The sequence below is a fragment of the Amycolatopsis sp. cmx-11-12 genome, from assembly GCF_046269425.1.
GTDB lineage: Bacteria > Actinomycetota > Actinomycetes > Mycobacteriales > Pseudonocardiaceae > Amycolatopsis.
In genome coordinates, this window is sequence record NZ_JADNQM010000023.1 from 56,985 (window position 1) to 150,251 (window position 93,267).

At 68.9% G+C, this 93,267-nt stretch carries 76 protein-coding genes (1 of these 76 cut by a window edge); 30 read left to right on the forward strand and 46 right to left on the reverse strand.

What is annotated here, in order from left to right; translation table 11 throughout:
• A protein-coding gene (locus tag ACLARN_RS27845) for a hypothetical protein (RefSeq protein WP_409494419.1) crosses the window boundary here: on the forward strand, positions 1-1,001 show its 3' portion. Its footprint begins 1,000 nt before the window's first position; 1,001 of the gene's 2,001 nt are visible here — the last part of the coding sequence; its start codon lies beyond the left edge, outside the window; the stop codon is at positions 999-1,001.
• Between the two features lie 611 nt (positions 1,002-1,612).
• Here the strand turns inward: ACLARN_RS27845 and ACLARN_RS27850 are convergent.
• Entirely contained in the window at positions 1,613-2,332 is a 720-nt protein-coding gene (locus ACLARN_RS27850; RefSeq protein ID WP_409494420.1) for a S1 family peptidase, read from the reverse strand.
• Between the two features lie 269 nt (positions 2,333-2,601).
• On the opposite strand from ACLARN_RS27850, the gene ACLARN_RS27855 reads away from it, so the two are divergent.
• Both ACLARN_RS27855 and ACLARN_RS27860 read left to right on the forward strand, forming a co-directional pair.
• A complete protein-coding gene (locus ACLARN_RS27855) occupies positions 2,602-3,297 on the forward strand; it encodes a nitroreductase family protein (RefSeq protein WP_409494421.1) in 696 nt (231 codons plus the stop codon).
• Between the two features lie 174 nt (positions 3,298-3,471).
• Positions 3,472-4,866: a Gfo/Idh/MocA family protein gene (locus tag ACLARN_RS27860; RefSeq protein ID WP_409494422.1), complete on the forward strand. Its 1,395-nt coding sequence runs from the start codon at positions 3,472-3,474 to the stop codon at positions 4,864-4,866.
• Here ACLARN_RS27860 and ACLARN_RS27865 read toward each other — a convergent pair.
• Positions 4,859-5,659, reverse strand: coding sequence for an adenylate/guanylate cyclase domain-containing protein (locus ACLARN_RS27865; RefSeq protein ID WP_409494423.1), 801 nt, complete (start codon positions 5,657-5,659; stop codon positions 4,859-4,861). The genes ACLARN_RS27860 and ACLARN_RS27865 overlap by 8 nt on opposite strands.
• A gap of 227 nt (positions 5,660-5,886) precedes the next feature.
• Here ACLARN_RS27865 and ACLARN_RS27870 point away from each other — a divergent pair, with 227 nt between their 5' ends.
• Both ACLARN_RS27870 and ACLARN_RS27875 read left to right on the forward strand, forming a co-directional pair.
• Positions 5,887-6,483 carry a DUF6801 domain-containing protein gene (locus ACLARN_RS27870; protein ID WP_409494424.1) on the forward strand — a complete coding sequence of 199 codons (597 nt, stop codon included), beginning with the start codon at positions 5,887-5,889 and terminating at the stop codon, positions 6,481-6,483.
• Between the two features lie 82 nt (positions 6,484-6,565).
• Entirely contained in the window at positions 6,566-7,381 is an 816-nt protein-coding gene (locus ACLARN_RS27875) for a hydrolase (RefSeq protein WP_409494425.1), read from the forward strand.
• On the opposite strand, the gene ACLARN_RS27880 is transcribed toward ACLARN_RS27875, so the two are convergent.
• The 6 genes from ACLARN_RS27880 to ACLARN_RS27905 are packed head-to-tail and all read right to left on the reverse strand — an operon-like array spanning position 7,374 to position 15,564.
• A complete protein-coding gene (locus ACLARN_RS27880; RefSeq protein ID WP_409494426.1) occupies positions 7,374-8,687 on the reverse strand; it encodes an MFS transporter in 1,314 nt (437 codons plus the stop codon). The genes ACLARN_RS27875 and ACLARN_RS27880 overlap by 8 nt on opposite strands.
• 21 nt (positions 8,688-8,708) lie before the next feature.
• Complete coding sequence (locus ACLARN_RS27885) at positions 8,709-9,569, reverse strand: DUF3592 domain-containing protein (RefSeq protein ID WP_409494427.1); 861 nt, start codon at positions 9,567-9,569, stop codon at positions 8,709-8,711.
• Between the two features lie 9 nt (positions 9,570-9,578).
• A complete protein-coding gene (locus ACLARN_RS27890; protein WP_409494428.1) occupies positions 9,579-10,106 on the reverse strand; it encodes a hypothetical protein in 528 nt (175 codons plus the stop codon).
• A 58-nt stretch (positions 10,107-10,164) separates the two neighbouring features.
• Entirely contained in the window at positions 10,165-13,197 is a 3,033-nt protein-coding gene (locus ACLARN_RS27895; RefSeq protein ID WP_409494429.1) for a hypothetical protein, read from the reverse strand.
• Position 13,198: 1 nt separating this feature from the next.
• On the reverse strand, positions 13,199-14,254 hold the full coding sequence (locus ACLARN_RS27900) for a hypothetical protein (protein WP_409494430.1): 1,056 nt from the start codon (positions 14,252-14,254) through the stop codon (positions 13,199-13,201).
• Positions 14,251-15,564 (reverse strand): hypothetical protein, encoded by a 1,314-nt coding sequence (locus ACLARN_RS27905; RefSeq protein WP_409494431.1) that lies wholly within the window; start codon positions 15,562-15,564, stop codon positions 14,251-14,253. The genes ACLARN_RS27900 and ACLARN_RS27905 overlap by 4 nt, the downstream gene beginning before the upstream one ends.
• 98 nt (positions 15,565-15,662) lie before the next feature.
• On the opposite strand from ACLARN_RS27905, the gene ACLARN_RS27910 reads away from it, so the two are divergent.
• Positions 15,663-16,367, forward strand: a complete 705-nt coding sequence (locus ACLARN_RS27910; RefSeq protein WP_409494432.1) for a class I SAM-dependent methyltransferase — start codon at positions 15,663-15,665, stop codon at positions 16,365-16,367.
• Positions 16,368-16,435: 68 nt separating this feature from the next.
• Here the strand turns inward: ACLARN_RS27910 and ACLARN_RS27915 are convergent, their stop codons facing one another.
• Entirely contained in the window at positions 16,436-18,430 is a 1,995-nt protein-coding gene (locus ACLARN_RS27915; RefSeq protein ID WP_409494433.1) for an ATP-binding protein, read from the reverse strand.
• A 437-nt stretch (positions 18,431-18,867) separates the two neighbouring features.
• Between ACLARN_RS27915 and ACLARN_RS27920 the strand changes: the two genes are divergently transcribed.
• Entirely contained in the window at positions 18,868-21,852 is a 2,985-nt protein-coding gene (locus ACLARN_RS27920) for a family 16 glycoside hydrolase (protein ID WP_409494434.1), read from the forward strand.
• A 64-nt stretch (positions 21,853-21,916) separates the two neighbouring features.
• Here ACLARN_RS27920 and ACLARN_RS27925 read toward each other — a convergent pair whose 3' ends face one another.
• Together ACLARN_RS27925 and ACLARN_RS27930 are read right to left on the reverse strand one after the other, a co-directional pair.
• Positions 21,917-22,681 carry an EI24 domain-containing protein gene (locus ACLARN_RS27925; RefSeq protein ID WP_409494435.1) on the reverse strand — a complete coding sequence of 255 codons (765 nt, stop codon included), beginning with the start codon at positions 22,679-22,681 and terminating at the stop codon, positions 21,917-21,919.
• A 25-nt stretch (positions 22,682-22,706) separates the two neighbouring features.
• Positions 22,707-25,367 (reverse strand): AAA family ATPase, encoded by a 2,661-nt coding sequence (locus ACLARN_RS27930; RefSeq protein WP_409494436.1) that lies wholly within the window; start codon positions 25,365-25,367, stop codon positions 22,707-22,709.
• Positions 25,368-25,429: 62 nt separating this feature from the next.
• Between ACLARN_RS27930 and ACLARN_RS27935 the strand changes: the two genes are divergently transcribed.
• Together ACLARN_RS27935 and ACLARN_RS27940 are read left to right on the forward strand one after the other, a co-directional pair.
• Complete coding sequence (locus ACLARN_RS27935) at positions 25,430-26,611, forward strand: MFS transporter (RefSeq protein WP_409494437.1); 1,182 nt, start codon at positions 25,430-25,432, stop codon at positions 26,609-26,611.
• Complete coding sequence (locus ACLARN_RS27940; protein ID WP_409494438.1) at positions 26,608-27,024, forward strand: Dabb family protein; 417 nt, start codon at positions 26,608-26,610, stop codon at positions 27,022-27,024. Before ACLARN_RS27935 ends, ACLARN_RS27940 begins: the two co-directional genes overlap by 4 nt.
• A gap of 18 nt (positions 27,025-27,042) precedes the next feature.
• On the opposite strand, the gene ACLARN_RS27945 is transcribed toward ACLARN_RS27940, so the two are convergent.
• The 3 genes from ACLARN_RS27945 to ACLARN_RS27955 form a co-directional block, all read right to left on the reverse strand.
• A complete protein-coding gene (locus ACLARN_RS27945) occupies positions 27,043-27,903 on the reverse strand; it encodes an endonuclease/exonuclease/phosphatase family protein (protein ID WP_409494439.1) in 861 nt (286 codons plus the stop codon).
• Between the two features lie 173 nt (positions 27,904-28,076).
• Positions 28,077-29,096: a hypothetical protein gene (locus tag ACLARN_RS27950; RefSeq protein ID WP_409494440.1), complete on the reverse strand. Its 1,020-nt coding sequence runs from the start codon at positions 29,094-29,096 to the stop codon at positions 28,077-28,079.
• An 18-nt stretch (positions 29,097-29,114) separates the two neighbouring features.
• Positions 29,115-29,963: a hypothetical protein gene (locus ACLARN_RS27955; RefSeq protein ID WP_409494441.1), complete on the reverse strand. Its 849-nt coding sequence runs from the start codon at positions 29,961-29,963 to the stop codon at positions 29,115-29,117.
• Positions 29,964-30,082: 119 nt separating this feature from the next.
• Here ACLARN_RS27955 and ACLARN_RS27960 point away from each other — a divergent pair, with 119 nt between their 5' ends.
• The 3 genes from ACLARN_RS27960 (at position 30,083) to ACLARN_RS27970 (ending at position 33,443) form a co-directional block, all read left to right on the forward strand.
• Positions 30,083-30,655 carry a TetR/AcrR family transcriptional regulator gene (locus tag ACLARN_RS27960; RefSeq protein ID WP_409494442.1) on the forward strand — a complete coding sequence of 191 codons (573 nt, stop codon included), beginning with the start codon at positions 30,083-30,085 and terminating at the stop codon, positions 30,653-30,655.
• 8 nt (positions 30,656-30,663) lie between these two features.
• Entirely contained in the window at positions 30,664-31,809 is a 1,146-nt protein-coding gene (locus ACLARN_RS27965; RefSeq protein ID WP_409494443.1) for a GDSL-type esterase/lipase family protein, read from the forward strand.
• A gap of 539 nt (positions 31,810-32,348) precedes the next feature.
• Positions 32,349-33,443, forward strand: a complete 1,095-nt coding sequence (locus ACLARN_RS27970) for a S1 family peptidase (RefSeq protein ID WP_409494444.1) — start codon at positions 32,349-32,351, stop codon at positions 33,441-33,443.
• Here ACLARN_RS27970 and ACLARN_RS27975 read toward each other — a convergent pair.
• The gene (locus ACLARN_RS27975; RefSeq protein WP_409494445.1) at positions 33,433-34,368 is read right to left on the reverse strand and encodes a LysR family transcriptional regulator; all 936 of its coding nucleotides are present in this window, start codon (positions 34,366-34,368) and stop codon (positions 33,433-33,435) included. The genes ACLARN_RS27970 and ACLARN_RS27975 overlap by 11 nt on opposite strands.
• Before the next feature lie 80 nt (positions 34,369-34,448).
• Here ACLARN_RS27975 and ACLARN_RS27980 point away from each other — a divergent pair, with 80 nt between their 5' ends.
• Positions 34,449-34,844 (forward strand): hypothetical protein, encoded by a 396-nt coding sequence (locus tag ACLARN_RS27980; RefSeq protein ID WP_409494446.1) that lies wholly within the window; start codon positions 34,449-34,451, stop codon positions 34,842-34,844.
• Positions 34,841-36,409 carry a multicopper oxidase family protein gene (locus ACLARN_RS27985; protein WP_409494447.1) on the forward strand — a complete coding sequence of 523 codons (1,569 nt, stop codon included), beginning with the start codon at positions 34,841-34,843 and terminating at the stop codon, positions 36,407-36,409. The genes ACLARN_RS27980 and ACLARN_RS27985 overlap by 4 nt, the downstream gene beginning before the upstream one ends.
• A 114-nt stretch (positions 36,410-36,523) precedes the next feature.
• Here ACLARN_RS27985 and ACLARN_RS27990 read toward each other — a convergent pair whose 3' ends face one another.
• Genes ACLARN_RS27990 through ACLARN_RS28000 form a run of 3 tightly spaced genes read right to left on the reverse strand, consistent with a single transcriptional unit; the run spans position 36,524 to position 41,368 of the window.
• Positions 36,524-37,273, reverse strand: coding sequence for a fumarylacetoacetate hydrolase family protein (locus ACLARN_RS27990; RefSeq protein ID WP_409494448.1), 750 nt, complete (start codon positions 37,271-37,273; stop codon positions 36,524-36,526).
• Positions 37,273-40,191 (reverse strand): FAD-binding and (Fe-S)-binding domain-containing protein, encoded by a 2,919-nt coding sequence (locus ACLARN_RS27995; RefSeq protein ID WP_409494449.1) that lies wholly within the window; start codon positions 40,189-40,191, stop codon positions 37,273-37,275. Before ACLARN_RS27995 ends, ACLARN_RS27990 begins: the two co-directional genes overlap by 1 nt.
• Before the next feature lie 10 nt (positions 40,192-40,201).
• Positions 40,202-41,368, reverse strand: a complete 1,167-nt coding sequence (locus tag ACLARN_RS28000) for a pyridoxal-phosphate-dependent aminotransferase family protein (protein ID WP_409494450.1) — start codon at positions 41,366-41,368, stop codon at positions 40,202-40,204.
• Positions 41,369-41,520: 152 nt separating this feature from the next.
• On the opposite strand from ACLARN_RS28000, the gene ACLARN_RS28005 reads away from it, so the two are divergent.
• Positions 41,521-42,888: an SLC13 family permease gene (locus ACLARN_RS28005; RefSeq protein ID WP_409494451.1), complete on the forward strand. Its 1,368-nt coding sequence runs from the start codon at positions 41,521-41,523 to the stop codon at positions 42,886-42,888.
• Between the two features lie 51 nt (positions 42,889-42,939).
• Here the strand turns inward: ACLARN_RS28005 and ACLARN_RS28010 are convergent, their stop codons facing one another.
• A complete protein-coding gene (locus tag ACLARN_RS28010) occupies positions 42,940-43,686 on the reverse strand; it encodes a GntR family transcriptional regulator (RefSeq protein WP_409494452.1) in 747 nt (248 codons plus the stop codon).
• Positions 43,687-43,798: 112 nt separating this feature from the next.
• On the opposite strand from ACLARN_RS28010, the gene ACLARN_RS28015 reads away from it, so the two are divergent.
• The 3 genes from ACLARN_RS28015 to ACLARN_RS28025 are packed head-to-tail and all read left to right on the forward strand — an operon-like array spanning position 43,799 to position 45,748.
• Positions 43,799-44,152 (forward strand): RidA family protein, encoded by a 354-nt coding sequence (locus tag ACLARN_RS28015; RefSeq protein ID WP_409494453.1) that lies wholly within the window; start codon positions 43,799-43,801, stop codon positions 44,150-44,152.
• On the forward strand, positions 44,145-44,792 hold the full coding sequence (locus ACLARN_RS28020; protein WP_409494454.1) for a transcriptional regulator: 648 nt from the start codon (positions 44,145-44,147) through the stop codon (positions 44,790-44,792). The genes ACLARN_RS28015 and ACLARN_RS28020 overlap by 8 nt, the downstream gene beginning before the upstream one ends.
• Complete coding sequence (locus ACLARN_RS28025) at positions 44,789-45,748, forward strand: pyridoxal-phosphate dependent enzyme (RefSeq protein WP_409494455.1); 960 nt, start codon at positions 44,789-44,791, stop codon at positions 45,746-45,748. Before ACLARN_RS28020 ends, ACLARN_RS28025 begins: the two co-directional genes overlap by 4 nt.
• A 103-nt stretch (positions 45,749-45,851) precedes the next feature.
• Here the strand turns inward: ACLARN_RS28025 and ACLARN_RS28030 are convergent, their stop codons facing one another.
• The 7 genes from ACLARN_RS28030 to ACLARN_RS28060 all read right to left on the reverse strand — a co-directional run bounded on the left by ACLARN_RS28030 (position 45,852) and on the right by ACLARN_RS28060 (position 61,743).
• The gene (locus tag ACLARN_RS28030) at positions 45,852-46,829 is read right to left on the reverse strand and encodes an alpha/beta hydrolase (protein WP_409494456.1); all 978 of its coding nucleotides are present in this window, start codon (positions 46,827-46,829) and stop codon (positions 45,852-45,854) included.
• A 13-nt stretch (positions 46,830-46,842) separates the two neighbouring features.
• Complete coding sequence (locus ACLARN_RS28035) at positions 46,843-48,426, reverse strand: acyl-CoA carboxylase subunit beta (RefSeq protein WP_409494457.1); 1,584 nt, start codon at positions 48,424-48,426, stop codon at positions 46,843-46,845.
• Complete coding sequence (locus tag ACLARN_RS28040; RefSeq protein WP_409494458.1) at positions 48,423-54,869, reverse strand: SDR family NAD(P)-dependent oxidoreductase; 6,447 nt, start codon at positions 54,867-54,869, stop codon at positions 48,423-48,425. The genes ACLARN_RS28035 and ACLARN_RS28040 overlap by 4 nt, the downstream gene beginning before the upstream one ends.
• Positions 54,866-56,626, reverse strand: a complete 1,761-nt coding sequence (locus ACLARN_RS28045; RefSeq protein ID WP_409494459.1) for a fatty acyl-AMP ligase — start codon at positions 56,624-56,626, stop codon at positions 54,866-54,868. Before ACLARN_RS28045 ends, ACLARN_RS28040 begins: the two co-directional genes overlap by 4 nt.
• Positions 56,627-56,797: 171 nt before the next feature.
• A complete protein-coding gene (locus ACLARN_RS28050) occupies positions 56,798-58,195 on the reverse strand; it encodes an MFS transporter (RefSeq protein ID WP_409494460.1) in 1,398 nt (465 codons plus the stop codon).
• A 445-nt stretch (positions 58,196-58,640) separates the two neighbouring features.
• Positions 58,641-59,558, reverse strand: a complete 918-nt coding sequence (locus ACLARN_RS28055) for a LuxR family transcriptional regulator (protein WP_409494461.1) — start codon at positions 59,556-59,558, stop codon at positions 58,641-58,643.
• 415 nt (positions 59,559-59,973) lie between these two features.
• The gene (locus ACLARN_RS28060) at positions 59,974-61,743 is read right to left on the reverse strand and encodes an alpha/beta hydrolase (protein ID WP_409494462.1); all 1,770 of its coding nucleotides are present in this window, start codon (positions 61,741-61,743) and stop codon (positions 59,974-59,976) included.
• A 199-nt stretch (positions 61,744-61,942) separates the two neighbouring features.
• Between ACLARN_RS28060 and ACLARN_RS28065 the strand changes: the two genes are divergently transcribed.
• Positions 61,943-62,614: a hypothetical protein gene (locus ACLARN_RS28065; protein WP_409494463.1), complete on the forward strand. Its 672-nt coding sequence runs from the start codon at positions 61,943-61,945 to the stop codon at positions 62,612-62,614.
• Here the strand turns inward: ACLARN_RS28065 and ppk2 are convergent.
• From ppk2 to ACLARN_RS28080, 3 genes are all read right to left on the reverse strand, one after another.
• Positions 62,600-63,613 carry a polyphosphate kinase 2 gene (gene ppk2, locus ACLARN_RS28070; RefSeq protein ID WP_409494464.1) on the reverse strand — a complete coding sequence of 338 codons (1,014 nt, stop codon included), beginning with the start codon at positions 63,611-63,613 and terminating at the stop codon, positions 62,600-62,602. The two genes, ACLARN_RS28065 and ppk2, sit on opposite strands and share 15 nt — an antisense overlap.
• An 89-nt stretch (positions 63,614-63,702) precedes the next feature.
• Positions 63,703-64,605 (reverse strand): serine hydrolase, encoded by a 903-nt coding sequence (locus ACLARN_RS28075; protein WP_409494465.1) that lies wholly within the window; start codon positions 64,603-64,605, stop codon positions 63,703-63,705.
• Positions 64,602-65,483, reverse strand: a complete 882-nt coding sequence (locus tag ACLARN_RS28080) for a LysR family transcriptional regulator (RefSeq protein ID WP_409494466.1) — start codon at positions 65,481-65,483, stop codon at positions 64,602-64,604. Before ACLARN_RS28080 ends, ACLARN_RS28075 begins: the two co-directional genes overlap by 4 nt.
• A gap of 103 nt (positions 65,484-65,586) precedes the next feature.
• Here ACLARN_RS28080 and bla point away from each other — a divergent pair, with 103 nt between their 5' ends.
• Entirely contained in the window at positions 65,587-66,489 is a 903-nt protein-coding gene (gene bla, locus ACLARN_RS28085; RefSeq protein WP_409494467.1) for a class A beta-lactamase, read from the forward strand.
• Between the two features lie 53 nt (positions 66,490-66,542).
• Here bla and ACLARN_RS28090 read toward each other — a convergent pair whose 3' ends face one another.
• The 3 genes from ACLARN_RS28090 to ACLARN_RS28100 all read right to left on the reverse strand — a co-directional run bounded on the left by ACLARN_RS28090 (position 66,543) and on the right by ACLARN_RS28100 (position 69,918).
• Positions 66,543-68,417 carry a Calx-beta domain-containing protein gene (locus tag ACLARN_RS28090; protein WP_409494468.1) on the reverse strand — a complete coding sequence of 625 codons (1,875 nt, stop codon included), beginning with the start codon at positions 68,415-68,417 and terminating at the stop codon, positions 66,543-66,545.
• Between the two features lie 360 nt (positions 68,418-68,777).
• A complete protein-coding gene (locus tag ACLARN_RS28095; RefSeq protein WP_409494469.1) occupies positions 68,778-69,299 on the reverse strand; it encodes a hypothetical protein in 522 nt (173 codons plus the stop codon).
• Between the two features lie 133 nt (positions 69,300-69,432).
• Complete coding sequence (locus tag ACLARN_RS28100; protein WP_409494470.1) at positions 69,433-69,918, reverse strand: MarR family winged helix-turn-helix transcriptional regulator; 486 nt, start codon at positions 69,916-69,918, stop codon at positions 69,433-69,435.
• 93 nt (positions 69,919-70,011) lie between these two features.
• Here ACLARN_RS28100 and ACLARN_RS28105 point away from each other — a divergent pair, with 93 nt between their 5' ends.
• The 4 genes from ACLARN_RS28105 to ACLARN_RS28120 all read left to right on the forward strand — a co-directional run bounded on the left by ACLARN_RS28105 (position 70,012) and on the right by ACLARN_RS28120 (position 71,668).
• Entirely contained in the window at positions 70,012-70,449 is a 438-nt protein-coding gene (locus tag ACLARN_RS28105) for a Rid family hydrolase (protein ID WP_409494471.1), read from the forward strand.
• A gap of 106 nt (positions 70,450-70,555) precedes the next feature.
• Entirely contained in the window at positions 70,556-70,951 is a 396-nt protein-coding gene (locus tag ACLARN_RS28110; RefSeq protein WP_409494472.1) for an ATP-binding protein, read from the forward strand.
• Between the two features lie 10 nt (positions 70,952-70,961).
• A complete protein-coding gene (locus tag ACLARN_RS28115) occupies positions 70,962-71,411 on the forward strand; it encodes an LD-carboxypeptidase (protein ID WP_409494473.1) in 450 nt (149 codons plus the stop codon).
• Positions 71,309-71,668 (forward strand): hypothetical protein, encoded by a 360-nt coding sequence (locus tag ACLARN_RS28120; RefSeq protein ID WP_409494495.1) that lies wholly within the window; start codon positions 71,309-71,311, stop codon positions 71,666-71,668. Before ACLARN_RS28115 ends, ACLARN_RS28120 begins: the two co-directional genes overlap by 103 nt.
• Here ACLARN_RS28120 and ACLARN_RS28125 read toward each other — a convergent pair.
• The 4 genes from ACLARN_RS28125 to ACLARN_RS28140 form a co-directional block, all read right to left on the reverse strand.
• On the reverse strand, positions 71,643-72,431 hold the full coding sequence (locus ACLARN_RS28125; protein WP_409494474.1) for an alpha/beta fold hydrolase: 789 nt from the start codon (positions 72,429-72,431) through the stop codon (positions 71,643-71,645). The genes ACLARN_RS28120 and ACLARN_RS28125 overlap by 26 nt on opposite strands.
• Positions 72,428-72,946 carry a PadR family transcriptional regulator gene (locus ACLARN_RS28130; protein ID WP_409494475.1) on the reverse strand — a complete coding sequence of 173 codons (519 nt, stop codon included), beginning with the start codon at positions 72,944-72,946 and terminating at the stop codon, positions 72,428-72,430. The genes ACLARN_RS28125 and ACLARN_RS28130 overlap by 4 nt, the downstream gene beginning before the upstream one ends.
• A gap of 48 nt (positions 72,947-72,994) precedes the next feature.
• Positions 72,995-73,360 carry a hypothetical protein gene (locus ACLARN_RS28135; RefSeq protein ID WP_409494476.1) on the reverse strand — a complete coding sequence of 122 codons (366 nt, stop codon included), beginning with the start codon at positions 73,358-73,360 and terminating at the stop codon, positions 72,995-72,997.
• Positions 73,361-73,554: 194 nt separating this feature from the next.
• On the reverse strand, positions 73,555-74,466 hold the full coding sequence (locus ACLARN_RS28140) for an NmrA family NAD(P)-binding protein (protein ID WP_409494477.1): 912 nt from the start codon (positions 74,464-74,466) through the stop codon (positions 73,555-73,557).
• 97 nt (positions 74,467-74,563) lie between these two features.
• On the opposite strand from ACLARN_RS28140, the gene ACLARN_RS28145 reads away from it, so the two are divergent.
• Positions 74,564-75,118 (forward strand): TetR/AcrR family transcriptional regulator, encoded by a 555-nt coding sequence (locus tag ACLARN_RS28145; RefSeq protein ID WP_409494478.1) that lies wholly within the window; start codon positions 74,564-74,566, stop codon positions 75,116-75,118.
• Between the two features lie 47 nt (positions 75,119-75,165).
• On the opposite strand, the gene ACLARN_RS28150 is transcribed toward ACLARN_RS28145, so the two are convergent.
• The gene (locus tag ACLARN_RS28150; RefSeq protein WP_409494479.1) at positions 75,166-78,861 is read right to left on the reverse strand and encodes a CARDB domain-containing protein; all 3,696 of its coding nucleotides are present in this window, start codon (positions 78,859-78,861) and stop codon (positions 75,166-75,168) included.
• 314 nt (positions 78,862-79,175) lie between these two features.
• Between ACLARN_RS28150 and ACLARN_RS28155 the strand changes: the two genes are divergently transcribed.
• The 3 genes from ACLARN_RS28155 to ACLARN_RS28165 all read left to right on the forward strand — a co-directional run bounded on the left by ACLARN_RS28155 (position 79,176) and on the right by ACLARN_RS28165 (position 81,134).
• Entirely contained in the window at positions 79,176-79,532 is a 357-nt protein-coding gene (locus ACLARN_RS28155) for a hypothetical protein (protein WP_409494480.1), read from the forward strand.
• Between the two features lie 328 nt (positions 79,533-79,860).
• Positions 79,861-80,835, forward strand: a complete 975-nt coding sequence (locus tag ACLARN_RS28160; protein ID WP_409494481.1) for a helix-turn-helix transcriptional regulator — start codon at positions 79,861-79,863, stop codon at positions 80,833-80,835.
• A 167-nt stretch (positions 80,836-81,002) separates the two neighbouring features.
• Entirely contained in the window at positions 81,003-81,134 is a 132-nt protein-coding gene (locus ACLARN_RS28165; protein ID WP_409494482.1) for a hypothetical protein, read from the forward strand.
• Positions 81,135-81,137: 3 nt separating this feature from the next.
• Here the strand turns inward: ACLARN_RS28165 and ACLARN_RS28170 are convergent, their stop codons facing one another.
• The 3 genes from ACLARN_RS28170 to ACLARN_RS28180 all read right to left on the reverse strand — a co-directional run bounded on the left by ACLARN_RS28170 (position 81,138) and on the right by ACLARN_RS28180 (position 83,228).
• Positions 81,138-81,317, reverse strand: a complete 180-nt coding sequence (locus ACLARN_RS28170) for a hypothetical protein (protein WP_409494483.1) — start codon at positions 81,315-81,317, stop codon at positions 81,138-81,140.
• 108 nt (positions 81,318-81,425) lie between these two features.
• Entirely contained in the window at positions 81,426-82,178 is a 753-nt protein-coding gene (locus ACLARN_RS28175; RefSeq protein ID WP_409494484.1) for a S1 family peptidase, read from the reverse strand.
• A gap of 75 nt (positions 82,179-82,253) precedes the next feature.
• Complete coding sequence (locus tag ACLARN_RS28180; protein ID WP_409494485.1) at positions 82,254-83,228, reverse strand: LysR family transcriptional regulator; 975 nt, start codon at positions 83,226-83,228, stop codon at positions 82,254-82,256.
• 97 nt (positions 83,229-83,325) lie between these two features.
• Here ACLARN_RS28180 and ACLARN_RS28185 point away from each other — a divergent pair, with 97 nt between their 5' ends.
• Positions 83,326-84,294, forward strand: a complete 969-nt coding sequence (locus ACLARN_RS28185) for a M64 family metallopeptidase (RefSeq protein ID WP_409494486.1) — start codon at positions 83,326-83,328, stop codon at positions 84,292-84,294.
• Between the two features lie 6 nt (positions 84,295-84,300).
• Here the strand turns inward: ACLARN_RS28185 and ACLARN_RS28190 are convergent, their stop codons facing one another.
• The 4 genes from ACLARN_RS28190 to ACLARN_RS28205 form a co-directional block, all read right to left on the reverse strand.
• On the reverse strand, positions 84,301-84,750 hold the full coding sequence (locus ACLARN_RS28190; RefSeq protein ID WP_409494496.1) for an SRPBCC family protein: 450 nt from the start codon (positions 84,748-84,750) through the stop codon (positions 84,301-84,303).
• A 74-nt stretch (positions 84,751-84,824) separates the two neighbouring features.
• A complete protein-coding gene (locus ACLARN_RS28195) occupies positions 84,825-85,715 on the reverse strand; it encodes a helix-turn-helix domain-containing protein (RefSeq protein WP_409494487.1) in 891 nt (296 codons plus the stop codon).
• A 10-nt stretch (positions 85,716-85,725) separates the two neighbouring features.
• On the reverse strand, positions 85,726-86,787 hold the full coding sequence (locus tag ACLARN_RS28200; RefSeq protein ID WP_409494488.1) for an LLM class flavin-dependent oxidoreductase: 1,062 nt from the start codon (positions 86,785-86,787) through the stop codon (positions 85,726-85,728).
• Positions 86,788-86,879: 92 nt separating this feature from the next.
• Positions 86,880-87,500 (reverse strand): SecDF P1 head subdomain-containing protein, encoded by a 621-nt coding sequence (locus ACLARN_RS28205; protein WP_409494489.1) that lies wholly within the window; start codon positions 87,498-87,500, stop codon positions 86,880-86,882.
• Between the two features lie 220 nt (positions 87,501-87,720).
• Here ACLARN_RS28205 and ACLARN_RS28210 point away from each other — a divergent pair, with 220 nt between their 5' ends.
• A complete protein-coding gene (locus ACLARN_RS28210) occupies positions 87,721-90,408 on the forward strand; it encodes a beta-N-acetylglucosaminidase domain-containing protein (RefSeq protein ID WP_409494490.1) in 2,688 nt (895 codons plus the stop codon).
• Here ACLARN_RS28210 and ACLARN_RS28215 read toward each other — a convergent pair.
• Positions 90,389-91,267 (reverse strand): hypothetical protein, encoded by an 879-nt coding sequence (locus ACLARN_RS28215; RefSeq protein ID WP_409494491.1) that lies wholly within the window; start codon positions 91,265-91,267, stop codon positions 90,389-90,391. The genes ACLARN_RS28210 and ACLARN_RS28215 overlap by 20 nt on opposite strands.
• A gap of 12 nt (positions 91,268-91,279) precedes the next feature.
• Positions 91,280-92,575: a choice-of-anchor B family protein gene (locus ACLARN_RS28220; RefSeq protein ID WP_409494492.1), complete on the reverse strand. Its 1,296-nt coding sequence runs from the start codon at positions 92,573-92,575 to the stop codon at positions 91,280-91,282.
• Between the last annotated feature and the right edge of the window lie 692 nt (positions 92,576-93,267).

Below are 93,267 nucleotides of genomic sequence, written 5' to 3' on the forward strand. Positions count from 1 at the left end.
TCGTCGATCTGTACCGGGAAAGCCGGATCCCCGCCGGCAAGGTCAAGTGGATCGTCCGCTTCCTCGCGCGGGATGTGCGCGATAAGTGGCATGACGGGAAGCTGTACGAATACCGCGACCGATTTCGGGTTCCCGCGCTCACGAAGGTGGTCTGCATACTGTCCACAATGGCCTTCCTCGGCCTCGCCTCAAACGCCATCGCGACGACACTCGAGAGTGATGTCCTGGCCACTGCAGCCTCGACACTTGTCATGCTCATTGGGGCGTTCCACGCGCTCCGCGGCTGGTCGAACCTCATCCACGAACGTCGCCGTGCCACCGAAGATCAGCTCGACTACGAGCGAGTACAGAAGGCGCGCCAGGACGAGTTCCAGCGCTGGAAAGACAAACTGGACGCGACCAGACCATCGGAAACCGAAATGGAAAATTGGCTGTCCGCCGACAAGACAATCGGCGTGGCACGTGCCCTGAACCACTACCGCCTTGCCTGGCGTGACGTTCTCACCCACGCACTCCTGCAAACGCCGGGCAAGGACAGCAAACACGCACGAGTCCGCGGTGGCCCGCGGCGGTACGCGAAGTACGACATCAGACTTTTTCTGATCACCCTCGACGGGGTGCGCGAGCTAGGAACCACGATCAACTTCGAGCGCATTACTCTTACCGACATCGAACGCAACAACTTCCGCTTCGACGCCGTCTCCTCGGTCTACGTGGCAACACCGACCGACCTCAGCTGCGACCTTGAGCTCACCCTCATGAACGGAGAGCCCCGTAGCATCCATGTCATCGACCCCACCGGCGACCAGTCCGCCCCCGACGAGAACCCCAAAAAAGTGGCACAGATGAACCTCGACGTCACCGGGTTCACCCACACCCTCCACATCCTTGAAGGCATCGCCGCGGAAGGGAAACGGTGGATCGAACGTGACCCATACCTCGCCAAGCCCATCAAGGGCCTCATGGACGAGCTCAACCGCCCGGAACCTGCCGAGCACTGAACGGCACCGAACACATCCCCACCATGGACAACGAAGATCACCTCCCCGACAGCCAGCGCGACAATAGACGCAGGGACCAGACCCGCGTCCTTACCGGACGACTCGGAGACATCCGAGAGCTGCTGGCCACCGCCGACACTGGAGGGGAGGCGGAGGCGCATAGGCAGGTCCGGCCGCACGCTCCCTAGCGCCCGGAAACGACGAGTGCGGATCGAGACCGGTCTCGATCCGCACAGTTGGCTTACGGGGAATTGTTTGAAGCGCGGTGTGAAGCCAGCTGGGCTACTTCGTCACTACCTGCAGCTGAACCGGAGTCACACTACGCACCAAAGCTGACCGCGCAAGATTCGAGGTGTAAGCTGCGTCCTCGCCGCACGGCTCCCGTTGCCGATCTGACCCATCTGGAAGCAATCGGGACCTTGGCGCCGCCAGACAGTGATGAGTACGGGTCGATTTCCTGTGTATCCGTGTCCGAGGGGGACTTGAACCCCGACTCACCAAAGCACGTCAAGTACGGCCACCAAATGGCCTTGGCCATCACACCCTGAGCCAAACGCAACGCGGAGCCCTCCCCAGCAAACGCCGAGAAGGGCTCCGCTGTAACCCAAGCGTCAGACCCCGGCCACCTGCTGAATCCAGGGCCGGTACCGCGTGATGTTCGTGTACGCCGTGGTCGTCTGCCGGTCACTGGTCGACGCGACGCCGACCTGGCGGCCGGAAGCGAACATCGGGCCACCCGAGTCCCCACCGGCGGTGATGCCGTCGCCGCGGCGCGCGCACACCGCGATGCCACCGTTGTAGTCACGGCAGGAGACCGACGTGACCGAGACGTTGGCGACCTTCAGGTAGCGCGACTGGCAGTTGATCTCCGAGCCGCACTGGCTGGTCGCGCCCCAGCCGTAGACCTGCACGGTCTGCCCGACGGAGACGTTGGCGGTGGTGCCCAGCGGCGAGTACGTCGCGGTCACCGGCGCGGTGAGGCGCACGATCGCGAGGTCCGCGCTCGCGTGCCGGGTCACGGTCGAGCCGGTGGCCATGGTGCCGCCGCTCTGCTGGTCGAGGCTGCCGATCCGGAAGGTGAACGTGCCGCTGCTGGCCACGCAGTGTTTCGCGGTCAGGATGTACTGCGGCGCGATGATCGTCGAGGTACAGGTCTGACGGCCATTGGCGAAGAGTCTGGCCGCCCAAGGGCCGCTCGACGCGTTTTGGCCGCCGATGATCATCGGCTGGACATCGGAGGACGGTTCCGCGGCGGACGCCACGGGGGCGGTCACGCCGAGCAACGCCGCAAAGGCGGTGCCGGCGATCAGGGCGAAGGAGCGCAGTCGCATGGTTCCGGCTCATTTCTGCGGCCCGGGGTTCAGCCGCGCGATAGGGACGGGTGTGCTGATTCTGGGACGCGGCAAGAGAAATCGGACACCGACGAAAGTCGTGCAGTAGGTACCTATCTCTTCGCGGCGGCGACCGCTAAGGGGCCCTCTAGGTATCGGAACAGGCCGGCGGTTGGGCTGCCCGGCGTCCGTCCACTGGGGACAGATGGCGGCATAATGCCAGGGGCATAACCTGTCGGCGGGGCCTCCGGTGGGCCACAATCGGGATCATGACCGCAGCACAGTGGACCCCGACCTACGGCGACCCCTTCGAGCCGGTGCCCTACCGCCCCGCTCGCCTGTCCGAGGAAGAATCGCTGGCCACCGCCGCCGATCTGCGCCGCCGCATGGACACCCGCCGCACCGTGCGGATGTTCTCGACCGACCCGGTACCCGAGCAGGTGCTGGTGGACGCCATCGCGGTGGCCGCCACCGCGCCCAGCGGCGCGCATCAGCAGCCTTGGACCTTCGCCCTCATCAAGGACCCCGCGACCAAACAGCGCATCCGCGAGGCCGCCGAAGAGGAGGAACGTGTCTCCTACGAGGGCAGGCTCGGCGAGGAGTGGCTGTCCGCGTTGCGCCCGCTGGGCACCGACGCCGTCAAGACCCACCTCACCGATGCCCCGTACCTCATCGTGGTCTTCCAGCAGCGCTACTTCCTCGACGAAGACGGCACCAAGCACAAGCATTACTACGTCGACGAGTCGGTCGGCATCGCTGTCGGAATGCTGCTCACGGCGTTGCATCTGTCCGGGCTGGCCGCGTTGACGCATACGCCGTCGCCGATGCGGTTCCTCGGCGAACTACTGGAGCGGCCGCAGAACGAGAAGGCGTTCGCCGTCATCCCGGTCGGGTATCCGGCGGACGACTGTGTGGTGCCGAACCTTGTGCGCAAGTCGATCGACCAGGTGCTGATCCGCCGCTGAGCGGACGCGTGACCCGGGTGCGTGCACGCACCCGGGTTGCGCGAAACATCCGATTCCACACAGCCATACTGCGCATTAGTGCAGTTTAATGCTCACTTTGACGCATCTCTTGACATATCTGGTGGCGGTTGGACACAGTCTGGGCACCGAAGGCGACACGAAGGAGTGTTCTTCATGGCCGACCTGCCCTCTGTTTCCCGGCGGACCCTGTTCGGTGGCGCGCTCGCCGCCGGGGCGCTTGCCGCGATCCCGGTGAGCGCCGACGCCGCAGAGACCACCGGAGCGGAAAGTTCACCTCGCCGCCCTGGTCAGCGCAGCATGATCGGGGTGCCGTTCGAGCGGCACCAGACCGTCCGGATCGGGCTCATCGGTCTCGGCAACCGCGGTATGTCCATGATCGGCGGGTGGAGCGCCGTACCGGGCGCCGTGGTCACCGCGGTCTGCGACATCCGTGCCGAGCGCGCGAAGGCCGCCGCGGACAAACTCGCCGCCGACGGACGACCGCGTCCTGCCGAGTACGGCGGATCCGCCGACGCCTACAAGAAGATGCTCTCCCGCACCGACATCGACCTCGTCTACATCGCGACGCCGTGGGAGTTCCACTACCCGCAAGGCAAGGCCGCGCTGCTTTCCGGCAAGCACGTCGGGGTCGAACTGCCCATCGCCACCGAGCTCGACCAGCTGTGGGACCTCGTCAACACCAGCGAGCAGACCCGCAAGCACCTGTTCCTCGCCGAGAACTGCAGCTACGGCCGCAACGAGCTGGCCATCCTCAAGATGGCGCACGAAGGTGTCTTCGGCGAGGTCACCAACGGGCACGGCGGCTACCTGCACGACCTGCGCGAACTGCTGTTCTCCGACACGTATTACACCGACGCGTGGCGCCGCAAGTGGCACACCCGCAGCACCGCGAGTTTCTACCCGATGCACGGTCTCGCCCCGATCGCCGCCTGCATGGACGTCAACCGCGGCGACCGGTTCGCCACACTGCGCGCCACGGCGACCGAGCCGAAGGGGCTCGCCGACTACCGGAAACGGCACATGCCGCCGGGTCACCCGTCGTGGAAAGAGACCTACATCAACGGCGACCTGGTGAGCTGCCTGATCGAGACCGAGCAGGGCCGGATCATCCGCGCCGAGCACGACGTCAGCTCGCCCCGTCCGTACAGCCGCATCAACAGCCTCGCCGGCAGCCGCGGCATCGTGGAGGACTACCCCGCTCGCATCTACGTGGAGCCCGACCACAGCGGTCACGCGTGGAAGGACTTCGGACCGTACCGCGAGCGCCACGACCACTGGCTGTGGAAGAAACTCAAGGACGACCCGAACCTCGGCGGTCACGGCGGCATGGACTACGTGCTGCAGTGGCGGATCGTGCAGCAGATGCGCGCCGGACTGGTGCCGGACATCGACGTCTACGACTCCGCGGTCTGGTGCTCCCCCGTGCCGCTGAGCGTGGTCTCGCTGGCCCGCGGCGGTAAGCCGGTCGAGGTGCCGGACTTCACGCGCGGCGGCTGGTCGAAGCCACGGGCGGGGCTGGACTCTCAGCCTTCGGACATGCCTAAGTAGCCGAGTAGCGAGGGATGACGCGGTAGACCAGGAGATCCTTCGGGGTGCCCTTGGCGCGGAAGTTTCGGCGCGGACGCACGATGACGGCGTCCGCGTCGAGTTCTTCCACGACACTTCCGCTGGCCAGCACCTCGTCGCCGTCCGCGGCCGCCATGATCCGGGCGGCGATGTTCACGTCGACGCCGAGGTAGTCGTTGCCGACCCGCTGCGGGTTCCCGCGATGCAGCCCCGCGCGCAGGTGCGGCAGGTAGCCCTCGGCCTTGATCACGCTCACGGCTGAGCACGTCTCGTAGGCGGCGTTCACCGCCTCACCCGGGTCCGCGAACACGGCCATGACGCCGTCGCCCAGCCCTTTGACGACACTCCCCCGGTGCCCGGTGACGATGGACTCGGTGACGTCGGCGACGGCGCGGAGCAGTTCGAGGACACGGTCGTCACCCGCGTGCAGCGCCCAGGTCGAGAAGCCGACGAGGTCGGTGAACAGCACGGTGATGCCGTTCGCGGCCAACGGCCGGTCACTGGATCGCCGGACGGCCTGCCAGGCCTGGACCGCGGCCAGCCCCAGCTCACGCGTGGCGCTGGGCCGGTCCGCGCCTGCCTCCGTGAGCAGGCGGGCGAGCCGGTCGGACGAACGACCCGTCGACGGCGCCAGCGGGTCGCCGGGCGCGTCGTCCCCCGGGACGAGCTTGCGGAGGAACCGCGCGCCGCGCACCAGTTCGCCACGCTGATCCGTCGCCCGCAGGAACTTGCGGGTCCGGAGGTGCCATGGCTCGGGTCTGTCGGTCACGATCAAGACACTAGCCGGTCACCCGGCGATCGGAGCACCTGTCACCGGGGTGACAAGAATCGCCGCCACATTTCCCCTTTTCGCTTTCGCGTGACAATTCACGATCAAACCATTCCGCATACACGTGACAAGATCGGCGCGTAAAGAAAACGCGAGCGATCTTTCCCTTTCCTCGTTGGTGACTTTCCACCTACATTCGGCGCCGAGCCCATTCAACGACGAAAGGACCAGACATGACGGAAACCCTCGTGCGAAAGGGTGTTCGCCGGTTCTGCGCGGCCGGGATCGCCGCGGTGGTCGCCGGAACCGTAATGCTCACCGCGGCGGGAACCGCGGCCGCCGTCGAAAAGAATCTCACGTACAAGGGTGGCTTCCCCATCATCGGCGACCAGCAGGTGGCGGTGGTCGTGAAGGCCGAAATCCCGGCGGCGGCGAAGGCCGGAGAGCCGATTTCGGTGCCGTTCACCCTCGACGTCGACGCCGGCCAGGCCGCAGGCGACGGGCTCCGGCTGGTCGGCGCCAAGAAGCTCTCCGGCACGATCAGCTCGAAGGTGAACATCGCGCTCGGCGAGCAGAAGGTGGCGATCCCCATCGAGCTGCCGATCCCGGACACCGAGGTGCCTGCCGAAGGGTCGCTGAAGTTCACCGCGACGGGCAAGGTCGACTTCACCATCCCGGCGGGCACCCCTGCCGGTGAGGCGACCAGCAGCGTGGACCCCGCGGCGACCTCGCACATCGTCACCGACAGCTCGCTCGGCGAGTTCGACGTCCAGCTCGCCCTCGACCCGCCCAACCAGGACGCCACCCTCGGCAAGACGACGATCAGCTGAACACTCGTTTTCCCCCGGCTCGCCGAGCCGGGGGAAAACGCGTCTTGACCTCCAGCGCACTGGAGGTTGCACGCTGTCGATCATGTGGATTTGCGACAGGTGCGGTATCGAACATCCCGCCACCCCCGAACCGCCCCGGTGCGTTCTCGACCGCGGCGAGGTCGGCATCGAAGAAGCCGGTGACCTCGGCGCGCACACCGGACGCTGGTGGACACACGAAGAACTGATCTCCGCGCCGCACAAGACCTTGCACCGTGATCACGGCCGCGGCTTGCACAGCATCAAACGAGAGCCGCATTTCGCCATCGGGCATTGGTCGTTCATCGCGGTGACCCCCGCGGGCACCCTGCTCTGGGACCCGCCGTCCTGGTTGGACGACGAGGTGCTCGACGTCGTGCGCGGCTTCGGCGACGTCGCCGCCATCGCCACCAGCCATCCGCACATGTTCGGCGCCCAGCTCGGCTGGAGCCGCGCACTCGGCGGGGTCCCGGTGCTGGTCAACGAACGCAACCGCGAGTGGCTGCCCGCACCAGACCCGGCGTTCGAGTTCTGGGACGAGCACGCCGAACCCTTGCCGGGCCTCGAACTCGTCCGACTCGGCGGGCATATGCGCGGCAGCGCCGTCGCCCGCACACCGGACGGCAGCATCCTGGCCGGGGACACGATCACCGGCGGGCTCGCGCCGAACTGGGTGTCGTTCCAGCGGAACTTCCCCAAGCACATCCCGATGTCCGCCGCCGTGGTGCGCCGGATCGTCGACCGGCTCGACGACTTCCCCTACGACCGGCTCTACACCCTCGGCGGCGACACCATCGATCGTGACGCCCGCGCCGTCGTGCGCCGAAGCGCCGAAACCCACATCCGGTGGGTGAACGGCGACTTCGACCACCTCACTTGATCGCGTTCTTCTCCTTGTTGCGGAAGGACAACGCGATGAAGCCCGCCATCGCCATGAAGAACGCGACGGCCCACATCCCGGCACGGAAGCTGCCGGTCAAACCCTGTAGCCAGCCAGTGAGATAGGGGCCGACGAAGCCCGACAGGTTGCCGAACGAGTTGATCAGGCCGATTCCGGCGGCGGCGCCGACGCCGGTGAGGAAGGCGTTGGGAAGCTGCCAGAACACCGGGATCGCGGTGAACACGCCGATCGCACAGAGCGTCACCGCGATCATCACCAGCAGTGGTGAACCCAGGTACAGCGCGACGGCGATCGAGACCGCGCCGACGAACGCGGCGATGGCGACATGCCCCGCCCGTTCGCCGGTGCGGTCCGAATGACGTGCCCAGAGCACCATGGCCACGGCGGCCACGGCGTAGGGAATCGCCGTGATGAGCCCGATCTCCACGACGCTGTACGTGGTCTGGAACTGCTGCTGGAAGCCCTTGACCACCTGAGGGAGGAAGAACGCGAGCACGTAGAGGCCGAAGATGATTCCGAAGTAGACGGCGCTCAGCGCGAGCACGCGCGGATCGGTCAGCGCCGATCGCGTGCTCACCTCCTTGCCGACCTCGCGGGTGTCCTCCGCGTCGATGGCCGACTGCAACGACGTGCGCTGCACCGGAGTCAGCCATTTCGCGTCCTTCGGCCGGTTCGGCAGCAGGAAGAACACGGCCACGCCGAGCAGGATCGAAGGCACACCTTCGGCGAAGAACATGAAGCGCCAGCCCGCGTCGAAGCCGAGGACGCCTTCGCCGTTCTGGATGAGCAGGGCGGAAACCGGGCTGCCGATGACCGACGAGAGCGGCACCGCGAGGAAGAACAGTGCGACGATCTTGGCTCGTTGCATACGCGGGAACCAATAGGTCAGGTACAGGATGATGCCGGGGAAGAACCCGGCCTCGGCGATACCGAGCAGCACCCGGACGATGTAGAAGCTGACCTCGCCCTGGATGAACGCGGTGGCCGAGGCGACGATGCCCCAGGTGACCATGATCCGCGCGATCCAGACCCGGGCGCCGACCTTGTGCAGGATGACGTTGCTGGGCACCTCGAAGAAGAAATACCCGACGAAGAACAGGCCGGCGCCGAGCCCGTAGGCGGCCGAACTGATGCCGAGGTCGGCGTTCATGGTGAGCGCCGCGAACCCGACGTTGACCCGGTCGAGATAGTTGAGCAGATAGAGCAGCCCGAGGAACGGGACCAGCCGGATCATCGCTTTGCGGACCGCTTGAGAGGTGGACACCTCTGCCGTCTGTTCGTCCATCCGCGGGAGTGTAGAGGGCGGTCAGAACAGCGGGGGCAGGAAGGCACCGAGGTTCCCGCCCGCGGCCCTGTCCGCCGGGTCCGAATCGACCTGGACCGAGTCGGGGTTGCGCGGGTCGTAGGTGACCTTCACCGTCGAACCGCGGGACGGAGCCTGCAACGGCGACGTGATCATCGTCGTGGCCACCGTCCGCTCCCCGGTTTCCGTGGGGAACCGGACCTGCACGGTGAACCTCGGATTCCCCATCACCCAGACGTTCGTGAACTCGACGCCGATCACGTGCCCGGTCACCTGCCGGCCGGTCTGTGCCAGCGCCTGCGCGCGGTCGTCCGCCTCCGCCCTGGTGACGAACGCCCGTCCCAGCACCATGATCATGACCAGCGCCGTCACCCCGGCCACCCCCGGTACGAGATACGGTTCGTAGTAGACGATCCAGTCGACGTCGGTCCACGGCTCGGCCGCGCCGCCGCTGGACGGCAGCCGCTGCCCCACCGACTCGGGCGGCGTCCACGACGGGATCGCGAAACCGCTTCCCAGTGCCACACCGAGGGACGCGGCCAGGCTGCTCGCGCGGAATCCGACGCCCATCCCCCGCAGCGACATCCCGCCGCCCCACAGCATCGCGAACCCGAGCGAAGACGCCACCGTGATCGAAACGCTGAAGAACAGGACGAGCGAGACCGCCGGGCCCGTGTCGGCCCCCCACGCGTCGACGCGGTTCAGTGACATCAGCCGGAAGCCGTCCAGCAGCCCGAGGGCACCCGACCAGCCCACGACCGCCCAGGCGAGCGTCGTGGGCACGCCGAGCAGCCACAGGCGCAGGCCGGGACGGCGGGCCTGCCGGGGGTCTTCCGGCAGGCCGAACTCGAAGGACCCGAACATCGCTACTCCCTAACCGATCGGGCCGAAGACGGCGACCTTCGCCGGGTCGGCGGGGTCGACGCGGGCTTCGTGCCGGGTACCGGGCGCGTACTGCTGGATCGTCGCCAGCGGCGTGATCAGCTGGGCCACCGTCTGATAGGTGGTGCCGTCGGCGCGGGTGACCTCGAGTGTCGCGGTGTACTGCGCCTGTCCGGCGATCTTCCGGCCGGTCGGCTCCAGGCCGCGGATCACCAGGGTGGCCGGCTCGCAGGTGTCGTAGAGCCGCCGCAGTTCGGTGCCGTACGCCTGGAGTTCCTGCTGCTGGCGCAGCTGCTCCTCCATCGGCAGCGCCAGGAACGCGGCCATGTCCGGGTCGGCGTTCATGTTCCGGAACGCCTGCGCGGCCAGCTGCGGCGTCGGCAGCTGCGGGGTGATGTCGTGCCCCTGCGCGGCGGCGGCCTGCCGGAACTGCTCGGCGTGCCGCTGGAAGTCCTGCGCGCCCCGCGCCATGCCCTGCTGCGTCGCGTCGTTGATCTTGTCGCGGATCTTCTTGAACATCGGGTCCCGCCTTTCGCTGTGTCGTTCTCGATGAACACAGCTTCGGCGGGGCCGACTGCTACCGAACCCAGGTTTTCCCGTCGTCGGTCGCGTCGAGGCAGGTCAGGGGCGCCCAGAAGACCGGCGACGAGGCCGGTTCGGGGTTCTCGCGCCAGCGCGCGAGCTTCGACCGCTGCCAGGCGTTCAGCTCGGAGACCGGGTCCTCACCGGCGAGCGCGGTGTCGACGGCGATGACCAGTTCGGCCATCGGATCCGCGCCGGGCACGGCGGCCGACGTCGGCAGCGCCCAGACGGTCGCGGCGACCAGTCCCGCTCCGGCCGCGACGGCGGCGAGCAGCACACCGAACGGTTCCGCCAGGCCGAAGTCGCTCGCGCTGGCGCAGCCGATCAAGGCCACCCGCGCGGGCATGGTGTCCACTTCGGACAGTGCCAGATCGGCGGCGGTGTACGGCCGGTGCGATCCGATCGGCTCGGCCGTGCCGGGGAGATCGGCCGAACAGGACAGATGCAGCGCGGTCTGCGCGCCGTACTCGTCACGGACGCGGCTGACGTGGCCCACGAACACCAGTCGCGAACACGGCTCGGACAACAAGGACGCGAGCAGACGCCGGTCGGTGTCGGTGCGGCGGACCAGATCGAGCCCGCGAGAGGCGGCGGGAAGGACCGGGCCTCCGGCCAGTCGCGCGTCCAGATGCCGGATCAGGGGTGACGTCGCGTCCTGCTTGCCGAGCACGGATCCCAGGTCGCCGAACGCGCTTTGCCCGGGGATCCGCGGATCGAGCAGGTAGACGGGCGGGCCGTCGGCGGCGGGCGGACGACGCGGGATCCCGGCCGGGGCGAGCAGCGAGACGTCGGCGATGTCGAGAACGCGCTCGTCGCTGTCGAAGCAGGTGCCGATCTCACCGATGTCGAGCACGTGATCGGCACGCCGGTCGGGCAGGGCCAGCAGTCCCCACGGGACCCCGGCGAGGCTCGGCGATGGCTGGACACGCAGGAGCGGGCGGTTTCCTCCGGCGGCGGCACGCCGGAGCCGTTCGACCAGATCGGCGGGCAGGAGATTGAGGGACAGAACGCGGGCCAGGCGTTGTTCGCCGGCGAAGCTGCCGAAGGTGTCTTCGCTCAGCGAGCGCCGGACGGCGTCGGCGACGCTCTCGCCTTCGTACGGGGTCGGCGAGGCGGCGTCCAGGTACTGGCGAGCCGTTCCGACCAAGGCGAAGTCGAGGGGATGGGTGTGGACGGTGTCGAGATCCTCGGTGGTCCGCCAGGTGAGGAAGGTGTGCCCGGCGTCGGCGAACCGCAGGAGGAAGGTCTCACGTCCGGGCTGGGCGGCAGGCCAGGTCTCGACGGTTTCGGTGGCCAGCCGCGTCAGGCGATACCGCTCGGTGGCGAGGCGGTGCCACCGATCCAGCTCCATCGGCGAGGACGGCGACCAGCGCAGGGCAGGTGGCGGGGCGAGCCTGAGTGGAAGCGACGACGTGACGGAACCCAGCGCCGCCAAGGGAAGCCGATCATCCTCAGTGGACGGGAGCACTTCGAGGGTGGGCAGTGTCCCGGTCAGGTCGAGCGACGGCCCCTCGACTCCCGTGTACGCGCCGACCGCGCAGGTGCGCTCGATCAGTTCGGCCGCCAGCCTCGGTTCGTTCAGCTGGGCCAGCAACGCCAGTGCCAGCCCCATCGTCGGAGCCGCGATGTCACGCGCCCAGGCCGTGCGTGACTGTGGCGAGCTGAACTCGAACCGGTACTCCGCCGCCGCGAGCGTCAGCGGGAGCACCAGATCCAGCAGCGCCCGCAGGTCTTCCCCGCGGGCGAACCCGATCGTGGCCGCCACGAAATCCGTGTGCAGGTAGTCCGACCAGTCGCCCGACGCCCGCGCCGATTCCCTGGCGCGGGTCGCGTATTCGTCCGCCGTCGCCCAGTCGCCTTCCGCCGCGGCACAGCGGGCCAACGCGGTGTCGACGAGGCGCAGGCCCGGAACGTCACCGTTGGCCGTCCGGATCGTTTTCGCGTGCTCGAACTGTTCCCTGGCCTGCGCGACGTCGCCCGTGTACAGCAGCAACGTGCCCAGCGCGTGGCTCGCCTCCGCGACGTCGCCGGTCAGGCCCGCCGCCGCGAGTTCGTCGCGGGCGGCGACGATCGCGGCGACCGCGCCGGGGAAGTCGCCCGCCAGCGCTCGGGCCTCCGCCAGCCCGATGTCGGCCTTCGCGGCCACCGGGGCGCCCGCGTGCTGAGCGCTCAGCCTCAGCAGGTCGGCCCGCGCGTCGGCGTCCTCGCCGCCCGCGTGGCGGATCCGGGCACGTTCGGCCCTGGCCATGGCCTGCTGCTGGATGGCCCGCTCGCGGACCTCGTCGATCTCCGCCATGGCCTCCAGCGCCGACAGGATCTCTTCGAGCGCGGCCCGCGCGCCCGCCAGGTCTCCGGCCGCGATCTGGACGCGCACGTCGAAGATCCGCAGTTCCATCTCGTCGGAACCGTGGACGTCGAGCAACTCGGGCGGATACTGTTCCGGCCCCGCTTCCTTGCGGAACGCCGCCCGGCGGCGCTGCCCGGCGATCAGCTCACGTGCCTTGGCGACGTCACCTTCCTCCGTGGCCAGGGAGATGAGCACGCGCTCGGCGACCTCCCGGGAGCCTTCGATCATCCGCACCTCGGCGTACTGTCCGAAGTGGACGATGGCGGCGGTGCTCACCTTGAAGACCTGGAGCACGGCCTCGGCGCATTGCCTCGCGTTGCGCAGGTCGCCCGCGGAGTAGCAGACGTGGGCCAGATCGCTGACCGCGGCGAGGTCGAGGTCGGTCCGGTCGAGTTTCTGCGCGATTTCCCGCATCCGCGCGTACTTCCGGTGCGCGCCGGCGACGTTCCGCACCGCGGCGAGTTGCTTGGCCCGGTCCTGGACCTTGGCTGCCTCCATGAGCAGCTTGCGGTACTTGTTCTCGGAGAGCGAGCACGCGGGCACTTCGCCGTACGGAGCCGGGTCGAGACCGAAATGCCTTGCGACACAACGGCAGTTGTAGCCGTGCGAGGTCGCCGGACTCAGTTCGGGTGGGAGCGGGCGGTCCGGCGGGGTCTGGGGCGGCGGCATGCCGACGAGCACGTCAGAACTCCTCTTCGGTGGAAGCGGCCGCCGCCCGTTCGGCGAGTGTCCGGTCTTCCGGCGGTCGGGCCCGCACGAGCGCGACCACTTCCGCCCGGTCTTCCGCCGTGGTCCCGGCGACGCCCTCGGCGGCCACGCCGACGACGAGCCCGATTCGTCCACTGTGGACGCTTGCCACGAGACGGGACGCGGCTTCGTCCAGGTCCGCCGCCCCGGTGAACCGCCCGGCGCCGAGTGCCAAGGGCACCTCCGCGAACGGCTCGCCGTCGAGGGTCGCGACCGCGGTGAGCGTCGCGTCGGCGAACGCCCCCGCGACGTCGACTTCGAGCCGGGTGGTGGCCGCGGCCGTGACGATCCGCCAGGTCACCGTCTCTTCGGCGGCGTCCAGGATCCCCGGCGGCACCCGTGCCCAGTCCACGCTCGCCCGTCCGCCCGCGAGCACGCCTTCGCCGGGTGCGACGGGATCGGTGCCCGCTGCCAGCGCGTACGCACGTTGGCCCGGTACCGCGGTTTCCAGGCGTGCCAGCACTTCCGCCGCGGCTTCGGCGCGCACGACGTCGTCCTGGTCGTCGAACCGGGCCGCGAGACGGGTGCACAGGTCTCGGACCTCGCCGGCGACCGATGGCGCGGCGGCCAGGAGGGCGCCGTCCGCGATCGCGGTGTCGAACAGCTCGGCCGGGGAAGCTTCGAAACTGTCGAGAAGACCTTCGGCGATGTCCTCGACCGCGGCCGTCGCGGCAGCCGTTTCGAGGTCGAGCAACGCCGGGTCGAGCGACGGCAACCCGAGCGACGGACTGGCGGGCCACCATCGACGCAGCCACAGCAGCAAAGCGAGCCTGCCCAGTTCCGGCCTGACGGGAAGGTCCGCCTGGCCCTTGGCCAGCACGGCGAGGCTGGTTTCCGTGCCCGCGAGCCGGGTCAGCCACGGTTCGGCGGCACCGGCGTCGGTGAGTTCGAGCCGCATCGAGGACGCCCGGCCGGCGAGCAGATCGGCGAGGGCGAACCGGAAGAGGCCGCCGTCCGCCGCGACGACGGGGGTGTGCACCGGATGCGTCACGACACGGCCTCCAGATCCGGCAGGCGGGCCACGAGCGCGCGGCGCACCTTCGTCCGCAGATCCAGCGAGGTCGACCGGACCACGCCGGTGACGAGGTCACGCACGTCGGCGGCGTCGGCGGGCAGGTCGCCGCGGACGTCGAACCCGTGCAGCCGGACCCACAGCCTACTGAGGAACTGCTTGGCGAACTCACGCAGATCGCGCAGAAGTTCGGCGTCGGGCCGCGGGGTGAGCGGCGTGGCACCGGCCAGGGCGCGGCGGGCGTGCAGCACGTAACCCTCCCGCGCGACCTGGGCGTTGAGCTGCCGCGCGAATTCGGGGACGCCCGCGGGCGCCGCGCCGTCGAGTGGACGCAACGCGGGCGCGAGGACGACACCGAGCGCGAAGCAGGCGGCCAAGGCGGGCAGGCCGAGCCCGAACCCGGCGGCGACACGGGCGAGTTCGTCGTCGACGAGTTCGGCGATGGGAGCCCTCTCGTCCGGCGGAAGACGGCGCAGGGTCGCGCGGACCCGGCGCTCGACACTGCGTTCGAGAAGTTCGGTGCCGGTTTCGTCGCGCCGGCTCAGCGGCGGGACAGCGGTGCGGTCGCCGCGTTGCAGGCCGAGGTCCGGTACGGGCAGCCCGGAGATCTCTTGGACGGCCTGGCGCAAGGCTCGCGCCCCACCCGGCCTTCGCAGCGCGAGTCCGAGGGCGTGCCCGGTGGCCGACTCGGCGAGGGCCCGCCAGGCGGTGTCGGAAAGACTCTCGACGAAGGCCTGGAGCGCGGTGATGTCCTGCGGTGCGGCGGATTCGGCGTGCCAGCGACGATGCAGTTCCGCGGTCAGATCGGCCGCCAGCCGGGGATCCGCGAGATACCCGGTGAGCTGATCGACGCCCGCCGCGCCGCCCTCACCGTGCAGATCGCGCAACGCCGCCGCGGCCGTCGCCGGTGCTTCCGGACCCGGCATGCCGAAACCTGTCGCCAGCTCGTACGCCAGCGGGAAGCACACGTCCTGGACGTTGCCCGCCGTGATGCGCAAAGCGCGGCGCTGCCGTTTCAGGTGGGTGAACCACGCGGCCGTCGCACACAGCCGGTCCGCGTCGGCCAAGAGCAGTTCCGTCAGCTCCGCCGCCGCACCCGGATCCAGCACCGGACGGCCGAGCCGAGGACGCGCCGCCGTACGGATCACCAGCGGGTCGATGATCTTCTTGATCGTCCGGGTCAGCGGGCCGCCGTCGGCCGACGACAGGACCTCCACCCCGGGGATGCGCTCCCACGCCTGCGCGAGAACGGCCGACCGCAGCCGGGACTCGCCCGATCCCGTCGTCATCGCCCTCCCCTCTCTGAGGCGCACTCTAACCGAGCAGACGACGCGGACGGCTTCTCCCGGTCCTTACCCTGGAAGGCCGTGGGCGGGAGGAGTCCTGGATGCCGACGCCGGCGAACGATGCCGTACCCGTCGACTACGAGACCGACCCCGGGCGCTTCGCGGCCAACGTCCTCTCGACGGCACGGTTCTCCTCGTGCGGTGACGTCCATCCGGAGATCGCTCACCGTCTCGCAGGCTGCTCGCTCGTGCTCGACGTCGGAGGCGGCACCGGCGCACTCTCGCGGTTGCTCACGCGCCGGAAGACTCCGACCGTGGTGGCGGATCTGTCGTCGCATGTGTCGCGGGCACCGGGGTTCGCGGTCCGGGCGGACGTCGCCGGTCTTCCCTTCCGCGACGGGACCTTCGACGGCGCCGCGGCTCTGTGGATGCTGCACCACGTGCCCGAACCGATCGAGGCACTCACCGAAGTGAGCCGGGTCCTCGCTCCCGGCGGCGTCCTCGCCGTTTCGACGTCCAGCCGGTGGAACGACCCCGAGCTGGCCTGGGCGCTCCCCCGCTGGGGACGGCCGTCGAGCTTCGACGCGGAGGTCGCGGAAACCCTGCTGGGAAAGGTTTTCGAGGTGGAATCGGTCCGGTCCTGGGACGCCCGGCTCGTGACGCTTCCCGACCACGACGCGGTCGCGTTGTTCCTACGGGGCAGGGGCCTTCCGGAACCGGCCGCCCGGCGGCTCGCCGGTTCGGTGGAGGTTCCGCTGCCGCTCACGAAACGGGGGCTGGTTGCCTGGGCGCGGAAGGGGGCTTGAAGTACATGAAGGCCCCCTTCCTTGCGCCTATGTACAGGAAGGGGGCCTTCATGTACTTGGGGAAGCCTTCACGAGCCCGGCGCGGTCTGGACCCGCCGGAGTCGGGCGTACACGTCCGCCGCCCTCGGCGCGCCGAGTTCGTTGAAGATCTTCAGCGCGTCACCCCAGCAGCCCCGGGCCGAGTCGACCTTGCCCTTCGCCTTCCAGAGCTGGCCGAGATGGTCCAGCGCCGCCGCCTCGCCGTAGCGATCCCCCATGTCACGCCGGAGTTCCAGCGCCCGGTCCAGCTGTCCCGCCGATTCCCCGCTCCGGTCGATCTTCTGGAACACGAGCGCGAGCCCCACCAGCGTTTCCGCCTCGCCGTAGCGGTAGCCGATCCGATGGCGGATGTCCAACGCCTGCCGCAGGTTCTCGTAGGCCTGATCGAACCGGCCCAGCTCGTGGTTCGTGAGACCGAGGAAGTGCAGGGTCTGCGCCGCTCCCCATTCGTCGCCGAGCGCGTGGAAGACCGCCAGCGCGTCGGCGTGGCGCTCGAGGGCCTCGGCGAACCGTCCTTGTTCGTGGTAGGCGATCCCGAGGCTGATCAGCGCTTGACCCTGTCCCCAGGAGTCACCGATCCGGCGACGGATGGCGAGTGCCGACTCCAGGTACTCCATCGCTTCTTCGAACCGGCACAGGTCCCGGTGCGCGATCCCCAGTCCGGCCAGGAGTGACGCCTCACTGAACGGGTCGGAGCAGCGCCTGGCGGCGTCGACCCCGGTTTTGTAGGTCGCGATCCAGTCGGCCCACGGTTTGCGCAGGGTGAAGAAGGCCCACAACGCGAGCGGCAACCGGCAGGCGATCGACGGCCGGTCCGCGGCCAGCGCGCCGTGCACGCACGCGACCAGATTGGGTTGCTCGGCCTCACACCAGGCGAGCGCGTCCCCGTAGGTGTCGAATTCGAGCTTGTCGGAGGCGGAGAACTCGAGGGCGGTGCGCCTTCGCATGGGTGTGAGCACACGATCCGCGGAGTCGGCACAGGCGAGATACCACTCCAGCAACCGTTTGGACGAGTTCTCCCGCTCTTCGGGCGACTCCTCGGCTTCGACGCATTCCTTCGCGTAGACACGCAGCAGGTCGTGAAAACGGAACCGGTCGCGATCGACTTCGGCAAGGAGGCAGCCGCCGGTGAGTTTGTCGAGCCTGCGCCGGACATCGGCGGTCGGCGTACCGGCCAGCACGGTCGCGGTGGCCACGCTGATCGTCGGGCCGGGATGCAGGCCGAGCAACCGGAAGACGCGGGCGGTCGCGGGATCCAACGCCTGGTACGACCACGAGAACACGGGCCGCAAGGCGGACATTTCGTCGTCGCCGGTTTCGAACGCGTCCAGCCTCCGCGCTTCCGACGCGAGTTCGGCCAGGAGGTCGGCGAGACGCAGGTAAGGATGGGCGGCCACGCGCTCGCCCGCGATCCGCAGCGCGAGCGGCAGATGGCCGCACAGATCGGCGAGTTTCGCTGTCGCACCCGGTTCTTCGTCCGCCCGGTCCGGCCCGATCGCCTTGCGCAGCAAGGCTTCGGATTCGGCCGGGGACAGCATGTCCAGGGTGATCCGCCGGGCGCCGTTGCGCACGACGAGACCGGACAGGCTGCTGCGGCTGGTCACCATGACGAAGCAGCCGGACGTACTGGGCAACAGGGCACGGACCTCGTCCGGGGACGTGACGTTGTCCAGGACGATGACGAACCGGCGATCATTCACCAAGGAACGGAAGAGCGCCGATTTCGCTTCGAGGCTTCGCGGAATCATCTTCCCGGGGACTTCGAGCGCTCGCAAGAATCCGGCGAGGACCTCGTGCGGGTTACTCGGCGGCCCGGGAGCGTAGCCGTGGAGATCGCAATAGAGATCGCCATGGGGAAACCGGTCGCGCTGCCGATGCGCCCACTGCACGGCCAACGCGGTCTTCCCCACGCCCGGCGCGCCGGCGACGATCGCGACCGCGACCGAATGGCCGTCCTCGCCCCGGCCCGCGATATCGCCGAGTTTGGCCAGTTCCACCTCCCTCCCGACGAACGTGGCGGTCACAGCGGGCAGCTGATGCGGCGTCAACGGAGACCGGGCCGCGGACTCGTCTTCCCAACGATCCATATCCAGAAGTCGCCCTGGCACCGGCCGCTGTCGCGGGTTCTCCTCCGTTCCCACCTGAATGGCGCAAGCACGTCGACACTTTCGCCCAGTTCCTGGCTTCGCTGGAGTCGCCTCCAGTGGATCCGGAGGCGACGGTGTTGATCCTGTACGCGGTTGGACCGGCCAAAGCCAACGGCTGCGTCGCGAAAGCCACTTTCGGGGCATCAGATGTCGCGAAAGTGGCTTTCGCGACATCCGACACGCAGAGAGCGTGGCGCGACCATTAGGCCTAACTTTCGCCCGGACTGTACACACTTTCGTTGACTTCAAGCGAAAGTGCTTCTAGGTTCAGCGGACGTCACAGAGGTGCTCCGCCGCCGACCCGAGGAGCAACGATGCTTCCGTCTGTCCGCAAGCGCTTCAACCGGTCCATCGTCGCCTCATTGGCGCTGGTCACGGCTCTGTCCGGGCTGGTGACAGCCCCGGCCGAAGCGGCCATCCCGCCCCAGCAACCAGGCGTCACACTTCGCACGTACGACCTCCAACGCGAGATCACCAAGCTCTGCGTGATCAAGTCCGGGCAGACGCCCAACGTCGACAAGCTCATGCCGACGATCAACTGGACCGGCACGGCCGACTTCGGGCTCAACGAGCAGTTCGTCTCCGAGGTCATCGGCAACATCAACGTCACCACCGCCGGCCAGTACGAATTCCGGCTCACCAGTGACGACGGCTCCCGGCTGCTCATCGACGGCCAGCGGGTGATCAACCACGACGGCCTGCACTCGGGGACGCCCGCGACCGGTTCGGTCCAGTTGGGCACGGGGTATCACGCGCTGCGGATCGATCACTTCGACAACACCGCCGATCAACAGGTCACTCTCGAATGGCGGCCGCCGGGCGCGGCCGATTTCGCGCTCGTGCCGAATTCCGTGCTCAGCACCGACGCCGACGTCGTCCGGGTGACGGCGCCGGGGCGCAAGGAGTGCGAGGGCGCCGCGGACTCGCCGGGTGACGGCCTGCCGCTGAACGCCGTCCACCCCGGCTTCACGCTGACCAACCTGCGCCCGAACGGTTTCCAGCCGCAGGTCACCGGGATGGACTGGCTGCCCGACGGGCGGCTCGCCATCGCCACCTGGGGCGGTTCCGAGAAGGTGCTCGGCGAGGTCCACCTGCTGAGCAACGTCAGCGGGAACACCGACCCGACCAAGGTCCAGACCAAGCGGGTCGCCAGCGGGTTGAAGGAACCGATGGGCGTCAAGTACGTCGACGGCAAGCTGTACGTGTCGGAGAAGACGCGGCTCGTCGAACTGAACGACACCAACGGGGACGAAGTGACCGACGACTATCGCACGGTCGCCACCTGGCCGTACGGCGGCAACTTCCACGAGTTCGCGTTCGGCCTGCTCTACAAGGACGGCTTCTTCTACGCCAACCTTTCCGTGTCCATCAACTACGGCGGTGCCACCACCGACCCGCAGCCCGCGCCGAACCGCGGCACCACGATCAAGATCAACAAAGCCACCGGTCAGGTTTCCTACGTCGCCGGTGGGCTGCGCACGCCGCACGGCATCGGCTGGGGGCCGGAAGGCGACGTCTTCGTCACCGACAACCAGGGCGGCTGGCTCCCGGCGAACAAGCTCGTGCGGGTCAAACAGGACCGCTTCTTCAACCACTACACCAATCCCCCGGGACCGTTCGACGCGAAGCCGGTGACCGCGCCCGTACTGTGGTTGCCGCACAACGAGATCGCGAACTCGCCGAGCAACATGGTCATGCTGTCGCAGGGTCCCTTCGCCGGGCAGATGGTGTACGGCGACGTGACGTACGGCGGTCTTCAGCGTGCGTTCCTGGAGAAGGTCAACGGCGAGTACCAGGGCGCCGTTTTCCGCCTCACGCAAGGACTCGAGTCGGGTGTCAGCCGGATCAGCCTCGGGCCCGACGGCGCGATCTACACCGGCGGGATCAACGGCGGCGGCAACTGGGGTCAGCCCGGCAAGCTCGCCTACGGTCTCCAGAAGGTGACGCCGAACGGCACGAACGCCTTCGACATCCGCGCGATGCGCGCCGTCGCGGGCGGGTTCGAACTGGAGTACACCCAGCCGCTGTCGGCCGGGACCGCGCAGAACCTGGCGGCGAAGTACCAGGCACAGCAGTGGCGCTACCAGCCCACCTCCGCGTACGGCGGGCCGAAGGTCGGCGAGCAGACGCTGTCCGTCACCTCCGCGAGCCTGTCCCCGGACCGCAAGAAGGTCACGCTCCAGGTAGCGGGACTGAAGGCCGGGCACGTGGTGCACGTGCGGTCCCCGCGCCCGTTCGCCGCGGAGTCCGGTGCGGCGCTGTGGAGCACGGAGGCGTGGTACACGCTGAACTCGCTGGTCGGCGGCCCGCCAGCGAGCACGACCTACGAGGCCGAGCGGGCCGCGCTGACCGGTGGCGCCGCGACCAACACCAACCACGCGGGTTACGCGGGCACCGGGTTCGTCGACGGGTACTGGAACCAGGGCGCCTCGACGACGTTCACCGTGAACGCGCCGACCGCCGGGGCCTACAACGCGGCCTTGCGCTACTCGAACGGCCCGGATCCGGCGCCCGGGACGAAATCCGTGAGCGTCTACGTCAACGGCACCAAGGTCAGACAAGTTCGGCTCGCGAGCACCGGCAACTGGGACACCTGGAATTCCCAACCCGAAACACTCACCCTCAAAGCCGGGGCGAACACGATCTCCTACCGCTACGACAGCGGCGACGCGGGCAACGTCAACCTCGACAACCTCACCGTCACCGCGGCGCAACGGATCCAGTTGTTCAACGGCACCAACCTGAACGCCTGGGAGAAACGCGTGGGAGGTGCCGCGACCTGGCCGGTGGCGGGCGGCGCGATGGAGTCGAACGGCGGTGACATCCGCACGAAACAGCAGTTCGGCGACTTCCGGATGCACGTCGAGTGGAACGAGCCGAACTACCCGCCGGAGGTGACCGGGCAGGCCAGGGGCAACAGCGGCGTCTACCTCCAGGAACGCTACGAACTCCAGGTGCTCGAGTCGTTCGGCGACACCACGCTCGCCAACAACGAGGCGGGCTCGATCTACTCGAAGCGGGCGCCGGACCGGAACATGGCGACGGCTCCCGGTACCTGGCAGACCTACGACGTCACCTTCCGCGCCGCGCGATTCGACGGCGCCGGGAACAAGACCGACAACGCCCGGGTGACGGTGGTCTGGAATGGCGTCGTGGTCCACAACGACGTGGCCATCGACGGCGGCACGGGCGACAACATCCCGGAGAGCGCGAGCCCGGGGGCGATCCGCCTCCAGGACCACGGTGACCCGGGCGAGAACCCGAAGTTCCGCAACATCTGGATCGAGCCCATCGGTTAGGACGAAGCCGACCGCCTGTGCGACGCCGGTTCCCACCGGCACGCACAGGCGGTCAAGCTCGTCCTCAGCGTACTTCGTGCGGCTCACGCACGGTCGGGTTCAGGACCTCACGGGCGACGAGCACACCGCCGACGAAACCCACCGGCATCACGATGAGCGCGGCGAACGGGATCAGGCACAACAGCGACACGGGAAGCCCCAGCCCAAGGGCGAGCGCGCGGCGTTTGCGCAGCAGCTGACGCCGCTCCTTCAAGCCCATCCCCCGCCGGTAGAACGGCACGGAGATCAGTTCCAGCGCCAGGAACCACGCCGTGACCAGTGCCAGCAGGACCGGCACGACGGTCTGCCCCACCACGGGGATGAAGCCCGCGATCAGGAGCGGGATCGTGAACAGCAGCGAGCGCAGCACCAGCGACAGCCCGTCCTTCAGGCCCATCACCAGCAACCGCCACCCCGACAACTCCACCGCGCCGGGAACCCCGCCGAAGTCGTCCTCGACCTTCTCCGCGATGTGCTCGTAGAACGGCCCGCCCACGGCGAGGGTGATCGCGGTGAACCCGATCATGCAGATCGCCAGCACCGCCCCGAACACCGCGACGCCGACCGCCACCCGGATCGTCGTCCGCAGCCCGGACGACCAGTCGTCCGCGAAAGGAGTGAGCAGCAGCGAAAGATCGTCGATCCAGAACGCCAGCGCGACGACCCCGCCGAGCAGCAGCAGCGTGGTCAGCACCGCGGGCAGTGCCCCGATCAGCAGCAGTCTCGGTGACCGCAGCAGGATGCCCAGGCCTTGCCCGAACATCCGGAAACCCTTGAAGAAATCCCGCATCGGACATTTCTACCAGGGACCGTGATCACGACCGCCGGTTGCCGATGATCTCCGGGTCCGGCAGGTCCCGTAACTGGCGACGTGAGGTGATGCCGAGTTTGCGGAAGATGTTGCGCAGATGGGCATCCACCGTGCGTGGGCTGAGGAAGAGGCGTGCGGCCACTTCCTTCGACGTCGCGCCGGTGGCGACCAGCCTGGCGATGTGCACTTCCTGGAGGGTGAGCTCGTCGCGGCCGGTGGCGGAACGGCCGCGGGCCACCTCGCCGGTGGCTCGCAGTTCGTCGGCGGCACGGCGGGCGAAGGCCTCCATGCCCATGCCGGACAGCAGTTCGTGAGCGGTGCGGAGATGTTCGCGGGCGTCCCGCCGTCTGCCCTCGCGACGCAGCCATTCCCCGTAGAGCAGATGAGCCCTGGCGCGGTACGGGATCATCGGGCTCGCGGCGAGACGTTCGACGGCTTCCCGGTAGTCAGCTTCGGCGCCGGTGACCAGCCCTCGCGCGTACGCGGTGACGCCGAGGCCCCACGAGGAACCGCTGGGAGCGGTGCGTGCGGTCAGGGATTCCAGTGCCTCCGACGCCGAATCGCGTTCGCCGCAGCGGATCGCGGCCTCGATCAGTTCGGGTAAGGCGACTCCGGCGAGGAACAGGTCGCCGGGCTCGGCCGCCTGCCGTGCCGCGGCCAGCGCGGCCGGATACTCGGCAAGGCCGTTGTACAGCACCGCCGACGCCCAGTGGACGTTGGCGATCAGCTGACCGCCGCCCTCGGCGGCCGCGGAGTCGAACAAGGCGACGCCTTCCCCACGGCGCCCGCGCATCGCGGCCAGATGCAGTCGTGGATAGCGCAGCGCCGGAACGCCGAGCGCGTCCGCGATGGCCGCTTCTTCGGCGACGGCGGACATCGCCTTGCCGAGGTCACCGGTGACCACGGCGGCGACCGCAACCTGCGCGAGGCCGAGCCGAAGCGTGTGTGGCGACCCGGTTTCCCGTCCGGTCTCCATCAACCCGTCGACGATCCCCGCGTGGGTTTCGAGGTCCCAGAGTTCGGCCGCGATCATCGTGGCGAGCGCTGGCCGTCGAGTCCACATCGGACGGTCGGCGAGGATCCGGCGCAGCACCGGGACGGCGGTCTGGTGCCCTTCGGTGGCGAGCAGGATCAGCGCGTCGAGGATGTCGGGCGGGGACGACGCGGGCGGCGCCGAACGTGCCTCGGTCACCACGGTGTCCATCACCCCGCTCGCCCGTCCGACGACGAGGCTCACCTCCAGCGCGTCGAGGAAGCACTCACGCGACCATTCCGGATCCACCTCGGCGAGGCGATGCGCCGCGCGGAGCATGAAGTCCGTCCCGAGCTCATCGGTGTGCCGGGTGAACGCGATCCGCCCGCGCAGCAGGTCGATCTTCGCCAGGCCGAGTTCGTCTCGCGAGCCGGTCTCCACGGTGGTGAGCAACTCGACCGCCGCGTCGGCGGCGCCCGCGTCGAGTTTCGCGCCGACCGCCCCGAGGGTGTGTTCGGTGCGCAGACCGGCGTCCAGGGACAGCGCCGCCGCCCGCTCCAGGAACGCCGCGGCCGCCGCGACCCCACCGCGTGCTTGGGCGCGGGACGCGGAACGAGCCAATTCCGCGGCGAGGTCGTCGTCGGGACCGGTGGCCGCCTGCGCGAGGTGCCATACTCGCCGATCCGGGTCGACGGCGGGATCGGTCACGCTCGCGAGGGCTCGATGGGCCCGCCGGCGGTCGTCGGCCGAGGCGGCCCGATAGACGGCCGAACGCGCGAGGGGATGACAGAACCGCACCCGCGTCGAGAAGTCGACCAGCCCGGACGCCTCCGCCACTTCCGCGCTCGCTGCCACGCCGTCGCCCAATTCCCGGGCGGCGGGCCACAGCAGGGCGGGATCACCGGTCGGATCGGCGCTCGCGAGGGTGATCAGCAGCCGGGTGTCGGCGGGCAGTCCGGCCAGTCTCGCCGCGAAGCCACGCTCGATCCGGTTCGGCAGCGACGACGTGTCGGGGAGCGCGAACCCGCCCGACTTGGGCAGTTCGAGCAGTGCCAGCGGGTTGCCGCGCGCCTCGGCGATGACGCGGTCGCGCACCCGAGGGTCAAGGGTGGAAACGCCGTCGGCCAGCAACGTCCGCGCGTCGGTGTCCCGCAGTCCTTCGACCGTCAGCCCCGGCAGCCCACCGGGGCCGCCGCCTCGGGTCGCGAAGATCATCGCGACCGGCTCGGAGGTGATCCGCCGGGCGAGAAAGGCCAGCGCCTTCGACGAGGCGTCGTCCAGCCAGTGGGCGTCGTCGATCACGCACAACAGCGGACTTCTCCGCGTCGCGGACGACAGTAGGTCCAGTGCCGCGAGACCGATCCGGAACAGGTCCGGCGTTCCGGTCGCGAGGCCGAAAGCGACCTCGAGAGCTTCTCGGTGCCGGGCGGACAGTTCGCCGAGATGCCCGAGCACCGGCACGCAGAGCTGGTGCAACGCGGCGAACGGGAGTTCCGTCTCGAACTCCGCCCCGGACGCCTCGATGACCCAGAAGTCCCGTGTGCTGCGCCGCACGTGGTCCAGCAGCGCGCTTTTGCCGATGCCCGGCTCGCCGTGGAGCACCAGCGCGCCCCCGTCGCCCTTCCTGGCGGCGGCGATCACCTCGTCAAGGGCGCTGATCTCGGTGGCCCGGCCCACCAGCGATGTCGGCATACCGCGAACATAGGCGATTTTCGCCGACGCGAAGCGGGGGATGCCGCTGCGAAGTTGGTGAGGTGACGAACCGAGCAGACACCTTGACGCCGACACGGGTGGCCCGCGGCACCGTGCTGGCCGCGGCGACGCTGACCATCATGGCAGCGGCGATCATCGCGCCCAGCCTGCCCGCGATGCGGGAGGTCTTCTCCGGCACGCCCGGCGCCGGTCTTCTCGTGCGGCTGGCGCTGACCGTGACCTCCCTCGCGATCGCGATCAGCGCGCCGCTGTCGGGGATCGTCGCCGACCGCGTCGGCCGTCGTCCGCTGCTCCTGTCCGGCCTCGTGCTCTACGCGGTCACCGGCACGGCCGGGTTCTTCGTGAACGACCTCTACCTGCTGCTGGTGACCCGGGCCGGGCTCGGACTCGCCGTCGGCGCGATCATGACCGCGGTCAGCACCCTGATCACCGACTGGTTCTCCGGCCCCGACCGTGCCTCGTTCCTCGGGCTGCAACAGGCGTTCGCGAGTCTGGGCGGCGTCGTTTTCCTGCCACTGGCCGGGCTGCTGGCCACGGTGAACTGGCAGGCGCCGTTCTGGATCTACTCGGCGTCGGCGATCGTGGCCGTTTTCGCGATCGTCTCCCTGCGTGAACCGCACCGGAGCAGCCCTGCGGCGACCGAGGTTCAGCGAACCCGGCTGCCCGGACGCATCATCGGCGTGTACGTCCTGGCGCTGGTCGCGACGCTGGTCTTCTACATGGCGCCGACGCAGCTGCCGTTCCTGCTGGAGGGTTTCGGCAGCGGCCCCGCCGTCATCGGCGCCGTGGTCGCGGGAAGCACGCTGACCAGTGTCGCCGGCGCCCTGGCCTTCCCCCGCCTGCGCAAACGGCTGAGCCCCACCGCGATCACCACGCTCAGCGTCGCGCTGCTCGGCCTGGGCTGGCTGCTGGTCGGTACGGCGGGCACAGTCGTCCAGGTCGTGGCCGGGCTGCTCGTCGGCGGCCTCGGCGTCGGGTTCGTCGTCCCGAACCTCAACCTGCGCTTGGCCGAGTTCGCCCAACCCGCGCACCGCGGCCGCGTACTCAGTGGCCTGGTCACCGGGATCTTCCTCGGGCAGTTCCTGTCCCCGCTCGTCGTCCAGCCACTCGTCCAGACCATCGGCATCGCCGGCACCTTCACCTGGACCGGCATCGCCATGGGAGCGGGCGCGGCACTCGCCGCCCTTGTCTCGAACCGAAACAACCGAAAGGAAACACGATGATCTACCACGGCAACCGTTTCACCCTCCGGTCCGACGCCTCCCCGGAACAGATCGAGGAAGCCCTGGAGAGCCTCCGCAATCAGGGCCGGGTCATCCCCTCGGTGAAATCCTTCGTAGTCGGCCGCGATTTCGGCGGCGAGTACGAATGGGGCGCCGTCTTCGTGATCGAGGATCTCGATGGCTACTGGGAGTACCTCATCCACCCGGCGCACCGGAACACCGACCGGGTCGGACTCCCGCTGGTCGACAAGTTCGCGTCGTTCGACATCACCGACGACCCGGACCCGGAGATGGCCGCGAAGATCGCCGAACTGCACCAGCGCCGCTACGACAACGACGCCGAGCTGACCAAGCTCGTCTCCGATCTCGGCGAGTACTCCGGCAGCGCGGCGCCCGGAAAGCACGGCGCCTGACCGTTTCCGAACCGCCGGTCAGGACACCGTGAAGGAACTGAGCACGGCCAGGTGGTCCGACGGCCAACCGGTCCCGCCGCCGAAGGTGCGGCTGCTCTTGGGCGTGATCGATCCACCACGGTAGAAGACGAAGTCGATCCGGTCCTGCGGTTCCGGCCTGCCCTGGTTGTCCTTGACCACCGGGGACCACGTGTCGCCAGGATCGGCGACGGGGTCGGGCCGCAGTTTCCGGTAGGAGTCGGTGAAACCGCGGGCGGTGAACGCCTTCGTGGTCGGCCAGGCCACCTCGTAACCGCAGTGCCTGGACTTGGCGGCCGCCGTCCAGTCCTGATGGGACGGGCTGTTCAGGTCACCGGCGACGATGCCGGGGCTGCTGCCCGTCCACTCGGCGATCTGCTCGGCCTGGCGGCGGCGGTTCGTCTCGTCGGCGAGGATCGTGCTGATGCCGTCCTTGTCGAAGCACGCGTTGTACGGACCGTATTTCGTGTAGTCCAGGTGGATCGCGTAGACCCAGACACCGGCGATCTTCGCCGTGATGGCCTGCGCGCCCGTGTCGTTCCAGGACTTCCAATCGGTGTCCTGGATCGGCAGCGCGCTGATCACGTCGATGTCCCAGCCGGGTTCGGTGTGCTGCCAGCCCAGCGCGTCGGCGATGGCTTCGGTGGCGCCGCCGCCGGTCTCCGACAACGCCACCACGTTCGCGCCCGAAGCGCGGATCTGGTTCACCACCGAACCGATCCCGCCGTGCGAGCCGCGCATCCAGATGTTGAAGCTCAGCACGGTGAGGTTCGTGGCGGCGGCGGCCGGAGCCGCGAGGCCCGCCATCGTGAGCAAGAGGACGGCGAAGACGCCGGCGAGGCGGCGTTGGACGAAGGTCACGGGATTCTGGTCTACCGGTGGTCCGGGGTGAAGTCCAGCCGTCAGGCGAGTGTTCAGCGACTGGACACTTCGGGTGAACGATCCCGCGCGTGGCCGCGAGTCGGGCATGTCGCGAAAGCCACTTTCGGGACGTCCGATGTCCCGAAAGTGGCTTTCGCGACACGAGCACGAGCCTAGCCCGGGAGCGAGCCACTGCCGTCGGGTCCGGTCACGAGGACGCGGAGGCTGACATCGCCCCCGAACGGGACGGCCGTGACCTGCCAGGTCTGCGGCGATCCGACGTCGATCGTGGTCGTCGCCCTCTTGACCAGTGCCGGGACACGGTCGACGGCCAAGGCGCGGAGGTCGAAGCGCGGTACCTGAGCCTCGGACGGCGCGAAGACCACGGTCAGCCGTCGTTCCTCGACCACCGCGGTGATCACCTGCGAGACATCCGCTGCCCGCGCCAGCCCGTCGATCGCCCTGCGCAACTCCCCCTCGCCCAGCAGCGACTGGTCGACGGTGACCGTGGCGGAGCCCGACGAAGACGTGGTCACGCTGGACTGGATTTCCTCCGCCCGCGCGGGTGCTTCCGGCGCGAAGAGTTCCGCGCGGAACAGGAACAGCACGAGCGCCGCACCGAGCAGCAGCCCGAGGAACGCGAGCACGCCGAACGCGCAGCCCTCCGGCGGCTCTTGAAGCAGACTGGACTCCGGAGCGGATTCGATCGAGGCTTCGGCCACGCGGCGCTCCCACGCCGGGGACGGCCGCTCCACGACCTTCGCCTTCCACGGCCGGTCCGGCGGGTACTGGACGACGAGGATGCCGCCGGGCCGGTGGTTCGGGATGTCGACCAGGTTGACGCCGTGCTGGATCTTGACGCGGTGGGTCGCCGCGCCGTCGGGGGCGACGGTGAGGACGAAGTCGACCGGGATGTCGCCCGTTTCCGTACCGCTCGCCCGCAGGCTCTCGATCTTGGCGAGCGCGACCACCGGGACGACAGCCGCCTCACGAGCGCGACGCGGGGCACCGGCGAGATAGAGCAGGATTCCGTAGACGAGGGGAAGTCCCAGGCTGGCGATGATCAGCGGGACGTACTCGATGATGATGCCCACAACGAAGGCGCACAAGGTCGTGCCACTGATGATTCCGGTGAGAAAGCCGCGGACGAAGGCGAGCGGACCGAGTCTGGCCGGTACCGGGACAGCCGACATGAACGTAACTCCTGACTTTCAGGCCGCGGGCAGCCAGTCGCTGAGGGCGGGATAGCGCCGGAGCGCCACGAAGATCTTCTTCTCGTCGGCCGGTGAAGCCGGATCGAACAGCACTTCGGCGGTCGTGATCGTGGTGTCCCGGGTGCGACGGGTCACCCAGTGCGAGACGCCCGCGACGTCGACGAAGCGCAGCGTGACGGTCGTGCCGACGACCCGGGTTCCCGATTCGTCCCCGCCGAGGTGCACCTTCACGTCGACGATCTGGGCAGGTACCCGGCGGCCGTACGCCAGCAGCCAGTCCCTGGTCCGGACCATCTCGGCGTACCGGCGGGAGACCTGGATGGCGTACCACAGCACGAGGAGCGTCAGGACGAGCATGAACGCGGGCACCCACAGGTCCGCGTAGTACATCGACCATCCCCAGAATCCCCACTTTTCGTCCGTGTGGAAGACCGGGTCGATCGCGACGCCGACGGCGAGCGGGGGAAGCCACTCCCGCGACGAAACCCAGATGCCGAGGGTACCCATCGCGAACAGCGGCACGACCGGGAACACCGGTCCCGACGGGCGTCCCTGGTAGCGCCGCATCGCGGCACTGGCGAGGCTCACCCCGGCGATACCGCCGAAGACCGCGAAGGTTCCCCACACCGGGCCGTACGGTGGATCACCGTCGCCGCGGTCGTCGAAAACGCTGTCGATCGCCATGGTCCGGAACACCTCGATGAGGTCGCCGAATCCGCGCCCGGCCAGGAAACCGCAGACCAGGGCGACGGCCGAGGCCGCGATCGCGCCGACGAGCAGGCGCCGGTCTCCCCTCCAGCGTTCGATGCGGTCGTGCCGGGACTGGGCCGGGTCCACTGTGTTCATCACGCTCACCTCCGTTCGGACTGCGTCCAGCCTCCGTCTGAGCGGCCGCTACCGAACCCAGGTTTTGCTTCCTAATAGCATTAGGCAAATCCAGAATGGACTATGGTAACGTGGCGAACATGGCACGAGCGGGACTGACCACCGAACGCGTGGTCCTGGCGGGAGCGGAGATGGCCGACGAGATCGGCTTCGAGCAGGTGACCCCGACGGAGCTCGCCAAACGGTGCGGCGTCAAGACCGCGAGCCTGTACTCACATGTGAAGAACGCCCAGGAACTCAAGGCCGGGATCGCCCTGCTGGCACTGGCCGAACTGGCCGACCTGGCCTCCAGGGCGGTGGCCGGACTGGCGGGCCGGGACGCGCTGATCGCCTTGGCGAACGTCCACCGCGACTACGCCCTCGAACATCCCGGACGGTTCACCGCCGCGAGATTCCGGCTCACGCCGGAGCAGGCCGCCACCAGCGCGGGCGCCCGGCATGCCGAGCTGACCCGTGCGATCCTGCGCGGCTACGACTTGGCCGAACCGCACCAGACGCACGCCGTGCGGCTGCTGGGCAGTGTGTTCAGCGGCTTCGTCGGCCTGGAGTCCGCCGGCGGCTTCAGCCACAGCACTCCCGGCTCGCAGGAGAGCTGGACCGAAATCCTCGACGCGCTCGATGTCCTGCTGCGCGCCTGGCCCCGAAAGAAATGAACGAGGAAATGCTCACCACCCCGATCACCGCCGACCTCGTACGCGGCGCCCTCGACCTGGAGTACACCGAACGCGGCATACTCCCCCACCGGCTGCCCGCGGCGGCACGGCAGCAGATCCCCGACGGCCAGCTGGCCATGACGGAAGCGCAGCCGTCCGGCGTCCGGCTGGCCTTCCGCACCGCGGCCACGCTCGCCGAACTGGACGTCATCGCCACCAAACGGGTCTACGTCGGTGCGCCACCGCGACCCGACGGCGTCTACGAACTCCTCATCGACGGGCAACTCGCGGGACAAGCGAGTGTGCCCGACGGTGACACGCTCACCATCGACATGGCCAACGGCAGCGTGCGTACCGAACCCGGTCCCGTACGGACCTTGCGTTTCGATGACCTGCCAGGCGAGGAGAAGGACGTCGAGATCTGGTTGCCGCACGACGAAAGCACTCAGCTGGTCGCCTTGCGCACCAACGCGACAGTCCACAGTGTACGGTCCGGCGAACGTAAGACCTGGTTGCACCACGGCAGTTCCATCAGTCACGGCTCCAACGCGGCGACCCCGACCGGGACCTGGCCCGCACTGGCCGCGGCCCGCGCCGGAGTGGACCTGATCAATCTGGGTTTCGGCGGCAGCGCGCTGCTCGACCCGTTCACCGCCCGCGCCATGCGGGACACGCCCGCCGACCTGATCAGCGTCAAGATCGGCATCAACCTCGTCAACTCCGACGCGATGCGGCTGCGCGCGTTCGTCCCGGCCGTGCACGGTTTCCTCGACACCATCCGGGACGGGCACCCCACCACGCCGTTGCTGGTCGTCTCGGCGATCTACTGCCCGATTCACGAGCACACCCCGGGTCCCTGCGCCTTCGACCCCGGTGGGCTGTGCGAAGGAAAGGTGCTGTTCACCGCGACCGGCGATCCCGCCGAGACCGCCGCGGGAAAGCTGACCCTCACCACGATCCGCGACGAACTCGCCCGCATCGTCAAGGAGCGGAGCGCGACCGACCCGAACCTGCGTTACCTCGACGGCCTTGCCCTGTACGGCGAAGCGGACCACGCCGAGTTTCCGCTCCCCGACAACCTCCACCCGGACGCGGCGACGCACCGGCTCATCGGGGAACGCTTCGCCCGGCTCGCCCTCGACGGCTGGTCCTGAGTACATGAACCCCGTTCGCCGAACTCGCGTGTTCAGAGACGTGACTCGCGTGCTGGGAGGCCGAACTCGCGAGATCCGCCTCTGAGCACGCGAGATACGGCTCTGAGCACGCGAGTGCGGGGTTTACTTCAGGGCGACCAGGGCGCCGGTGACCTCGGTTCGGGACCAGGACTTCACTGGGCAGGTTACGAGTTCGTGTTAGAACACGAATCGCCATTCACGACCACGTAGCGAACCCCGTACCGCTCTCCGGAACCGGCGCCACGAGGCGCGCACGGAACGATCTCTAGGCCGGGCGTGTGAACACACCCGTGTTACGGCGCCGTTTGCTCTGCGCGGATACGTCGGTAGGCGCAGCGGCGGCTACCTATCTTTCTTCCTGTCCAACGAAAGTCGGTACCCGCACCGGTGGAAGCGGATCACCCTGATCGACACCGGATCACCGGTGCCGGGCCACCTTGGCCGTGCCCGGCTACCCACTGTGTCCAGTGCGGCCACCCCTCGTACTGGATCCTCCCTCGCGAAAGTGAGTTCCCGGTATGCGCACAAACCCCTTAGCCCGTACCGCCACCACACTGGTGGCCGCGGCCGCGGTCATCGGCTTCCTCGCCCCGTCCACGGCCACCGCCACCACCATCGAGGGCTACTCCCCCACCGTGCAGCGTGAAGCCGTGACGTCCCTCGCTTCGGACGCCGGTATCAGTGAAGCCGCCGCGGTCGACTTCCTGCGGGCGCAGACGGCAGGCGTCGAGACGGTGCAGAAGGTCACCGCCGCACTCGGCTCCCGTGCCGCCGACGGCTACCTCGACGACTCCGCCAAACCCGTGGTGAACGTGCTGGACCAGGCCGCCGCGGACCAGGTGACCGCGACCGGGGCGCAGGCCCGCGTGGTCAAGCACTCCACTGCGGCGCTTTCGAGCGCGCAGAACGCCTTGCAGGCGCTGCCCACGGTCACGCATACGTCGATCGGTCTCGACCCGAAATCCAACCAGGTCGTGCTGACCGTGTCCGACGCGGCCAAGGGTTCCGAAGCCCTCGTGAAGGCCGCCGAAGCGCTCGGCGACCGGGTCCGGGTGGAGCGGACCACCGGCGAGATGCACACCGCGATCTACAACGGTGAGGCCATCACCGGCGGCGGCACCCGCTGCTCGGTCGGGTTCAACACCAACAAGGGCGGCCAGAACTACATCCTCGACGCCGGCCACTGCACCCGCGCGGTGTCGCAGTGGAACGTCGGACCGTCGCAGGGCGCCAGCTTCCCGACCAACGACTACGGCCTGATCCGCAACACCTCCGGCAGCGGCCCGGGCGCGGTCACCCTGTGGAACGGCTCGACCCAGCGGATCGCCTCCGCCGGCACCGCCACCGTCGGGCAGCGGATCAGCAAGAGCGGCAGCACCACCCGCCTCACCTCGGGATCGGTGCAGCGGCTGAACGTCACGGTGAACTACGCCGAAGGTTCGGTGCACCAGCTGATCCAGACCAACGCGCTGGTCAACCCCGGTGACTCGGGCGGCTGCCTCTTCTCCGGCAGTGTCGGCCTCGGCATCACCTCGGGCAAGGGCGGCGGGAGCTCGTACTTCCAGCCGGTCGGCGAGGCCATGAGCGCCTACGGCGTCACCCTCAACCCGTAACACCTCCCGAAGCCGGGTCCTGGTCAGCCTGACCGGGGCCCGGCTTCGGCTGTGCGCGGAAGTGCTCGACGGTGTGGTCGCGAAAGCGTCGAGCGGCGGCGGAAAGATAGGTGTCCTCGCGCCACGCGACGCTGAGCACGCGACGGCATTCGGGGTCGTCGACGTCGAGCCAGACCACCGTCGGGCTGATGGCGGACCGCAGCCCGACAGAGGGCACGAACGCGATGCCGAGACCGGCGTCGATGAGCTGGAAGAGCACAGCGGCTTCGTCGCCCTCGCAGACGATGCGGAGTTCGAGACCGGCCTTCGCGAAAAGGTGATCGGCGAGCGCGCGCTGCCAGTAGCCGGGCCGTGTGGTGAGGAACGGCTCTCCCTCGAGGTCCGCGAGGCCGACGCGACCGTGTCCCGCGAGCCGGTGACCGGACGGCACGCACAGCTTCACGGGCTCGTCGAGCAGCACCCGGCTTCGGATGTCGTTGCCGGACAAGGGTTGCGACGTGACGCACAGGTCGGCGTCGCCGGATCGCAGCTTCTCCGCCATGCCCTCCGCCGATGCCTGTGACAGCCGCACGTCCACCAGCGGATGGCCGGGGACGAAGGTGCGAAGCGGGTCGGTGAGGACGAGCAGGCTTTCGGCCACGACAGTGACCGTGCCGCGTTCCAGTCCCGCGGCGTCGTCGAGTTCCTGCCGGGCGTCGTCGAGTTCGGCCAGTACCCGGTCGACGCGGCGGAGGAACGCGGCACCGAACCGGTTGAGCCGGATCCGGCGGCCGTGCCGGTCGAACAGCGGCACGCCGAGGTCGTTTTCCAGCCGCGCCAGGGTCCGGCTGAGCGAGGGCTGCGCGACACGCAGCTTCTCGGCGGCGCGGCCGACGTGTTCGAGCCGGGCGACCGTCTGGAAGTACCGGAGTGCCAGAAGATCCACTGCTGATGCCTCGCCAGTTATGAACAGATAACAAATCTTGTCTTGGACAGCATAAGGCCTCGGCTCTTACGTTCGATCGCGTGAGTGGAACCGTGACTACCCGAAGCCGGACGCTGGCGGTGAACCGGGTGCTCGTGAGCGCCCACGCCGTCGCGATCATCGGCCAGCCGGTGTTCGCCGGCGGCTATCTCGGCGGCGACTACGACATGCTCTGGCTGCACCGCTGGGGCGCCGACGCCGTGTCCTACCTGGCGTACGCGCAGATCCTGGCGGCCTTGGTCCTGTGGCTGGTCCGCGGGCCACGCTGGCTGTTCTGGATCAGCCTGCTGCTCGCGGCGGGCGAGACCGCGCAGTACCTCGCCGGGATGGCGGGCGCGCTCGATCTGCACATCCCCCTCGGCGTCGCCCTCGTCACCGGAGTGGTGCTGACGACCATCGCCGTCTGGCGGCCGCAGAACTGGCGGGCCGCCCGATGAGTCGCCGTCTTCCCCGGAGAACGTTCTTCGGGCTCGCCGGTGGAGCCGGTGTCCTCCTCGCCGCGGGACTCACCGCGCCGCGGCTGCTCGCGCAGGTTTCACCGGGGACCGGCGAGTTGCTGCGCAGCGGGCTCCCCCTGCCGGAACCGTTCCGGGTGCCGCTGCCGATCCCGCCGGTCCTGCGTCCACAAAGGACCGTCGACGCCGATCACTACACGATCACCCAACGGGCGGCGACGGCCGAGATCCTGCCCGGTGTCCGGACCCCGATCTGGGGCTATGACGGGATCTTCCCCGGCCCGACGATCGAATCGCGACGAGACCGGACGACCGTGGTGCGCCACCGCAACGAACTTCCCGTCCCGACCGTGGTCCACCTGCACGGCGGGCACACGCCCGCCGAGTCGGACGGCTACCCAACCGATCTCGTCCTGCCGCTCTCCGGCTGGGAGGGCGGACACGTCGGGCACGGAATGGTCGATGCCCGCGCCCGGATCGCGAACGGTGAACGCGACTACGTTTTCCCGTTCCGGCAACGGGCCGCGACCCTGTGGTACCACGACCATCGCATGGACTTCACCGGTCCCGCCGTGTACCGGGGCCTCGCCGGCTTCCACCTGGTCCGCGACGACGAGGAAGACTCACTGGGGCTCCCGTCCGGGGAGCGCGAACTGCCGTTGATGATCGCCGACCGCTCCTTCGACGAGCACGGCGCCTTCGCGTACCCGTCACTCGACCGGACACTTCGGACCACGCCGGGAGTGGAAAGTGCTTACGTGGAGGGTGTTTTCGGTGACGTCATCCTCGTCAACGGGGCGCCGTGGCCGGTGCACGAGGTGGCGGCCGTGCGGTACCGGCTCCGCGTCCTCAACGGCTCGAACGCCCGCCGCTACGACCTGGCACTGGACCCGCCACCGCCCGGTGGCGGCGGGTTCGTCCAGATCGGCAGCGATCAGGGGCTCCTCGACACCCCGCGCGAACACGATCACCTGCCCATCGCCCCGGCGGAACGGTACGACCTCGTGGTCGACTTCGGCCGCTACCCGGTCGGCACCGAGGTCACCCTCGTGAACCGGCTCGGCACCGGCTCGACCGCGCGGGTCATGCGGTTCGTCGTCACCCGCCGCGCCCCGGACGAGAGCCGGGTTCCGTCGAAACTCAGCGAAATCCCGCCGCTCACCCGCGACCAGGCGACGACCACTCGCGAGTTCTCGTTCCGCGCCGGGACCGTCCACGGGCGCGCGGGCTGGGTGATCGGCGGGGAACCGTTCTCACCGGACCTGATATCGGCGAGTCCGCGCCTCGGCGACACGGAGATCTGGCGGTTCGTCGCCGACATCCACCACCCCGTGCACCTGCACCTGGTCGGCTTCCGGATCCTTTCCCGCGGCGGCCGTCCGCCGGAGCCGTTCGACGGCGGCATCAAGGACACCGTCGACCTGAGCCCCGGCGAGTCGGTCGAGGTCATCGCCCGCTTCGACGGCTACCGCGGCCGGTACGTCTTTCACTGCCACAACGCCGAACACGAGGACATGGCGATGATGGCGAACTTCGAAGTGGTCTGACGGGGCCATCCAGGGTGTCGCGAAAGCCACTTTCGGGACACCTGATGTCCCGAAAGTGGCTTTCGCGACACGGCCACCAGGCCGCCTTTGCCGTTCTCCTCAAGAGAGCCGTCCTTACCGCTCGCGAGGCCGGACCGGGTTGGTCAGCTCGCCGATCCCCTCGATGGCGACGGTGACGTCGTCCCCCGGCTTCATCGGCCCGACACCGGCCGGGCTGCCGGTGAGCACGACGTCTCCGGGGCTCAGCGTGAACCAGCGGGTCACCCACGCGAGGATCGCGGGCACGCCGAAGATCATTTCCGCGGTGGTGGACCGCTGGACGATCCGATCGTTGATCCTCGTGGTCACCTTGAGGTCTCCGTTCTCGATGCCGGTGGTGATCCAGGGCCCCAGCGGCAGGAACGTATCCGCGCTCTTGGCCCGCGCCCACTGGCCGTCGGCCCGCCAGTCGTGCGCGGTGACGTCGTTGGCGCAGGTGTAGCCGAGGATGTGCTCGGCGGCGTCCTCGACGGTCAGGTTCCGCGCGGTCTTGCCGATCACGACGGCCAGCTCGCCCTCGTACTCCAGGCGTTCGACCTCGGGTGGGTGCAGGATCGGCTGCCCAGGGCCGGTGACGGCGTTGGGGGCCTTGAGGAACAGGGCGGGTCGTTCCGGCCAGGGACGGCCCTTTTCCTTCAGCTGGCAGGCATAGTTGCTGCCGACGCAGACGATCGTGCGCGGATCGCACGGCGCGAGCAGTCGGACACCGGACAGCGGGCCGACGATCTCACCGGGACCGGTGACCGGGTCGTAGACGCGGACGACGTCACCTTCGACGCACCCCGTCCGGGCGGCGCCCTCGGTGGCGAAGCGAATCAGGCGCATCACGAGCCACCAAGCGCTTCGCGGACGAGTTCGAGCGGGTGCCACGCCGTCCGGCCCGCCCCGTGGAAGATCTGCTGGCGACACGAAACTCCCGTGGCGGCGACCAGCGTTTCGTCCGGTTCCTTTTCCAGCGCGGGGAAGAGGCGGTCGCGGCCGACGGCCATCGAAGTCTCGTAGTGCTCGGCCTCGAAACCGAACGAGCCCGCCATCCCGCAGCATCCGGAGTCGATCTCGGCGACCTCCAGCCCCGGGATGCGGCGCAGGAGCGCCATGGTGGCGGCCGTGCCGACCTCCGCCTTCTGGTGGCAGTGGCCGTGGAAGACCACGCGCCGCCCGCTGAGCCACGATCGCTCCGGCAGCTTCAGCCTGCCGTCGTCGATGGCCTCGACGAGCAGTTCCTCGACCTGGCGGACCCGTTCCTTGATCTGCTGAGCTTCGGGAAGTTCCGGCAACAGCGCCAAGGTCTCGTCCCGCAGGGTGAACACGCACGAGGGCTCGCATCCGACGATCGGCGATCCCGGTTCGGTGTCGCGAGCCAGCGAGGTGACCAGGCCGGTGGCCTTCTTCTTGGCGTCGTCGAGCAGGCCCTTGGACAGACTCGACCGCCCGCAGCAGCCGCCGGAGGCGAGTTCCACCGCCCAGCCCGCGCTTTCGAGCAACTCGATGGCCGCCTTGCCGATCTGCGGTTCGGTGAAGGTGGTGAACGAGTCGGCCAGCCAGTTCACCGTGCCGGCCGTACCTGGTGCCGTCACCCGGCGACGGTTCCAGCGCAAAAGGTTGTCCCGCACGAACTTCGGCAGCGGACGTTCCGCCTTGATACCGACGGTCCGTTCCATCACCTTGCGCAGCAAGTCGATCCGACCAGGCACATTGGACAGTGGCGCGGTCGCCGAGCCCAGCCGGTTGAGGAACCGGATCGAGCCGAAGATCCTCGACCGCAGCGGGACGCCGTGCTCCTCGTGGTGCTGGTGCAGGGTCTCGGCCTTGAGCGACGCCATGTCGACGCTCATCGGGCATTCGCTCTTGCAGGCCTTGCACATCAGGCACAGGTCGAGGATCTCGTGCAGGCGTTCCCCGCCAAGCGCGGCCTTCGGATCCGGCTCGGAGAGCGCCTTGACCAAGGCGTTGGCACGGCCGCGCGTGGAATGCTCTTCCTGCAAGGTGACCTGATAGGACGGACACATCACGCCGCCGCTGGTCTTGCGACACAAGCCGATGTTCATACAGCGGTCGGCGGCGTCGCGCATGCCGCCCCCGCCGATGACCTCGAACGACAGCATCGTCCGCAGCGGCGGCGCGGACGGGAGGGCGTCGCGGTCACGCAGGTTCTCGGTCATCGGGGGCGCGTCGACGATCTTGCCGGGGTTCATCGTGCCCGCGGGGTCGAACAGCTTCTTGACCTGGCGCATGGCTTCGTAGAGTTCGTCGCCGAAGATCTCGCGGTTGAACTCGGAGCGGGCGAGGCCGTCGCCATGTTCGGAGGAGTTCACGCCACCGAACTCGGCCACGAGATCCTTGATCTTCTCCGCGACCACGCGCATCGTGTCGACCTGCGCGGGATCGGTGAGGTCGACGAACGGCCGGATGTGCAGGCAGCCGACCGAACAGTGGCCGTAGAACCCGGCTTCGAGCCGGTGCTCGTCGAGGATCTCCTTGAACCGCGCGGTGTAGTCCGCGAGGTGCTCGGGGGCGACGGCGGTGTCCTCGATGAACGCCAGCGGCCGCTTGGTGCCCTCGCCCGCCGCCATCAGCAGGCCGAGACTGGACTTGCGCACCTTGAGCAGCGCCGCCTGCTCGGCGGCCGTGACGAGCTTGAGCGTGTGGTAGCCGTGTCCGTTGCGCTCCCACAGCGCGGCGACCTCGTCGAGTTTCGTCACCAGGCCGGCCTCGTCGTCACCGGAGAAGGACACGAACAGCAGCGCCGCCGGATCGCCGACCAGATAGTTGCCGAGATCGGCGTACTCGATCTTCTCGCGGGACAGGTCGAGGATGGTCTTGTCCATCAGTTCGACCTGATGCGGCCCGCAGCTCAGCGCGTCGAGCGTGGCCGAGATCGCGCCGTGCGTCGTGTCGAAATGCCCGACGGCGTAGACGGTCTTCTTCGGCTTGGGCACCAGGTCGACTTCGATCCGGGTGGCCAGTACGAGGGTTCCTTCGGCGCCGACCACGAACTTGGCCAGGTCGAAGGGATTCTCGTCGCCGTATCCGGAGAGGCGGTCGAGCCGGTAGCCGCACGCGCGGCGCCAGAACACCGGCATGCCCTTGGCGATGGCGTCCTCGTGCGCGGTGACGAGCTCGGGCAGTTCGCGGTAGATACGGCCTTCGAGAGTGTCCGCTTCCGCACGCCGCACGCGTTCGGTCTCGCTCACCGGCTCCAGCCGGGCGGTGGAGCCGTCGGCGAGAACGACGTCCATCGCGCGAATGTGGTCGATGGTCATCCCGAAGGTCAGCGACCCGGAGCCCGCCGAGTTGTTGCCGACCATGCCGCCGATGGTGGCGCGGTTGCTGGTCGAGGTGTCGGGCCCGAACATCAGCCCGTGCGCGGCGGCCGCCTTGTTCAACTGGTCCTGGACGACACCGGGTTCGACGACGGCGGTCCGCGCGACGGGATCGAGAGCGATGATCCGGTTCATGTGCCGGGACAGGTCGAGTACCAGGCCGGGCCCGACGGTCTGCCCGGCGAGGCTGGTGCCGGCGCCGCGCGGGACGACGGGCACGCCGAACTCCGCCGCGGTGGCGACGGCCGCGGCGACGTCCTCGTGATCGAGGGGGAACACGACGCCGCGCGGCATGATCGAGTACATGCTCGCGTCGCGGGAAAACAGGTGACGGGTGTAGTCGTCGAAGGCGACTTCCCCTTCGATCCGCGCGCGCAGGGCGTCTTCGAGCGGGCTGGTGCGGGTCAGTTCGGCTGTCATCGGCGCGCCCTCAGTCGTTCTGCAGCAGTTCGAGGGCGTCCTGCAGCCCGCGTGGATCGGCGGGGACACCGGCGATCGTGAGTCCCATTTGGACTCCCGCGAGGGTTCCGGCGAGGGTGAGGTCGTTGAACGCGCCCAAATGCCCGATCCGGAAGATCTTCCCGGCGAGTTTGCCCAGCCCCGCGCCCAAGGACATGTCGAACCGGTCGAGGATGATCGCGCGGACCTTGTCGGCGTCGACGTCTTCGGGCACCAGGACCGCGGTCAGCGAACCGGAATGTTCGCGCTCGTCCTGGCAGAGAACCTCCAGGCCCCAGCCACGCACGGCGGCCCGGGTGGCGGCGGCGTGCCGGGCGTGGCGCGCGAAGACGTTCTCGAGGCCCTCCTCGTAGAGCAGCCGCAAGGCCTCCCGCAAGCCGTACATGAGGTTGGTGTTGGGGGTATAGGGGAAGAAACCGCGCTCGTTCGCGGTGAGCATCGGGCCCCAGTCCCAGAAGACCTTCGGTAGGCACGCGGTTTTGGCGGCGTTGAGGGCCTTGTCGCTGATCGCGTTGAAACTCATGCCCGGCGGGAGCATGAGGCCCTTCTGCGAGCCCGCGACGGTGACGTCGACACCCCATTCGTCGTGCCGGTAGTCGATCGAACCCAGTGACGAGATGGTGTCGACCAGCAGCAAAGCGGGATGCTCGGTGGCGTCGATCGCGGCGCGGATCTCCGGGATCCGGCTGGTGACGCCGGTGGAGGTCTCGTTGTGGACCACGCAGACGGCCTTGATCCGGTGCGCGGTGTCGGCGGCGAGCCGCTCGGCGACCACCTCCGGGTCGGCACCGTGGCGCCAGTCCCCCGGCACGAAGTCGACGTGCAGCCCGAGACCCCGCGCCATCTCCTGCCACAGCGTGGCGAAGTGACCGGTCTCGAAGGCCAGGACGGTGTCGCCAGGGCTGAGGGTGTTGGTCAGGGCCGCTTCCCACGCCCCTGTCCCGGTGGCGGGGTAGATGACCACCGGGTTCGTGGTGCCGAAGACGGGCTTGATGTCGCGCAGCAGCTGACTCGCCAGTTCCTGGAACTCGGGACCGCGGTGGTCGATGGTGGCCGACGACATCGCCCGGAGCACCACGTCCGGGACGTTCGTCGGGCCCGGGATCTGCAGGAAGTGACGTCCGGCTGCGTATGTCATGTGCGCCTCCACGCTCGGCTTCGAGATGTTCCACAAAGTGAAACCTTGGTCTCGCTGCTTGAAAGGTATACCGTGTACCGAACTCCGTCGAGGGGGTACCGGAAACAACTTCAAGTCCCTGAACGAGTCAGCGCCGACCGCAGAGGATTCAGATGTCCATACAACTCGTCACAGTCGTGGCGCTCGCCCTGGTGTTCCTGATCGCGACCGTGCTCCCCGTCCACATGGGAGCGCTGGCGTTCGTCGCCGCCTTCGTGATCGGCACGGTGTTCGTCGGGGAAAGCACCGACGACATCGTCTCGGGCTTTCCCGGCGATCTCTTCGTCATCCTGGTCGGGGTGACGCTGCTGTTCGCGATAGCCAAAGGCAACGGCACCGTCGACCGGCTCGTGCACCTGGTGGTCCGCGCCGTCGGCGGGCGGATCGCCCTGATCCCCTGGGTGATGTTCGTGGTCACCGCGACCCTGACCGCGGTCGGCGCGGTGGTGCCGGCGGCGGTGGCGATCATCGCCCCGATCGGCATGGGTTTCGCCCGCCGCTACTCGATCAACCCGATGCTGATGGGCCTGCTGATCATCAACGGCGCCAGCGCGGGCGGCTTCTCCCCCATCAGTATCTTCGGCAGCATCGTCAACGGCGTCGTCGCGCGCGACAACCTGCCGAGCAATCCTGGGCTGTTGTTCGCGTCTTCCTTTGTCTTCAACCTCTTGCTGAGCGTCATCGTGTTCTTCCTCTTCGGCGGCCGCGAACTGATCCGCCGCTCTTCGACCGCCACGTCCGAAGTCGTCGCCGTGACCGCACAGCCCGCGACGGCGCTCGCGCTCAGCGGTTCTTCGGCGGGTGCGACCATGACCGGCGGCCCCGAGGCCCCGGCGCCGACGCCTCCCAGCGGTGGTTCCGATGAGCCCGAGGAGCGCCTTCCGCTCACTCGCGACCATGTGTTCACCCTGATCGGGCTCGCGGCGCTCGCCGTGGGCGCGCTGGTGTTCAAGCTCGACGTCGGGTTCACCGCGTTGACCGTGGCGACGGTGCTGTCGCTGGTCTCGCCGGGGTCGGCGAAGGCGGCCATCAGCGAGGTGGCCTGGCCGACGGTGCTGTTGATCTGCGGGATCGTCACCTTCGTCTCGCTGATGGAACGGGTCGGCACGATCGACTGGCTGGGCAATCTGGTGACCCACATCGGTTCACCCCTGCTGGCCGCGATCCTGATCTGCGCGATCGGCGCGGTGGTGTCGGCGTTCGCTTCGACGACAGGGATCCTCGGCGCGCTCATCCCGCTCGCGGTGCCGTTCCTGCTGGCGGGCGAGGTCGGCGCGGTCAGCATGATCATCGCGCTGGCGATCTCGTCGTCGGTCGTCGACTCGTCGCCGTTCTCGACCAGTGGTGCCCTGGTCGTGGCCAACGCGCCCGCCGGTCAGAACGACAAGACCTTCCGCGGCTTGATGATCTGGGGTTTCAGCATGTGCGCGATCGCGCCCGTCGCGACCTGGCTGCTGTTCATCCTGCCTGGCTGGGGCTGAGCACGATCCATATCGGACGGTCCACTCGGGCCGTCCGATATGGACTCTTTCTCAACGAGCCCGGCGCTCGGCCAGCCACTGCTCGGATTCGGGACTGCCACCGTCGAGTTGATCGACTACTGCGTCGAGGAAACTGCTGTGCCCGTGGGCGGCCAGCGCCTCCAGCACCGCATCGGGGTCGCCGCCCTCGATGATGGTGAGCAGTTCGCGGTGCCGTTCGACGTTCTGCATCAACGACTCGCCGTCGCGGCGGGCACTGCGGTTGAGCGCCATGCACAGTTGCATCTGAAGGGACAGAGCGCGATACGCCTCGGTGACGCGCTCATGTCCGGCCAGCGCGACGATCGACTGGTGGAAGTCGTACTTGCGCTGAGTGAAGACACCCTCGTCGCCTTCGAGGCCCGCCTGTTCGAAGGCGGCCAAGGCGTTCCGGCAGGCCTGCAACCGCTCCGGCGAGCGAACCGGGACACCGATCCGGACGGCGAAGGCTTCCAGTTCTTCGCGCAGGGTGATGATTTCGTAGACGTCATGGCGGGTCAGGGGACGGACGATGACGCCACGCCGCGGATGGGGCACGACGAGTCCCTCGAAGGCCAGGACCTGCAACGCCTCGCGCAGCGGCGGTCGGGACACCCCGAGCCGCTCGGTGAGCTTGGCCTCGACCAGTCGCGTGCCGGGCGGGAGTTCGCCGGAAAGGATCATCGCCCGCAGCGCCTGGGTGGCCAGGTCGGCCATACTCGGTGGCGCGACGATACGGCCGTCTTCATACTGCACCGCGCTGGTCCAACTCGTGGTCATCGAGACCCCTCCCTTTCTGTATACGGTATATCAATCACTTTCCCCTGGCGTGAGCGGTACGTCACTTTTCGCTCGCTTGGACTTTTCGTCCAAGGCTTATACAGTCAGTCTCGTGAGCAACGAGCATCCGTATCCCCCGGCCTTCCGCAGCGACGACCTGGTCTCCGTGTCCGGACGGCTCGGCGTGACCGAGACGGGCGACCTGGTACCCGGCGGCTTCGACGCCGAATGCCCGCAGGCCTTCGCCAACCTCGACGCCGCACTGCGTTCGGTCGGCGCGAGCCGGGCCGACGTGGTGAAGGTCGTCGTCTATCTGACCGACATCGCCGACCGTGACGGCCTCAACCGCGTCTACGAAGAGTTCTTCGCCGAGCCACGACCCGCCCGCACCTGCGTCGGGGTGGCTTCCCTTCCCTACGGCGGTGCCGTCGAAGTCGAGGCTCTCGCCCGAGTACGCGATGTCTGAGCGGGACGCGATCCTCGACGCGCTCGCGCCGGTCGCCGACGGTATCGCCGCGACGCTCGGCTCGTTCTGCGAGGTCGTGGTGCACGACTTCCGCCGTCCGGAGGAGTCGGTGGTGGCGATCGCCGGATCGGTCACCGGTCGCAGCGTTGGCGGGTCGATGAGCGAGATCGGCATGGGCTTGCTCGCCCGTGGCGACGACGCCGAAGACGAGCTCAACTACGTCACCCGGACGGCGTCCGGGAAACTGGTGAAGTCCTCGACCATGCTGCTGCGTGACAGCGGCGGCTCGGTGTTCGGCGCGCTGTGCGTGAACCTCGACGTCACCGCCCTTGGCCAGCTGCGGACACTGGTCGGCGAACTCGCCGACGTCGGCACGGCCACCACCGAAACGCCGACCACCACCTTCGGCGACGACGTCGACGCGGTGGTGGACGCGATCGTCGACGACCACCAGCTCCGGCTGAACAAGCCCTGGGCCGCGCTCAGCCGCGAAGAACGTCTCGACCTGTTCCGCAGCCTGCACGCGCGCGGCGTCTTCGCCGTACGGCGGGCCGTGCCTCAGGTCGCGGCCCGGATCGGGATCTCCCGCGCCTCCGCTTACAACTATCTCGCCGAAATCCGTGATCAAGGAGCATCATGACCGCCCCCGTGACCATCGACGACATCCGCGACGCCGCCGCCCGCCTGGCCGGGGTCGCGCACCGGACCCCGGTCGTGCGTTCCCGCACCCTCGACGACCTCGTCGGCGCCGAGGTCCACATCAAATGCGAGAACCTCCAGCGCATCGGGGCCTTCAAGTTCCGTGGCGCGTACAACGCCACCTCCCGGCTCTCGCCGGAGCAGCTGGCCAAGGGCATCGCCGCGTATTCCTCGGGCAACCACGCACAGGCCGTCGCGCTCGCCGCGCGGGAACTCGGGAGCAGCGCGGTCATCCTGATCCCGGAGGACGCCCCTCAGTCCAAAAAGGACGCTACCGCGGGCTACGGCGCCGAGATCGTCACCTACGACCGGTACACCGGCGACCGCGTCGCGATCGGCGAGGCGCTGGCGGCGGAACGCGGCCTGGCGCTCATCCCGCCGTACGAGCACCCGCACGTGATCGCCGGACAGGGCACCGCCGCGCTGGAACTGCTGGAGGAGACCGGTTCGCTGGAGACCCTGGTCGTCCCGGTCGGCGGCGGCGGTCTCATCGCGGGCAGCTCGACCGCCGCGAAGGCCGTGCAGCCCGGCATCCGCGTCGTCGGCGTCGAACCCGCCGCCGGCGACGACACCAAACGCTCGCTGGAAGCGGGCGAACGCGTCTCGATCCCGGTGCCGCGGACGATCGCCGACGGGCAGGCCGCCGAGATCCCGGGCGAGCTGACCTTCTCGATCAACCGGAAGCTCGTCGACGACATCGCGCTGGTCACCGACGACCAGGTCCGGGAAGCGATGCGGTTCGCGTTCGAACGCCTCAAGCTCGTCATCGAACCGAGCGGGGCGACCGGTCTCGCCGCGCTCCTCAGCGGGCAGGTGGCCGTTTCGGGCAAGGTGGGGGTGATCATCAGCGGCGGGAACGTCAGCCCTGAGCGCTTCGCCGAACTCGTCGCGCGCTGACCTCGCAACTAGTCCTCTACTTGCGGTGGGTCCCCGGCGGCGGTGTCGCGAAAGCCACTTTCGGGACGCCTGGTGTCCCGAAAGTGGCTTTCGCGACAGCGGATCAGAGTCCGAGCCCGCCTGCCAGAAGCGGCCAGGAATCACGCAGGGCCCGTTGCCAGTAGGGCCAGCTGTGCGTGCCGTCGCCGTAGTAGTCGACGGTCGCCGGAATCCCCTTGAGCTTCAGCCGATCCGTGAAGCTCACCGAGGAGGCCAGCGCCTGGGATTCGAAGATGTCGGACTTTCCTGGCGGGTCGAGCGGGCCGGTCTTCCCGTTTCCGCAGGAGACGTAGAGCGCCGTGCCGCGCAGGTCGTCGACGTGATCGAAGGGGTTGTTCGCCGTCCACAGTGGCCGCATCCCCCAGCTGTCGCCCCAGAGTTCGAGGTAGTTGAAGATTCCCGCGCGGGCCAGGATTCCTTGGATGAACAGCGGAGCGCCCTGATTCAACGTGTTCGGCACCCCGCTGTAGGACGCCGCTGCGGCGAACATCCCCTTGTGCTTGAACGAATACGCGAGCGCGCCGTACCCGCCGATCGACAGTCCCGCTATCGCCCGGCGCGTGCCCGCCCGGTAGCCGCGTTCGACGATCTGCCGTACTTCCAACGTGTGGAAGGTGTCCCAGTCGGGAGTGCTCTTGAGGCCGAAGTTCCACCACTTCGTGTACATCCCGGCGGGTCCGCCGGTCGGCATGACGACGAGGGCGTCCTTGTCCGCGGTGAACGCCTTGACGTCGGTGAACTGGTCCCACGAGCGGTAATCGACCGGTTCACAGCACCCGTGCAGCAGGTACAGCGCCGGCCAGGTCCGCGTCGGCTGCGCGGACCAGCCGGTCGGGACCAGCAGGCGGACCATGCCGGTGGTGCCGAGCGCGGGCGAGCTGATCTTCAGGTCGACCGTGCGCGCGTCCAGCCACGTCTCCTCGACGACCTTCGCGCCGTTGTCGGCGGTGGCCCCCGTGGGAGCCGCGATCGCGGGGACCGAGCTTCCGAGCAGGGCGACCACGGACAACACCAGCAGACCCCATCGCCGCCTTCGGTTCATCACTTCTCCTCGCTCACAAAGGGATGTTTCCGTGCTTCTTGACCGGGAGCGTCTGCCGTTTGGTCCGCAGCGCGCGCAGGGCCCTCGCCACTTGCAGGCGGGTCCGCGACGGCGCGATGACCTGGTCGACGTAACCGCGTTCCGCGGCGAGGTAAGGGTTCGAATGCCGTTTGCGGTACGCCTCGGTGAGCCGTCGCTGTTCGACGGACCGCTGTTCCGGTGGCATCGCGGCCAGTTCCCGCCGGTGCAGCACCCGCACCGCGCCCTCGGCACCCATCACCGCGATCTCGGCGGTCGGCCAGGCCATGTTGACGTCGGCGCCGAGATGCTTCGATCCCATCACCGCGTAGCCGCCGCCGTAGGCCTTGCGGATCACCACGGTCACCTTCGGCACGGTCGCCTCGGCGTAGGCGTAGATCAGTTTGGCGCCACGGCGGATGATGCCGTGCCGTTCCTGGTCCGCGCCGGGCAGGTAGCCGGGGACGTCGGCGAGGGTGAGGAGCGGGACGTTGAAGGCGTCGCAGAACCGCACGAACCGCGCGGCCTTCTCCGAGGCGTCGATGTCGATCACGCCGGCCTGATGCCGCGGCTGGTTGGCCACGACGCCGACCGTGCGGCCCTGCACTCGGCCGAACGCGCAGATCATGTTGGGCGCGAAGGCACTGTGCACCTCGGTGAACTCGCCGTCGTCGACGAGGCGGAGGATCACCTCGGCCATGTCGTAGGCCTGGTTCAGCGAGTCGGGCACCAGCCGGTCGAGTTCGAGATCGGCGGCGGTGAGTTCCGGCGCGGTCTCGTCAGCGTACTCCGGGGCGGCGTCGAGGTTGTTGGACGGCAGATAGCCGAGCAGGGTCTGCACCCAGTCGATCGCGTCCTGTTCGTCGGCGGCCCGGTGGTGGGCGTTCCCGGAGATCTCGCTGTTCACCGCGGCGCCGCCGAGTTGCTGGGCGGTGACCCGCTCGCCGCTGACCGCGTGCACGACGTCCGGCCCGGTGACGAACATATGCGCCGTCTCGTCGACCATCACGGTGAAGTCGGTGATCGCCGGCGAGTAGACCGCCCCGCCCGCGCAGGGCCCCATGATCAGCGAGATCTGCGGGATGACACCGGAGGCCAGCGCGTTGCGCCTGCCGAGTTCGGCGTAGTAGGCCAGTGAGACGACGCCTTCCTGGATCCGGGCGCCGCCGGAGTCGTTGATCCCGACCACCGGGCAGCCCAGCGTCATCGCCAGATCCATCACCTTGAGGACCTTCTCGCCGAAGACCTCGCCCATGCTGCCGCCGAACACGGTGAAGTCCTGCGAGAACACGCAGATCTGCCTGCCGTCGACGGTGCCGTGCCCGGTCACCACGCCGTCGCCGTAGGGCCGGTTGGCGTCCATCCCGAACTCGACGCACCGATGCCGCGCGAACTGGTCGAGTTCGACGAAGGAACCCGGGTCCAGCAACAGGTCGATGCGTTCGCGCGCGGTCAGCTTGCCCTTGGCGTGCTGCCGGTCCACGGCGCGTTTCTCGGCGATCCGGACGGCTTCGTCCTGCCGGGCCGCGAGATCGGCGATCCGGAACGCCGTCGTCGGAGCGAACGGGACGTCGGTCATGGCCGCGCCGCTCTCGGTGCCGCGAGCCGGGAAGTGAGCGCCGCGGCGACCACCTCGACGTGCGGCGGATCGATCATCGACAGGTGGTCACCCGGGACGCGCACGACTTCGAGGTCGGCGCAGAAGGCGTCCCAGCCGAGGGCGTCGTCGGTACGCAGGTAGCGCGGGTCGAGGGTGGTGGTCAGCGGATGCGGTTCCCGCGCCCGCATCAGCAGCACCGGCCCGGCATACGGCTCCGGGGCGTAGCGTTCGGCCACTCGTGCGTCCACATAGGACTCGTACTGGTGCCGCAGCACTCCCTGGCCCATCCCGGGCACCTGCGCGGCCAGTTCGCCGATCACCAGCCGGATCTGTTCGTCGTCGCCGAGCCGGACGAGGTCCTCACGCGGGATGTCCAGCGGGACGCCGTAGGTCCGCTCGACGTGTTCGGCGAACCGGTCGAAGCGGTCCAGCAGGATCTCGTGCGCCGGTACCCCGGGCGCGGGCAACGGCAGGATGCAGTCGATCATGAACACGAGGTCGACCCGCTCCCCCGCCGCGGTCAGCCGCCGGGCCGTCTCGTAGGCCAGGCAGCCGCCGAACGACCAGCCGCCCAGCCGGTACGGCCCCCGCGGCTGGATCTCCCGGATCAGTTCGAGATAGCAGTCGGCCTTGCCCTCGACGGTGTCCTCTGCGTCGATCCGTTCCATCCCGTAGACGGGCCGCCCCTCCGGCAGCAGGCGGACGAGTCCGTCGTAGACACTCGTCGGGCCGCCCGCCGGATGGAACAGGAACACCGGATCGGTGCCGCCTTCACGCAGCGGCCGGACCGGACAGCCCCCGCGTCCCTCGATCCGGTCACGCAGCAGATCGGCCATCGCGGCGATCGTCGGCGTCCCGAAAAGCCGATCGGGGACAGGCCCGAGTTGCCCGGCGAACGCCGAACGCAGCCGCTCCGCGCCGTCGGAATCGCCTCCCGCGGCGAAGAAGTCTTCGTGGACGCCGGGCTCCGCGCCGCCCAGTTCCGCCTGCCAGTGCCGGGCGACCCAGCGTTCGGCCGGATCACGGGGTCCGACCACCACGCTCGGTCCGGCGGGCCGGGCGCTTCCCCCGCCGAACCCGGCCTCTTCGGCGAGATGGTCGGCGAGTTCGGCCAGGCTGGCGCCGCGCAACAGCAGCGGAATCGGCAGCGGCAGGCCGAAATCGCGTTCCACGACGCCCCTGGCGCGCATCGCGGTGAGGGAGTCCAGGCCGAGCTGGGTGAGCGAGACGTGCCGGTCGATCTCGTCGGCGGCGAGGCCGAGCATCCCGGCGACGAGTCCGGCGAGGTAGTCGGCCAGCATCTCGCGGGCGGCTTCCGGCAGGACCGCCCGCAGCGCGTCCAGTTCGTCCCAAGTGGACGATCCGGATTCCGATTCCTCCTTCGGTACCAGCAGTTCGAAGAACGGTCGTTCGGCGAGACGCGGGAACAGGGCCAGTACGGTCCCGGCGTCGACCCGGGCGATGCCGGTCGCCACACGGTTTCGCGTCAGCACTGCGTCCATCGCCGCCAGCGCCTCCTCGGTGCCGAGCGGTTCGAGGACCGGATTGCGGCTGCCGACGGCCGCTCCTGCCTCGCCCCACGCTCCCCAGCCGATGGTCGCGGCCGGTAGTCCGGCGGCCCGTCGCCACGCGACGAGCGCGTCCACCCAGGCGTTCGCGGTGGCGTAGGCGGCCTGCCCGGGCGATCCGAACAACGCGGCCGCCGACGAGTACGTCAGCCACCAGTCGAGGTCGTGTCCGGCGGTCGCCTCGTGCAACCGCCACGCTCCCAGCGCTTTCGCCCGCCAGACGGCCTCGACCGCGTCGACGTCGACGGTGACGGCGGCGCCGTCGGAGAGCACACCGGCCGCGTGCAGCACTCCACGCAACGGCATACCGCCTTCCGTGGCCGCGGCGACCAGCGCCTCGGCCGTTCCCGGTTCGGCGATGTCGCCCGCCACCACGCGGACGTCGGCGCCGAGGTCACGCAGGTCCGCCAGCATCGGTTCGACGTCCGCGCTCGCGCCACGCCGTCCGGAGAGGACCAGCCTGGTGGCGCCGCGTCCGGCGAGCCAGTCCGCCGCCACCAGACCGAGGCCGCCGAGCCCACCGGTGATCACGTAAGCGCCGTCGCGCACCACGGTTTCGTGGCCGGGTTCGCCGAGGTTCGGACGCGCCAGCATTCTCGTGTACCGGATGCCCTTACGCCAGGCGATCTCGTCGTCCGGCGCGTCCGCGCGGATCTCCGCCACCAGCGTGGCGACCCACGCCCGGGCGGGATCCGGGTCGGCGTCGAAGTCGACCTGACTCGCCCGCAGTTCGGGATGCTCGAAGGCGAGGACCCGGACCAGCCCGCGCAGCCAGGCCTGGCCGGGATCACCGCGCTCGCCGGGTTCGACGGCCGACGCCCCCGCGCTGACCAGCCACAACCGTGGTGCGGACGCCTCTTCGGCCAGTTCGGCGAGGACACCGGAGAGTGTGGCGACCGTCTGTCCGGCACGCATCGGGTCGGGGTCGCCCGTGGTGGCGACGCACACGAGCACACCTGTCACTTCACGGGATCCCAGGAGTTTCACCAGTGCGGCCCGGTCTCCGAGCGGGGCGATCGCCAGTTCGTCCCCGGACTCGGTGAGCTGCTCGCGCAACGCCGTCAGCCAAGGCTTGCCCTCATGCTCGTCGTCGTACAGCACGACCCAGCTGCGCGTGGCCGGTTCCGACGAGGGCAGCTCGGCCTGCCGCCAGACCGTTTCGAACAGCAGGTCCGGCATCGGTACCGGCAGCGCCGAACGCTGGAACCGGCGGCAGTAGACCTCCCGGAACTCGACCAGGACGACGTCTTCGGCGTCGACCAGCTGGACACTGCCGACCAAGCCGTCACCGGCCGGATCGAGCGAGTCGAGCACCGCGTCCACCCGGACCCCGCGGCGCGGATCGCCTGCCAGGACGACCTCGCCAAGGGTCAGCGGCAGGAAGACCCCCTCGGCCTCGCGCAGCGCCTCCCCGCCTGCCGCGGCCAGCGCGTGCAGGCAAGCGTCGGCGATCACCGGGTGCAGGACATAGGCGGGGTGATCGGCGGGCATGGTGATCGACGCCGATGCCCGGCCGGGCTCGGCCAGAACCCCGCGCAGCCCTCGGAAAGCGGGACCGTAGCTCTGCCCCATCCCGGCCAGCACCTGGTAGAGGTCGACCGGCCGCGCGTCCTCGGAGACGGTGCCGAACGGCACCATCGTGGTGTCCCCGTCGCGGACGCGGGCGGTGGCGTGCCGGATCCAGCCGCCGTGCGCGGACCGCGCGTAGACGTCCACTTCGGACGGTCCGGAACCGGCGCTGAGACTGGTCGTCACCTCGGTGTGCGCGGCGAGCGGGAGCACCCGGTGCAGTTCGAGGCCGCCGACGCGCAGTTGCCCGCCTGGCCGCCGGACGGCCTTGGCCGCCGCGAGCGCGAGTTCCAGGAATCCGGCGGCGGGGAACAGCGGGACCCCCATCGCCGCGTGGTCGGCCAGCCACGGAAACACCGCGGTCCCGACGTCCGCGCGCCACAGATGCCCATCGCCGGTCGGCTGTTCGATGTGGACACCCAGCAACGGATGCGTGCCACCGGATCCGGGCCGGGAGGCCGCGCGCCGCGGCCAGAACCGTTCGTGCCGCCAGCGCGGGGCGGGCAGCGCGACCGGAACCGGGCGGGGGCCGCGGGCATCGAGCACGCCGGGCAATCCGAGCGTGTGGAGCCGGGCGAGCGTGGTCAGGAACGCCGTCCGCTCGTCGATCTTGCGGCTCGCGGACGGCAGCGCGAGCGCCCCGGTGCTCTGCTCGATCGCGGCCAGCGCCACCGGATGCGGCGAGATCTCGACGAACACGCCGTACCCGTCGGCGGTCGCCGCCGCCAGTGCCTGGCTGAACCGCACCGGACGGCGCAGGTTCGCCGCCCAGTACTCGACGTCGAACAGCGGTGTCCGCTGGGGATCGTCGAGAACGCTGCTGTAGCAAGGGATTTCGGCCGGGCGCGGAGAGAGCCCGTGGAGGTCGGCACGGAACCGGTCGAGTACGGCGTCGACGGCGTCCGAATGCCCGGCACCCCGGACCGGCAGCCGCCTCGCCAGCCTGCCGAGGCTCTCGACGTGCGAGACCAGCGCCTCGACCTGGTCCGCGGCGCCGCTGACGGTGCACTGGACAGGCGACGCGTAGACGGCGACGGTGATGCCGGGGAATTCCGCTTCCAGGTCGGCCAGTTCGGCCGGGGACAGTTCGACCACGGCCATCGCGCCGTCGCCGGTCGCGTCGACCTCCGCGAGCAGCCGGGCCCTGGTGCTCATCACGCGCAGGCCTTCCGCGACGTCCAGTGCCCCCGCGACGACGGCGGCCGCGACCTCGCCCATCGAATGCCCGAGCACCGCGGCCGGGACGACACCGTGCGCGCGCCAGAGCCCGGCGAGCGCGAGGTGCATGCCGAACAACGCGAGTTGCGTCGCGCCGAGGTCCGGCAGGTCGCGCTCACCGGAGAACACCTCACGCAGGGAGAACCCGGCTTCGGCCTGGAACACCGGATCGAGTGCCTCGACCTCGGTGCGGAACGCGGGTTCAGTGCGCAGCAGGCGGCGGCCCATCCCGGGCCATTGGGAACCGTAGCCGGAGAAGACGAACACGACGCCGGGCACGGCCCCGACCTCGGCGGCGGTCAGCTCGCGCACCGCGGCGGCCGCCCGGGCACGCCCGTCGGCGACCACGGCGCCCCGCACCGGAAGATGGTCCCGGCTCCGAGCCAGGGTCGCGGCGACGACGTCCAGCGGCACCGCGGCGTTGGCGGGGTCTTCGAGCCAGTCCGCGAGATCCGCGGCCCGCGCCCGGAGCACTTCGGACGACCGGGCCGACAGCGCGAGCACCTGCGGGCCTTCGGCTTCCTTGCCGCGAGCGGGAAACGAAGCGGCGGGCCACTCTTCGAGCACGACGTGGGCGTTCGTGCCGCCGAAGCCGAACGCGGAGATCCCGGCGCGCACGAGGCCGGAGTAACGCGGCCAGTCTGTCCCGGCGCCGACCACTCGCAGGCCGAGACCGGCGAAATCGATGTGCGGGCTGGGTTCGCGATGATGTGGGGTCGGCGGCAGGCGCCGATGGACCATCGCGAGGACGACCTTGATCAGCCCGGCGATCCCCGCCGCGCCTTCGAGATGGCCGAGGTTGCCCTTCACCGAGCCGATCAGGAGCGGGCGGGCAGGTTCGCGCCCGGCTCCGAGCACCTCACCGAGCGCTCCGGCCTCGATCGGATCCCCCAGCGCGGTGCCGGTACCGTGCGCCTCCACGTAGTCCACTGAGGACGGTTCGACGCCCGCAGCCGCATACGCGTCACGCAGCAGCGCGGCCTGCGCGTCGGGGCTGGGCGCGACGAGGCCGTTGGACCGGCCGTCGGAGTTCACCGCGCTGCCGCGGATCACCGCGAGCACGCGGTCCCCCGCGCGGCGGGCGGCCTTCAGCGGTTTGAGCACGACCACCCCGCAGCCCTCGCCGCGGGCGATGCCGTCGGCGGCGGCGTCGAACGGTTTGCAGTGACCGTCCGGGGCCAGCACCCCGGCACGCTGGAAGGTCGCGGTGACGGCGGGCGAAAGCAGCAGGTTCACCCCGGCGGCGAGCGCGGTCCCGCATTCGCCGCGACGCAGGCTCTGCACCGCCTGATGCACCGCCACCAGCGAGGACGAACAAGCGGTGTCGAGTGTCAGACTGGGCCCGCGCAGGTCGAACAGGTACGAAAGCCGGTTGGCGGCGATACTCGTCGCGGCCCCGGTGGCGGACCAGACGTCGACGGCGGTGGGGTCGCTCATCGTCAGGTGGCCGTACTCGCCCGCCGAAAGCCCGACGAACACCCCGGTCCGGCTTCCCCGCAGGGTGGACGGCGGGATCCCGGCGTGCTCCAACGCCGCCCAAGCGACTTCGAGCAGCATCCGCTGCTGTGGATCCATCGCTTCGGCCTCACCCGGCACGATGCCGAAGAACTCGGCGTCGAAGCCCGCGATGTCACCGAGGAACCCGCCGCGTCCGGGTAGCCAGTCCAGGCCGGTCTCCCAGCGGTCTTCGGGAACCTCGCGGATGCCGTCGCGTCCCGCGTCCAGGAAGCGCCAGTACCGCTCCGGGGACTCGGCCCCGCCCGGCAAGCGACAGCCGACGCCGATGATCGCGATCGGTTCCTCCGCACGGCCTTCCACACTCGCGACAGCTTCACGATCTACTGTGGACAGTCGATCGGCGAGGGCGGTGATCGTCGGGTACTGCCACACCAGGGTCGGCGGCAGCGGACGGCCGAGGTACCGGCCCAGATCGGCGGCGAGCTCCATCGACTCCCGCGACGACAATCCGCTTTCGTGCAGCGGGCGGTCCGGATCCACCTGGTCCTCGGGTATCTCGGTCCACTCAGCTACCCGCGCGATCAGCCAGGCACGGATCTCCGCGTTCACCCGAGCCGCCGCGCGGTCAGCAGACCATCCACATAGGACTTACGGCACAGGGCGCGGCTGATCTTGCCGCTGGAGGTGCGCGGAACTTCGCCCGGCTCGAGGAAGACGACGTCATGCGGGCGCAGGCCGTGCGCGACCGAGACAGCCCTCCGGATCTCCGCGGTCGCCATGGTGATGTCGGCCTCGAACCCCTTGGCCCGCTCCAGCACCACGACCGCCGCTTCGCCGTCTTCGTGCTCGATCGCGAAGGCCGCGGCGGAATGCGGCCGGACCGCGGGATGCGTCTCCACGGTCTGTTCGATGTCCTGCGGGTAGTGGTTGCGGCCGTCGACGATGACGAGATCCTTCAGCCTGCCGGTCATGAACAGCTCACCGTCGTGGCGCACGCCGAGATCTCCAGTCGCCAGCCAGCCCGCACCGGACTCCGGATCCACCGGCGGCAGGCCGAAGACGGCGGCGGAGGCGGCGGGCCGCCCCCAATAGCCGACGCCGACGTTCGGGCCGCTGACCTGGATCTCCCCCACCCTGCCCGGTTCGACGAGCGCGCCGGTGACCGGGTCGGCGATGCGGATTCGCTGACCGGCCGGAAGTCCGCAGGAGACGAGTGTCGTGGACGGCACGCCGGGCGCGGCGGGGATCGCGAACCCGGCGGCGAGCCGGTCGCGGTCGAACGTGACCTGCCTCGGCGCCCAGCCCGCCTCGGTGACGGACACGAGCACGGTGGCCTCGGCCAGCCCGTACGAGGAACGATGCACCTCGGGGCGCAGTCCGCACTCGGCGAAGGCGTCGTGGAACTTCGCGATGGTCGCGGGCAACACCGGCTCGCTTCCGTTGATCAGCGAAACGACCCGGCTCAGTTCGAGGTAGCTCTTCTCGTCCTCACTCACGCGGGAAGCGCTGTAGGCGTAGGCGAAGTTCGGGGCCGCACTGATCGCGCCGGGGCTGGCCGAGAGCGCGCGCAGCCAGCGCGACGGACGTTCCAGGAACGCGAGCGGGTCCATCAGGACCGAGGCCGCCCCGGCCGCCATCGGCCCGCCGATGCCGAGGATCAGGCCCATGTCGTGGAAGAGCGGCAGCCAGCTGACAGTGGACGTCGTCCCGGTCTCGATCGCGTACGCGTCGCAGGCCTGGCGGGCGTTGGTGAGCGCGTTGCGGTGGGTCAGCATCACTCCCGCCGGCGTCCGCGTGGAACCGGACGTGTACTGGAGGTACGCCAGTCCGTCCGGTTCCGGTCGCGGCCAGGGATGTTCACCGGCCGCGACCGGAGCTGGGGTGTCGACGGCGAGCACCGCGGGGCGCTCGAAGTCCGTCGAGGCGAGGAAACCGGAGACGCCGTCGATCCCGTCGGCGGTCGTGAGCACGACTCGCGGCGCGCAGTCGGCGAGCACGGCGGCCAGCCTGCCCGCGTGCCCTGGCAGATCCGGGGCGAACAGCGGGACCGCGACCAGCCCGGCCCGGATCGCGCCGAGGAAGGCGACGACGTAGTCGGCGGACTGCCGCGCCAGGATCGCGGCCCGCTCCCCCGGTGCGGCGAAAACCGCCAGCCGGGTGGCGAGAGCGCTGACCCGGTCGTCGAGTTCGCGCCAGGACAGGGTGATCGCCCGGCCGTCCGCGCCGGTCCGATGGTCGAGGTAGGTCACGGCGACCTCGTCGCCGAGCCGCCGGGCCCAGTACTCCAGCAGGGTCGCGAACGACTCCCCGAAGAGTGCGTCGTCCCGCCCGCGAGCGGCGACGACCGTTTCCGAAATGGTTTCCATAGCCCCTCGTTTGACGACGTGAGCAGGAGCGGGGTGAATTCGGAACGGCACCGTTGCCGAAAATCGGATTCCATTCCGGAGACCGTTCTTTATCTGCGGGGAACTGTATGGATCGGCCGGGAAGAGTGTCAATGAAAGGACCACGAAACGCTGATGCCGGTGCGGCCATGCTCACCAGGACGAGAGAAACGGGTCACCCCGCTTGTCACTTCGGGACGGATTTTGCCCCGTCCGGCCACTCAGCAGCCGAAGCGCGAGGATCGCGCCGACGAGTTGCAAGGCCGCCGCGGTCAGCAGGCCCGCCGTGTAGCCACCGGCCAAAGCGGGTGCGGGGCCTTCGTCGAGCCTCGCCGTGCGCACCACCGTCAACACGGCCCCGATCAGCGCGACCCCCAGCGCACTCGACAGTTCACGGGACGCGGTGAGCAGGCCGGAAGCGGCACCGGCGTGCTTCTCCGCCACGATTTCCAGCGCGTGCGAGGTCAGCGGCGTGGTCAGCGCGGATCCGGCGCCGATGAGCACCAGGCCGGGAAGCCTCGGGAGCACCTCCGGGACGTGGTTGACCGCGGCGACCGCCAGCAGTCCGGCGGCGACCGTGGCCAACCCTGCCACGACAGTCCGATGTGGACCGAATCGCGGTACCGCCCAGGGCACCAGCGGTGTCGCGGCGACGACCGCGACCGCCACCGCGACCAGCGGTAATCCGGCGAGCATCGGTCCGAGCCCGAGGGATTCCTGGTGCAGCAACGGCGTGAAGAAGAAGACCCCCGAGACACCCAGTCCCCACAGCAACTGCACGATGAGCGCGCCGGTGAAGACCCGATGACCGGTCAGTTCCGCGGGCACCAGCCGTTCGCGCGCGCGTCTTTCCCTGAGCACGAACCAGATCACCAAGCCCGCCCCGGCGGCGCCGAGCACCGCGCCGCCCTCGCCCAGTTCCACCACGGCCGCGGTGACCAGGACCATCCCGGTGGTCACGACCAGCATCGAGAGCACGGCGGGCCGTGCCACCGCCAGATCACGACCGGTGGTACGGACCGTGCGCAGCAGGACCAGCATCGCCGCCACGAAGGGGAGATTGACGAAGAAGATCCAGCCCCAGCCCAGGTATTCGCTCAGCACGCCACCGAGTGTCGGGCCGAGGGCCAGCGCGACCGCGAGACAGGCCGTCCACACCGTGGCGCCGAGAGCTCGTCTTCGCGCGTCGAGATTCGTCCGCAGCAGGCTGAGCAGGGCCGGGACGAGGAACGCCGCGGCGGCGCCCTGCAAAACCCGCGCGGAGATGACGAGCCACGCTGTCGTGGCCAGCCCGCCGGCGGCCGCTCCGGCGCCGAACGCGAGCAGCCCGGCTCTCAGCGTCGCGGCCTGCCCCCAGCGGTCGACCAGCGTGCCCGCCACCGGCAGCAGGCCGGCGAACGGGAGCATGTATCCGATACTCACCCATTGCAGGGCGGGCAGATCGAGGGCGAGGTCGCGGGCGATCGAGGGCGCGCCCGCCGCGACGATCGTGTTGTCGAGGGTGGTGACGAATGCCCCGAGCGCGATCATGACCAGCGTTCGCAGAATCATTTCTCACCTCGTTAGTGGCAATGACGGTCAGGCCCGTCTTTACCACTCACGACACCCTCACCCTTACTCAAGTGACAACTCCTGCCTTCCCCTTTGGTGCCCCCGCGACAGAACCGCATTCGAACGCGAGCCGGGTGGTTGCCAACTTCCTCACACGTGTGAGTACATGTCGTGCGCGTACGTCGTCGTGCGGCAAGGAGTGACCATGACCCGAACGGCCACGAATTCCGAACCTGATGTCATTCCGCGGCCCCGCGTTGGTCGACGGCAGGTCCGTGAAGGTCTCCTTCCCTACCTTGAGGGTAGGCAAGGAGACCTTCCCTACCTCGCCGACCGGGCGTGGTGGCCGGATCGCCACAACTCGCCGTGTGAAGGACGCCTTCCCCGCATGGCATGCGAGAAAGTCCCCTTCACCCCGCACAGGGAGGGCAACGCCACCTGCGACTCAGAGCCAGCCCTGACGTGACGCCTGTGCTCCCAGCTGGAACCGCGTCTGCGCGCCCAGCAGCTGCTGAAGCCTGCTGATCCGCCGGAGCACCGTCCGCTCACTGACGCCGAGTTCGCGGGCGATCGCCTCGTCGGTCAGGCCTCCGCTCAACAACGCGAGCAGGCGACGAGTGGCGAGCGTCGGCTCCTGCGCCGCTTCCGCGTCGTCCGGGCCGCCCGCCCGGACCGGTACGGCCATCCGCCAGAACGATTCGAACAGCTCGATCAGGGCGCTCAACAGCATCGACGGATGGATCAGCAACGCCAGCACGTCACCGGCGTCGGAGTTCGGGACGGCGATCAGCGCCCGGTTGCTGTCGGCGATCACCAGCTTCAAGGGCAGCCTGGGGAACACCCTGGCCTGCTCCCCGAGTGCGATGCTCGACTGCACCTGGGCGAATCCGTCGTCGTCCTGGAGCACGGACGAGTCGTAGACGACGCGGTAGCCGATGCCGCGTGCCATCGAACCCGGTTGCATCGTGCTCACCTCGGGTTTCGGGCTCATGTACGACCCCGGGTCCAGCGCGACGATGTCCACGCCCGCCTGGGTCTGCATGGCCTCGAACGTGGCGATCACCTCGTCGCGGCTGCGCAGCACCTCGACGAAGTCCGCGTCCCGGCCGGTCCGCAGGGAGTAGGCGGCGCCGAGGACTTCGGCCGCTTCCCGCGCGCGGACGGCGGCGGCCTCATGCAGCGCGGCGAACGCGGACAGCGCCGCGCGAGGCGGGCACGCTTCAACTCCGGTCACACCGGCTCGGACCAGGCCGAACCGTTCGAGTTCGGCCAGCTCGGCGCCGGGCGTGATCGGATGCCCGTCGAGCAAGGCCCGGTACAACTGCTCGGCCTCCCTCGACAGGCCCCGCGACTCGGCCGGCATGACGCTTCTCCTCCCCGCCCCCAGGACATCCCCTGACATCGATGTCAGGCGTCGCGGTGTCTCTGTTTCCGCTCACTGGTCTTGAGGGGGAAAGCGGCGGGATCGTGCGCCTGAACCGATAACGAAAGGATCACAGATGCGCGCCGAAGAGGCTCCCGCGAACCACGTCGGTTCGCGGGAGCCTCGTTCGGTACCGCCGGGGACTAGTGTCCTGAGTCCGAAGTTCGTGTCGTAAGTGCGCGGGCTAGCACGGTGACCCCGTTCGCCGAACTCGCGTGCTCGGAGACGTGGCTCGCGTGCTTGAAGGCGGATCTCGCGTGTGCGGTCTCCAAGCACCCGAGATACGGCTCTGAGCACGCGAGTGCCGGGTTTGATCCAGATTCCCGCTGGACGCACGAACCTCCGGCGCGGAGCACTAGCTGTTGGCGGGCATCCCCTTCTCGTCGGCTTCCGGCGTGGCGGTGCCTTCAAGCAGTTCACGCACGATCTCGTTCGCCTTGCGCACCTGGGGCGTGATCATCTTGATCTTGATCTTCCCGTCGTGCCCGAGGTTGCCGCCGACCTCGACCGTCTTGTCCTCGCCCGGCAGGGGCAGGCCCTGGCAGCCGGTGAACTTCTTCTTCGGCGTCAGACCGGTCTGGAAGTAGGCGACGATCGGGTCGTCGACGCAGTCGGTGTTGTACGGGAAGATCCCGTGGCTGCCTTCGTTGTCGACGCTGATCATCTTCGCGCCAGGCAGGCCGTTCGCGGTGGCGAGCGCGCCCTCGTACGGCGTGGCCGCGTCGAGTTCGGTCTGCGCGATCAGCAGCTTCGGGAACGTCTTCTGGTCCGGCGCCGGCTTGGCGTTGGTGGTCGGCCAGAACGCGCACAGCGGCGCGCCCGACAGTGCCATGATCGGCGCGATGAACGGCGCGTTCACGGTCAGGTCGGCCTGCCAGAAGTTCCAGTAGTGCAGGTTCTGGTTCCACTGGCCGTCCTGGCAGCGGATCGCCTCGAACGCGGCGTCCCAGGTCTCGACTTCGGCTCCGCCCTGGTAGGAAGCCTTGCGCTCGACCGAGTCCTTCTTCGCGATGGCCTCCAGCGCGTTGCCCTTCGCCTTGTTCAGGAACGCCTTGTTCGCGTCGGTCAGGCCCGGCGTGGTCAGCGCCTCGGCGACGACCTGCTCCAGCTTCTCCGCGTCGGTCCCGGCGGTGGCGGGCTTCTTGGCCAGCGCGGCCACCATGGAAGCGGCCGACGGGTACTGCGTGGTGTCGTACATCGCCGGGATGATGAACCAGGCGGCGTAGAGCATGCCCGCGAACTCCCGGGTGCCGCCCGCCTTCTCCCAGTTGCGGCGGATCTCGAGCGGGTCGGTGCCCGCCTTGTACTTGGCGTCGTTGCGCGCCATGTAGGGCAGCAGCGCCTCCTGGAACTGGCGGTCACGGCTGCGCGGCTGAAGGTCCCAGGTCTTCTCCAGCGTCGAGCGGCTCGCGTCGGTCGAGGAGTCCAGCAGGAACCGGTGCGCCTTGCTCGGGAACGTCGTGGCGTACCAGGTGCCGAGCCACGTGCCGTACGAGTAGCCGATGTAGCTGGTCTTCTTCTCGCCGAGCAGCACCCGGATGAAGTCCATGTCGTACGCGGTCTGCTCGGTGGTGATGAACTTCGTCAGCGGGTTCTTCAGGCAGCCATCGACCTTCGCCCGGCTGATCACGTTCTGATCCGTGCTGTCCGGGACGGTGTAGCTGCAAGTCAGTGGGGTGCTCTGGCCGACACCGCGGGGATCGAAGCCGACGAAGTCGTACTGCGAGGCCAGCACGGGACTGCGCATCGCCATCGCGGCGCCCCACGGCAGGCCTTCGCCGCCGGGTCCGCCCGGGTTGACCAGCGCGATGCCCTGCCTGCCGGTGCCGGGGTAAGCGGTCGCGGTCTTGGAGACGCGGACGCCGATGGTGTTGCCGTCCTGCGGGTCGTGCCAGTCGCGCGGCACCTGGACGGTGGCGCAGGCGAGACCCTTGACCTTCTTCAGTTCGGCTTCCGTCGCCGGCGCGACCGACGGGAACGAACACTCACCCCAGGCCACCGCCTGCTTGGTCAGCGCGCCGGCGAGCGCCGCGGTGTCCGGGTCGGCTTTGGCGGCGGGTGCCGCACCCGCGGCGGGAGCCAGCACCAGGCCCGAGGCCAGGAAGGCGCCGGCGATCACCGCCACCGTGCCTCTCCGCGTCTTTCTCGTACTACTGATCACCATGATCCCTTTCGACAGGAGCCCCCGACGTCCGTACGAGAAGTAAAGACAGGTGATCAGCTTTCCTACACGGCCGCGGGATGGCGGATACCCGACATGGCGGGATCTCGACACCGTCGGCGCGATCCGCGTAACGACTCCGGGCGGTTCGCGACCTGTGGTTGTGTCCGCGACCGATCTCAGCACCCTGTCCCTCCCCGACTGGGCCGTGCCCACGGTCCCGCGCCGGGAAGCCGTCGCTGGGCAAGCGATCCGGATCCGGCGGGAATGGTGGCAGCGCTCGATCACGTCCAGGGGGCTGCCCGGTGCGCCGCCGTCGGCCTCGACGCTGACCCGCGCCGACGTCTGGGAGCAGGACGGGGACGTGTTCGCCCTCCTGTGGCGGACGCTGGCCTGGGGATCCGGCAGTCACCTGCGGCAGAACACCGCGCGGCTCAACAGCATCGAGCGCGATCTGCCGCGCGCCACGGATCTCCTGACCCGGGCCGCGGACGAATCCCGGCGCGATCCGGCCCGTGCGTACGCGGTCCTGCGGCCGGACCGGCACAACCTGATTCCCGGGCTCGGGCCCGCCTTCTTCACGAAGTTCCTGTATTTCGCCGGTGGCGGAGCACCGGACCATCCCTGCCTGATCCTCGACCGGGTGGTCGCCTCCGCTCTGCGCGAATTCGGGTGGGAGTCCTTGCATCGCGCCGGTCCATGGCCCGTGGGCACCTACGAGCGCTACTGCGGTCTGCTCGCGCGCTGGGCGAGTGAGCACGGGTGCGCCCCCGATGAACTGGAGGTCGCGATCTTCTCCGGGAGGGTCTCCCAGCCAGGATCAACTCGGATGTAGACCAGGTCCGGGATCGGGGTCCTCCGACCACGCGATCGGAGTCGGGCTGAGCGACGCGTCGTCCTCCCCTTCCTCCAGGAGGGTCGCCGCGGCGCCGACCACTTTCAAATCCGGCTCTCCGACGGTGTCCTCGTCCTTGTCGGCGTAGTCCACCCGCGCGAGCACACTGCGCATCGCCTCGACGCGGGCACGTTTCTTGTCGTTGCTCTTGACCACCGTCCACGGCGCGATCTCCGTGTCGGTGGAACGGAACATCGCGACCTTCGCCTCGGTGTAGACGTCCCAGCGGTCGAGTGACTTGACGTCGTTGGAGCTGAGCTTCCATTGGCGCACCGGATCGACCTGCCGGATGAGGAACCGGGTCCGCTGCTCGGATTTCGACACGGAGAACCACAGCTTCACCAGGATGATCCCGTCGTCGACGAGCATCCGCTCGAACGTCGGGGCCTGCCGCATGAACCGCTCGTACTGCTCGTCGGTGCAGTACTCCATCACCCGTTCGACGCCGGCGCGGTTGTACCAGGAGCGATCGAACAGCACGATCTCTCCTTCGGTGGGCAGATGGTTCACGTAGCGCTGGAAGTACCACTGACCCTGCTCGCGTTCGGTGGGTTTGCTCAGCGCCACCACCCTCGCGCCGCGCGGGTTGAGATGTTCGGTGAACCGTTTGATGGTGCCACCCTTGCCCGCCGCGTCCCGGCCTTCGAACAGGATGACCATGCGGCCGCCGGTGTCCTTGATCCAGTACTGCAATTTCAGCAGTTCGATCTGCAGCGACCTCTTCACCACCTCGTACTCGTCGCGGGTCATCCGCGAGGAGTACGGATAGTTCTCCCGCCAGGTGTCGATCGGGGAACCATCCGGGCGGCGCAAGACCGGGTCGTCGGCGTCGTCGTAGTCGACGACGAGACGGTGGTCCCGCAGTTCCGGGAAGTGCGCGGCGAGTTCAGGCGATGGGTCGGGCACACGTCGCTGATACCCGTGGCGGATGGCCCGCAAACGCGGTGATCAACTCGTGGCACGAACCGGAGTCGATCAAGCACGAAGGCCTTCGGCGAACCGGCGCAGGCGTGACACCCGCGTCCCGCTCAGCCCGCGCGCAGGTGATCGCGCAGCGCCCGCGCCACGCGGGCCATCAGTACCTCGGCCTCCGGCTGGATCGCCGCGGGCACCCGGGATTCGGTCAGCGCGGCGATCGCGAAGACACCTCCGTCGGCGTGTTCGACCACCCCGACCTCGTGCCGCAGGTTCAGCAGGGTGCCCGTCTTGGACGACCATGTCGTGGCATCGGAGACGAAGTCGGGACTCAGCCGTTGGCGCAACAGGTTGAGCCCCATGAGTTCGCGCACCCTCGCCGCCACTCCTTCGTCCACTTTGGACGGTTTCCACAGCGCTTCGAGCAGGCCCACGAACGCGCGGGCCGAGCCGGAACTCGCGCGGGTGATGTCGAGCTGGGGAACGGGATGTCCTTGCCCCGCGGTGCCCGCACTGATCGCGAGGGCGTGCGCGAGGTGGACGTCCGTGGGGTCGAAGCGTTCCGCGGGCGTGTCGCTGAGATCCGCCGCCGGATGCCGCGCGGAGATCCCGGCGACGCCCCAGTCGCGCGTCATCCTGGTGACTTCGGCGGGCGGCGTCAGGGAGAAAAGCGTGTCGGCCGCGGTTTCGTCGCTGATGGCCATGGTGAGGTAGAGCAGGTCGTCGATCGCGACCCTCGCTGGATGCCGGAACCGGGTCAGCCCGGTCGGTCCGGGCGCGGTGGCCCGGCCAGGCTGGACGTCGATCGGTGTCGAACCGTCCAGTTCGCCCAGCCGGATCCGCTCCAGGGTCGCCGCGGCGAGCGGGATCTTCACCAACGAGGCGCTCGGGAACACCAGCTCGGGATCGATGCCGATCTCGTACCCGGTCCGCAGGTCACGCACCAGGAACGAGCCCCGCAGGCCGCCGTCGTCGAGTTCCGCGCGCAACCGCGGGAGCAGCGTTTCCGTGGTCATGTCGTCTCCTCCGCGCCGAGACACCGGGCGATGTCGGACCACAATCGTGCACGGAGCCGCTGCGCGTCATCTCCGAGCCCCGCCGTGATCTCGAAGCCGCGAGCGAGCCGGATCTCGCCGATGGGCAGCCAGTCCAGTCCGAGTTCGGCGGCCTGGGCCGTCGAACACACCAGCAGCTCGGCCGAACCGAACACGGCCGCCGCGGCCGCGGTGAGCGAATCGGCGACGGCGACCTGGGCTGGCCGCAGTCCCACCGAGTCACGCACACGGAACAGGCGGTCGCGGATATGCGGGACGTCGTCCTCTGGCTGGATCCAGACCCGGCGCGGCGGGCGGCCGGATCGGCCGACACGCAGCGTTTCCAGGTGGAAGGAACTCGCTCGCGGCCTGGTCCCACCGGCGACCCCCAAGGGGACCTTCCACGCGCCCTCTTCCGCAGGGACGGCCGTGAGAGCGGCCCGGACCTCTTGAGTGCGCACGAGTTCCGCCCGCTCCCGGGGAGCGGCCCGGCGGAATTCGAGGAAGACGTCCAGCGTTCGTGCCGCCGCGTCGAGTTCGGCGAGTTCGCGGGTGGTGCAGGTTTCCGGCACCGCGAGCCGCATCGGCCGCAGTTTGGCGCGCTGCGCGTCGTGTTCCATCGTGTCGGCCAGGGTCACCAGGCGTTTCGCCGACGGCAGCATGTCCTGGCCGAACGGCGTCAGCAGGGCGCGACGGGTGGTGCGGTCGAACAGCCGCTCGCCGAAATGCCGTTCGAGCGCGGCGATGCGACGGCTCGCCACGGGTTGGGGAATCCGCGCGATGGCGGCTCCCGCGGTGAAGGAGCCGGCCTCGCTCACGCTCACGAACGCCCGGCAGCTGCCGATCAGGTCCACGACCACATACTATGCATGAATCGCATGGAATCGGTCATTCATCTCTTGGACAGCATGAGCGGCGCTGGACAGACTGCGGACATCGAACGATCTTGAAAGGAAGTCACCCGTGTCCGTCATCTCCCGCCGGTGGGCAGGCCGAGCCGCACTCCTCGCGCTCTCGGTCGTGTCACTCGCCGCGTGTTCCACGCCCGCCCCGGCGCAGCCGCCTGCCGCCGCCCCCGTCACCACCCCGGTCGCGACGGCCGACTTCGAGCAGCTCGAACGCACCTTCGGCGCCCGGCTCGGGCTGTACGCGGTGGACACCGCGACCGGCCGCGAGGTCGCCTTCCGCGCCGACGAGAGGTTCGCCTACGCCTCGACGCACAAGGCGTTCAGCGCCGGCGGCGTCCTGCAACGGACCCCGATCGCGGACCTGGACCGGACGGTGACCTACCGCAAACAGGATCTGGTTTCCAACTCGCCGGTCACGGAAAAGCACGTCGACACCGGCATGCCGCTCCGCGATGTCATCGACGCCACCCTTCGCTACAGCGACAACACCGGCGGCAACCTGCTCTTCCGTGAACTCGGCGGCCCGGCGGGCCTCGGCGCGGTGCTGCGCGGGATCGGTGACACCACCAGCCACGTCGACCGGATCGAACCCGAGCTGAACGACACCACTCCCGGTGACATCCGGGACACCAGCACGCCCCGCGCCCTCGCCGTGAGCCTGCGCGCCTTCGCCCTCGGCAACGCCCTCCCCGAGGACAAGCGCAAGATCCTCGTGGACATCATGCGCGCCAACACCACCGGCGACACGAACATCCGCGCCGGAGTCCCGGGCTGGCCGGTCGCCGACAAGACGGGGACCGCGAGCTACGGGACGCGCAACGACATCGGCGTCATCTGGCCGCCGGACCGGGCGCCGATCGTCCTCTCGGTGCTGACCGACCGGGCGACCAAGGACGCCGAGATCGACAACAAGCTGCTCGCGCAGGCCACGGCGGCCGCGGTCAAGGTCCTTTCCTGACCGGACCGGCCGGGGTGGACAGGCTCCTGTCCACCCCGGCCGGTTTCACCGGATCAGCGCCGGCAGGGGTTGCCGGCCGGGTGCGCGGCGGTGCCGTGCACGTCGGCCTGGGATTCCGCGAGCACGATCTTCGCGAGCGCGGTGTCCAGCGCGACGGCCTGCTGCTTGACGACGCCGTTCGCCACGGTCTGGCCGTTGAGCTTCAGCGAGCCGATGACCAGCGGGATGGTCAGTGGCGCCGAGCCCACCGTGATCGCCTGACCGTTGATCTTCAACGAGGCGACGTTCGAACTACCCGCCAGAACCGGGGCGAGTCCGCCCGGCGCGGGCTGACAGGTCGCGGTGGCCTGCGACTGGATCACGCCGAGCTCGATGTTCAGCCCGAGCGTGCTGATCACCGTCTTGTCGATCTTCGCCGCCGCCAGCGCGCGGTCGCCCGCGGCCGGGGCCACCGACTGGTTGTCCGGCGTGAGATCGGTCGACGCGGTCAGCACCTGGGCGTCGACCTTGATCAGGCCGGCGTTGAGCGTCGCGGCGGCGACGGTGCGGGAGTCGTCGGCACACGGCAGGTTCGCCGGGTTGGCCTGCGCCGCGATCACGCCGAGAACGTTCGCCGCGGTGCCCGTGCAGGAGAAGACGCCGTCACGGTCGTCGTCGAGGATCGTGCCGACACCGGTCGGATCGACGAGGCCCGCGCCCGACGGGGCCGAGAGGTTCACCGTGAACGTCTCGTTCGGCTCGTCGACGGTGTCCGGGACGACCTGGACGGTCACCGGTTTGGCCGTCTCGCCGGGAGCGAACGTGACCGTGCCACTCGCCGCCAGGTAATCGGCGGCCGCGGTCGCGGTGCCATTGGCGGTGGCGTACTGGACCGTCACCGGATTCGGGCTCGGGCCACCGAGCAGCGACACCGTGAAGGTCGCCGGTACCGCAGCACCACCCGAACCTTCGTTGACCGTCACGTCGTTGATGCTCAAGCCGAGCACGCGCACGGTCGTGGTCTCGATGTATCCGCGCGAAACACCGTCGACCTGATAGTCGACCACGCAGTGGTAGGTGCCGGGAGCGGCACTCGCCGACGCCGTGATCGTCTCGGTGAACGTGGCGACGTCGCCGCTGGCCACCTTGACGCTGCCGGGGGCGTTGGTGACCGTGAGCTGCGGATCGCAGCTGGTCACCACCGGGGTCACCGTGACCTCGATGGACTTGATGCCGTCCAGGATGGCCTGGGAGACCTGGCCGGCGGGCACGTTGTTCAGCAGCACACCGCCCGTCGCCGAGGTGATGGCGCTGGCCTGCCCGGTGGCGTCGAGACCTCCGACGTTGACCGCGACCACGCGGATCTTCGCCGCTTGCAGCGCCGCGATGGTCTGCGCCAGGTTGTGCCCGCCGCTCGGATCGTGCGACGGCGCGTCGCCGAACCACGCGATGATGCGGGTGCCGTCCGGCCGGAAGGTGACCGCGCCGGAGGCCAGCTGGTACAGGGCGTTCAGGTTCGCTTCCGGCGTGTCCCCGCCGCCCGAAGCCGCCCACTGGTTGATCCCGGTCTGGACCGCGGTGGTGTCGCCGGTGATGCCCTGGTTGACCTTGAACGGCACCGAATCGGTGAAGTCCTTGTACTCGGCGACGCCGAACTGCGCGGTCGGCTGCGCGGCGAGCACGTCACCGGTGATGGCGCTGGCGTTCGCCTTCACGTTGCCGATCGGCCCGCCCATGCTCCCCGTGGTGTCCGCGAGCAGGACGAGATCGGGATTCGGCGGTACGGCCGAGGTCGTCACGTTCTTGGTCACGATCGTGCTCTGCCCCGCGTCGAGGGTGAGGTCGAGCGTGGCCGGGTCGACCCCCGGTGGGGCCGCGGCGGCGACCGCGGTGGACGCCAACAGCGCCGTGACAGCGGTCAAAACGACGAGCAGTGGTCTTCGCGACATGGACTTCCCTTTCGAGACCCGGCGGCGGCCGGAATTCCTGTGGGTTGCCTGAGAAAGACGGAATACCCGCCCTTTCGTTAGCGCCTGACCCGAACGTCACCCGGAGTGCCCCACGTCAAGAAGCTCAATGGGTTGTTACCGCGAATCCGGGCTACGCGGACCATATCCGCGTTGCGCCATCCAGCTGAACGACCTTCGACGCCTCCCACTCTTCAGAGTGAGAGGCGTCGAAGGTTTCCGCGTTTTCCGTGAACACCTCGCCAGGCGAAACTCGACTTCGATCGACTTTCACCGGCGAATGTTCACCGAATGTCGTAACCCGACCCGTCCGCCGATACCGCGACGAGACATCTGGTTCGGTCAGTAAATGCAGCGGACATCCACGTCATCGAGCCGGACGTACTTCGCCGGGCCACCGTTGTTGCCGTAGATCGGCTGCACATAGATATTGGCCAGCCCGGCCAGTTTCGCAGGGAACACAGTGATGGGTTGATAGCCCGCCCCACCGTCGATCCACTTCACGGTGTGGGATACTTTCTCCCAGTTCGCCGGGTTCCAGACCTCGAGGCCCACGTTCGCCCCACCGTTGACCGGGTCCGCGTAGATGGTGACGGAGCAATTCGATCGGTTCGACGGGAAACTGTTGAGCGATTTGGCGATCCGCATCGCCGACCAGCCGTGGTCGGCGAAGAGCCAGCCGTTGTTGTTACTGCCACCGCGTGCCACCCCCATGCCGATGTCGAACCACGAATGTCCGTCCCCTCCCTGGATTCCACGCTCCCAGTTGCCGAACGGGTTCGATTCGTAGCCGTCGCCCCAGAACACGCCTCCGGCGTGCGCCGTTCCCGTGACACCCAGAAGCGCCAGCGGAAGCGCCGACATGACGGCGAATATTTTCTTGAACACGAGAGTTCCCCCTCTTCGTGTGAAATGAGCCCCGTCAGAGCACCAGAATCCGGAATGTGATCGCAAGGTACCTTCGGGCAGACAATCGGCCGACGGACGACACGGGAAACTAGGCCAGGTCGGCGGGCCTCGTCCGCAGTTTGGCGGCGATCCGGGCCAGCGCCCGCCGGTCGTCTTCGGTCAGCGGGTCGATTACGAGCTCCCGCACCGAACGGACGTGCGTGGGCGCCGCGGCGACGACCACGTCGTAGCCGGCGTCGGTGAGCGCGGCGAGGGTGTACCGGCCGTCGGCGGGATCCGGTGAGCGCTTCACCCACCCGCGTTGCTCGAAGCGTTTGACCACATTGGACAGACGAGAGAGCGAACCGTTGGCGAGGTAGGCCAGTTCACTCATCCGCAGCCGCCGCTCCGGCGCCTCCGAAATATGACTGAGGGTCAGATACTCGAACAACGTCAGACCGGCCTCGTGCTGTAGCGGCGACTCGAGCCGCCCCGGCAGCAGCAGGACCAGGGAGACCAGACCGGTCCAGGCTTCTTTCTCGGACGAGGTCAGCCACAGCGCGTCGTCCGGGTCCGGGGTAGCGGGAGTGGCCATGTCGGAACCTTACCCACCGCGCCGTCACTTCACACGTGAAGCAAACTCGTGCTAGCCTTGACTTCAAGCATGAAGTCAACGAGAGGATCCATCATGACCGAGCCGCAGTTCTTCGCCACTCCCGGATACGGCGACCAGCAGCTGGCCGAGATGCGTTACAGCCAGGCGGTTCGCGTCGGCGACCGCGTCGAGACCTCCGGACAGGGCGGCTGGGGCGACGACTGGAACTTCCCCGAGTCCCTGGAAGACGAAATCGTCCAGGCCTTCGAGAACGTCGAACGCACCCTCGCCACCGCGGGCGCCACCTGGCGCGACGTCATCGCCGTGAACTCCTACCACGTCCCGGACTCCCCCGAGACCATCGGCGAGGCCCACAACCGCGTGATGGTCGCGCAGTTCCGCGAGCGCATGGGCGACCGCGCGCCCATCTGGACCGAGATCGGCGTCCCGGCCCTCGGCGCGCCCGGGATGCGGGTGGAGATCCGGGTGACCGCGATCATCGGGCAGGAGGAACCCGCGCGAGGCCGGTGATCCTCGAACTCCCCGACGGAATGTGTGTGAGTGCCGCCCTCCTTGGGTATTCCCCTGGTGCGCCCATGCTCTTGGCCCAGCTGGGAAACCCGCTAAGGAGACACGCATGGGTTTTACCGGAACACGTCACGCCTACGAATTCCCCACCGGCAGCGCCCCATCGCTGCGAGAAGTCCGGGCGTGGCTCCGCGATCGGCTCGGTGAAGTCGGCCGGGTCACCATGGCCGACACCGAGCTGCTCACCACCGAACTGGTCACCAACGCGCACGAACACGCCGACGGCGTCACCGAACTGAGAGTGTCCGTCCCCTCCGGCCGTGCCGTGGTCCGCGTCGAAGTCGACGACCGCCGCCCGCAGCTGAGACCCCACCGTGTGGTCAACCGGGATCCGATGAGCCCGCACGGGCGGGGGCTGGCGCTGGTCGAGGCGATCAGTACCGAATGGGGTGTGAACACCGGCGCCGGGATCAAAACGGTGTGGGCGGAGATCCCGGTGCTCTGACACGATCGCCGTGTGGTCTCCCAGCCGGGAACTCCTCGCGGACTCCGTGGCGGTACTGGAAAGCTGGGGCCTGATCGCCGAAGTCGGCAAGCACGCGCTCGACCAGCGGGGATATCTGGCCGGCCGCGACGAGGACCGTCTGTCCGATCTCAACGACGCCTTCCGTGATCCCGGGGTCCGCGCGGTGATCGCCACCACCGGCGGCGCGGGCGCGTACCGCATCGCCGACGGGATCGACTTCGACGCGGTCCGGGACGATCCCAAGCCCCTGGTCGGCTTCAGCGACATCACCTCCCTGCACCTCGCGCTCTGGCGGCACTGCGGCCTGGCGGGCTCGTCGGTGGTCACCTCGGCACCATCGCCCACGCCGTCGGCGCCGGGCTCCCTTCCCTCGCGGGCACCGTCTTGTTCATCGAGGCCGAGCGCTCCATCGGTCTCGGGCAGATCGACCGGCAGCTGACCCAGCTGATCCGGTCCGGCTCGCTGCGAGGCGTACGCGGTGTCGCGCTCGGCCGGTTCCCCGGTTTCGAGGACTACGCCGATCGCGGCTGGACCCTCGTCGACGTCCTCACGGATCGGCTGGGTTCGCTGGGTGTCCCGGTGCTCGGCGGCCTCGACGTCGGACACGGCGTGGACCCGCTTTCCGTGCCGCTGGGACCGTTCGCCATCCTGGACACGGAAGCGGGCACGCTCACCGTGGCACCGGCGGTGCGTTGACGAGAAACGGATCCACGGTCCCATCGAGCCACGCACGAAGGACTCGGTTGAACAGTTCGGCGTCCTCCACGTTCCAGATGTGGTGCATCCCCGGCACGAGCCGCGACCGCGCCTGGGGCACGGCCCGCGCGATTTCCGGCAGGGATCGCCGCACCGCCGCGGAATCCTTCTCCCCCGCGACCGCGAGCAGCGGGCCTGGGTAGCGACGGACCTCCTGGGGCACCCCGCCCGCGCACACCTCGGCGGCCATCGCGGACGCGGTTTCGCGGCGCACCGAAAGACCGTGCTCGACATACCGGGCGCGTGCATCTCCGGGGAGCCCGAAGACAGCGGCTTGGGCGCGCCAGAACCAGCGGGTTCGCGAGAACGCCGACTGCACCCTGCAGTACAAGCGCATCCCGGCACCGGCGCGCGTAAGCGGCGCGCTGGTCAGGAACGCCGAACTCACCCGGTCCGGGTGCCGTGCCAGCACGCGCAACGCGGTGAGTGCTCCGAGGGAAAGCCCGACGAGATCGAAAGGACCGTCGACCCCGTGACGGGTCACTCGCGCGACGACGTCGTCTGCCACCGCGTCCAGTCCCGGCCAGTCCTCGCGGACCCGCTCACCGAAGCCCGGCAGATCCGGCGTGAGCACCGTCCGGTCGCCGAACGCGGGCAGCTGCGGCATCCACATCCAGTTCGCGACATCGCCGCCGTGCAGCAGCACCACCGGCCGCTCCGCCGTTGCCGTCCCGGCGGGGTGCACCTCGGGGAACGCGCTCACGCGAACTCCTTTTCGACTGCTTCGAGCCAGGCCAGTTCGACGCGCAGGTGCGCGATGCCGTTGTCCAATGTGGACAGCCGCAACCGGGCCGCGCGGTCAGCCGCCGCAGACTCGGACCGCGTCCGTTCGAACTGCTCCAGCCGAGCCTGAGTCGCTTCGCGACGTCCCGCCAGCAGCGAGCGGAAACCGTCATCGTCGAGGTCCGCGCCGAAGAACACCCGCGCGAGAAAAGGATCTCGTTCGACGTGCCGCTCGGGCTCACTCGCCAGCCACCCGGCGAGAGCCGTCCGCCCCGCGGCGGTGATGCGGTGTTCCTGCCGGTCCGGCGCTCCGGAGCCGGCCACCTTCTCGACGTCAGCGAGCCCGTCGGTGACGAGCTGGGCGAGAGTGCGGTAGATCTGCGCTTTGTCCGCCGCCCAGAAGTGCCCGACGGTCGACTCGAAATGGCGTTTGAGGTCATAGCCGGTCATGGGCACGATGGCGAGCAGCCCCAGGATGAGGCGGGAAAGAACCATGCCTCTAGTAGACAACTCCACTAGAGGACTTGTCAACTAGCCAGAGCGTCAGGCGGACAGAGACTTACTTCGACTCGACCCGCCCGAGTGGATCGGACTCGACGGCAAGCGCGTCAGCCGCCTCCTGCCAGGCAGGATCTCCCGGGTACAGCTCGCTGCGGAGATAGGCCGCCGTGAGCCGCTGCACCGCGGCGCCTCGGCGACGTCGTAGCCGGAGATCCCGCCGAGCCCGTGCTCCGCGTCGAACAGGGTGAGCAAGGTCTTCCGTCCCAAGGAAAGGAAGTACGGGTCGGTGTGCCATTCCGGACCGCGAACCGTCAGATGCGTCGAAGCGTCCTTGTCACCGGCGTCGCCGCCGCGGCCGGGCGCGGCGAGCAGCACTCCGGCGGAGATCCGGGGTTCGGTGAGGTTCACTTCCGTTCCGGTGCGGGGATCGATGTGTACCGCGCGCCCAGGCCCAGTACCGCGGCCTCGATCTCGTCGAGCCGGTCGAGGATGCCGATCATGTCCTCGGCCCGGGATCGCTGGTACAGCGGCGAACTAAGCGGGACAATGTTCCACAATCACACGGAGCACTGTTCCGCTTTGTCAAACGCCCCTCACCTGGGTCAGGCGTCGGGACGCAGGTATTTCCGCGCCCACTCCTCGAACCCGGTGAGCGGAAGACCCAGTTCCGTCGCGTACTCCGGACGTCCCGGCTGGCCGACGACGTTCAGCCACTCGTGCGAGGCGCCCATCGGTGGCATCCCGGCGGCCGACGCCTGCTCCACCGTCATCTCCGGCGCGGGTAGTCGCACGCCCAGAGCATCGGACAGGACCGCGGCGATCTCCCTCATCGAAAGGAAATCACTCGCCAGTTCGAGCTCGACGCCGTCGAACCGCTCCGGCGCGGCGATGGCGGCCGCGGCCGCGGTACCGATGTCGTCCACCGCCGCCAGCGACAGACGCGTCTCCGGCTTGAGGACGCTCACCAGGCCGCCCTCGACGCCTCGCGGGAACAGGAACTTCATGGCGGGCAGGAAGTTCTCCATGAAGAAGCCCGGCTTGAGCAGTGTCCACTGTGGAAAACCCGCCGCCCGGACGCGATCCTGGATCGCGGCCTTGGCGCCCAGGGTGGGCTCCATCGAAGCCCAGCGCCCCTCGGCCCAGCCGGGAGCCTCGACGTGCTGCCCCGCACCGGACACGGACGTGTGCACGAACTGCGGCACACCCGCGGCCTTCGCGGCCTCGACGAGGTTGACGCCCTGGGTCACTTCCCCGGCGAAGTCGAAGCCTTCCGCGCTCACGCCGGGCATCTGCACGGAGAACACGGCACGGGCCCCCTTGGCGGCCCGGACCACGGAATCGAAGTCGTGCAGGTCCCCGACGACGAGTTCGGCGCCGAGCGCTTCGACAGCCTTGGCCCTGGCCGGGTCCCGCACCAGCGCGCGGACGGGGACGCCCGCCGCGAGCAGGGCGCGGGCGGTCGCGCCACCCTGCCTGCCGGTGGCACCGGTGACCAGAACGGGTTCTGAGGACATGATCGCTCCTTCGTGAACGTAAGTGGCGGGGCCCGCCGTTTATCGTCCGCTACGATATGGCGGACCCCGCCACTTACGCAACCATCGAGGTGAAGGCATGTCCGACGGACGGCGCGCCGACGCACGGCGCAATTACGCGCGCATCCTCGCGGTCGCCGAGGAGGAGGTCGCGACACATGGCGCGAACGCGTCCCTGGAGCAGATCGCCCGCACCGCCAACGTCGGCTCGGCGACCGTCCGCCGCCACTTCCCCACCCGCCGCGCCCTGCTGGAGGCGGTGTCCGCGCACCGGATCGAGGCACTGTGCGCCCGCGCGGCCGAGCTGACCGGCGAGGGCAACAGCGGGACCGCGCTCATGGACTGGCTCGAAGACGTCGTCGCCTACTGCGTTTCCGCCCGAGGCCTGGCGGCGGCCCTCGCCTATGACGGCCCGGTACACGAGAATTCCTGCTCTGCGGCCTTGGAGAAGGCCGGTGACCCCCTCCTGCTGAGGGCAGCGCGGGACGGCGTGGTGGCACCGGAGGTCACCGTCGGGGACCTGATCACGCTGATCGTCGGCATCGTCCTGGCCACGGAGCACCATCCGGACCCGGCCGCGCGGGCGGACCGGCTGTTCCGGCTCGCCGTGGCGGGCTGGCGCCCGCGGAACTGAACGGGGCCGGAGTGGTCGCCCACCCCGGCCCCGGACCGCGTTCGGGGTTACCGCGGACCGCGGCGGCCGGACGAGACCACCGCCGGTACCGGTCCGCCATTGATCACGAACTGCGAACCCGGCTCGCGGACGACGTCACCGTCCGCCGAGTTCGTGATCGTCACGTTCGTCAGTGTCGCGCTGCCGCGGGCGCCGCTCATCGCGAGGATACCGGCCCCCTTGTTCGACTTGTCGATCTTGACGTTCGTCATGGCTGCGGTCACGACGCCGCCGCCGGTCTTGAACTGGACACCGTCGTAGGTCGAGTCGTGGATTTCGGTGTCCCGCAGCGTGACGCCGGGAATGTCCTTGCCCTGCGCGAAGAACGTGATCGCACCGAATTCCTGCTGCTCGCCCCAGAACACGCCGCCGCAGCGGTACAGGGCGTTGTTCGCGATGAGCGTCTGCCCGGAGAACGGCAGCGGATCGTGATCCGTCGCCAGCATGATGCCCGGGTAGTTCATCGTGTCGTGGACGATGTTGTTCTCGATCTTGTTTCCGTAACCGCCGTAGATCGCGATGCCGTTGGCACGCCACGGAAGCTGGATCGTGTTGTTGGCGAACACGTTGTCGTGCGCGATGTCCTGTGACGTGTCCTTCACGTACTGGTTCGCCCACACCGCCAGCGAATCGTCACCGGTAGTGCGGAACGACGAGTTGAACACCTTCGAGTTCCGGGTGCCGTTGGTGAAGTTGATGCCGTCGGCGTAGGTGTTCCGGATACGCATGCCGCTGAACTCCAGGCCGTCGGCAGGGCCCCAGAGCGCGGGAAGGTTGGTGTAGTCCCGGCCGACCCACGCCCCGACGTTCGCGTGCTCGATCCACACGTTCGCAATCTTCGTGCCGGTGCCGAACCGGCCGTTGAGACCGACGCCACCCTCGGCATTTCCGTCCCCGCCGCGGATCCGGCCGGAACCGAAGATGGCGATGTCGGAGATCTGGGTGTTCTTGTCGATGTCGAAGCCGAAGTTGCCCTCGTGCGGATGGTTGATGCCGCCCGCGTTCTGCGGCTCGATCAGCGAGTACAGCTGCGAATGCCACATCCCGGCGCCGCGGATCGTCACGTTGGAGATGCCGATCTGGTTGTACTGACCGCCGCCGTTGGGCACGTTCGGGTCGTCGGTCAGGATCTTCTTCTCCTGCCGCCACTGCCCCGCCGGAATCCACACGCAGCCGATCACGCCGTTCTGGTCGTCGGTGACCGCGCGCTGGATCGCCGCCGAATCGTCGTTCCCGTCGTTCGGCACCGCGCCGTATTCGGCGATCGACACGCAGCCCGAAGGCTTCTCCGACGCCGGGGCGACCTGCTCCAGATCGACGAGGTCAACGATGTAGAACGCCGCGTTGTCGCCGCTGTCGCGCTGCAACTTGAACTTCGTACCCGGCGGATACGACCGGGACAGCAGCGCGTGGGACTCGTCGAACAGCCGCCGCGCGTTGGCCTGCGGTGTGTTCGTCAGCCCCTCGGGGTCATCGGTGCTGCCGTAGAGCCAGCTGTGCTTCGACGACAGTGTCAGCTTCTGTGCGAACGTGCCGTTGACGTACAGGCTGATCGTCGCGTCCTGCCCGCCGCCACCCGGGGCGTCGGGGATGGAATTGCGCACGACGATCGAGTTCGCCTGGTTCGCCGACGTGAACTCGACGTACTGCCCCTGGTTCGCCAGCCGCACGGATTTGCGGCCGGAGGACTCGGTCGCGAAGTTCGTGTGCCCGAACGTCCGCAGCGGATCGGTCTCCAGCAGTTGTCCTTGGTACTGCGCGGATTCCGCCTCGTACTCGACGTACGGCACCGCCGCGCCGCGGCCGACCACGATCGCCCGCGAGAGCCCGTTGTTGGACTCGTTGGTCTCCGTGACGACGCCGGTCGCGTCGGCCGTCGCGGTCAGGGTCGCGCCGCCGTTGGCCGCGGTCCACGTCCCCGAGATCGCGACGTTCGCCGTGGCACCGGCCGCGATCGCGCCGGTGGCGCCGGTCAGCGTGGTACCTCCGACAACCAGCCGGGTCACCGAGGCGCCCGCGCCGCTCGTACCGCGGTTGTGCACCGCCACGGTGAACGAGACCGTCGAACCGACCGCCGGGTTGGGCGGGTTCGACGTGATGGCGGTGACCTCGAGGTCGGGGCCCGGCGACTGCGCGATCACCAGCGGCGTCGGGGAGGTGAAGGTGTTGTTGGTGTCGTTCTGCTCGGCCACCGTATTGGCCGGATCGACGGTGGCGGCCACGGTGTAGGTGCCCTGCGGCCGCGTTCCCGCGTTCACGGTCACCGTGGTGGACGCGCCGGCGGCGAGTGCTCCGACAGCCGCGTCACCGACGACGGTGCCGCGGAGGCTGACGGTCGCGGTCGTCGCGCCCGCGTTCGCGGTGCCGGCGTTCTTCACCGTCGCCGACACGGCGAGCTGGCTGGTCTCCGTCGGGTTCGACGGCGTCCAGGTCGTACCGGTGACGACGAGGTCCGGGTTCGGGGCCGGGGTGCCGACCACCTGGAACTCCGCGACCTGACCGCCAGGGGCGCCGGAGTTGGCGAAGAACTGCAACCGCACATCCGACGCGCGGCCGCTGACCGGAATGGTCACCGTGTTCTGGTTCGTGGCCGGGTCGAAGCGTCGATCCACCCGCGCCGACAGGGTGGTGAACGCGGTCGCGCCCTGCGCCCGGCCGAGGATCTCGAAGTTCTGCGTCCGCGCGCCCCAGATCGCGGCCGGGTCGAGCTTCACCACGACCGAGTCGACGTCCGCGTCGGCTCCGAGCTTCACCGTCAGGGAGTTCGGGTAGCCCGCCGCGGATTCCCAGTACGTGGCGGTGTTGTTGTCGTTGGCGTTGGTGGCGACGAACGAGTGGACCGCCGAAGTGGCCTCGATCGGTTTGCCCGCCGCCAGGTTCGCGCCCGCGCTGGTCCCGGACCGCACGACATGGTTGCTGTCGCCGGATTCGTTGCCTGCCGCGTCCTTGGCCCGGACGAAGTACTCGACCCGCGTGCCCACGGGCCGGGCCTCGGTGAACGTGGTGCCGGTGATCGTCCCGACCGGCGTCCCGTCACGGTAGACGGTGTAGCCGTCGACGCCGACGTTGTCGGTCGAGGCCGACCAGGTCAGGCGAATCTGGCCGGACGCGGGCTCGGTCAGCGCGAGATTCGCGGGCGCGCTCGGCGCCTGGGTGTCGCCGGTGTCCGGCCCGTACAGCTCGAACTCCGAAAGCTGCGCCGCGGGCCATCTCGTGTTCGCGGTGACCAGCAGCCGCACGTAACGGGCCGACGCGCTCAGCGGGATCGTCACCGTGTTGGCGCCGGGGGCGAACGCGTGACCGGCCGGTGCGCCGAGGTCGGTGAACGTCGTACCGTCGGCGCTTCCGCGCACGGTCAGCGTCTGGGTGCGCGCCTCCCAACCCGAGGGCAGTTTCAGCACGATCCGCGAGAGGGATTTGGCCGCCCCGAGGTCGGCCTGTATCCACTGCGGGAACGCGTTGTTGGCGGATTCCCAGTAGCTGTCCTGGTTTCCGTCGACGGCTTTCGCGACGGGATAGCCGGGCAGTGCGCTGCTCGCCGACACCGCGCGGGTCAACGGCACCTCCGCGAGCGAGGCAGGCCCGGGTGGGACGACGGGGTCCGGGGGCGGAGCACCCGCGGCTGAAGCGAGGGAGAGTCCCGCGACGGAAAGCCCCGTGACCAGGAAACCGGTGATGAGCCGGGACAGGCGCATACGTGTCATGGCGTCTTCTCTTCTTTGAGACAGCGGGGAGGGAGCCAGAGCCGTACGAGCATGCAACAAACCGGGGACAGAATGCAAGAAGTCGACATCATTCAGAAATTTTGCGACTGACTGCGTCGCGGTGCTCGTCTCGGCCATACTGTGGTCAATCGCCGGACGACACTGCGCTCTACTCAGTACATGGGTGTCCACTCACTACCGGAACTACTCGGCTATTCCTTGCCGTGCAAAGAGAATCGAGGAGACGTATTCCGGAAACTGGGAGTACGGGCGTACACTCAATCGCAGGCGAGCCGCGTGGAGGTCGATCCCTGATGGACGTGACAAAAACCCTGAAGTCCGCACTCACCGGGACGACAACGGAATCGCGGTCCGCGGTCCGTGAGCTGCGCCGGGAGACCGAGGACCTGGTGGCCCGCCGGGCGGGCAGGACAGCGAACCAGGTGACCGAACTGGGCGAGCGCCTCGCCGATCTGGTCCTGCTCTCCGGAAGCAGGCTCGCCGGTCTCGCCGATCGGCACAGCAAGCCCGTCGGCGAGGGCGTGCGCCGGGAAGCCGGCCGGATCGGCGATTCGGTGGAGCGGCTGTCCACGACGCTGTCGGACCGGGCCATCCTCATCGCCGAGGAACTGCTCGAGGCCGCGCCGTCCAGGAAACGCCGCCGTCGCTGACCCACTTCGGCGAATCATGACACATCCGTGCCATCGGCACTTCCGTGCCGACAGGCCGGGTGCCGCGCCTTTCTCCCGTCTTTAGTCGCTATCAACGGCCGTATCCGCTTGCCTAGCATGGGAAAACCGGCATCGGATCCGGCCGGGCGACCCCTGGCGATCCCTTTGCGGCCATAAAGCGGGCGGCCCGTCGAATTCCCTTCTTTTCGTAGTTTCGCTGTAGTGGAAGGCACCCATGCGCATCCGAGGTCTCCTCACCGCACCGCTGTGCGCGGCCGGCATCGCGGCGAACCGCACCTGGATCCGCGACACCCCGGGCGTCTAGGCAATGTCCCCCGACGGACTCGGCGCGCAACTGATCAGACTGGGTCTCGGCGAGACCGCCGCCCGGATCTACCGCCGGATGCTCGAGAGTGCGCCAGTGTCCGCCGAGGAAGAGGACGACGCGGAAACCGTCCAACTGGCACTGAAAGAACTGGCCGACGCGGGGCTGGCGGTGTCGTCCGGAGTGGACGGCACCGATTTCCTTCCCGCCAATCCCAGTGAGGCGCTGGCCGCGCTGACCACGCGACGGCAGGCCGAACTGCACGACGCGCGGCTCGCGGTGCAGACCGCGTACCGCGCCTTCCGGCGGGCGCATTCGGGAATGCCGCACGCGCAGGACCTGCTCGAAGTGGTCACCGGCGACGCCATCGTTCCCCGGTTGCAGCACCTCGCGACCATGGTGCGGCACCAGGTGCGCCGTCTCGACTCCCCGCCCTACTTCACCGGCGGTCAGCGGAATCTCCTCGAGGAGGAGCAGCTGCGGCGCGGGATCACCTACCGCTGTGTCTACAGTGGAGCGTCACTGGGCGACCCCGGCTATCTCACCGGGAACATCCTGCCGTGCCTGCGAGCCGGTGAGCAGGCCCGGTTGCTGCCCGAACTCCCGGTGAAACTGACACTTTTCGACAACCGGGCGGCCACCATCGCCCTGACCATCCGCGAGGCCGATCGCAATCAGTCCATCGTCATCGTGCGGCCTTGCAGCCTCTTCTCCGCGCTGGAGGGGCTGTTCGAAACCTCGTGGGCCGCGGCGCTTCCGCTCGACCCACGAGGCCAGGCGGCCGAGCAGCCGATCCGGCCGATCGAACGGGAATTGCTGATCCTGCTCGCGGCCGGGCGCAAGGACGACGAGATCGCCGCTGAACTCGGCGTCAGCAGGCGCACCCTGTTCCGCTATCTCGAATCCCTGATGGACCGCGCCGGTGTCTCCAGCCGCTTCCAGCTGGGCGTCTTCGCCGCGCACAACGGCTGGCTCTAGGACCCCCGCAATTCGTCCTCTGGTTGCGGTAGTTCGTTTCGCCAACTACCGCAACCAGAGGACGAATTGCGGGGAGTCCTCACTCGGATGGGGTCACCCGGCTAGCTCATCCCTGCTGCGGCGATCGCCGGGAACGCGGAAGGTGATCTTGAAAGGAGGGCGGAATCATGAGCAATCACCGTCAGCGAAACGCCACCGCGTCGCTCCGGATCGCCACCGCCGGCCTGCGGGCTTTCGCGGTCGTCGTGGCGGTCGCGGCTTGCGCCTGGCTCGCGCTTTGGCTCGCGTTCACCCTTTGAGGATCACTGCCCGCCCGGCTGAGGTCCCGGCTCCGGTAGCGGTTCCGGAACCCCGGGGTCCGGCAGCGGTTCGGGCTTCCCCGGATCCGGCACCGGCTCGGGAACACCGGGCTCGGGCACTCCAGGATCGGGCGGCATGGGGTTCGGTGGCGCCGGAGGCGCGGTCATTCGCTCGGTCGTCATGGCGGTACCTCCTGATCAGGCGGCTACCCGCTCGACCAGGGGCCGAAACGACGAACACGCGTGTCTGGAGGGCGAACTCGCGAGTTTCCCTCCAGACACGACGCGGCACTAGGCCGTTTGGGTGGCGATCCAGTCCGCGATGACGTCCGCGCGGGAGGTCGTCTCGACCCCGGCGTGCGGGCAACTCGGCCCGGTCGCTTCCAGTGAGACCAAGGCGCCGCTCTTGCCTCCTGGGACAAAATACGGCGCGCCGGAGTCGTACGTGCAGGCGCTGGTCGTGATCGCCGGGGCCGCGCCGCGGACCCCCACCGTCGTCGGGGCGACCGTGGCCACCTGGACGGTGCCTTGCTGCATCCGGGTCGCCGGAGCGGGATTCGTCGCGGTCAGGCTGCCCCAGCCCGCCAGTGTCAGCTGCTGGCCGACCTTCGGGAGCACGCGGTTCACCGTCAACGGGGTCACCGTGCTCACCGGAGTGTCCAACTTGAGGAGCGCGACGTCGTTTTCCTTCGCCTGCCGCACTTCAACCGCCTTGCGGGCCACACCTGATTCGGTCGCTTCGTCGACGAGGCCCAGCGTCACCGTGGTCGGATACGGCACCTTGCCCGAGACCCGTTTGCGGTGCGCGTCGTGGAAGCAGTGCCCGGTGGTGACGACCCAGCCGGGCGAGACCAGCGCACCCGTGCAGTAGCTGCTGTAGGTCGAGCCGTCCGGGCGCGGGATCTTCGTCATCGCGATCTTCGCGACGAACCCGAACTGCCCTGGTGGGACATCGGAGCCGTGGGCGACGTCCGGCGCGGCGAGCGCGACCGGAGCGGTGATGATGGTCAGGACAGCGGCGGCCAGCAGGGCGCGCAGACGCAATTTCTTACCCTTCGTCGATGAGGTGATCCGAGGCTAGGACCACCGCCCCGACAAGGGGAATTCCCCGACCAGGTGTCACCCGATGGCACGCCGGACGGCGACCGGTTCGCCACGGCGGGCGAGCCAGTGGCGATAGGTGTGGCTGCTGTCGGTGTCGGACCGGTAGGCCGCCTCGGCCGCGGCGATCAAGACGTCGCTGGTCCCGCCGAAGGCCCCTTCGGTGTTCCAGGCGATCAGATACCGCATCCACAACGGATCTCCTGTGAGAGCGCGGATCGCGATCCCCGGCGTGGCGGGAAAGGTCACCTGGCACGGGGAAATCGCTCGGCCAGCCGCGATCAGGCGTTGCAGCGGCCGGAGTTCCGTACTCCGATGCGCGACCTGCGGCCGGAATCCCGACCGCGCACAGGCTTCCTCGAAACACTCCGGCCAGCCGGCGCCGTCGGACGGTCCGAGCACCCATCGTTCCCCGGCGAGGTCGGCGAGGTCGATCTCCGTGCCACGGGCGGCCGGATGGTCCGCCGCGATCGCCACGAACACCGGTTGCGCGGCCAGCGGCCGCAACGCCACCCCTGGCGCCGGGGGAAGGACATGACCGGGGTAATCGGCGACGACGGCGGCGTCGAGTTGCCCACCGGCCACGAGATCCAGCAGCCGCAGGGGCGAGAACTCGGTGGTCACCGAAACCGCTTGCGCCCGGCCGGAATCACCGAGCCGGTCCGCCAGCTCGACGACCATCGAACCGCCGATCCCGCCCAGCGCGACCGGACGCTTCTCCCCGTCCGCCAGCCAGCGCGCCGCGTCCCGGTGCATCGTGTCCACCGCGGCGAGGACGGTCCGCGCGCGAGCGAGCACGCATTCGCCGAACGCCGTGGGCACGACCCCTTCCCTGCTGCGGACGAACAGCGTTCCGCCGAACGCGCGCTCGATCCGTTGCACGGCGGCGGTCAGCGCGGGCTGGGTGCTCCCGATGCCGATCGCCGCGCGCGTGATGCTGCCCGCGTCGGCCACGGCGCACACCACCCGCAGATGACGTAACTCGACATCCATCACGCGGACCTTATGGCCACTTGGGATGTGCCGGAAGCCGTCGAAAGTCGGGATCGTTTTTCTTACTCCTCTCTCCCCCTCCCCGCAAGGAGTACGCATGCGACGCGCATGTCTCATGTTCGCGCTGACCGCGACCCTCGTCGTCGGCTTCGTTCCCGCGGCCGCATCGGCGGCCCCGGCTCCCCGGTTCACGACTTCGATGGAGACCTTCGAACCAGGAGGAACCATCAGCCGGGTGGACGTCAGCCGTCCGGCGTCGGACAGAACAGCGGCGCCACAGCAGATCGCGAACGCCGCCGCGGTGACCCCGATCGAAACCAACGGCCCCAGCGAGACCACCTTCGATCTGGTCTTCGTCGGTGACGGCTACACCTCCACGCAGCTGGGCACGTACTCGCAGCACGTCCGGTCCAGCATCGCGGCGCTGTTCGCCATCGAGCCGTACAAGAGCTACCGCAAACAGTTCAATCTCTGGCAGGTCGACGTCGTCTCCGCCCAGTCCGGCATCACCAACGACCCGACACAGGGAGTGCGGCGCAACACCGCGCTGGGCTCGTACTTCTGGTGCGGCGGCATCGAACGGCTGTTGTGCGTCAACGAAACCAAGGCGAACCAGTACGCCGCGGCCGCGCCGGACGTCGACCAGGTCATCATGCTGGCGAACACCACCAAGTACGGCGGCGCGGGCGGCGGTGTCGCGACCTCCTCGGGCGGCAACATCCAGGCCAGCCAGATCGTCGCCCACGAACTCGGACACTCCATCGGCGGACTGGCCGACGAATACGACTACGGCACCTGCGAAACCCGTGAACCCCGGGAGCCCAACGCGTCCGCGCTCACCGCCACGCAGATGCGGGACCGTCGCGCCAAGTGGTACGCCTGGCTCGGCAAGCCCTCCCCCGACGGCGGCACGGTCGGTGCTTTCGAGGGATCCCGTTACTGCAAGACGGGGATGTACCGCCCCAGCGTGAACTCGCTCATGCGCACGCTCGGACAGCCCTTCAACCCGCCTAGCACCGAAGCGATGATCGCCGGGTTCCACCGGGAAGCGGCCGCCGGGCACTGATCCCCGTCATGGTCTCCGGGCCGGGCCGCCGGCGTGGTCGGCGAGCCCGGTCGCCATGTCCCGCATGAAGCGGCGGAGGTACCACCGGAAGATCCAAGCGTTGCCCCGGCCCACGCGATACGTTCCGTGCCAATGGATCCGGGTACCGCCGCCGGGTGTTTCGCTCAGATCGACGGCGGCCTGGTAATCGACCATCACCGGCACGTCCACGCCCTCGTAGGCGAACCGTCGTTCGGGGTGGAGCGCGGTGATCCGCTCCTTGGTGACCGTCTTGCCGGTTCGGAAGGCACGGACTGCCCCGACGCCGTCTCGTCCGTCGGCGGAAAGTCCTTGGGACGCACCGGCTTCCAGGGAACCCACCCGCGACCAGACCGGCCAGCTGCGGGCGTCCAGCAACAGTGCCCACACCGCGGCGGGCGGCGCCGTCGATTCGGCGGTGACGTCGTACGACTGCATTCCAGAACTACTCACACGCCTCACCCTAGGAATGGGCGGCCGGGGTCACCATGTGCGGGATTGCGGTGCCGTGATCAGGAATTGCGGTAGTCCGAAGGACGCGATCCGGTGTGCTTCAGGAAAGCGGCCGACAAGGCGCCGGGAGCGGCGAACCCGCATCTCCCCGCGATCTGGGCGATCGGGAGGTCGGTGCCGCGCAGCAGCCTTCGCGCCTCTTCGATCCGGAGGCGGGCGAGGAAACGGTGTGGTGTCTCGCCGGTCTTCTCCTTGAAGACCCGGATGAAGTGGTAAACGCTCAGATGTACTTCCCCGGCGACCTCGGCGACACTGAGTGGATCGGCCAGGCGGTCGCGCATCATCGCCACGGCCGCGCGGACACGTTCGTCCTCCCGGCCGGCGCTCGGCGGGCCCGGTTTCCGCGCGTGGCGGGTGAGCAGGTGCACGGCGAGGAAGGTGGCCGCGGATTCTGCGTAGAGGTCGTCTTCCTCCCTCGCGTTCCCGACCGCCCGGACCAGCTCGTCCAGCAGCGGATCTCCCCCGGCCACGGACGCCGCCATCGCTTCGTGGTCCACCGCGCGGCCGCCGAGCCGCGCGGCGGCCGACTCCACCGTGGCGCCCGGGATGTGCACCTGCACGCTGCGCATCGACTCGTCGCCGCGGTAGCGACGCGACACCGGCCTGCCGGGAACGGCGAGTTCGAGCCGCCCCGGCCCCCAGTGGTGCCGGTGCCACCGGCCTTCGCCGCGGGTCTCCATCACCGCCCGTCCCGAGAGCGGCACGACCAGGTGCAGATCCGCGACGGCAGGCATTCGCAGGTCCTCGGCGACGGGAACGTGGTCGAACCGCTGGACGAGAAGGGACTGCCAGCCGGAATCCTCCCAGCTGCAATAGGTCCGCCGGACGTAGCGGGCCATGTCGAAGCCGGCATACGGTTGAAGGTCGAATCGCTCGGAGTCGAACACCACGGGTTCGAGGCTAGACCGTGCCGAGCAGTTCCTTCACCCGCGGGACGACCTGCTCGCCGTAAAGCCGGATCGATTCCCTCCGCTGCTCATGCGGGAGCGCGCCCGCACCGTACTTGAGCTGGAATCGCGACAGGCCGAGAGTCCTTACCGCCCAAGCGATCTTCTGGGCGACGGTCTCGGGAGAACCGACGAACAACGCGCCGCGCGGCCCGGCCATGGCGTCGTAGTCGGCCCGGGACATCGGGCCCCACCCGCGTTCGGCGCCGATCTTGGCGAAGGCGGCCTGATGGTGCGGGAAGTGCTGGGCCACCGCGAGTTCGTCGGTCTCGGCGACGTGCCCCGGGCTGTGCATGGAGATCGGCAGCTCCGCTTGGCCCGCCTCCTTCAAGGCACGCCGGTACAGGTCGGCCAGCGGCGTGAACCGCTCCGGGGATCCGCCGATCACCGCCATCACCAGCGGCAGACCGTATGCCGCCGCGCGAACCACCGACTGCGGGGTGCCGCCGACCCCGACCCAGGCCGGCAGGCTCCCCGATTCGGTGACCGGGAAGGCCTGCGCGCCCTCCAGCGCGGGACGGACGGTCCCGGCCCACTCGACCGGTTTCTCCTCTTGCAGATGCGTGAACAGGTCGAGCTTCTCGGCGAACAGCGCTTCGTAGTCGTCCAGCGAATAGCCGAACAGCGGGAACGACTCGGTGAACGAGCCCCGGCCGAGTGTGACCTCGGCGCGGCCTCGGGAAACGGCGTCCAACGTGGCGAACCGTTCGTACACCCGCACCGGGTCGTCCGAGCTGAGCACCGTGACCGCCGTGCCGAGCCGGATCCGTTCGGTCCGGCCCGCGATCGCGGCCAGGACGACGTCCGGCGAGGACACCGCCATCTCCGCGCGGTGATGTTCGCCGACACCGAAGTAGTCCACGCCGACCTGATCGGCGAGCACGCCCTCGGCCACGACCTGCCGGATCGCCTCGGCCTGGCTCACCGGCTGACCGTCCGCGCCGTTCTCGACGTCGCCGAAGGTGTCCAGGCCGAAGGACGGCGCCTGCTGGGTGCCCAGGATCTCGTAACCCATGTCCAACTCCTCAAGTAGTTGAACGCTCAAACGTCCGGGTCATTGATCGTATTCCGGTGCGGGGCGGACGTGGTCGCGGCCTCAGGCGCTGGTCAGCCGCCGGCGATGTCGCGCGCCAGTTGCCGGGCCTCGTCCAGGGTGAACTTGCCGGTGATCTGGGTTTCTCCGCCGGTGATGGCGGATTGGATCGTCGGCGCGGTCAGGACGCGGCTCTTGAGCACCATCGCGACCTGCTTGCCGACGTTCGCCGCGGTCCAGTCGCCCCACGTCTTCGCACCCGCAGGGGTGAAGCTGAGACCGATGATCGTGCCCCCCGACTGGGAATCGAGCTGAGCTTTCGCCTTGCTGAGATCGGCACCGGTGAGGAACGCCGGGCCGAGGATGTACTTCGTGCCCTGCACGCGATCGCAGGTGATCAACGGGAGCGCCGGATCGTCACCGCCGTCCAGGGGATCCGGCCCCTTCGAGCAGTCCAGTGCCGTCGCGACGGCCTGCTGTTCGGCCGGGTTCGTGCTCTGGCGGTTCGCCGCCGAGCCGGTCGCCGGGCCCGGCGGACTCGGCGGGATCTCGGTCAAGACCGGCCGAAACCGCAACCGGGATCCGTCTTTGACCACGAACCCGTCGCCGTCGGGTTCAGGTTGACCGGAAACATCGGACTGGCACCCGGTGACACCCAGCAGGACGAGGGCGACCGCTACGCAAAGGATTCGCACGGACGGCATTGTGTCGTGTTCCGCGTCCGCGTGTGAGGGGAATTCAGCCTCACCCAGACCGCGGCCGCGCTGACCGACGAACCCTAGAACTCGCCGGAAAATCACCCGAACCGAGCTAGCCATGTTCATCACATTGGGTGTTTTCTGACTCACAGAACGTCGCGATCGACGATTTGGGGGTCAGTTAATGTCCTTCCGATGGGTGATCCGCCTCTTTCAGGTGATTCTGCTCGCGATCACGGTTGCGGTGACCGTCCCCGCCCCGGCGAGCGCGGCCGCCGACCCGTCCCCACCGCTGGCGAAGGTGTGGCCGACACCCCAGCAGGTGACGCCGCGACCAGGTCAGGTGACCGTCCCGCGCACCGTTGTCGAGGTCGTCGGCCGAGACACCGATCCGGCCGCGCTCGCCGTCGTGGACCAGGTCCTCCGTTCGGCGGGTGCCGTCACCATCGTCAAGATCATCGACAGCGACCAGGCGGCCGTCGAACGAGAGCGCGGCCACGGCGGACTCGTCGTCTTCGTCGGCGGTCCCACCGAAAGCAGGGCGACCGCCCTCGCCCTCGCCGCGCTGCGGTTGAAAGGCCCGGAAGGCCTGTCCCCAGGGGGCTACATCCTCGCCGCCGACCGAAGCGTGATCGCACTGTCCGGTGTGGACACTTCGGGGACGTTCTACGCCGCGCAATCGCTCCGGCAGCTCTTCACTTCCGGCAAGAGCCGCGCGTTCAGCATGCGCGACTGGCCCGCCGCGCCGCTGCGCGGAGTGATCGAAGGCTTCTACGGCGCGCCGTGGTCGCACGCCGATCGGCTGGCGCAACTGGACTTCTACGGTCGCACCAAGCAGAACATGTACGTCTACTCCCCCAAGGACGACCCGTTCCTGCGAGCCCGCTGGCGCGACCAGTACCCGCCCGAACAGCTCGCGCTGCTCTCGCAACTGGTGGCAGGCGCCACCGCGAACCACGTCGAATTCACCTACGCCCTCTCCCCCGGGCTTTCGGTGTGCTACTCCTCGGACGCCGACAAGGCCGCGCTGGTCACGAAGTTCCAGTCCCTGTGGGACATCGGGGTGCGCTCGTTCGCGATCCCGCTCGACGACATCTCCTACACCCGCTGGAACTGCGACGCCGACGCCGCGAAGTTCGGCACCGGCGGCGCGGCCGCGGGGGCGGCGCAGTCGTTCCTGCTCAACCGGGTGCAGCAGGACTTCATCGCCACGCATCCCGGTGTCGAGCGGCTCCAGACCGTCCCGACCGAGTACTACGACCTCGCCGACTCCCCGTACAAGACGGCGCTGCGCACCCAGCTCGACAAGGCGGTGATCGTCGAGTGGACCGGCGTCGGCGTGATCGCCGGGCAGATCACCGAGAATCAAGCCAAGCAGGCGAAAGAGGTCTTCGGGCACGACATCCTGATCTGGGACAACTACCCGGTCAACGACTACATCACCGAGCGTCTGCTGCTCGGCCCGTACATCGGCCGCGAACCCGGGGTCGCGAAATACCTGTCCGGGATCACCGCGAACCCGATGGTGCAGGCCGAGGCGTCCAAGATCGCCGAGTTCACCTCGGGCGACTTCCTGTGGAACCCGGACAAGTACGACCCCGACCAGTCATGGCTCGCCGCCATCGCCGATCTCGCCGGCCCGTCCGCTCCCGCGCTGAAGGTGTTCGCGGAGAACAACTATTCGAGCCTGCTCGTCCGGCTCGAGACAGGAAAGCCGGACCTGGATTCGCCGGTGCTGCGACCTCTGATCGCCGCGTTCTGGTCCGTGCTGGAGAAGGAGCAGAGCCCCTGGGACGCGGCGGCGAAACTGGAGCGCTATCTCACCTCCATGTCCACGGATCCCGACGACCTGCGAAGCGGGATGGCCTCGAATCCGAAGTTCCTCGCCGAGGTCGGGCCGTGGCTCGACCAGGTCGGCCTCTACGGTCAGGCGGGCGTGCACGCGGTGAGAATGCTGCTGGCCCAGTTCATCGGCGATGGCGCGAAAGCGTGGGCGGAGCGCGGGGAACTCGTCACCGCGCTCAAGAAGGCCCAGGCGATCCGGGTCCAGACTTCGCGGGGGCCGCGCAACCCGAGCACCTGCACCGACGTCTGCGTGCCGTTCGCCAACTCCGCGCTGGCCAAGGCCGACCGCTGGTTCGGCCTGCCGGGGATCCGGCCGCAGCCGACGACGTCGATGGGGACCTACACCGACAACGTGCCCGCCCGGATGGTCGACGGCGATCCCGAGACCTTCTACTGGAGCGATTGGGCACCCCGCGCGGGCGACGTCATCGGTGTCGACCTCGGCACGGCGCAGCCGGTGTCCCATGTGGACATCCTGATGGGCAAACCGACCAGCCCGGACGACTTCGTCCGCAACGGCGTCCTCGAGTACTCCTCCGACGGTCAACAGTGGACGGCGGTGAAGACGGTCACGGAACCCGTGATCTCGGCGGATCTACCGGACGGCGCCAAAGCACGTTTCGTGCGTGTGCGTACGATCGGGACCCAGGCCTTCTGGGTCGTGGTCCGGGAATTCACCGTGTCCACACCGGACAGTCCCCAGTACACCGTGACCGGAACCCCGGCGGGATCGAACCTCGCCGCCGCTGCCGACAACAACGCCGATTCGGTGTACGCGGCGGCATCGGCGCCGGTGCCCGGCGACGCGCTCGTCGTCACGGCCGCCGCGCCGAAGCCGCTGGACAAGGTCGTCGTCCTGGCGACGGAAGCCGGTGCGGGCGCCGACGTCCAGGTCGCCGACGCGTCGGGCGGCTGGCTCACGATCGGCAGGATGGAAGGCGGCTACACGGAACTGCCCGCCAGGGGTGCCGTGACGGACCGCGTCCGGCTGCTGTGGGCGCCGGGAGGGACGGCGCCGAAGATCGCCGAGGTCGTCCCGGTCAGTCCACCGCGACGGTGATGGCGGCCGTATGCATCCGCCCGCCGTGTGAGAACTCCAGGAACAGCCGGTACTCCCCCCGTTCCGAGAACAGGGAGTGGAAGGTCAGCTCACCGTTGACCAGCGCCGCGCCGAGCGGCTGGACGGGATGCAGGTGCGTTGCCGACAGCAGCATGGTGTGGAACCCGGTCATATGCCCGTTGGCGCCCAAATGCGGGTCGACCGCCGTGACCAGCGCGCCGTCGGGGCCACGGAGGGCGAAGCGGAGAACCTGCGCCCGCATCGCCGAAATCCGGGCCGTCCCGTCGGCCCGCGCCACCCGGTAGCCCGTGGCCGTCACGGTGTCGGCGGCGGGAGCGGGCACCGGCACGAAGGTGGTGTCACCGGGCACGGTGAACGGGACGCCCAGCACCACCGGATGCCGCGGGTCCAAAGTGTCGAGCGGGACGAACTCGGCGAACATCCGGTAGGCGCCGCCGTCGGTCAGCGCGAGGCTCGTACGCCAGGTGTCCCCGTCCAACGTCGGATGCACGTGCTGGAAGACGTTCATGTCGTCGCGCACGGCGAAGAAGTGCAGCTGTTTCGTCTGGTTGTCCAGGAACCGCGTGACCGGCCGCCCGTCAGGCCCGAGGATCCGGAACGCGACCGGGACCTCGGGCCCCCGGCGGTCGGGCGTGGTGATCCGCTCGAACCGGTAGCCGCTTTCCGCCTCCGACAACCCGTCGCTGTGCGCGGCCGGCACCAGATCGGCCGTGATCACCGGCCGGTGGGCCGAGTGGTCAGGGCCAGGTGTCGGGCGGAGCGCCACGAACACCGCGGCGGCTCCGATCACCAAGGCCAGCGCGAGGAACAGCCAATCCGTGAACCGGGGTTTGCGCACGCTCTCTCCCGGTCACTGCCCGCCGAGGTTGGGCTTCACCACGACCAGGCCCTGCTCGATCCCGTTGACGATGACGATGCCGCTGGAGAAGTACGGGTAGTTGCTCCACGCCCCGTTGAACTTCGCCGCGTCGCCCGCCGGGTAGATGTCGAAGTAACCGACCTCGGACAACCGCGCCGCCGCGACGCCACTGACGTCCAGGATCCGCAGGCCTGCCTGATAGTTCGCCTGGTAGGAGTAGCGGCCCTTGATGTACTGGTTGTGGTCGATCGCCGTGGCGGGCGAACTGTAGACGCCGGTGTGCACCGGAGCGGACAGCTTGGCCAGGTCCCAGACGTAGGTCTTGGTGCGCTTGTCGGTGCCGCGCGACTCGTCCAGTTCGTCGTCCAGCAGGAAGTAGCGCTGGTCGTCGGTCAGCCAGCCCTGGTGCGAGTACTGCGCGCCGGAGTAGCCCTTGCGCGAGATCTGGACGGGCCTCGCCTTGTCGGTGACGTCGACGATGGTCAGCGTATCCTCGTTGGCGTTGAAGCAGATTTCCTTGCCGCGGTAGGCCGCGTCCGGTCCCCTGTAGACGACGCACTGCGTGTCGTGGGTGTAGCCGTCCTGCGACACACAGCCCGCCTTGGCCGGCGCCTTCGGGTTCTGGATGTTGACGATATGCGGTCCGCCGCTGCAGGTGTTGGAGCCGATCGCGTAGGCGAAGCCGGTCTCCTCGTTGATCGCGATGTTGTGCGCGGGGCCGAATTCCTTGTACAGCGCGTCGGCGGTGAAGGTCTGCGGTGTGGTGACCGTGCGCAGGCGGGTCAGGTCGAACACCTGCATACCGTGCCCGGTGATGAAATCGGCCACGATGAACGCGTGGTCCTTGTACACCTTCATGTCGCGCCACGAACTGCTGCCGCCGTTGGACGGCAGGTTGCCGAGGAACTTAGGCGAAGTCGGTATGCTCAGATCGACGAACGCGGTGCCGTTGGTACGCCCGACGATGGCGTATTCCTTGCCGGACGAAGGATCGGTCCAGCCCCAGATATCGTTGCCGTTCCCACCGCCGAGCCCGGACAGGGGAAGCACGCTGAGCAGGTCCACGTTCTTGCACGGATAGATGTTGGCCTTGCCGTTGACACAAGGCACTCCCGCCGCGGTGCCGGTGACGGCGTGCCGCTCGGCCGGGACGTGGTCCGCCATGAAGGTCCGGGCCGCCGCCTGCCCCTCGGCCGTCTCGGGGTCGTGCGCGGACGCCGCCGACATCGACAACACCAACGCGGAGGCCGTCAGCACGGCCAGCCCCATCATGCGCACGATCTTCATCAGGCGCTCCTCACAGGAGAGTCCGGACCCGGTCAGCCTCCGACGATAGAAGCGCCGACCTGCGGCGTATGCCTTCGAAGGTCTGGCGCTTTTAACCGTTTAGGCCGTGTCCTGGGATCCGCCACTCACCGCGCCAGGTGGAGGGGTCACCGGTCACGGACTTCAGCGGGCCTACCACACCCCAAGGTGCGTAGAGATCTCCGGCGGTCGCCGCGAGGCCAACCGTAGATTCGGGACGGCAGTGAGATCCGAGGGCGTTGGTCACGTCAATATCGCTCAGTCTCAAGTTCTCACTCTTCGATCCCCGCTGTCGCTCGCGACCCCATCGAACGTCTTCGCGCGCGTGCTCTCGGCGCCAGCGTTTGTCTTCCCGATAGGCGTTGACGAGCGGGCATGCCGAGGGGCCCGTCGCCGGTGTGGCTGGCGGGCTCCTCGGGGTCAGAGTCAGGCAGGGAGGGTGTTGCGCCGGGTTCTTCGTAACGGATCCAGATACTGGGGCGGAATGAACTCCGGCAACCCGTCGGCCGCCATGCGGACTTCCCAATCACCATGATGAATCAACCGATGGTGAGTCGGCGGCGGGAGCTTCCCCCGCCGCCGCTCTCAGAACCGTGCGTGACACTCTCGCGTCACACGGCTCCCGTTGTCGAACCTGCCGGGAGTGCCCCGTGTCGCCAATGCACGAACATGCC

What these genes read in the sequence shown, in the direction of transcription:
- ACLARN_RS27885 (WP_409494427.1), bottom strand. Translation starts at nt 9,569, where the DNA reads ATGTTCGGGTCCTTCGAGTTCGGCCTGCCGGAAGACCCCCGGCAGGCC.
- ACLARN_RS28100 (WP_409494470.1), bottom strand. Translation starts at nt 69,918, where the DNA reads ATGGCCACTCCCGCTACCCCGGACCCGGACGACGCGCTGTGGCTGACC.
- ACLARN_RS27950 (WP_409494440.1), bottom strand. Translation starts at nt 29,096, where the DNA reads ATGTCGGCTGTCCCGGTACCGGCCAGACTCGGTCCGCTCGCCTTCGTC.
- ACLARN_RS27850 (WP_409494420.1), bottom strand. Translation starts at nt 2,332, where the DNA reads ATGCGACTGCGCTCCTTCGCCCTGATCGCCGGCACCGCCTTTGCGGCG.
- ACLARN_RS27890 (WP_409494428.1), bottom strand. Translation starts at nt 10,106, where the DNA reads ATGTTCAAGAAGATCCGCGACAAGATCAACGACGCGACGCAGCAGGGC.
- ACLARN_RS27985 (WP_409494447.1), top strand. Translation starts at nt 34,841, where the DNA reads ATGAGTCGCCGTCTTCCCCGGAGAACGTTCTTCGGGCTCGCCGGTGGA.
- ACLARN_RS27930 (WP_409494436.1), bottom strand. Translation starts at nt 25,367, where the DNA reads ATGCCGACATCGCTGGTGGGCCGGGCCACCGAGATCAGCGCCCTTGAC.
- ACLARN_RS27870 (WP_409494424.1), top strand. Translation starts at nt 5,887, where the DNA reads ATGACGGAAACCCTCGTGCGAAAGGGTGTTCGCCGGTTCTGCGCGGCC.
- ACLARN_RS28185 (WP_409494486.1), top strand. Translation starts at nt 83,326, where the DNA reads ATGCGACGCGCATGTCTCATGTTCGCGCTGACCGCGACCCTCGTCGTC.
- ACLARN_RS28010 (WP_409494452.1), bottom strand. Translation starts at nt 43,686, where the DNA reads ATGACCACGAGTTGGACCAGCGCGGTGCAGTATGAAGACGGCCGTATC.
- ACLARN_RS28005 (WP_409494451.1), top strand. Translation starts at nt 41,521, where the DNA reads ATGTCCATACAACTCGTCACAGTCGTGGCGCTCGCCCTGGTGTTCCTG.
- ACLARN_RS27910 (WP_409494432.1), top strand. Translation starts at nt 15,663, where the DNA reads ATGCCGACGCCGGCGAACGATGCCGTACCCGTCGACTACGAGACCGAC.
- ACLARN_RS27905 (WP_409494431.1), bottom strand. Translation starts at nt 15,564, where the DNA reads ATGACGACGGGATCGGGCGAGTCCCGGCTGCGGTCGGCCGTTCTCGCG.
- ACLARN_RS27960 (WP_409494442.1), top strand. Translation starts at nt 30,083, where the DNA reads ATGGCACGAGCGGGACTGACCACCGAACGCGTGGTCCTGGCGGGAGCG.
- ACLARN_RS27875 (WP_409494425.1), top strand. Translation starts at nt 6,566, where the DNA reads ATGTGGATTTGCGACAGGTGCGGTATCGAACATCCCGCCACCCCCGAA.
- ACLARN_RS28035 (WP_409494457.1), bottom strand. Translation starts at nt 48,426, where the DNA reads ATGACCGACGTCCCGTTCGCTCCGACGACGGCGTTCCGGATCGCCGAT.
- ACLARN_RS27925 (WP_409494435.1), bottom strand. Translation starts at nt 22,681, where the DNA reads ATGCGGGATTTCTTCAAGGGTTTCCGGATGTTCGGGCAAGGCCTGGGC.
- ACLARN_RS28045 (WP_409494459.1), bottom strand. Translation starts at nt 56,626, where the DNA reads ATGGAAACCATTTCGGAAACGGTCGTCGCCGCTCGCGGGCGGGACGAC.
- ACLARN_RS28170 (WP_409494483.1), bottom strand. Translation starts at nt 81,317, where the DNA reads ATGACGACCGAGCGAATGACCGCGCCTCCGGCGCCACCGAACCCCATG.
- ACLARN_RS28145 (WP_409494478.1), top strand. Translation starts at nt 74,564, where the DNA reads ATGTCCGACGGACGGCGCGCCGACGCACGGCGCAATTACGCGCGCATC.
- ACLARN_RS28075 (WP_409494465.1), bottom strand. Translation starts at nt 64,605, where the DNA reads ATGACCACGGAAACGCTGCTCCCGCGGTTGCGCGCGGAACTCGACGAC.
- ACLARN_RS28050 (WP_409494460.1), bottom strand. Translation starts at nt 58,195, where the DNA reads ATGATTCTGCGAACGCTGGTCATGATCGCGCTCGGGGCATTCGTCACC.
- ACLARN_RS28020 (WP_409494454.1), top strand. Translation starts at nt 44,145, where the DNA reads ATGTCTGAGCGGGACGCGATCCTCGACGCGCTCGCGCCGGTCGCCGAC.
- ACLARN_RS27990 (WP_409494448.1), bottom strand. Translation starts at nt 37,273, where the DNA reads ATGCGCCTGATTCGCTTCGCCACCGAGGGCGCCGCCCGGACGGGGTGC.
- ACLARN_RS27995 (WP_409494449.1), bottom strand. Translation starts at nt 40,191, where the DNA reads ATGACAGCCGAACTGACCCGCACCAGCCCGCTCGAAGACGCCCTGCGC.
- ACLARN_RS28165 (WP_409494482.1), top strand. Translation starts at nt 81,003, where the DNA reads ATGAGCAATCACCGTCAGCGAAACGCCACCGCGTCGCTCCGGATCGCC.
- ACLARN_RS28150 (WP_409494479.1), bottom strand. Translation starts at nt 78,861, where the DNA reads ATGACACGTATGCGCCTGTCCCGGCTCATCACCGGTTTCCTGGTCACG.
- ACLARN_RS28090 (WP_409494468.1), bottom strand. Translation starts at nt 68,417, where the DNA reads ATGTCGCGAAGACCACTGCTCGTCGTTTTGACCGCTGTCACGGCGCTG.
- ACLARN_RS28110 (WP_409494472.1), top strand. Translation starts at nt 70,556, where the DNA reads ATGGGTTTTACCGGAACACGTCACGCCTACGAATTCCCCACCGGCAGC.
- ACLARN_RS27880 (WP_409494426.1), bottom strand. Translation starts at nt 8,687, where the DNA reads ATGGACGAACAGACGGCAGAGGTGTCCACCTCTCAAGCGGTCCGCAAA.
- ACLARN_RS28200 (WP_409494488.1), bottom strand. Translation starts at nt 86,787, where the DNA reads ATGGGTTACGAGATCCTGGGCACCCAGCAGGCGCCGTCCTTCGGCCTG.
- ACLARN_RS28055 (WP_409494461.1), bottom strand. Translation starts at nt 59,558, where the DNA reads ATGCCGGCCGAGTCGCGGGGCCTGTCGAGGGAGGCCGAGCAGTTGTAC.
- ACLARN_RS28190 (WP_409494496.1), bottom strand. Translation starts at nt 84,750, where the DNA reads ATGCAGTCGTACGACGTCACCGCCGAATCGACGGCGCCGCCCGCCGCG.
- ACLARN_RS28095 (WP_409494469.1), bottom strand. Translation starts at nt 69,299, where the DNA reads ATGTCGGCGCTTCCGCTGGCGCTTCTGGGTGTCACGGGAACGGCGCAC.
- ACLARN_RS27970 (WP_409494444.1), top strand. Translation starts at nt 32,349, where the DNA reads ATGCGCACAAACCCCTTAGCCCGTACCGCCACCACACTGGTGGCCGCG.
- ACLARN_RS27940 (WP_409494438.1), top strand. Translation starts at nt 26,608, where the DNA reads ATGATCTACCACGGCAACCGTTTCACCCTCCGGTCCGACGCCTCCCCG.
- ACLARN_RS28000 (WP_409494450.1), bottom strand. Translation starts at nt 41,368, where the DNA reads ATGACATACGCAGCCGGACGTCACTTCCTGCAGATCCCGGGCCCGACG.
- ACLARN_RS27920 (WP_409494434.1), top strand. Translation starts at nt 18,868, where the DNA reads ATGCTTCCGTCTGTCCGCAAGCGCTTCAACCGGTCCATCGTCGCCTCA.
- ACLARN_RS28220 (WP_409494492.1), bottom strand. Translation starts at nt 92,575, where the DNA reads ATGAAGATCGTGCGCATGATGGGGCTGGCCGTGCTGACGGCCTCCGCG.
- ACLARN_RS27955 (WP_409494441.1), bottom strand. Translation starts at nt 29,963, where the DNA reads ATGAACACAGTGGACCCGGCCCAGTCCCGGCACGACCGCATCGAACGC.
- ACLARN_RS28160 (WP_409494481.1), top strand. Translation starts at nt 79,861, where the DNA reads ATGTCCCCCGACGGACTCGGCGCGCAACTGATCAGACTGGGTCTCGGC.
- ACLARN_RS28140 (WP_409494477.1), bottom strand. Translation starts at nt 74,466, where the DNA reads ATGTCCTCAGAACCCGTTCTGGTCACCGGTGCCACCGGCAGGCAGGGT.
- ACLARN_RS28130 (WP_409494475.1), bottom strand. Translation starts at nt 72,946, where the DNA reads ATGGTTCTTTCCCGCCTCATCCTGGGGCTGCTCGCCATCGTGCCCATG.
- ACLARN_RS28155 (WP_409494480.1), top strand. Translation starts at nt 79,176, where the DNA reads ATGGACGTGACAAAAACCCTGAAGTCCGCACTCACCGGGACGACAACG.
- ACLARN_RS28030 (WP_409494456.1), bottom strand. Translation starts at nt 46,829, where the DNA reads ATGAACCGAAGGCGGCGATGGGGTCTGCTGGTGTTGTCCGTGGTCGCC.
- ACLARN_RS28025 (WP_409494455.1), top strand. Translation starts at nt 44,789, where the DNA reads ATGACCGCCCCCGTGACCATCGACGACATCCGCGACGCCGCCGCCCGC.
- ACLARN_RS27860 (WP_409494422.1), top strand. Translation starts at nt 3,472, where the DNA reads ATGGCCGACCTGCCCTCTGTTTCCCGGCGGACCCTGTTCGGTGGCGCG.
- ACLARN_RS28105 (WP_409494471.1), top strand. Translation starts at nt 70,012, where the DNA reads ATGACCGAGCCGCAGTTCTTCGCCACTCCCGGATACGGCGACCAGCAG.
- ACLARN_RS28180 (WP_409494485.1), bottom strand. Translation starts at nt 83,228, where the DNA reads ATGGATGTCGAGTTACGTCATCTGCGGGTGGTGTGCGCCGTGGCCGAC.
- ACLARN_RS27855 (WP_409494421.1), top strand. Translation starts at nt 2,602, where the DNA reads ATGACCGCAGCACAGTGGACCCCGACCTACGGCGACCCCTTCGAGCCG.
- ACLARN_RS27965 (WP_409494443.1), top strand. Translation starts at nt 30,664, where the DNA reads ATGCTCACCACCCCGATCACCGCCGACCTCGTACGCGGCGCCCTCGAC.